The organism is Bacillota bacterium (genome assembly GCA_023511455.1).
Classification (GTDB): domain Bacteria; phylum Armatimonadota; class HRBIN16; order HRBIN16; family HRBIN16; genus HRBIN16.
This window is the reverse complement of record JAIMBJ010000004.1, coordinates 56936-172278: the sequence shown is the minus strand read 5'-3', so window position 1 is coordinate 172278 and position 115343 is coordinate 56936. Positions and strand designations below refer to the sequence as shown.

Genomic DNA, 115343 nt, shown 5'->3' with positions numbered 1-115343 from the left:
CCAACCCGTTCGAGAAGCTGGACCGCAAGGGCGTCGGCAAGCTGATGCGGATGTGCGTGGAAGACGCCCGCAAGGTGAACCCCAACATCAAGCTGGGCATCTGCGGTGAGCACGGTGGCGAGCCGTCATCCATCGAGTTCTGCCACGAAATCGGGCTGGACTACGTGTCCTGCTCGCCGTTCCGCGTGCCGATTGCCCGCCTTGCTGCCGCTCAGGTAGCGATTAAGGACAAAGTGTCCGTGACGGTGGACAAGTAGCCCTCGCCCCATGCCCCTCTTCCACGCGCTGGAAGAGGGGCGGGCTTTCCTTCCACGGGGCGAGGCTCCTGCCGGGCTGTTCTCCGAGTCACGGTCGCGACAGGAATACTGGCAGGCTACTGACGAATCTCCGTGTAGCCCTCTGCAACCAGAGCCTCCAGCTCGCGTCGGGCGGATTCGATAGTGGTGAATGCTCCTACCTGCAGGTAACGCTTGTCGCCCTCGCGCACCACAAATGGCGACTTCCCCAGCGATTTCAACCGCGCGGTTTCCCGTTCCAGCGAGACCTGGTCTGTAAACGGTCCAATACGCACTTTGTAACGCAACGCGGCAGGGCTTGTTGCCGCGCCCTGTGCCCGCACGTGGTCGATACCGAAATAGCCCCTGTAGGGAGTTTGCCCACACAGCAGCTTCACCCGCAGGCGCGCCACATCGCGGGCGACAGCGCCAGCGTTCCATGTCATCGCTGCCCACCTGCCCGGAGTGAGCAGCACCCCTTCTCCAGGCATCACCTGCAAGCCTCCAGTGGAGTCTTCCACTTCCAGCGTCAGGCGCAGGTCGGGTGGCGCGGTGCCGGGTACCAGCACATCCAGCGAAATAATCCCCCCGAATCGCGACCAATCGCGCGTTTCGGGCAGGCACGAAATGGCGGCATGTTCACCCGCAGCTAGTTGCACCCCGCTGACCTTCAGCCAGTATGCCGCCTGACTCGCGCCGCCGCGAACTCGTTCCAGCCTCAGGCCCTTGTTTTCCGCCTGCCACGAGCCGGGGTTCAACTCGAAGTCGTTCAGCACATAATTGGTGGCCACGGCAGGTGTAGATGTTGCCGTTTCGCCCACGTCCACGATTCGCACGCCAAACTGTTCTTTCGACGGCGACAGCGAATACCACATAAGGATACCTGCAACCAGCAGCACCACAGCCAGCTCTCCAGCTATCCAGTAGGGGCGCCGCGAGGGCGACGATGAGAATGAAGAATAAGGGCTCATCCGTGCTTTCTCCTTGTCACGATGCAAAGGATGGGAGGATGCCACAATCCGCGCTTCCGGTGAAACCACCGCGGTGCCGTAGTAAGCGGCACTGAGTTCTTCCACAAAGGCAACAGCGGAAGAGGGTCGCTCTTCGGGCTTTTTTGCCAGCGCATGGCGCAGGGCTGCCTCAGCGGAGCGGGGTAGTTCGGGAGCGGCGTCGGGCTCGTCGTAAACGATGCGATGCATCATCGCGGTGACGGCAGGGGCATCGAACGGTTTGCGCCCTGTCAGCATCTCGTAAGCAGTCACGCCCAGCGAGTAGATGTCTGTACGGTAATCTACAGGTTCACCCAGAATCTGCTCTGGGGACATGTAAGCGGGTGAGCCAACGAGGATCCCCTTTTGTGTGCGCAGCAGGTCGTTCGCCGCGCGTGCGATTCCGAAGTCGGTGAGTTTCACCACTCCCTCTTCGGTCACCACGATGTTGTCCGGTTTGACGTCGCGATGAATCACTCCCTGCCTGTGGGCGTAATCCAGCGCGCGGGCTACTTGCAGCAGGATGTTCAGTGCCTCATCCACAGGTATCTTGCCCCGCGCACGCAGCAGTTCGCGCACGGTGGTACCTGCGAGCAGCTCCATCGCGATATAGTGCACGCCGTCTGTCTCGCCGACTTCATAGAGGGTAACCACGTTGGAATGGGAGAGGGTACCTGCGGCACGCGCTTCTTGCTGGAACCGTTCGATAAGGAGGGATTTGTCGGATTCAGGTACAGCAGGAGGCACTATGAGAACCTTCAGCGCCACCTTCCTTCCAATGCTCTGGTCCTCCGCCTCATAGACACATGCCATCCCGCCCCCGCCGAATTCGCGAAGGATACGATACTTTCCCAAAACAGTGCCGAGCGTCACTGTGCGCTCCTTCCCCTGCCACGGCAGTATCGTGCCGGCGGACATCCGGGTCCCTGTCTGGCGTCGGCGACACCTGCTGGAGCCGACGAGGGGACTCGAACCCCTAGCCTGCGGTTTACAAGACCGCTGCTCTGCCTGTTGAGCTACGTCGGCCCGGTAACGAATCTACCACAAGAAAGCCACTCCGTCAAGGGGATTTTCCCGAAAAAATCTGGTTTTCAATTCCCAATTGCTTGACAAATTTGCTCAGGGGTTTTATAATGAAAGCACCATGAGCACGGTGAAACGGTTACCGACATACGTGCTGTTGGCGGAGCGCATCAAGGCGGAATGGATCAGCCGTCCGGATGCCCGTCCGGGAGACAGGTTGCCTACGCAGTTCCAGCTGCGCGAGATGCTGGGTGCGAGCCGACCCACTGTGGCTAAAGCGCTGGCGCTGCTCGCGGCGGAAGGGTTGATCGAGTCCCGGCAGGGTAGTGGCGTCTACCTGCGCTCGGTGCCTGCGGTCAGCACACGCACCCGTCTGGTGAGCTTTATTGCGCCGCGGGCGGGTGCGTCACTGGTGCTTCGCGCCTATTATGGCATCGAGCGACGCGCTCGCCAGAGGGGCTATCAACTGCTGATGGCGAGCTCCGAAGACGACATCCGGCACGAAGAGAAACTGGTCGAGCAGCACTTGCAGGCAGGGGCGCAGGGCATCATCCTCTATCCGGTGACCCGCTGGCGGCACGAGCTGGCAGAGGACTACCTCCGACGCCGCTGGCAAGAGGTGCCTATCGTCCTCTTTGACATCGGCTACGAGGAATGGGGACGCCCGCTGGTTGTGTTTGACAACTACCGGCTCGGCTATGAGATGACGCAGACGCTGCTGGCACACGGGCACCGTAACATCGCCTTTCTCCCGTTGAACGAAGACTGTCTGCACCGTTCCATCCACGAGCGGCGGGATGGCTGGCTGGCAGCGATGCAGGATGCGGGTGTGCCTGTTCCTCCGAAGTATCGCAACTGGATTAACCTGACGCGCTCCCTGCATGTAGAGGAAGCGTTGGTTGACCCGGAAGAGGTGGTTCACCGGCTGCTGCAACTGTCCCCGCCTCCGGATGCGCTCATTGCATGGGAGGATCAAACAGCCATGTCGCTCATCCGCGCGTTGCAAAAGGCGGGTGTGGCGGTGCCAGAGCAAATCCGGGTGGTGGGGTTCGATGACCTAGAAGCCTCTCGCTTCTTCCAGCCGACCTTCCCCACCTCACAGCCCGACTTCGCCCGACTGGGCGAAATCGCGGTAGACGTTCTGGACGAGTGGCTCAGCGGCAGGCAGTCTGTTCCGCGCACGTACATCCTGTCGGTACCGGTTCACTGGCGCGAGCCGCGTATCCCGCGGCGCATCCAACCCAAGGAGGGAGGTTCTGAGTATGAAGCGTGAGGTGTCCCCCGTGACCGCCGTCATTATCATCGTTGTCGTACTGCTGGTCATCGGCGGGGTTTACTGGTGGATGACAGAGGGACGCATGAAGGCAGGCGGAGGGGCAGAGCCGCCGCCGATGCCCCCTGATGTGCAAGCGGAGTTCCAGCGCAGGCTAGGCGGAATAACGCCTGGTGCTGCAGCTCCGGGCGGCACACAGGGCGCGCCCGCGCCAGCTCCCGCTGGACGCTAAACATCAAAAATACATTACAAAAAGGAGGGTTTCACATCATGAAACGACACGCGTTTACCCTGATCGAGCTGCTGGTGGTCATCGCGATTATTGCGATACTGGCAGCCATCTTGTTCCCTGTGTTCGCACAGGCACGGGAAAAGGCTCGTCAGACGTCCTGCCTGTCCAACTTCAAGCAGATCGGTCTCTCCGTGCGCATGTACTCGCAGGACTATGACGAGAAGTTCCCCATGGGCACCTACCCCGGTCCCCGCAACTGGGAAGTGAACCCGGATGTCAACAACTATGCGGGTGACCGCGGAGAACCCTGGGCGGACTGCTTTGGCTGGTGGGAAGGGTTTAACCCCGGCGATGGCGGTCCCAACTACACCCGTTGCGCTTACGGCAGCCAATTCTACCGCACGCTGATGACGGTGCAGCTGGGTCCGTATCAGAAGAACAAGAACATCTGGTACTGCCCGTCCGACAGGTATCGCGACCCCTCGGCTGCAAATATGCAGACCGGCATGCAGTCTTACCAGTGGTTCCCCAACTGGGTGTACAACACCTGGTGTCCGGGCAGCAGCGCAGGCTACCCCGGTCCGTTCCCGTGCGTGCGGTATCCGGACGGCACCTACAAGAACCTGAACGACATGCCGCCGGATGAGAAGTCCGACTACATCGCCGAGCGCATCCTGTTCACCGAGCGCGGTGTGTTCGGCTGGGACGGCGCCGATGCCTCCGATCCCGGCAGGCGCACCATCTTGAACCACTCGCAAGGGTACAATGTTTGTTTCTTCGATGGACATGCCAAGCTGGTCAACTACGGGCGCAAGTGGACGACCATCCCCGCCACCGGTTGGCCGCCAGACCGCGCACCGCAGTAATCCTGTCACGTGCAGGGGGGCAGACCCGCAGGTCTGCCCCCTTTTTCCGTGTTAGGAGTTACGCGAAAAGAGATTCTTCGCTTCGCTCAGAATGACAGTTGCGTCTTTTGTCATGCTCAGCGTCAGCGAAGCTTCTCAGAGATTCTTCGCTTCGCTCAGAATGACATTTATGACGACGAGTTCCCGTGCGGATGTAGCATCACCTTCATGCCCTCGCGGCTCTGCATCACCTCGAAAGCGCGGTGAATCTGCGACAGGGGGAAACGATGGGTAATCAGCGGCGCCACGCGCACCTTCCCCTGCGCCAGCAACTGCACCGCGAGCTCGTGGTGGCGTGGCACCGCCCCGTGTGAGCCAGTGACAAAGCACTCTTTATAATGAATCGTGTTGGAGTAAACGCTCATCGGCCGAGTGCCTCTGGGTAAGCCTCCGAACAGGTTCACGTAGCCCCGATGTGCCACCATCTCGATGGCTTGCTCGTGTGCCTCTACTGACGCGCTGGCGGTAATCACGATGTCGGGACCCTCACCGCCTGTCTCCTCGATGCAGCGCGCGACCACGTCCTCCTCTTCTGCAGCAATGTACACGTCCGCTCCGTAGAAGCGAGCCAGCTCCAGCCTTGCCTTGCTGCGCTGCACGGCGATAATCTTTGTCGCGCCCATCGCGCGGGCAAGGTCAATCAGCATACAGCCGATGGGTCCCAAACCAATGATGACCACGCTTTTGCCCAGCCCCATGTTCACCAGCTCCATACCGTTAATCGCGCAGGCGAGCGGCTCCGCCAGCGCGGCGGTATCGTAGTCCATGCTATCGGGGATAGGCGTGACGGGTCCCTCGTCCAGCAACAGCTTGGGCAGTTTCATGTACTGTGCGAACGCGCCGGGTATCTGGTAGCCCACGGCGTAGTTGATAGCGCAGTTATTGCCCAGACCGTTGCGACACCAGCGGCACTGTCCGCAGGGCACGTCCGCGCCTATCGCCACGCGGTCGCCCTCTTTGACCCGTGTCACGTTCTTGCCCACCTTCACCACCACTCCCGCCGCCTCGTGCCCGATGATGGCAGGTGGCTTCACGCGCGGGTTACCGTGATACAGGATGCGCACATCCGAGCCGCAAATGCTCACCGCCTCCACCCTCAGCAGTGCGGAATCGTCGTCGATTTCGGGCTCCGGCACTTCCTGAAGCACCAGTTTGCCCAGCTCCTCCAGAACCGCAGCCAGCATCAGTCTTCCTCCTGTCCGTCAGGATGTATTAACACTTTGGTGAAAAAGCCCTTCCTCTCGTGCATCGCATGAAGGATTTCCGTAGCGCGGCTTAACGGCACGCGATGGGTGACCAGCGGTCGAAGGTTCAGCAGACCCGATGCCATCGCCTGCAGGGTCGTGTGCCAGTCGTCATCCGCGCTATACACCGCATAATCCGAGTTCCAGGTACCGTATAGGTTCACCTCACGCCGCATCAACTGCGATAGCAAGCTTGGCGAGAAGGTCACCTCCGCTGAGGGGTTGCCCAGAATAACCACACGCCCGCCCCGCCGGGCACAGGTGCAGGCTTGCAGCAGCGTCGGCGGTACGCCTACCGCCTCGATGCACAGGTGCGCGCCCTGCCCTGTGGTCAGGGAGGCGATAACCTCTTCGGGCGCTTTCTGAGCGGAATGGTAAGCGTGCGCAAAGCCCAGCTCGCGTGCCAGCGCCAGCTTCTGCTCTACGATGTCAAACAGCAGCACCTGCGACGCGCCCATAAGGCGTGCCCACTGCGCCACCATCAGTCCAATCGGTCCCGCACCGAAGATGGCGACCGTTTCGCCCGGCTGGCATCCCCCCGCGCGGCGTAAGGCGTGCAGCGCCACCGAAGCCGGCTCGGTCATCGCCGCCTCCTGCAGACTCACCCCCTGCGGCACGCGCAGCAGGTTCCTCGCCGGAGCGACCACGTACTCTGCGAACGCGCCGTCCCGCCGCGAACCGAGGTAGTCGTACGATTCGCACTGCACATACCTGCCCTTCTCGCACGCGGAGCATCGCCCACACCATATCAGCGGAAACACCGTTACCCGCTCGCCGGGCGCGAACTGCGTCACGCCCTCGCCGCACTGTTCCACCACCCCAGCGAACTCGTGCCCGCATATCAGGGGGAAGCGGTAGGTGCCTTTGGAAAAGATTCGCGGGATGTCCGAGCCGCACACGCCGCAATAAGCCACCCGCACCAGCACCTCGCCCACGCCGGGCTGAGGCGTGGGCACCTCCTCGTAGCGCAAATCGCCCACCGCATGAAGCACCAGCGCTTTCATCTACGCCTCGCCTCCCGCCCGCTGTCGAAGCCCCTCACGCGCCGCCTGCACCACCCGCCGATGGTTCTGCCACAACGTGCCCTGCGGATGATACAGGCTGCTGGAGCCGAGCACCAGAATATCGGCTCCCGCCGCCACCATCTTCGGGATGTTCTCGAAGCTCACATTGCCGTCCACCTGAATGGGTATGTGCGTGAAGCCTCGCTCGTCCAGAAAGCGGCGGCAATCGGCAATTTTGCGCAGGGTGATGGGAACCAGCTGCTGCCCCGCGAAGCCGGGGTTCACACCCATCAGCAACACGAAATCCACCTTGTGCAGTACATAGTCGAGCACAATGAGCGGTGTTGCAGGGTTGAGCGCAACGCCTGCCATCGCGCCCCCCTCGCGAATCAGGCTGAGCGTGCGGTCAAGGTGTCGAGAAGATTCTGTGTGTACAGAAATCATCTGTACCCCCAGCGGCAACACCTTGCGGATGAAGAAATCGTTGTCCTCCACCATCAGGTGCACGTCGAAGGGCAGATGCGTGCGTTCGCGAAGCTGCTCGAGAACCACCAGCCCGAGCGGCATGTTGGGCGTGAAGTGCGCGTCCATCAGGTCGACATGGAAGTAGTGAATACCGAGCGCTTCCAGCTGCCGGATGTGTGCTTCCAGATTCAGCTGGTCAGCGCACATGAGCGATGCCGAGAAGCGAACGGGTTCAACGTCTACCGATGGGAGATTGACCGGCTCATGGCACGGTTGCGCGGGGGCACACCACGCCTCGCGCAGGTATCGTAGCGATTCGCGCAGCGACTTTTCCAGATGCATGTCGCTGTAGTCTCGTCCCAGCTTCGGTCCCGAAATCTCCAGATAGCCCACCACCTGCTGCACGGGCAACCGATGGACATTGGCGTGCAACAGGTCGCGAAACCGTTCCACCTGCACAACTCCTGTCGCTCTCTCCTCTGCACCGAACCCGAAGGTGGAGTGGAACAGGGCATCGGTGTTTTTCAGGTGCACCTCGTACAGGTAGGGCAGGGTGGCTTCGAAGGTCTGCAGGTTGTCCCATACCACGTGTCCTTGCGCGTCGGCGTAGCCATGCGAGACATCCGCGCAAAAGCCCATGCAGGCGGTGCTGTCGGGATGCTGGCGGTGGTAGGCGGTCACTTCCTCGCCCATCTGCCGGATCTCCTCCGGCAGGGTAGGGGGCTCCGCAAGGCACGACATCGGCTCGATGGTCAGCCACGCCACGCCATGCTCGTGCGCAACGTGCATCAGCTCCTTGAAGTGTTTCACGTAGCGGGCGATACCCTGTGGTTTGGTGTGCATCTCGTCGCGCAGCACTGCGCCCGGATTGTGCCCCACCGAGCGCGCGCCCAGTATGCCTCCAATCTGGATGTATCGCTCGAACATGCGCCGCGCGACCGCTTCCCAGCCCGGCTCGTTGCGGAAGAAGCCGCCCAGTTCGCGATGCGCCGTGAACAGGCTGTAGAGTCGAACACCGGCTTTCTCCGCCTGCTCGCGCAACCAGTGGAAAAACTCGTCGGGCAGAAGGTAGAACTCGAATGTGCTGCCCAGCTGGATGTATTCCACACCTTCCTCCGCCGCCAGCCGGAACAGCCACGGATATGAGTAACGGTATTCTATCGGGTCGGTTTTAATGCCCAGCAGGAGTCGTAAGGGAGTGTTCATACCGTATGCCTCTTTCGTTCCACAGCTCGAGCGATTCGGTTCAAAATCGGTTGCGATTCATGGCGCTTTCGGCGTGCGAGCGCGACGCACAGCGCGTCAAAAAGAGCCAGCTGCACAATCCGCGCGGTGATGGTTTCGTCCAGCCATTGCGTGCGCCCTGCGGAGGTCACCAGGCAGATGTCGCAAAGTTTCGCTAAGGGGGAGCGTCGGAAACTGGTGACGCAGATGGTCTGCGCTCCTGCCTCTTTCGCCAGCTCGGTGGACTCAATGGTCTCCCGGCTTGTGCCCGAGTAGGAGACCGCCAGCCCCACATCGCCCGGCTCCAGCAGCGCAGCGTTGATGGCTTGCATGTGGTCATCTACCGAAAAGAGGCTGTTCACTCCGCACCGCTGCAGGCGGTATTGCAGGTCCATGCACACCGGCAGGGAGCTGCCCACCCCGAATATCGCCACCCGCCGCGCACGAGCCAGTGCCTCTACTGCCCGCTCGAACTGCGCCATATCCAGCAGCTCCATCGTGCTGGCGACCGCCTGCATATCCATGTTCAGCACCTTCTGTACTACGCGGGGAAGGTCATCTTCGGGCGACACGTCGCCGTGCAAGTCGGGCACCGGCTCGCGTTGGGGAGCCAGGTCTGCCACGAGAGCCAGTTTGAAGTCCGCGTATCCTTTGAAGCCGATGGAGCGGCAGAATCGCACCACCGTAGTTTCGCTGACGCCGCTGCGGTCGCTGAGGTGGATGACGCTGCAGCCGCGCGCCTCTTCGGGATGGTTCAGCACGAAGTCAGCCACCTTGCGCTCTGCCTCGTTCAGCGAGGTATACAGCGCGGAAACTTTTTCCAGTACCGAAGCCACGTCTATCGCCTCCTACTCCCATTATAAGGAGGCAGAAAAAAATTGTCAACAGGATATATCAAAGAAGAAAATATTGTGTGACCACAGGGCGAAACACCCCTCTCCCACCGCGTGGGAGAGGGGCAGGGGGTGAGGGTAAACAGCACCCCTCTTCCAAAACTTCGGGAGAGGGGTTGGGGGTGAGGGCGTACAATACTCCATACTTGGTGAAACCCATACCTCTGGTTCGGTGTCTCTTTTGCCGATAGGAGAGATTGGAATGGTTACTGCCAGCGGTTTAAGCAAGATCTTCTCCGACCGCAAGCGCGGGCAGGTGGTTGCGCTCGAGGAGGTGAGCTTCGAGGCGCGTCCGGGAGAGGTGTTCGGCATTCTGGGAGTCAATGGCGCCGGAAAGACCACTCTGCTGCGCGTGCTGGGCACCATTCTCGCTCCCTCCGCAGGCGATGCCACCGTTGCCGGTTACAACGTCCGCACCCAGCCTCAGGAGGTGCGTCAGCACATTGGCTATCTGACCGGTTCCACCGCATTGTATGGGCGCCTGACCGCACGCGAGATACTGCACTACTTTGGCACGCTGTACGGCTTATCCCGCGAGCACCTGTGCCGCCGTGTGGACGAGCTGGTGGAGACACTGCGTATGCAGGATTTCATCGACGGGCGATGCGACCGCCTCTCCACCGGTCAGCAACAGCGCGTGAGCATTGCCCGCAGTATCCTCCACAACCCGCCGGTGATGTTCATGGACGAGCCAACCGCAGGGCTGGATGTGGTGACTTCGCGCACCATCATGCAGTTCATCGATGACAGTCGCCGCAGAGGGCATACGATTCTCTTCTCCACGCACATCATGAGCGAGGCAGAGCGACTGTGCGACCGCATCGCCGTCATCCATCGCGGGCGCATCGTGGCGATTGGCACGCTGGACGAACTGCGCACGCGCACGGGAGAACGCGCGCTGGAGCTGGTGTTTCTCAGCCTCATCGGCGAGAAGGAGGATCCCGCATGAACCGCACGTTCGTGGTGTTCTGGAAGGAACTGCGCGAGGTGCTTCGCGACCGGCGCGTGCTGTTCTCCACCATCGTCTCCCCGTTGTTGCTGACGCCCCTGCTGCTATGGGGTATCGGGTTGATGGTGCAGCAGCGTCAGGAGTCCGCCCAGAAGGTGATTATTCCCGTCGCCGTGGTCGCCCCCAGAGGTGGTGAGGAGTTCATTGCGGCACTGGAGAAGGCGGGTTTTGCCGTGCGCCGATTGCAGGAGCGGGAACAGGCGGAGACTCAGCTGCGCCATCGTGTGGTAAAGGCGGTGGTTCTGCTGGCGGCGGACTTTGACCAGCGGCTGCATAACGAGAGTACCGCGCAGGTGCAGGTGCTGTTTGACCCCTTAAATGACAGTTCGCGCGATGCGGTGCAACGCCTTCGGACGGTGAGCGAACAGCTGAGCGCCGAGTGGGTGCAGCGACGCCTCGCCCGCCGCTTCATCGGAGCGGAGTTTACTCAACCCATCGCCCTGACCACCCAGGCAATCCAGACCGAGAACCCAGCAGGCAATCTGATACTGAGCATCATCCTGCCGTACGTCATTGTGCTGTCGGCGTTTTTCGGGGCGGTGTCGCCCGCGTTTGACCTCATCGCCGGGGAGAAGGAGCGTGGCACAATGGAAACGCTGCTGGCTACGCCTGCCACCCGCCGGCAGATTGTGTGGGGCAAGTTCCTCACGGTCGCCGTGGTGTGCATGGTAGCAGCCGTCTTCGCCATGCTGGGCATGTTGCTGGCGTTTGCCCTTCCTGCGAGCGGGCAAATCTTCAGTGAACAGGCTGGTAAGTTCAGCGTTTCGTCGTGGGCGATGGGCATACTGGTGGTCACGCTGATTCCACTGACCGTGTTCTACTCGGCGGTGCTGACCATTATCTCCACCTTCGCACGCAACCAGAAAGAAGCACAGACCTATCTGATACCGCTCAGCACGCTGGTGGTGCTGCCAGCGGTGGCATCGATGTTCGCACGCACCGAGTCGGGACTGTGGCTGGCTGCTGTGCCCGTGCTCAATAGCGCGATTATCATCAAACAGGTGCTGACAGGGGTAATGGAGCCTTCCTTCCTGTTGCTTTCGCTGCTGGCGTCCTGTGTCGTGGCAGTCGTCAGCCTTCAGGTTGCCACCCGTCTGTTCGAACGGGAGGCGATTCTGCTCAGCTCCTGAGTGGTCAGAGCACCTCTCCCACCTCGCCCAGCATCTGTTCGCGCAACAGGGGGATGGGCGGAAAGCCTGCCTTCAGGTAGTCATCGTGGAACTGTCGCAGGCGGAACGCGGCGCCCTGCTTGCGCTTCATGTCCTCGCGCAGTTTAAGCAGCAACAGTTTACCCAGCGTGTAGTTGCAGTACATCGGGTCCACCGTGCCGCGCTTCGCCTCGCGTTCGGCGTTGATGGGTTCCATGTGCGCCTGTTCGATGAACAGCTGCTTCGCCTCGTCCACACTCATTCCCTGTGTGTGCATCCCGAAGCCAGCGACGTATCGGCAGGCGCGAAGCAGTGCCTCATGCAGCTGCGCCAGACGGTAGCGCGGGTCCTCTGCCCTGTAGCCCAGCTCCATGAACAGCTCCTCGCAATAGTGCGCCCAGCCCTCCGCGTTGGAGTAGGAGCCGAGCATCTTGCGCAGGCGCGTGGGGGCGTGTTTCAGCCACAGGAACTGGACGTAGTGCCCGGGATACGCCTCGTGGATGCTGATAGCGGTCAGGTTGTAGCGGTTGAACGCGCGCAGGTGCCCTTCCACGTCCTCTGGCGACCAGTCGGGGGCGGGCAGGGTGACGTTGTAGAACGCCTCGGTGGCCACCTCTTCAAAGGGACCTGGCGTGTCCATGCTGGCAAAGGTCAGCTCACGCATGAACTCGGGCGTCTCCTCCACCCGACAGCGCACGTCGGATGGGATGGTAACGACGTCTCGGTCAATGCAAAACTGCCGCAGCTCCTCCAGCATTTGTTGCGTGAACGGGATGAGCTGGTCGGCAGTTGGGTGGTCTTTTGCCATTTCCTCGAAGACCTCTCGTGGCGAGCGGGTGGCGTCTATACGCGCAGCGGTGGCAGTGAACTCCTCTTGCAGCCGTTGCAGCTCTTGCTGCCCGATGGCAATCAGCCGTTCTAGCGGCATGTCCACCCCCTCACCCCATTTTAAGCGCAGGCTGTACAGCCGTTCTCCAATGGCAAAGGAATGTTCCGCGCGGGGAAGCACCTCCTCCTCCAGCCACGCTGCATAGGCGCGATAGGTATCAATGACAGTCCGATTAGCCTCCTCGAACTCGTTCCAGAGCGAGGTGTCTGTTACTGTGCGGAACGCGGCGGGAAGCGATTGCTCGAAGAAGCCTACGGTGGCTTTGACCTGCTGGATAGCGATTTCGGTGGGCACACGCGCCGGCTCACTGAGCTGGCGGCGGGCGTGCTCGAACACCCCCGGCGCTTGTTTCAAACGGGAGATGACCGCTTTCAGCCGCTCTTCCGGCGGGGCAAAGGAACGCTTTGCCAGCGCAAACGCTCCACCCACCACGATGCTGTTGGGCACATCGGGGTCGTGTGTCCAGCTGCGCCACGCTTCGAGGTCAATCAGCCGATGGTGAATCTCGCTCTCCGCCAGCGCGTGGTCCAGAGCGCGTTCCGGGCTGAGCGCATCGCGCGGGATGGACTGTATCTCTCTCAAGAGACTGTAGAGTGCGCGTATCTCTGCGTCGCGTGCGGTCTCGGAGTTGTCGTATACTTGATGGTCGTACGTATGTACGCCCAGGTAGGACGCCATCTCGGGGTAGCGCTCCAGCGTCATCTGCGCCAGGCGGTCTGCCAGCGCATCCCAGCGTTCATTCCAGTGGTTGGTCATGTGATGCCTCCTGTCGATGCATTCTGCCGACGAAAACGCGCATTCACCACGAGGTTGCCCCCTAGGTGATTTGTCGGTTCGGGATAATGGTAGCAGAGGGACATCGATAGTGTCAAGCACAGGCCCGTCGTGCATCCGAAACCGAGTTCGAGGTATCTATCGTATAGGGAAGAGAAACCGTTTGCGAGGTGAGGTCCATGCACCGAACGCTAATTGCTGTTCTGGGAGTACTGCTGCTGACCGTTGCAGCCGTTGCGCAGTTCGCGCCGCCGAAGGATGCCCTGCGCGTACAGGCAACGGCTTCGGTCAAACAGATTGCGCCTGGCAAGGCGTTTCAGATAGTGGTGACGCTGGACGTCAAGCCGCCCTACCACGTCAACGCCAACCCGGCAAGCGAGAAGTTCCTCATCCCGACAAGGGTAAGCATGGAGCCGGTAGCGGGCATCACCTTCGGGCAGCCGCAGTATCCGAAAGGGCATGAGCGAGAGTTCGCCTTTACCGGCGGCAAGAAGATAGCCGTTTACGAGGGCAAAACGGTGATTCGTATCCCCGCAACTGCTGCCAAAACGCTGAAGCCAGGCGAAGTAACGTTGCGCGGCAAGGTGAACTATCAGGCGTGCGATGAGAAGTCCTGTTACCCGCCCGGAGACCTGCCGTTCAGCCTGAAGCTGAAGGTCGCCCCTTCGGCAGCAAGCATCGACGCAGGGGGTGAGCAGGCGGTGGCGCAGGCGGAACAGGCTGGCGCGTCGCCCGCCTCCAAAGGCGCAGCATCGGCAGGCACGTTCTCTTCCACACCCGGCGGCGCATACCTGCAGAAACTGCAGGACCTGCTGAACACCGGGCGATTCGCCATCGCCCTGCCCATCATTTTGTTGTTGGGGCTTTTGTTGAACCTCACGCCCTGCGTGTACCCGCTGATCCCCATCACTATCTCCTTCTTCAGCCGGCAGACGGCAGGCAGCGCGGGGCGTACGTTTGGTCTGGCGCTGGTGTATGTGTTCGGAATGGCGTTGATGTATGCGGCGCTGGGCACAGCAGCGGCGGCGCTGGGCAAGACGTTCGGCTTCCAGCTACAAAACCCCTGGGTGCTGTGTGGTTTCGCGGTGATACTGGTTGCCCTTGCGCTGAGCATGTTTGGGGTGTATCAGTTGCAGCTGCCAGCGGGCTTACGCAACAAGGCGCGTCTGCGCGAAGGCTGGCTGGGCGCATTGTTGATGGGCTTGCTGGTGGGTGTGACAGCAGCGCCATGCGTGGGTCCCGTGGTTGTCGCGCTGGCGGCGGTGGTTTCCGGCACAGGCAATGTGCCACTGGGCTTTCTGCTGTTCCTAACGCTGGGCATCGGGCTGGGTGTTCCGTATGTGGTGCTGGCGATGTTCTCGGGGGCGATTCGCCGTCTGCCTCGCAGCGGCGAGTGGATGGTGGCAGTGGAGCATCTTTTCGGCTTTGCCCTGATTGGCGTGGCAATATTCTTCCTCAGCCCCATCCTGCCAGCGATGGTATATAAGTGGCTGATGTTCGCTTTTCTCGCAGGCGTGGGGGTCTATCTGGCTGCCATAGACAAGCTGGCCAGAACGGTGCGCGGCTTCTTCTGGTTCAAACGACTGCTTGGCGTTGCGCTGGTGGCGTGGGCGGTGATGATTGCGCTTCCCACCCAGAAGGCAAAAGGCAGTCATATCGCCTGGCAAGCCTACAGCGAGGCAGCGCTGCAGCAGGCTGTTGCCGAAGGCAAGCCGGTGGTCATCGATTTTTACGCCGACTGGTGCCTGCCTTGCAAGGAGCTGGAAGCAAACACTTTCTCCGACCCGCGCGTGGTGCAGGCGTTTGAGGGCATCGTGGCAATGAAGGCGGACCTGACACGCGACGATAGTCCTGCCGTGCAGGATTTGAAGAAACGGTTCAGCATTGTCGGCGTGCCCACCATTGTCTTTCTGGACGGTTCTGGTCAAGAGCAAAGGGCATTGCGTTTGGTGCAGTTCGAACCGCCGGATGCTTTCCTGAAACGGATGGCACAATTCCATTCGCTGACGACACAGACAGCGAAGCGATAAGGGGGATACGATGCAACGGTTCAGTTTCTGGTTACCGGTGTCTATTCTGCTGGTGGTTGCCGGTGTTCTCTGGCAAGCGCGTGAGATGATGCCGCTGGAAGTGGTTCGGGTGCTGATGACGCTGAGTATTGGCGTGGCTGGTGTGCTGCTACTCGGACGGCGGGGACTGCCAGCGGCGGTCGGCGTGGTGTTGATTATCGGGGCGTTGTGGGTGGCGCAGCCAGGCGTCTTGGCGGGCAAAGGCGAGGTGCAGATGCTCCCCGCCAGTAAAGCCGCCATTGAGCAGGCTACCCGGCAGGGAAAGCCAGTGGTTCTGGTGTTCACTGCGGATTGGTGTCCATTCTGCCGCATGTTAGAGCGTGAGACCTTCACCGACGGCGAGGTCGCCCGGCTGGCGAAGGACTTTGCGGTGTTTCGGGTGGATATGACCTCCAGCACGCCCCCGCCGGAGACGGTGGAGATTGCGAAGAGGTACGGCGCGGAGGGCTTGCCGACGGTGGCATTTCTCAACGCGCGTGGCGAGTGGGTGAAGGATTTGACACTGGTCGGCTACGAGCCTCCGCGCGAGTTCGCGAAGCGATTGCGCGCGCTGCGCGACGCCAACTGAGTTGCTTATTGCCCCATTATCTGGATGACGACCTGCCGTTGCCGTGGGCGCGTGTCGAAGTCGGTCAAGACCACCTGCTGCCAGGTGCCCAGCGTCGCCTGTCCCTGAACCACGGGGATGGTGAGGGAGGGACCCAGCAGCGATGCACGCACATGGGCATGTCCGTTATCATCGCCCCAGCGAGCCTCGTGTGCATAGGAGGCGCTGGCAGGCGCGATTGCCTCGAAAGCGCGCTGCAGGTCACTCACCAGCCCCGGCTCAAACTCCATAGTGGTCAATCCCGCCGTGGAGCCTATCACGAACAGGGTGACCGTTCCGGCCTGTATGCCGCTTTCGCGCACCGCTGCTTGCAGTTCCGGTGTCAGGTCTATCGTGTGCCCGTTTCCCCGGGTCTCTTTGTGGATGGTGGTATGGAATAGCTTCAGAGTATCCACAGGTGCCTCCTCTGGATAGTGATGCCTGCTATAAGCTATCATGCCCAGTAGGGGATGTCAACATCACAACAGGCGTTGTCGCCCGAGGGTGGCAAATGATGACACCCAGCCACACACAGGAACCCGGCGCATGGTCTGCGAAGAGTTATTTCAAACATCTGTGGAGGAGTTATGGTGATGCACAGGGCAAAATGGTGGCGAACCGTACTGACCATCGGAATATGCGTCATCGGCGTGGGGTGTGTCGTGCGGGCGGTGCTGTCGAAGCTGCAGCCGCCGGTGAAAAAGGAAACCGTCATGGTGCCCATGCGGGATGGCGTGCGTCTGGCGACCGACATCTACTTCCCCGAAGGCGATGGACCCTTCCCCGTGATTCTGCTGCGTTCCCCGTACGACCGCAAACTGGGTGAGGGTATTGCGCAGGATGCGGCGCGGCGGGGATATGTGATGGTCATTCAAAACACGCGCGGACGGTTCGGCTCGGAAGGAGAGAACCTGCCTTTTGAAACCGATGGCTGGGGCAGACTACGCGACGGTGAGGATACTGTGGAATGGATAGCCCGCCAGCCCTGGTGCAACGGCAAAATCGGCACGTGGGGCGGTTCCGCACTGGGCATCACGCAGTACCTGCTGGCTGGCACTGGAACGAAGAGGGTAACCGCGCAGAATATCACGGTGGGCGCACCGAGCCTGTACCATGGCGTGGTATACTGGGGCGGTGTGTTTCGCAAAGCGATGATTGAGGACTGGCTGCGCATCAGCGCGTTTAGCCCCGATGCGCTTAAGATCTGGACATCTCATCCCACCTACGATGCCTACTGGCGCGGGCGAGACATGACCACCCGCTTTCGCTATACGAACGCGCCCGCCATCCACATCGGCGGCTGGTACGATATCTTCGCGCAGGCAACCATAGACGCCTTCGTCGGGATGCAAACACGAGGCGGACCCGGCGCACGAGGCAAGCAGAAACTGCTGATGGGACCCTGGACGCATGGAGTGTTCCAGGAGAAAGCGGGCGAACTCACCTTCCCCAATGCCAAGAATCCACCCACAACCGCGCACGACATCTGGCGGTGGTTTGACCACTATCTGAAGGGTGTGGACAACGGGGTTGACCGTGAGCCAGCGGTGACCTACTACGTGATGGGCGATGTGACCGACCGCAGCGCCCCCGGCAACGAGTGGCGCACCGCCGACCGGTGGCCTCCCGTGAACGCGACACCAACTCCGTTCTACCTGCATCCCGACCGCTCGCTATCCACGCGCAAACCCGAAGAGGGCGGCACGCTCAGCTACACCTACGACCCCAGAGACCCCGTGCCAACGGTAGGAGGGCCGCGGCTGACCCTGCCTGCCGGAGCGATGGATCAGCGCAAGATAGAAAGCCGTTCCGATGTGCTGGTGTTTACCAGCGAACCCCTGCGTGAGCCGGTGGAGGTTACCGGCAGGGTCAAGGTGATCCTGTGGGCTTCCAGTGATGCACCGGACACCGACTTCGCGGCGAAGTTGTGCGACGTATACCCCGACGGACGCTCCATCAACATCTGCGAGGGCATCCTGCGTGCCCGCTTCCGCGAAGGGTTTTCCAAGGAAAAGCTTATGCAACCGGGTACGCCCTATCGCTTTGAGATTGACCTGTGGAGCACCAGCATTGTATTCAACAGAGGGCATCGGATTCGGGTGCACATCACCTCGAGCAACGCTCCCGCTTTTGACCCCAACCCCAATACCGGCGAGCCTTTCCGTGCCAGCGAACGTACCCGTCCGGCACACAACACCATCTACATGGATGCCAAGCGTCCGAGTCATATCCTGCTACCGGTGGTCAAGGGGAGCCGGTAGTCCGTCACGAACACTCCCCGGCAATCAGGTTGCCGGGGAGTGCGGAGGTGCCAGGCGAAACGGGATTCGGAGCTTTTCAGTAGTACTCTGCTGGACCGGGTTGTGCAATCAACACCAGCAGGGTGTAGAAAACCAGCGCGCCGACCAGATAAAGGGCAAAGGCTACATGGGCTGGTAGCGTCGGCAGGCGAATGGGAACAATCTCTACAGTCATGTTATCGCGTGAGACAGCTGGACTGTTCGCCGCAGGTAGCCCTTGCGGTTCGGCGGAAGTATCCCCGACGTTACTGAGGCTACCGGGCGCGGCAGTTCCTGCAGAACTATTCCAGCCGTTGAGCCAGGCGACTATTGGGTGGTTCTTTACGATGTCCTCGATGACCACCGCCCGCGCCGGTAAGACGACTCCCAGCACGGCGAACAGCGCAATGACCCCAACTGCCCCCACTTTTTTGCTCATGGTTGCACCGCCTTTCGCAGATTTAGACGGTATTCTTACATATCCGACGTCACCTTAATACTACCATAATATCTGCATGTTCCGCAAGTATGCCGGACAGTATTCCACAAAACTTTGCGAAAGTGAAAAAGGGGCAGGACGTAACGCCTGCCCCGCATCTACCAGCTACGCGCGGCGTCGTTTGATTCCCATCAGCGCAAGCACTCCACCCGCCAGCGCAACGATGCTTGCCGGTTCGGGTACCACGTGGATGGCGAAGTTGTCAATCCAAACCACATCTGCGCCCGTGCCGGTTGCCGCATCGTGCGACAGGTAGATACCCCAGCCGGTTAGCGAGGTGATACCGCTGATGGGGATACCATTGTCCACCATCACCCCGTCGTACCAGGAGTACGCCTTCCCCTGGTTGAAGTCCCACATCATCTTCAGCGTGACATACCGGTCAAAGATGGTGGGAGTAGAAGTGGCGCCGGGGTTCCAGCCAAATGGGTGGGTGGCGTTCGACATATCCCACTGCAAGCCGTAGGTAGGCTCACCGTTGTCGAACCAGTACCACCACAGGTTTTGCTTTTGGTTGGGTCCGATGCGGTAGATGTCGAAGGTCACGATGACCACCTTCCACCAGGCTGCCAGCGGGTCGGGGATCTCACGCGCCATCAGCGAGTAGTCGCCCTGGCTGTCTCCCACTTCCAGGCGGACTGCTTGCCCACCGGACACTGGCTCGGGGGAGACTACTACCCGTGCGGTATCTCCGGATGTGCCGCCGCCCTCGCTGATCCAGCCGTCCTGTCCGTTCAGAACGCCCGGTCGGAAGGTAGGTGCCTCGAATCCCTTCGAATCGTACCACGCCAGCTGTGCTTGCGCTGCGGTAGCTGCCAGCGCCATCACCACAACTGCCGCCAGAAACAGACGAATCTTCATGATACTGCCCTCCTTTCCTGGCATGGCATCAGGTACACCATCAGTATAGTTACCTGCGCCAAAAAGTGCAACAGGTATTCTTACGGGGTTTTGAGCAGCTGTCGGGAGTATTGGGTATCATAGTATTGGTGATCATCTGGTGATCATCGCAAAAAGAGGGAGGTTGGGAATGACAACCCTGCTTGAGCGCGCGATTGCGGAGATTAAGAAGCTCCCATCGGATGTTCAGGATGCCATTGCTGCCCGATTGCTGGCGGAAATGGCGGATGAGGTGCGGTGGGAAAACCAGTTTGCCTCCACCACCGATGAACAATGGCGGAGGATTGCAGCGGCAGTGCGGGCGGAGATTGACGAAGGAAAAACGGTGCCTCTGGAACAATTCCTGAGCGACTTCGAGGAGAAACAGTGACATCGAGTATTACACGCAGTTTCAGGGAGCTTTTTGAAGCGTTACCGGTTGAGGTACAGGCGCAGGCAATCCGCTGTTACCAGATGTGGAAATCCGACCCACATCACCCGAGTCTGCAATTCAAATGCGTAAGTCCCACGCACTCCATCTATTCTGTGCGTATCAGTCTATCCTACCGGGCATTGGGAATACTGCAGGGTAGTCACGTTACATGGTTTTGGATTGGTAGCCACAGTGATTACGAGAAGCTACTGAGGCGTTTTTAGCAATCCAGGTAAACATGCACTTGGTGGAGGCGGAGGGACTCGAACCCTCGTCCAGAGTGATTTGCCCCAGGCGTCTACGAGCGTAGCCATCGTTTTGTCTCTCGCCGTCGGGTACGCCCGATGGCAGGCTTACCCCACAGCCAGTTCACCCTGCACTTTCGCCCAAACGGCGGTGAACGTTTCCGTTCGGGCTAGCCGGCATAGCACACGCCCACATCCGCCTCGGCCGGCAGGAGACGGCTGGACGGCTGCCTCTTAATTAGGCAGCGAGAGCGTACTGAGGAGTCGCTCCTATTTTTTTGCCGCTTTTTTACGAGGCCAACGGCACCTCGGCTCGCAGCCTGAGCGCGCCTCTACCCTGTCGACACCAATCGCCCCCACGGGTAGCCACTATTATTATAGCATAAAATCGCCGTTTTTGTTCCCAAAAGTCACCACGGCGCAAAATCGAACATCTCCCGAAGCCATTCATCGGTCGGTTGCGTCCCATATTCGCTGATTTGGAACGCGTCGGCGAACTCGCAATCCTGAAGCGGAGCAAGACGAGGAGTGCTGCGCTGCGCCGCGGCTTTAGCGCTTCGTGCTTCACGGTGCATCCATGCCGTCACCCATTCGCGCATCCTCGCCCGACTGAGGGGCAGGGGAGACATACCCATCGCGTAGGGTATCCACTCGGCAAACTGCGATTCGTGGGCACATACCATCTCGATTTTCGTCTCCATCACCTGGTCGATGCAGACCACCACGTCGGCGCGGAAAAGGGTCGGCTCGGTGAAATCATCGTGCCAGTACATGATGACGGGCATCCGTTTCAGCGCAGGCACGTCGGCACACACCAGAGGCACCGTCAGCAGGTACGCCGCGTCCAGCACCAGCTGCGCCGTCACCCGATGGTCACGGTGATAGTCATAAGGACGGTTCACCAGAATCAGGTCGGGTCCCCTGCCGGGCTCCCCGAACGAACGAATCGTGCGTATCATCGAGGAGGTGGTCTCATGATTCACAGTCACTCCTCCATCGGGCGCGCCCAGACACACAAAATCTGCCCCGACCAGTGCAGCCGCCTGATGAGCCTCCGCCATGCGTCGTTCCACCAGCAACCGGGGGTTCGCCGCATAGTCCTCGCGGTAGTGTCCCTTGCCGCCATCGGTCACGCTGAGGAAACGCACGACATCGCCCCGCTGTCGCATCAGCGTGACCGTGCCGCCGATACTGCCTTCCACGTCGTCAGGATGTGCCCCGATACACAGGATATATCGCATCCTCTCCTCCCACCCGAAATGACTGCGTGTTGGATTCGATGCACCATGTGTACTTCCCTGCCGAGAAGGAATCGCACGCAACCAGCACGAAGCAAAAAATAATCCTCAGTTTCCGGGAGGGCAAGGGATGAAAAAGGAAATCAGTCCGGTCACGGCGGCGATTGTGATTTTAGTGGTGCTGGCAGTGATTGTGATAGCGGGATGGCGTTACTTCTTTGCCGAGCCAGCGGTTGTACCCATCGATCCGAACGCGGCACCTCCGGTTGGCGGCCCGGGCGTACCACCGCCTGGTATGGCGCCTGGCGGCGCACCCGCAGGTCCTGCACCGGCGGCACCTGCACAGCCCGGCACACCCGCCGCGCCGCAACGGCCACCACAGTCGGAAGGCTACTAACCCAGGAGCAGGTGAGCCATTGCGCAGCAGGACGAGACCATTGCACTCTGGCAATGGCTTACCTTGCTGCGTTCGCTGTTCAAAGCGCGGCAACACAGCAGGATGAGGTGACTATGCGATGAGTGGGACAGCACTACCCGAAAGGATGCAGGCGGTGCGTTGCCACGCGCCGGAGGACTACCGCCTGGAGCAGGTACCCGTGCCCGAACCTCGCCTAGGAGAGGTTATCGTACAGGTGGAGGCGTGTGGCATCTGTGCGAGTGATGTCAAGTGCTTCTACGGCAATGCGTCCATCTGGGGCGACGCCACGCGCCCGCGCTACGTGCAGCCACCGGTGGTGCCGGGGCATGAATTTGTTGGGCGGGTGGTTGCGCTGGGTGAAGGCGCGGCCGAGCGTTTCGGTTTGCAGGTAGGCGATCGCGCCATTGCCGAACAGATAGTGCCCTGTGGCATGTGCCGGATGTGCGACCGCGGCATGTACTGGTTGTGTCGCGACCGCGAGATTTTCGGTTTCCGCGAGAAGGCGCAGGGTGGTTGGGCGCAGTATACGCGCTTCCCTGCCAACGCGCGTGTGTATCGCATCCCCGAAAACCTTTCCCCCGAGCAGGCGGCGTTGATCGAGCCTCTGGCTTGCTCGATGCACGCGGTAGACCGCGGGCAAATCCAGTTTGGCGACGTCGTGGTGATTGCAGGAATGGGTCCGCTGGGACTGGGCATGGTGGCGTGCGCACGGCTGAAGAATCCGGGTCTGTTGATTGCGCTCGACCTGCGCGACCACCGGCTGGAAGTGGCAAAACGCCTGGGGGCGGACATGGTGCTGAACCCCTCGCGTGAGGATGTGCGTGCCGAAATCAAAAGGTTGACCGACGGCTACGGCTGCGACGTATACATCGAAGCCACCGGACACCCGCAGGGTATTCTGTTGGGACTGGATATTATCCGCAAGGCAGGCAATTTTGTGGTGTTCAGCGTGCTGCAGGAGCCGGTGACGGTCGACTGGACGATACTGGGCGATGTGAAGGAGCTGAACGTCTACGGTTCCCATCTGGGACCCTACTGCTACCCCAAGGTCATCGACTACCTGAGCCGTGGGTTGCTGAAGACGGAGGGCATCGTGACGCACCAGCTGCCTCTCTCCGAGTTCCGACAGGGCATCGAGATGGTCCACGAGGGCAAAGAGTCCATCAAGGTGTTGTTGGTACCCTGATGTGCTGTTCTGGGGGAGAGGCTGGGGGCATATTGCCTCTTGTGGTCTGGTCTCGTACACCGTTCGGAGCATGCAACAGCCAGTCGCGGAATGATTCCACTCTCCTACGCCCCCTCGGCTACCAATATCGGGTATACTACAGTCAGCCATGGACAACATCCTGCACACAGCCCGGTCACGAGTGCTCTTTTTCGACGGGGCGATGGGCACGCAAATCCAGTCCCTGCATCTCACCGCAGATGATTTCGAGGGGCTGGAAGGGTGCAACGAGGTGCTCAACGCCACCCGTCCGCACCTGATTGCCCAGATTCACGCGCGTTACTTCGAGGCGGGCGCAGACATCGTGGAGACCAACACCTTCGGTGCGAACGCCATGAATCTGGGCGAATATGGTATTGCCCACCGCGTCTATGAACTGAACCTCAAAGGGGCACAAATCGCACGGGAAGTCGCCTCATCCTTCAGCACAGCCGACCGCAAACGCTTCGTGGCTGGCTCTATCGGTCCCGGTACCAAACTGCCTACGCTGGAGCATATTACCTTTGACGAACTCGAGGTTACCTACACCGAACAGGCGCGGGGACTGCTGGACGGTGGTGTAGACCTTCTGTTGATTGAAACCGTGCAGGACCTGCTGCAGGCAAAGGCAGCCATTAACGGCTGTCGCAACGCCATGCGTGCTACAGGGCGCACCGTGCCCCTCTTGGTGCAGGTCACCCTCGAGACGACAGGCACGATGCTGTTGGGAAGTGAAATCGGCGCGGCGCTAACCACTCTTCTGGCTTTTCCCGATGTGGCGGTGATTGGGATGAACTGCGCTACTGGTCCCGAGCTGATGGTGGAACACGTGCGCTACCTGCACCACCAGTCGCCCCGTCTCATCAGTGTCCAGCCCAATGCCGGCCTGCCCGAACTGCGCGACGGCAAAACCTTCTACCCGCTCACCCCTGACGAGCTGGCGCGGTATCATCTGCAGTTCGTGGAGGAGTTTGGCGTGAACTTCGTCGGGGGGTGCTGCGGCACCACACCCGAGCACATTCGCCGCGTGGTGGAAACCATTGGCTTCCGCGAACCCGCCCGGCGCAGCCCCGAGGTGGTTCCCGCCTGTTCCAGCCTGTACCAATCCGTGCCTTACGAGCAGGAGAACTCCTTCCTGATAGTGGGCGAGAGGCTGAACGCTAACGGTTCCAAACAATTCCGCGAGCTCCTGCTGAACGACAACTACGACGACATGGTACAGATGGTGCGGGAGCAAACCGCCGAAGGCGCGAACGTGCTGGACGTGTGTGTGGACTATGTGGGACGCGACGGCGTGCGCGATATGACCGAAGTCATCCGTCGCCTCGCCACGCAAAGCACTCTGCCCCTCATGATAGACTCGACGGAACCACCCGTCATCGAAGCTGCGCTGAAAAGGCTGGGCGGAAAGTGTATCGTTAACTCGGTGAACTTTGAGGACGGCGGGAAGCGACTGCACCAGGTGTTGCCCATGTGCCGGAAATACGGCGCGGCGGTGGTTGCTCTGGCAATTGACGAGGAGGGGCAGGCTCGCACCACCGAGTGGAAAATGCGTGTGGCGCGTCGGCTGGTGAAGGTCATCACTGAGGATTACGGTATCCCGCCAGAAGACATCTTCTTTGACGCACTGACCTTCCCGCTCGGCTCGGGAGCGGAAGACCTGCGGCAGGACGGTATCGCCACTATAGAAGCCATCCGACAGTTCAAGCAGGAGTTCCCGCAATGCCACACCATTCTGGGGGTGAGCAACGTCTCGTTCGGTTTGAAACCTGCCGCGCGGCACGTGTTGAACTCGGTCTTCCTGCACTATAGTCTGGAAGCTGGACTCGACGCCGCGATTGTGCACCCGTCCAAGATTGTGCCCCTGCACCGTATTGCCGAGGAACAGCGTGAGGTCGCCCGGCAGCTCATCTTCGATGAGCGGCGTGAGGGCTACGACCCTCTGGTGGAGTTCATGAAGCTGTTCGAGAAGGCGGGAGCGACAGTCAAAAGCGAGGATAGCTGGCAATCGTTACCCGTAGAGGAGCGTTTGAAGCGTGCCATCATCGAGGGCAGGCGCAGCGGGCTGGAACAATCGCTGGATGAGGCGTTGAAAACCCATCGCCCGCTGGACATCATCAACAACATCCTGCTGGAAGGGATGAAGGTTGTGGGTGACCTGTTTGCAAGGGGCGAGATGCAGTTGCCCTTCGTGCTGCAGTCGGCGGAAGTGATGAAGGCGGCGGTGAACTACCTCACACCCTTCATGGAACGCACCGAGGATGTGCAGAAAGGCACCATTGTGCTGGCTACGGTGGCGGGAGATGTGCATGACATCGGCAAGAATCTGGTGGACATCATCCTGTCCAACAACGGCTATCGGGTGGTGAACCTGGGCATCAAAGTGCCGATTGACCGCATGTTGGAGGCGGCAGACGAGCATCAGGCAGACGCTATCGGTATGAGTGGTCTTCTGGTGAAGTCCACCATTGTCATGCGCGAAAATCTGGAAGAGATGAACCGCCGCGGCAAGTGGCATTATCCCGTACTACTGGGCGGAGCCGCGCTGACCCGTCGCTATGTGGAGGAGGACCTGCGTCGTATCTACAAGGGGCGCGTTTTTTACGGGCAGGATGCTTTCGAAGGGCTGGTGATTATGGAGCACCTGTGTAATCCAGACGTGCCTCTGGAGGGGGCGACATCGGTCACCGTTGCCCATCGTCCCAAGATTGCCGACTCCTCCGAGCTTTTGCAGGAGGAACCTGCGCCTGCAGTGGCTACTCCAAAACGCAGCGCGGTGCGCACCGACGTGCCTGTGCCCAAACCGCCTTTCATCGGCACGCGCGTGGTGGAGGATATTCCTCTGGACGAGATTTACCCCTATATCAATCAGGTCATGCTGTTTCGGGGGCAGTGGCAGTTTCGCCGCGGCAAGATGAGCAACGAGGAGTTCAACCGCTTCCTCGAAGAACACGTGCGCCCCATTTTCGAGCGGTGGAAGCAACGGGCAAAAGAGGAGGGGTTGTTCCAGCCGAAGGTGGTGTACGGCTATTTCTGGGCGAATTCGCAGGGCGACGACCTCATCGTCTATCGTGAGGACGGTGAGACCGAGTGGGTGCGCTTTACCTTCCCCCGCCAGCCTTCGCCGCCCCATAAGTGCATCTCCGACTTCTTCCGACCGATAGACAGCGGCGAGCGCGATGTGGTGGCATTCCATCTGGTGACCATCGGCAGCCGCGTCAGTGAGGCGGAAAGGGAACTGTTTGCCCAGCATCAGTATCAGGACTACCTGTACCTGCATGGGTTGGGTGTGGAAGCGGCGGAAGCGCTGGCGGAGTACTGGCACAAGCGCATTCGCGAGGAGCTGGGCATCGCCGATGAGGACGCAAAAGAGATACGCCTGCTCTTCTCGCTGAAATATCGGGGATGTCGCTACTCCTTCGGCTACCCCGCCTGCCCGAACCTGGAGGACCAGGCGAAGCTATTCGAACTGCTTCGCCCTGAACGCATCGGTGTGACGCTCACAGAGGAATACCAGCTGGTTCCCGAACAGAGCACCTCCGCCATCATCGTGCATCACCCCGAGGCGAAGTATTTTAATATAAGGTAGGGGTTACCTTGTTAAAGGGCTATTCCTCACCTGGCGATTTAAGGCGACATAACCTGCCATTCTGAACGAAGTGAAGAATCTCGGAGACCCCTCGTTCACGCTCGGGGTGACAAGGATGAGATGCTTCGCTTATGCTCAGCATGACAACAGAATGTCATTCTGAACGAAGTGAAGAATCTCGGAGACTCTTCGTTCACGCTCGTGGTGAAAAGGATGAGATGCTTTGCTTATGCTCAGCATGACAACAGAATGTCATTCTGAACGAAGTGAAGAATCCCGGAGACTCCTCGTTAACGCTCAGGGTGACAAGGATGAGATGCTTTGCTTATGCTCAGCATGACAGGAAAGTGCCTTTGCAGTCGCTGGGAAAAGCCTCGAGTGGCGGGGTCAAAGCGTTCAGGGTAAGCTGACTGGCGGCTTTCCCTGCGGTGTAAACAGCCCAAACAGTGCGTCTGCCAATGCCCGCAGCGAGCAAGGACGATAACCGAAGGTGCACAGATAGTTATCCACTTCCGGGAAGCGACGGATATCGTAGGGTTCGCGCAGGGCGACGACGATGAGACGCTCCCCGAACCGTTTGTGCAGTGCGCGCGCCAGTTCCGCCTGCTTTGCCTGGTCAATGGGGGCATCACTCCACGGTTCGGGCGGCGCGGTAGCGAACAGGCATTGCTTCACCGATGCCAGTCGTTGCAGGGCTTCCTGCACCTGCTCTTCGGGCAGAGCGGGTTCCAGATGTGCTACCAGCGCATCGGGTTGATAGCGACGAATCTCCTCCGCCAGTCGCGGCAGGCTATGGTGCGCCGAGATAACCGCGAGGGTTTCGCCTTTTCGCAGACGGTAGCCCTTGTTCCGTGCCGAACGGACGACGGCGATGCTGGCGCGGGCAATCTCCTGCTCCAATGCGTCGTGCGCTGGTTCGCGCCAAGGTTCCCCTTCCGCGGTGGGCAAAGCGGAAAGGAACCGCTGTTTGGCTGTGAACACGCGCGTTACCGCATGGTTCAGCCTTGCCTCAGGTAGTTCCCCGCTGTCTATCGCCTTACGTATCGCCTGCACCGCCGCACGTTGCACCTCCAGCGTGTGCGCGATGAGCACCATATCCGCCCCCGCTTTCAGTGCCTCTACCGCTCCCCGAGCGGTGCCCACCGTATCGGCAATGGCTTTCATCTCCAGGCAGTCAGTAATCACCAGACCATGGTAGCCCAGCTGCTCGCGGAGCAATCCGGTAAGGATAGTTCGCGAGAGGGTGGCCGGTCGCTCGGCGTCCAGTGCGGGGAAGAGGATATGTGTGGTCATGATGGCTCCGACGCCTGCCGAGATAGCGGCGCGAAACGGCACCAGCTCCACCGACTCCAGCCGCTGGCGGTCTCCCGGAATGACAGGCAGAGCAAGGTGCGAGTCCACCGAAGTATCGCCGTGCCCGGGGAAGTGCTTGGCGCAGGCGAGCAAGCCGGTCTCCTGATAGCCACGGATCGCCGCTGTGCCCATTTGCGCGACCAGCTCGGGGTCTGCGCCGTACGAACGCACGCCGATGATAGGGTTGTCGGGGTTGTTGTTCACGTCCATTACGGGCGCAAAGTTCCAGTTGATGCCCAGTGCGAGCAGCTCTCGTGCCTGCGCCTGCGCCTGACGATAGGCATAGTGCGCGTTGCGGGTGGCTCCCAGCGCCATGTTGCCCGGGAACTCATGGAAAGGCGCACGCAGGCGATTGACCATGCCGCCCTCCTGATCAATGGCGATGAACAGGGGAATGCGTGATCGTCGCTGCAACTCGGCGAGCGTCTGGCGGATTTGCTCGGGTCGCTGCGAATCCACGTTCCTGCCCAGCAGTACCACTCCACCCACCTGCATCTCTTCCACCAGGACACGGGCATGTGCGTTGACAGTGCGTGCCTCTTCGGGGGAATCGCCCTGCCATCCGAAGCACAGCACCTGCCCGATGCGTTCGGAAAGGCTCAGCTTTTCGATAACCGTTTCCACCGTTTCCAGCACCTCAGGCAGGAATGCGCTCCAGTGTCCGTGCGTGCGCTATCTCATGAGAGGCAATGGGGCGTACATGGGACGGCAGTAGACTGACCACTGCTATTGTCTCGCCATGCAGCGTCATGAACTCTACTTCATAGCCTTCATGTTCACCGTGCACGAGTACTATCGTGCCGATATCTCCTTTTGTAAGCCCGTATTCGGGAAGGTCGACCTCCAGAACGACCTCTTCATGTACTTGCATGTGTATAGACCTCCTTTGCTTTTCAGTAGGTTCGTACGCTCTTTAAAGGATAGGCGGTTACCAGTCTAGGTACCTTGGTACCACTTTCGATGAACCACACGCTGCGAACAATGGGTGATATTCCCTTTGGTGTCCTCAAGGGACCTTCTACGATATATCTCATCCCAAAGGGTGATGGTTCTACCCGTACTACGTTGTTCTCTGCAACATGTTGTTGCAGGGATTCTGCCAGCCGTTCCTAGCTGGCTGCCGAGAAACCAAAGGACTTCAAGAAAGCCGCTTTGTGCCTGCCATCGCGATGTGTCTCTGAAAGGAGGTACCCTGTTATTTTGGGCGCAGGTATTTGGGCATGTTGCCAGTTCGGTACCTTCAATGGTTATCTCCCTAGCTTACTGAGTCTCACATACCACGCGGAAGCCCACAAAGGGTGCATCGGTGAGCCACCACTGGCTTTTCGGGTTCTGTGGGTCGTTCATCTGCCAGTCAGGCGTGTATTTCTTGCGGGCGGCGGGATGCACCTTGTCGGGTTCATCATAGAACGAGCCGCCACGAACTACAGGCACCTCGTCGTCCATCGGCCGGCACCACTCGGCGACGTTGCCCAGCATGTCGTGAATGCCCCAGGCATTGGGCTGTTTCGTGCCCACCTTGTGCGTCTTGTCATCAGAGTTTCCCCAGTGCCAGGCGAGCTTGTCCAGCAGTTCGGTATCAGTGATTGGTCCGGCGGGCAGCACTCCCGCGCGGCATGCGTATTCCCACTCGGCTTCGGTGGGCAAGCGGTACTTCTTGCCCGTTTTGGCGGAGAGCCACTCGCAGTACTTCTGCGCGGACAGATAGCTCATGCTGATAGCAGGGTAGCCCTTGTGCCCGAAACCGCGGTCTACCGCACCGTAAGGCTTGCTGGGACGAGAGACGGCGTCGGCTCCGCCGGTTTTCTGGGTATCGGGCGCGTCCAGCTTATGCACGAACACGTCGAATTCGTCCCACGTGACCTCCGTCTTGCCGATATAGAACGGCTTGATGGTCACCTGCTTGGGCTTGCCGGTTTTGGGGTCGTTGATGGTATATGTTCCGCCGGGCACAGGCACCATCTCGAACTTCACGACCGTGCCAGGAATGGTTTCGGTATAGGCAGAAAGGGTTTTGCCTCCGGTTTGAGCCGCGGTGTTCATCGCCGCCTTCTGTGCCCGTTTCATCTGCGCAGCTCCTGCAGCCAGGATGACCAGAATAACACTGCAGGTGAACGCCAGGCTTCTGTAGAAGCTTCGGGGCAGCATGGTGGAAAGGGGTGAACCAGCTTTCATGACGTTCCGCTTCATCCTCCTTCGAACTCTTCTGCTTGTATGGACATGGTTTGCCTGCGGTGCGTTACGCCTGAATGCGGCGCCGCTGCACCGCTATCAGTATAGCCAGATGGCGATGGGAGTGCAAGTGCGCATCACGGTGTATGCCCCCAGCCAGAGCGTCGCAGAGCGTGCCTGCGCTGCCGCGTTTGAACGAATCGCCGAGATCGAGCAGGTCATGAGCGACTACCGGGCGGATAGCGAGTTGATGCAGCTTTGTGCGAGGGCGGGTGGCGAGCCGGTACGGGTCAGTGAGGAGCTGTTTACCGTGCTGAAACGGGCGCAGGAGCTGTCGCGGCGGACAGGAGGGGCATTTGACGTGACAGTAGGTCCCTACGTGCAGCTGTGGCGACGCGCGAGGCGAGGCGGAGGGTTTCCCACGGAGCAGGAGTTGCAGGAGGCGCGGCAACGGGTGGGCTACGAAAAGATGGTGTTAGACGAGAGGGAGCGGACAGTACAGCTGCTGGTGCCCGGGATGCGCTTGGACTTAGGGGGCATCGCGAAAGGGTATGCGCTGGACTGCGCGCTGAAGGTCTTGCAGGAGCACGGCATCCGTCACGCGCTGCTGGAGGCGGGAGGCGACATCGTAGCGGGGCTTGCGCCGCCCGGCAGGGCAGGCTGGCGGATTGAGGTGGCAAACGCTGCTCCCGAGCGCCGATGGGTCTACCTCGCGCGGGGGGCTATCTCGTCGTCGGGGGATACCGAGCAGTATGTGGAATACGAGGGCAAGCGATACTCGCATATTGTCGACCCGCGCACTGGCTGGGGGGTAACATCTCGCGTGGCTGCGACCGTTATCGCGCGTGACGGTATCACCTCCGACAGCCTGGCAACCGCGCTGTGCGTGTTGGGCAAGGAAGCAGGGAGACAGTTGATACGCACCGTGCCAGGCGCGAGAGCGTATGTACGAGAGGTCAAGGAGTGACAGTACGCATCATTTATTCTTGATAAACGCCTCTATAAACCGCCTGAGAGACCAAATTTTTGAAAACCCAGTAATTGTACGGGGATGAAACCTGCGTTTTGGCACGAATCTTGCGTTTATAATGGGTCGGATATCTAAATCTCAAACCTGGGAGGAGGTAAGTACGATGCGCGTTCGGTCGTTGTGGGTAACAGTGCTGGCGCTGTTCACGCTGGTCGGTTTTGCCTCTGCGGGCACGATAACCCCTGCCCTGTATGCCGATACCGCCCCAAACGTATAAGGGTCACCCCTTTGGGGACCCTGGTGGACGGCTGCGAAGGCGGACGCAGCAGCGGGCACCTTCGTGAACATGCGTAGCGGCGCACACCCGGGCACGAACTACTACGAGCCCAAAGAGATGATTGTCTACAGCACCGGGGACCTTGGCAAACGGCTTCACTGGATTTACTGGGTGCCCGGCAAAACCATTGCCCAGCTCCAGAGTTGTAACTTCCAGGTCAACTGGATGGTGGACTGGGAGGGTGTTGACTATGTTTATGATTGGGAAGCGAATGACCTGGTAAAGGCTGTTCTGGTGGGGGGCATCCCGACGAACGGCTGGATACAACCAGGCAGCTGGATTGAGTACGACAAGGATGGCGACAATAACCCGGATGGTGTGATCGGCACCTTTGGCTTTGCCTGGTGGGCATACGACGATTTAGCGGCCCCCCTCAGCACGGATGGAAACCCCTACAATGAGGTAAATCAGGCTGACGTGGACGCGCTGGCTGCTCTGGTGTTGCGATACCAGACCCACGCGATTGGTTACATCCGCTGGAAGTGCGAAGGAGACAGCGACTGGAACTACAAAATACTTCAGCTGAACGTAGTACCCGAGCCGGGCACGATGTTGCTGTGGCTGAGCGGTTTCGCGGCTCCAGCAATGGTGCTGCTTCGCCGGCGCAAGTAGCACCTCTAGCAGGTCATTCACGCCCTCATGTCGCCCTTGCGGGCGTGCCCGCAAGGGCGTTTTCGCATTACAGGTGGGAGGCGAAAACGTTTGCTGGTATGGTCACCCGGTATCCAGAGGCAATGCAGGTTGTGATACCGTCGATTTGCGTTTGCGGGGACGCGAAGACGGCGGTGCAGACGTGCCGGCAATGGAGTGGCGCAAGTGCGACAACACGGAAATCTGTACATCTTCTGGCAGGGTAAAGGGATAAGCTCCCGCGTCGCGGAGCGCCATATTGCCTTCCGGAGCATCGTTACCAGTGTAGACGAAAATCGGCGTCCATCCGGCGCGAAGGTTCTCCAACGCGCCAGCCCAGGTGCCTCCCTTGCCCATGTCGCTGGCGATAACGAGCGCAAACTCGGCAAGCGCGTAGATAATCTTGTTGCGTCCCATGGCGTTTCCCGCCGTGAAACCGGCCACCGGATGATAGGGCGAAATTAAACAGAGTTTATCTGTGAGCAGGTAATCTCGAAGTGTGTGCGACGTGGCGGTTCGGGCAAGGTCGGCCGCCAACACCCCTACGCAGGTGCCGCCCTCTTCCAGTGCGCCCTTCATCGCGAACGAGTCCACGCCCCGCGCCCCTCCGGAGATGACGTTCTCGCGGTGGCTGGCGCAGCGGCTGGCGATGGCATATGCCTGCTGTAGTAACGTCTCACTGGTGTGTCGTGAACCCACAATGGCGAGTCCTCTTGTATGTAAGAGCTGCGGGTTCCCGAAACCATGTAACAAGACAGGGGAGGCGTCTCCCAGCTTCTGGCGCAGTATCGGGGGATACTCGACGTCTTCCCATGAGGCAATCCACATCCCCGCGTTTGTCCAACGCTCCAACCACAGCGCAATCTGGCTGCCGCGGCGCAGAAGAGCCGCTAACCTTTCTGCGTCCAGTGAGGTTGACTCTGCGATCTCGCACAGCAGAGAAGAGACACCGGGTTCGAGCAGAGCCTCTATCGGATGGTGACGTTCCCGCAGCCACTGTCGCAGCTGAACGTATTCTTTCTGCGCCAGCGGCGCAGCCGGCTCATTGCCCGTGTGTGCACACAGCAGACAAGCCACCTCGGTGCTTGGTTGCAAAGACGGCATACTTTACTCCCCACGCAGAACCTGTTTGGCAAGTGCAATCGGAAAGACGGCACCGCTTCCTGCCCTTCGTAGCAGGAAAGCCACTACGGTGAGCGTCCATCCTGAGTCTACCACATCGTCTACCAGAAAAACAGGCTCTGCGATGCCGGACCACCGCTCAATGGCAAACGCTCCATCCAGGTTGCGCACCTGATGGAAACTGTTTTGCATCTCCTTTTGCGGCTTGGTTTCGCGCACTTTTTTCACACACGGCACAAAGGGCAACTGGAGCCGCTGTGCTAACCTTTGGGCGAAGTCGGGCACCAGGCTGGGATGGCGCAGGGAAGGCACACAGGTAATCCAGCGGGGCGCAGGTTGGGGTTGCCAACGGTGTATCATCTCCTCCATCCCCTTTACCAGGTCATCGTCGTAAAAACCGTCCTGATACTTGCCCTTACGCACCAAACTCCCCCAGCCAGCATCACCCCACAGGCATAGTGCGCGTCCTTCTTCCGCTTGAAGCAGCTCGGGAATCTTTCCCTGCCCGCCGGTAATCATCAGTCCTTCCTTACTCGGCCACATCTTTCGGGGCGGTATTGGAACATCGGCACGGCGTAAGAAGAGTATGGCTTCTCGCACCAAAGAGTCCTCTACCTCTGGCGCGATTATGTCGCTACCAACGCAGACAGCGCATCGGCCACAGGGTTCTGCATAGGGGTCATCCAGCGCTATCTGCAGGAACTGCATCAGGCACTGCTGGCTTTGCATATACTGCCGCATCTGCTCTTGTTCGGCGCGACGCAGGGCGGTTAGCCTCGCAATACGTTCATGGTCCATCCTGTATGCCACAGGGGCTAATTGGTAGCGTCGACCCAAGTAAAACAGTGGAGCAGGGGTCTCTGATAGCAGTAGGCGAAGCACCTTGTCCAGTTGTTGTCGTGAGAGATTGACCTTGCGCTCCAGCTCAACGAGAGTTAGCCCGTTTGGGCTGTGGCTTAATGCGTGTAGTACTGCTTCGGTGTGCGCTTGCGGGGGGAGAGCGGTACGGATGAAGTAATCCACAATCTCATCGTCTTCTTCGCCACCCAAAAGGATGACCAGTGCATTTTCCAGAGACCTGCCTGCTCTGCCGATTTGCTGGTAATAATGCACCACCGACCCAGGCCTCTGAAAGTGCACCACGAAGCCTAAGTCGGGTTTGTCAAATCCCATGCCCAAAGCGACAGTGGCTACAAGCGCTTTGACTTGGTTGTGCAGCAGCAGTCGCTCTCGCCTTTCGCGTTCCGAGTTTTCAATGTCGGCATGATACGGATACACCTGCCACCCTTTGTGCTGGAGCCATAGGGCGACGCGCTCTGCATCAGCGACGGTCAGCGTGTAGATGACGCCGCTGCCAGGCAGTTCGGACAAGTGTGCCGCGAGCCAAGCCAGTCGTTCCGCTTGCGAGGGCAGTATCACGTTTTGCAGCCGCAGGCTACGCCGTGCCAGTGCTCCTCGATTGATACGAAGGTCGTCGCCCAGCTGTTGTTTGATGTCGGCAACAACGCGGTCATTCGCGGTAGCCGTAGTGGCCAGAACGGGCACGTTTCTCGGCAGTAGTTTCAGCACGCGGGTGATTCGCCGGTAGTCGGGGCGGAAGTCGTGTCCCCAGTCGGAGATGCAGTGCGCTTCGTCCACAATGAACAGCAGAATCCGCGACGCAATGGGCTGAAGCACCTCTGCCTCGAACTCCTGATTCGCCAGGCGCTCTGGGCTAATTAAGAGAACGTCAATCTGGTCTTGATACAAAAGGTTTTTGACCTCGATCCACCGCTCCGTGTTGGCAGAGTGAATGGTTTCCGCGCGGATACCCATGCGGTGCGCCATGTCCATCTGGTTGCGCATCAGTGACAATAGCGGCGATATCAGCAGTGATACACCGTGGTTACCGTTTTGCTCGCGGAGCAATCGAGCCGCGATGAAGTAGACGATGCTTTTGCCCCAGCCGGTGCGTTGCACCAGCAGCAAACGCTGGCGGTTACGTACCAGCGACTCTATCGCTTCCCATTGCCCGTCGCGGAACGTAGCAGTCGCATCTTGTAGCCCGTGACGCAACAACGTCTGGGCACGCTCGAAAAGGTCATCCAACGCATACCACTCCTCTAGGACGCCAGTGCCTGCGCCTCCGCCGACGGCTCCTCGCGGTAGTCACAGGCTTTGCTGGAGCAGGCGATGGTCAATCGCTTACCGGTGCGCTTTTCCACCAGTAGCGAGCCGCACTTCGGGCACGTTCTGTCCACCGGCTTGTCCCACAAGGTGAAGTCGCAGGCAGGGTAGCGGTTGCAGCCGTAGAAGACCTTGCCACGCAGCTTGCCTTTGCGTGCGCGTCGCTCTACCAGCTGTCCCTGCTGGCAGGCAGGGCAGGTGATGCCCGTGCTCTTCTCCAGCGGTCGGTGCGCCTTGCACTGCTCGTTGGTGCAGGCGAGGTATTCGCCGTACCTGCCCCAGCGGATAACCATGGGCGAACCGCACTTCTCGCAGACCTCGTCGGACGGCTTGTCTGGTGGGACGGGTTCGCCGCTGCGGGTCACGTTGACAATCGTTTTGCACTCCGGGTAGCGCGAGCAACCGAGAAACTTGCCGTAACGCCCCTCGCGCAGCAGCATCTTCGCGCCGCAGGTCGGACAGGTGTAATCGGTCTCCTTCGCCTCGATGCGCACGAATTCACCGTTCCTTTCCGTCTCCGTGAGCCGTTGTGCGAACGGTTCATAAAAGGCGCGCAGCACCTCCGTCCACGCCTGCTTGCCTTCCTCAATCTCGTCCAGCTGCTGCTCGACGGAAGCGGTGAACTGCACGTCCATCACATCGGGAAAGTGCTTCACCAGATAGTCGGTCACGGCAATGCCCAGCGCGGTGGGATAGAATCGCTTCTCTTTCAGCTCCACGTATCCGCGCTCCACAATGGTAGAGAGAATGGTCGCATAGGTGCTGGGTCTGCCGATGCCCTTCTCTTCCAGCGCTTTCACCAATGTGGCTTCGGTGTAGCGAGGGGGTGGCTCGGTGAAATGCTGTTCGGGCAGCAGCGCGAGCAACGTAAGCACCTGGCCTTCCAGCATCGGCGGTAGCGGGGGACGCTCCTCGTCGCTGAGTTCGCCGTTGTCTTTGCCCTCGACGTAGACGCGCATGAATCCGTCAAACTTGACGCTGGAGCCGGTGGCACGGAAAGTGTACCTTCCTGCCTGAATGTCTACCGTCACCACATCCAGCACCGCCGGTGCCATCTGGCTGGCAATGAAACGCTGCCAGATGAGGCGGTACAGCTCATACTGGTCTTTGGACAGGTAGCTTTTCACCGACTCGGGGGTGCGCGTTACCGAGGTGGGGCGGATGGCTTCGTGTGCCTCCTGCGCTCCCCGCCGTGAGCGATACTGAGGCGGCTTTTCGGGCACATAGCGGTCGCCGAACTCTTTGCCGATGTATTCGCGTGCCTGCTGCTGCGCTTCGGCGGCGACGCGGGTGGAGTCGGTGCGCATGTAGGTAATCAATCCGACGGAGCCCTGCGCACCCAGCTCCACGCCTTCATACAGCTGCTGGGCAATCTGCATGGTGCGTTTCGCACTGAAGCCCAGTTTACGCGCCGCCTCCTGTTGCAGGGTGCTGGTGATGAACGGCGGGGACGGGTTGCGCTTGCGCTCGGTGCGCTTTATCTTCTGCACCACATACTGTGCTCCCTCCAGCTCCTGCAGCACGGCGCTGGCTTCCTGTTCGTTGTGCAGCTCCACCTTCTCGCCGTCGCGCAGGCGCAGCGTGGCGTCGAAGGCGTTCGCTTCGGTGTCGGGGGTCAGGCGGGCGGTGATGGTCCAGTACTCTTCAGGCACAAAGGCTTCGATTTCGCGCTCGCGCTCCACCACCAGCCGCACCGCGACCGACTGCACCCGTCCCGCGCTCAGCGTGTTGCGGCTGGCTTTCTTCCAGAGCAGGGGGCTGAGCTTGTAACCCACAATGCGGTCTAAGATACGCCGTGCCTGCTGTGCGTTGACGCGGTTCATATCGATGTCGCGCGGGTGCTGCAGTGCCTGCTGAACCGCCTGCCGGGTAATCTCGTTAAACTCGATGCGTCGGGCGTTTTGCAGGCGAAGCGCTTCCTTCAGGTGCCAGGCGATGGCTTCGCCCTCACGGTCGGGGTCGGACGCCAGGTATACTTCGGGGGCACTTGCCGCCGCCTCTGCCAGTTTTTTCAGCACATCCTGCCGTTCGGGCAACGTTTCGTATTTGGGAGTGAAGCCGTTACTCAGGTCCACGCCGAACTCCTTCTCCGGCAGGTCGCGCACGTGCCCCATCGAGGCTTCCACCCGATAGTCGTCGCCCAGGAAGTTTTTCAGCGTTTTGGTCTTCGCAGGCGACTCCACGATAATCAGCGGTTTGGCGGACCCTGTCTTTTTCCTACTCATAGCCCAGCTCCTGCAATGCTTTGGGATTGCGTCGCCAATCGGGCATCACCTTCACCACCAGTTCCAGATACACCTTGCTTCCCAAAAACAGCTCCAGCTGTTTACGCGCCTCCTGCCCAATCTGCTTCAGCATCCTGCCTCCCTTGCCGATGACGATGGATTTATGGTTCTCACGCTCCACAATCAGCTCCGCACGGATATACTGTACCCCGTTTTCACGCTGTTCCCAGTCGGTCACGCGCACGGCGATGGTATACGGTATCTCCTCCCGCAACAGGCTCATCGCCTGCTCGCGCACAATCTCGGCTGCCCAGTCCTGGCGCGACTGGTCGGAGCGAATGTCCACTGGATAATAGAAAGGCGATTCGGGCATCGCCAGCAATATCTCCTCGCGCAGGCGGTAGACCGCTTTGGGGTCTTTCAGCGCGGAAAGCATGATGTGCCGCTGCGCATTCGGCAACAGCGCACTGTACGCCTGCATCGCCTGTTCGGGATACTTCGCGGCGTCCACTTTATTGCCTACCATCCACACTGGCGCCTGCACCTTCTGTAATCGGCTCGCCAGGTCTTCATCTTCAGGGGTGGGGGGATGACGCAGGTCCACCACCCACAGCACGAGATCGATATCCTCGAGCGCGCCGTCTATCTGCTCGATCATGTACTCTCCCAGTCGATCCTTCGGCTGATGCCAGCCGGGTGTATCCACAAACACCACCTGGCGGTTGCCTTCGGTGTAGATACCGCGCACACCCCGCCGTGTGGTCTGTGGGCGCGATGTGATGGCGGACACCTTCACCCCCAGCATGACGTTCAACAGCGTGGACTTGCCCACATTCGGCTTGCCCACAATCGCCACAAAACCGCAATGGGTTGGAACGAGTTCCTCTTTGCACATATCCGTCCTGCCTCTGGTGCTTTCTCAGGCACGCAGGTATATGTACCAGCAGCGGGTGGATAGTGTCAAGGGGGGTTCCTTGACCGCAGAGACGCAACGCATTATAATGGGGGCAATCCGCAACGCAAGATTGAGGTGGTCTCGATGCGGAGCGTTGGTCGCGATGGCACGGGCTATCGAAGATGGCTTGCCCGCGCGGCTAAGCGCTTTCGCCATGACGGCTTCGATGCCGACGTTGCTGCGGACGTGGCGGATGAAGCACAGATTGTCCGAATGCACCTCGAGGAGCAGTACACCTTCGAAGAGATTTCCCAGCGGATGGATTGCCATACCGACAGCGTGCGCAAGGTGTACCAGCGTGCGATCGCCAGGCTGCGCCGGCGGGAGCGGCACGTGGCAGGCGAGGGGGGTTAATTGTGCGAAAAACGGCGTCTGGTTGTCCCATTTTGGAAGGCTGATGCGTTTATTTATAATGGAAACGCAACCGGAAAAGAAGGCTTTAAGATGAACTACAAGGGACTTTTCCGTGGTGCAGTGCGTCTGTGCCTGATGCTTCTGCTGGCAGCAACGCTGGACGTTGCTGTCGTGCTGTTCCCGGTGCGTGTCTGGGCAAGTGTACATCCTTGCAGGGTTAGCACCTGCGAAAGGGGATGCGAAGACCCGAACAACTGCGGTTGTAGCGGTTCGGACTGCACAGTCAACTGCCCGCCGTGGAGGGTGTTTATGAATTTCGAGTGCTGTGCTCTAGGTAAGATGGGACTCACTGTCAAGCGATTTTATGATTGCAACAGGGATGGACAGGCAGACTGCGAATGCAGGCAAAAAGATCGGTGGCCGGATCCAGAATGCTACGGATTGTAATCCGTTGAGGTGCCGGCGGGTATAAAAAGGGGGGGAAACGATGATCTGTAGACACACAAGACTCCAAGCGTTTACACTGATAGAGATACTCGCTGCAGTGAGCATTATTGCGATATTAGCTGCGTTGCCGTATCCGGCGATCTCCCAGTCACTGCGCCGCACCTACGTCTCGGTGTGTCAGAGCCAGCTCCGTCAGATTGGGCAAGCCATCAAGATGTATCAGGCGGATTACCAAACGGAGGACTGGCCTTGTTACGTTAATTAGCTGGTACCGCAATATGCGTCGATGGACATCATGATTTGCCCGTGGGAAGCCCGCGTGGCAGCAGAAGCAATCAAAGAGCTGTAGAAAACGTTTCGCCCACCCGGTGGTTGGTCATCCTATTTTACCTTTTGTCGTCAGGCGCTGGACGAGATTGCCCTTCGGGAAGGACACATGACATTCAGCGAGGTGATGGAGAAACGAGGGGAGAGGACTCCTGTGGTGATTTGTCGTGAGCATCGCGAGCCCTTTTACCTTGGAGCCAGTTACCCGATAGACCGCCGTGCCTGGTTTTTCCCGGAGTCCCCTGTCGTCGTGTTGCGCAAGGACGGCAGTGTGGACCTGAGCATGAAGGGGGGAATGGCAGCTACGGGTACCGCGGCTTCCACGTTTCAGGATGCGATGGAGCTGTAAAGGTATGAAGGTGAATGCCCTGCTTCACCAGTTGAAAAACGCGGAGGTGAACGATGAGAAGTGTGTTTTCGTGGCTTGTGTCTCGTGAAGGCTTGACGGTGCTGGTGCTTGTGTTGATTCCGGTAGTTGCCTGGCAGGTGGTGTTGTGGCGCGAGCATCAACAGCGCCAGCAGCGCTTGCTGGCCATGCGCGAGGAAGCGGTTGCCTGGTCAAGAAAGTGGGAAGCCATGCGGCAGACGCGGCGCGGCTTCGCGGTGGGCAATCCGTTCCCCGCATTGAACGTGCCCTCGGAGACCTTCGGCAGGGTGGCTGTGTACGAGACGGGGGAAGCCCGTGTTACTCTGGTTCCCCCTGTGGTTCGATGGTGCAGCGGCGTGGAAACCCGAACAGTGGCAGGGATGGCGTGACCTGCTTGCACGTTGCCCGGACCTTCATCTGGTCGGTGTGGTGGTTACGCCCTCTGCTTATGCGTCGTCGAACCGGCGCGATTTGCAGCAACTTTATCGCGCGTTACAACACCCGCGCATCGGCTTCTGGATGATGGTGAGCGACGAGTGGGCGAACGACGACACCGGCGTGCGCAACCCCTTAATCCAGAAGCAGGTGATTCTGCTGGACAGCCGGGGCATTATCCGCTACAGGGGCATCCTACGGCGTTCCATGCCCTCCGAAGCCGAGCGGCAGCAGCTGGAGGCGGAGTACCGCAAATTGGGGTGACGCCCTCACTGCTCTGCCGTTGCCGGTGTTTCGCCCTTCCGGCAGAGTGCATAGATTGCCGGCGCCAGAAACTGCACGCCCCATCTGCTGACCAGTAATTTGAGGAAGGGTGCTGGCAGCTTCGTGCCGTACTTGAAGCGAAGGTAGTCGGCGGTTAGCCACTGCACTCTTGCGAAATAGGGCGATAGCATTGCCTGCAGTTCCGCTTGGGTGAATCCGGCATGTGCGCCCAGCTCGTTGCGGAACCGCCCGCGCAACCTCGCTTTGTAATCTACGAGATTCCACGCCAGCTTCTGCCTCCATGTAGCGTTGGGAGACCCTAAATAGCCAACTACCCGGCGACGATTGGGGGTGCCGATGTACATCCAGCCCCCGTTACACAGTACCCGACCAAGCTCCCGCAAGCTGGCTTCGGGGTCGGGGACATGTTCGATGACATGGTGATAAAAAACAGCGTCGAAGCTTTCATCCGGGAAGGGTAAACGCCCGACATCCGCTCGGAGAAACCACACCCCTGGCGGTTTTGAATGCCACGAGGGGTGTTCTTTAATGTCGAACGCGACGACAGGGATTTGCAGATTATGGTAAAGGTGAAGTGCTTCCGAACCATTGCCGCAGCCGGCAACCAGCAACCTCGACGGCATTTGGAGCAGATTCTTGTTTTGTATCAGCTGACAGAGATGGTCAGCCGCTGCAGGGGCAGAAGGCATCGCGCTCACGTTCCTTTCGCTTTTAGCCTGTACCGTATCAAAATGCCGAGAACGGGTCGTCAGGGTCGTAGTTGTCGCCCGCTGCAGGATCGAAGGCAGGACCCGTGAGTCCTGCAGGCGACGACACCACAGAAACGGCAAGCGGTTTTGGTAAATACGCTTTGAACCGCTCCAGCACGCGCGACGGCTCCGGACGCTCCAGCAGCACGCGGTGCATCGCTTCGGATACGCGGTTCACGTCCATCCCGTTGCTCTGCGCGGCGTGGTCGTCAATAACTGTTTTGACCGCTGTATACTCCAGTTGCGGGGCAATCTGCCGTAAGGTCTCCCACACGGCAACGTCAAACGGCTTCTCCTGCGGCGGGTAGCGGCGAATGCCATCCGAACCGCGCAGGTAGCAGGGGCGGGGGAAGCGCACAAACACCGGCTGTGTGAAGTGGGGATGGCGCACCAGCACCTCGCCCGGCTCGCACGCCGCGAGTTTCTCCTTCACTGCCTGCCCGAACACGCTGTATCCCGGCTGCGCCAGCTCCTCCATCTCGATGCGCCCGTACAGGCTGGTGGCGCAGTTGCCCGCCACGCGCCGCTCCACCTGTGAACGAAACTGCTGCGCCCCAAACAGCACCAGCCCCAGATAGCGTCCGCGTTCGGTGATGTCCAGCAGGGTGCGCAACATGTAGGTTTCCCTGCCGAAGGAGGGCGCGTACTTGTTCAGCTCGTCCACCACCACAATCAGGTGGTCTACGCCCAGTTGATGGCTCTCCATGCGCTTGCGCAGCTCGGCAATCACGCGCGTGATGATGAGGTCCTGCTCCTCCTGCTCCAGCTGCGAAACGTCGATGACATAAACGGTTCTGTCCTCAAAGCGGTCAGGCAGGTCGGAGACGTAACCGCTCTCGCCCACCAGTCCGCGATAGCGGGTGGTCAGGTTGCTCAGGCGGTTATACACCTTCCGGATGGTGGGGTAGGCGTGCGATCGCCACGCTTCGCGTCCACGCTTCTCTGCCACCCGCAGCACCGTGTCCAGCCAGCGCGTTAACTCGGAGAAGTTGCTGACAGTCATGACCGGGGGCGCACCGGCGTCCTGTTCCTCTTTGTCGAACTCGAACTTGCCGGGGTCTACCACGCGCTGTTTGATAAACTGCAGGAAGGCATCGGCTTTCACGTCAATGTCGTCGCGATTCAGCATCACTTCGGTGTAGTCCAGCACCTCTTTCAGCCCCCAGTGCAGGGGGTAGACGTTGTGGCGCAGGTCGGGATGGGTGCGCAGCGTGTTCAGGTTGACCCTGTCCTGCTTGAACGGGGCGTAGTATTCCACCTTTTCAAACGGTTTCGGCTGCACGCCCAGCGCGTCGTACATGCGCTTATCCTCGTCAGTCAGGAAATCGTCTTCGGGCGGCAGGTCGATAAACATCAGGTCGCCGCCCTTCACGTTAAACAACAGCGCCGCCACTGTCCTGTCTTCAGACAGCTTTTGGAAAGTGGCTTGAATCAGGAACATAATCGCGCTGGTTTTGGCGGCGAGTCCGGAGGTCCCCGTCACGTTGAGATGCCCCGCTTCAGGACCCAGCAGGAAGCGGCTGTCCAGCAGAATGGGCGAAAGCCGCTCGCCGTTGCGGTAGACGCCAATCGGGATGCCGCGCGCGTCGAACGAGTCCATGCGCAACGCCATGCACACCTCCGTCTCGTCGGCTAAGTATACGGGCGCGATTGGGGCGGGCTGCACCGGTTCTTCCGGCTGCTGGCGCAGTACGGAGGCGACGTACAAACGCATCTCTGGGCGCACAGTGGGAGTTTCGGCTTCCGCCACCCCATCCGAGCCGATGTAATCGTAGATGGGGGTCTCGAGGTCGTTATAACCGAAGCCCTCGGTGACCACCCCCCACACGGTACGCGCCTCGCTGCGCACCACCACAATCGTGCCGATGCCGACGGGTGCGTCGGGGTTGCACCAGAAGTTGAAGGTGAAGGCGGTGTTCGGCTTGCGTTCCGTACCCACCACTCGCCCAATCGGTTTGTCGTTTGCTGGCGTTGCCATCGGGATACCTCGCTATACAATCGCCTCTCTCTTATGGTAACATAAACACGTAGACGATTGTCAAGGCAGGTGGGGGAGATGGTCATCCTGTCTCCGGAACTGGAGAGAGAACTTCGCAAGGAGGAAGCGCTCTACCCGGCGAGCGATGGAAAGCCCATGGCAGACAACACCAAACAGCTGCGCTGGATAGTGACCATCTACACGGGGCTGGCGGGCATGTTCCGGGACGACCCGAATGTGTTTGTGGCGGCAGATTTGCTGTGGTATCCCGAATATGGGCATCCGGAAATACGCTGCGCCCCCGATGTGATGGTTGTCTTCGGAAGACCAAAGGGAGACCGAACCGCATACCGGCAGTGGCGAGAAGAGAATGTGCCACCGCAAGTGGTGTTCGAGATTGTCTCTCCCAACAACCGCTTCCACGAGCTGATGGACAAACTCGCCTTTTATGACCGGTATGGCGTGGAGGAATACTATCTGTACGACCCCGACCGGGGCAGTCTGGACGGCTGGGTACGGCGTGAGGGGCGATTGCAACCCATTGAGGAACTGGAGGGCTGGGTGAGCCCCCGTCTGGGCATTCGGTTCGGTCTCGATGAAGGGCAGCTGGTGCTGGTGCGTCCCGATGGCGAGCGGTTCCTGTCGCCTGAGGAGATGGAACGCCAGCGGGAAGAGGCGCGTCGACTGGCAGAGCAGGAACGTCAACGGGCGGAACGACTCGCGGCGCGGTTGCGTGAACTCGGCGTGGAAGACGTCGACGAGTTGTAATCTACACCAGCTGCGCCAGCGCTTCCAGCTGCGCCGCGCTCGGGGCGTGTGCGCGCAGATACTGTTCGCAGTCCCGCATGGGGTAGAGCAGGCGGTCGTAGCGCGTGTCGGGCACGGCTAGGGGCACACGGTCTTCCAGAATCCACGTAGAGAGGGTGTCTACCTGCTTCAACAGGCTTTGGTTGGCGGGCATCTCGACGCGTAACAACCCGTACAGCAGACTGCCCTTCGTCGGGTCGTGCAGGCGCAGAAACCACGAGTAAACCGTCGCCTGACCGGGGCGCGTTACTGTAAACACGCTGCTGCGTTCCGCCTTGCGCAAACCGTACACGACCTGCATCTGCTCTGGAGTGAGCGCACGTTCCACGCCCACACTCGTCTTTGCCAGACCGATAACCTTTGCATTGGGGATTATTCGAACAAGTTCAGCGATGGCTCCATCCACCACCAGCCAGTCTTCCGAGCCTTTTGTGCTGAGCCAGTTCATCCATTGCTCAGCCAGCTCGCGTTCCAGTACCTCGCGGTCGTTGGAGATGCGGTTCGCCGTGAGCTGGATTAGCGCAGGATGTGCGGGAAGCGGCTCGTCAATCTCCACGTCGCGGAGAGGAATGCCCTGCTGGCGCAATCCCTGAGCATCCACATAACGTAAAGGCGCATACAGGGCGTCTCTTCGTACGAGGGAGCCAGTTTGCGGCAGACAGCACATCTTCCTATCTACCCGAGAGCGCACCACCGCCGACAGGTAGGCATAGAACACGGGCACCATTCCCTCGTAGTAGAGGATGCGCTGTCGCTGGATGCCGTCCAGAAAGTGTTTGAGGGCATTGGACTGGGAGACAGGGCGCACGGCTATCGCCCGCATCTCGGCGTGCTCAACCACCCTGAGGCTTGCTACAGGGTAGTCATCGGAGGGCTGCTGTATTTGCGCAAGCATGTCCACCTGTTCCGCCTGCGTCGGCGCCGCTCGCAGGCGAGACTGGTTTTGCCGTAAATAATGGCGCAAGCGTTCCAGGGTGGTTGTTGGCGATACCATCGCAGTTTCACCTCTTCGGGAAGTGTGTCTCTGCTACGCCCTGTCGATTGCATAGACGCAGCAACTGCCAGAATGTTTCATTTTTCTTGCCATGAAAACGCATATTTTTAAGTGATACCCCTGCGTATAGGCGATGCTACCCTCACGGCAGGAGGATACACAGATGCCGTGTAATGAGTATACACCAGAGTAAGGAGGAATCGCTATGGCACAGATTGGTTATGACGATACCCCATTCTTGCCGGGTACCCGGTGGCGAGTGCATGACGGCAACCGACCGCAACCCCGTGTGGTCACGCCCGGCACCTGCAGCACGCAGGAGAAACCCGGCGAACCACCTTCAGACGCGGTGATGCTGTTTGACGGCACCAGCCTTGCTGGGTGGGAGTCGGTGAACGGCGGCGAGGCACGGTGGAAGGTGGAAAACGGGTATATGGAGGTGGTGCCGGGCACGGGCGACATCCAGACGAAGGAGCACTTCGGTGATTGCCAGCTGCATATCGAGTGGGCTGCACCTGCCGTTGTGAAGGGAGAGGGTCAGGGACGCGGCAACAGCGGCGTGTTCCTGATGGGACGCTACGAGATTCAGGTGCTGGATTGCTACGACAACATCACCTATCCCGACGGCACCACCGCTGCCATTTACGGGCAGTATCCGCCGCTGGTGAACGCCTGCCGCAAGCCGGGCGAGTGGCAGACCTACGACATCATCTGGCTTGCCCCACGATTCGACGGGGAGAAGCTGGTGCGCCCGGCGATGGTTACCGTGCTGCACAACGGCGTGGTGGTGCATCACGCCACCGATCTGATGGGGGCGACACAGCATCGCATTCTGCCCTCGTACACGCCGCATCCGCCGACAGGCCCGCTCCGCCTGCAGGACCACGGCGACCTGGTGCGTTACCGCAACATCTGGTATCGCCCGCTGAAGGGCTACGACGAAGGCTAGCGAGTATCAAAAATAGCAGCGGTGCCTGATAGGGGCATCCCGGAGCTGGAGGGCGAGGCTCCCGCTGAGCCGCAGTCCACGTATCAGCCCTGCAGCTCCGGCGGTAACCACACAGGGAGGTGTTGAACCGCATCGCGCGCCTGTTGCGAAATGGGTACTCCCCACAGGTCAAAGAACGGCGCGAGGTTTCTCCCCACCGCCCTCGACAGGCGTATCATCCACTGGTCGCGTTTCTGGTCGTCCGTGTGCGGACGCTCCTGCGCTGGCAGCTGCCGGTATTCCGCGATCACCTGTTTCATGGGTTCCCAGCCGAAAGCCTCGATGACATGGATGTACATGGTCAACGCCAGGAACGGGTCGTTTTTCCATTCCTCGAAACGCGCGCCGCGCGCCAGGTATTCCTTCACGCGCTGTAACCGCTTCTCGCGGTCGCGGATGGCGGGGTGCCCCTGGTCAAACGGCTGACCCAGCACCTTATGGTAGATGTACATAGAGAAGAGGTTCACCGTGACTTCACCGGTGCCTTCAAAAGTCCAGTCGGGACTCTGATGGTTATGCCCCATTTCATGGAAATGTCCCCACGAGCCTTCCCGACGCAGACGCGGCAGGTCAACCACCAGATCCGCCACATCCATCCACGTCATGATGGGATAGCCGGAGTGCATATAGCCAGCGGAAATCTGCCTGTCACAGACGTATCGCTCGGGGAAGGGGCGTTCCGCAGGGATACCCGCTAAATCGGCGCAGGCATCGACGACCGCGTCCCAGAATGCCAGCAAGCTTTCAGGGTCATCCAGGGTGCGTACCACGCGCGACGGCACGCTGAGTATCACGCGCTTACCCTGCAACTCTGCCCAGGGCGCAGGGGCGTAGCGGATAGAGCGTTTCCACTCTTCCAGACCGGTTTTGCCCCGCACGAAATAAGGGGCTTCCACTGCGCCACGAATGGTGGTGGTTATCCTGCCGAGCGAACATCCTTCAGGTACTTCTATCACGATGGTGCCGCCGAACGCGCTCGCGGCGCGAGTAATTGCCGATTTCAGCGGGAAGCTGAAACTGATTTCGGGAGCACGTTCCCACTTTGGCAGGTGCCACAGCGTATCGGTATGCACGCCGATACGTAACGAGAGTCCCTTGTCCGCAGCAGATGAAGGTATCTCCACAGTGATGACTTCACCGGGGGCGGCGTATAAACCGGTGCTGTGCCATCGGGGAATGCGCGTATCAACGGAGATGGTGCGTTCCACTCGGGGCACGTCTGGAGGAACGGCACCTGGAAAAGTCTGCGCGGAAGGATGCGCTTTCACCTTTTCTGGCGGCAAGCGCTTTATCTGCTCCGTCTGCACTGCGATGGCAAGGCGGGCTAGCGGCTCCGCCTGCGTTACGGGTTTGCTCAGGGACATCAGCTCCTGGGGTACCCGCGCACAGGCTTTCTGCAGTTCGGAGAGAAATCGCTTTTGCGAGGAAGGAACCGTGCGCAACGCTTGTTCCAGTGTCCACTCCGCCTGAAGCAGCCGTTTCTGCGCCGTGGGTTCGGAAGAGGGAGGGGATTGCCGCAGCGTATGCAATGCCACCAGCGCGTGACACTCCGCTGGTGGGGTAATGTCGGTACGGTATCCCCGCGGTGAGGTGGTAGACAGGTAACCGTCTGCCCAGTAGATGCCTGCGTCTGCCAGTAACAGATTGCCGTGGTGGTCGGTGATTTGCTTGCCGGGGTTCAGCTGTAGCCAGCCCCATCCCAAATCTGCCAGCAGCAAGCCTTTGCCGCGTCGTGCCCAGGCTCGCACGGTTTCTATCTCGCGCCTGTCCAGTGATGCCGGCGAGCAACACAATACGTCAACGGTTCCCAGTCTCTTTGTCCAGTCGCCTCCGTCGAGCGACAGAGGGCGCACGCGATGCTCCTGCAGGAACGCAAGCAGCTCCGGCTGGCGATACACTCCGACTGCGGCATCTGATTTGCCTCCGCTCAGCCAGCGCGCGGCGTTCAGAACCATCTTGCCGGTGTCAGCGGTGCGGAGTGCTTCCGCGCCGAAGTAACCGGGGTGACCCAACGCCACAACGCGCGCCTTCCCCCATTGCGCTGCCACAACCACCGGCTCGAAAACCGCTTCGCCGGCTCGGGCACACACTACCGGTATCGCGTTCGGCGAAGTAATGACCATCGGACCGGGGATACCGGGCGCGGCAATCTCCGTCACCCCCTGCAACAGCTCGGAACGAATCTCCTCGGCAGGCGCAGCGGATACGCACCTGACCAGAGCAGTAGCACACAGCAAAAGCAAAGTCCGGCTTCGTGTCATACCTCCTCCTCTGTCTTGCGAGGGCATCGCGCTCGCAGGCGTTCATAGGTTCGCTTTGCTTCGTCAATGGGCTGATACGGCGTGTTGAACAGGAATCGGGTGTTCGGCAAAGCCATGTCCAGCAGCTGATGGGCGGTTGCTTCATCTATCCACGCCATCATCAACACGGTTTTCCCCGAAAACGCCTCAATGGCGGGGCGGGGACCGGGTGCCTGAAACACGCGGTTGATCCCGCGCAGGTTGGGGATTTTGAGGAAATTCGGGTACTGATGGTCGGCGGTAGCACAGCAGTGCATGAACAGTCCGCCGAATTTCTGGCTCAGGTGTTTCAACTCCGGTAAACAGAACTCTTCGAACATCCCTGCACTCATGCTGCCAGCTTCGTCTTCTGAGAGCCAGCATCCCAGTTCTGGTGGCGCCCAGGCATACGGGCAGTGGCAGAGATTGGGATTGGGCACTTGCCGCAGGAATTCCTGCAGGAAGTTCTCGATTAGCGTCCGGCACTTTGCTACCAGCCGCTTCACCGCATCCGGTTGTTCGATGAGGGCGAGGTAGAAGCTTTGTTTCTCCCATATCAGCGCTGCCACATCGAAGGGACTCTGAATGTCCGGCACGCCGATAATAACATCTTTGCCTAGTCGTTCGACTAACAGCTGCGCTGCCTCGAAGATTCGCTCCAGTGGTCGCACATGTAAAGAAGGCACTTCAAGCGCATCTGCCTCTTCCGCCGTGCGCACCAGAGGACGTGCAGCGGGCAAACTGCCCGGCGGTATATATACCTGGCATCCAAAAGCAGAGGCAAAAACCTCCGTACCGGTCCAGAGCGGGGCATAGGGTACACTGTCGTCATCCAGCTGCTCCAGAATCCGGCAGCGTCGTTCGTAGAACTGTACGAGGGCGGGGATAAAGTCCTTCACAGGACGTGGGGAAGACGCCAGACCGCCGCTTGCCCAGTCGTATTCCGGTGGCTCGGGGTCGAAAATGAGGGCGTGCCCGTGAAACTCTCCAGCGAACAGGCTGGTGAGGAATCGTTGGTTCCGCTCGATGCGTGTCTGCAACTTGCTTCTCCCTTATCTCTTGTCCTCAGGTGTTTTGCGTGGGGAGGTAGTGGATGTGCGGCGCCGACGGACTGTGGACGGTGCCGCGGCAGGAGCTTCCGTCGGTACTGTAACAGGAGCCGCGGCTCCGGGCGGCGATGAGGCGGGGCGCGCGCGGTCGGCTGCCCACATCCGTAAGGCAGCGATGTGCTCGCGCATGGTGCGCGACAGGGGCACCGTGCGCTGAATCTCCTGCAGGATGGTCTCGTCGTCCAGCTCCTTGCCCTGATGGAAAGCGTCGTACAGTGCGGAGATAATCGCCTGCTCGATCTCCGCGCCACTGAAGCCCTCGGCAGCGCGGGCGAGGGCGGTCACGTTGAACTTCTTTGGGTCGCGTCCACGCTTGCGCAGGTGGATGGTGAAAATCTCCTCGCGCTCTTTCTGGCTGGGCAGGTCGATGAAGAAAATCTCGTCGAAGCGTCCTTTGCGCAGCAGCTCCGGGGGTAGTGCGCTCACATCGTTGGCGGTAGCCACCACGAATACCGGCGATTGCTTTTCCTGCAGCCAGGTGAGGAACGAGGCGAACACCCGGGCGGTGGTGCCGCCATCCGAAAAGCCAGAGGATTGCGAACCGGCGAAGCCTTTTTCCAGTTCGTCGATCCACAGCACGGCAGGCGCGACCGATTCGGCGGTGCGGATGGCGCGGCGCATGTTCTCTTCCGACGCACCCACCAGACCGGCAAAGATGCGTCCCACGTCCATCCGCAGCACAGGCAGCTTCCAGAGCGAGCCGATAGCCCGCGCTGCCAGACTCTTGCCGCATCCCTGCACGCCAATCAGCAGCACCCCTTTCGGAGCGGGCAAACCGAATCTTTGAGCCTCGTCGGTGAAGGCGCGAGTGCGCTTGCGAATCCAGTCCTTCAGCAAATCCAGACCGCCCACGTTCTCGAAGGCTTCCGTCGCGCGGTAGTACTCCAGAATGCCCGACTTGCGGATAATCTGTTCCTTCTCCCACAGCACCACTTCCACGTCCAGCCGCCGCTTTTGCACCAGCGAGCGGGCGAACACGTTCTCCGCCTCCATCAGGGTCAGCCCGGTAGCTGCCTTGAGCAACATCTCGCGCTGTTCGGGGGTGAGCGAGACATCCACGTTGGGATTGTCCTTCACCGATTCGATCACGCGGTCCAGCATCTCGCCAATCTCTTCGGCAGTGGGCAGAGGCACATCGATGACCGTAATCTCTTTTTCCAGTTCCGGCGGCAGCACCAGCACAGGCCCGAGAATGAAGATAGAGGTATACGTTCGACGCAGCGCAAGGCTCAGGTCACGCAGGCGTCGCTTCACCACGCTGTCGTTCAGCGCGGTATGAAAATCCTTGAGCAGCACCACTGAGTGCTGAGGCAGGCGCTCGATACTGAGAAGCACCTCTATCGGTCGCAGGGTTGTGGTGTCGGTTTGCCCCGGATGTTCTACCAGTCCTCTGGTGAGGCTCCAGGTGTACAGCCGCTTATTCAGCCGTGCGGTAACACTGCGCAGTTCCTCTTCCACGCGCTGTTCCTCGGAGGAGATGAGATACACAATCGGATAGCGTGCCCGGATCAATGTTTCCAGTTCTTGACGGAAAGAGTTGTTCATGCCTGCCCTCCTGTTGGCGCGGCGGTCCGCACGCTCGCTTCCGCAGGGGCTGTGTGCCGCGCCAGCGTGAAGAAAACAGCCGCTCCGATGAGCGATAGGGTCAGCAGTGTGCCGTATAAGGCGGGCAATCCCCAGCCATCGGCAATCAAGCCTGCCACAACGGGCATGGTTGCCGAAGCGAGTGACGCTGCCGCCATCAGCAAGCCCTGCCCGCTCGCCCGCAGGCGAGGTTCCACCCTGTCTGCGATGAATGCCATCGACACCGCTGTAATGATGCTGAAGGTCAGCCCGTGCATGGTCTGGGTGAGCAGTACGGGCACCGGCGCGCGAGAGAGCGCCAGCAGCAACAGGCGTATCGGCAGGGCGATGAAAGCGATTGCCAGCACGCGCGTGCGCCCGATGCGGTCGGATAGTTTTCCCATCGCAATCATGAAGGGCATCTCGAACAGCGCGCTGGTCATGTAGGCGAGGCTGATAAAAGACTTTGACGCCTGCATCCACTGCAGGTAGAGGCTGAGGTTGGCGGTGGCGGTCATCAGCGCACCCACGAAGCAGAAGTGCGCCACGATATGAAGCGCGATGTCACGCCGGCGTAACAGGTAGACCACCTCGTTCACCGTGAGGTGAGCGGACTCTTCCACCGCCTCGGGGTTTTCCGGAGCCAGCAGCACTACCAGCGCGGAGATCGCCAGCAACAGCGCCACGCTGCTGAACATCCGGGAGGGCTCCAGCAAGGGAGAGTTTTGCCAGAGCACCAGTGTCAGCAGCACCAGCAGATAACCAATCGTGCCAAACACGCGCAGTTGCCCGAACGACCCGGCAGTGCCCTGATGGCGGAAAAGGTCTACCACCAGCGCCATCATCACCGACTGGCTGGACATGATGCATCCGCCGAGCACCGCTGCCAGCAACAGCGCAAAACCGAAGGAGTAGACGTAGGGAAACAGCAAATACCCTGCTGCGCCCACCAGCATCGTGCCCACGATATACCGGCGACGACGGCGTGCCTGGTCCGACCGCCACCCAAGCAAAATGCTTGCTATCGCCCCTGTCAGCGAAAACACCGACAGCACCGCTCCCACCTGTCCATAGGAGAAGCCGCGCTCGCGCAAAAACACCGGAAAGAAGGGATGGGTGAACGCCACCGCCGCGAACAACAGAAAGTAATACCCCGCGATGCTAACCTTTGCCCGTAACAATACGACCTCCTCACGCAGCTATGATGCACCAAAAGGATACCACTTTTGCGATTTCTTGGCAAACGGTTGCCCTAGTGAGGACCTTCACAGATTCCTATAATAGGATAGTGAGTATACTCACGGTTCCCCTGTGAACCAGGATAAAGGAGGTTCGTAACCATGAGATTCTCGCTACGGCAGCACAGGGTTTCCCTCGCGTGGTGGGGTGTGTGCCTCGCGGCATTCGTCGTACTGTCCCTGGTGGGCTGCGGCGGCGGAGGAGCAGGAGGCGGCGGAAGCCTGCTGACCCTGAGCGGTGATGTGCTGATACCCGGCGGCACCACGCGGCAGGTGGGAGGTGGCACCCCGCTGGCGAATGCCACCGTCAAGGCTTACATCTGGCCCGACTTCGAGAATGCAATTGCGCAGGGCACCACCGATTCCAGCGGGCACTATGTGCTGACACTGCCGGAGACCGCTGCGGGCAAGGACATTGTGGTGGTCGCTACCAAACAGGTCGGCGACAAGGTGGTTCGGGTGGCAACGGTCAGTCCCGATGTGCCTGCGGAGGGAAGAAGCAACGTCAACCTGGACTATGTGACCACCTTCGCTTTCGAGGAGATAGCGCGCGTCCGCGAGCAGGAGGGGCTCAGCGACCTGTCTGCCGGAGGCGTGGCTACGGTCGTAAATCGTATCCGTGAGCAGCTGGGGTCGTGGGACGGCGACCTAGCCTCCGTGCTGTCCTCCCAGATTGGCGGCGGCTTGACCGACCCGGCACTGCATGACACTGTGCAAAACGTCATCCAGCAGCATAAAGGCGCGTTGAAAGGTTCCACCGGAGATGCCGATGTGGATCGGGCGCGGGGCATGATGCAGACCATGCGCGACATGATGGGCACGGTGGTTGGAAACGGGCGCATGGAAGACACCGCCATCGATACCGCGCTCAACCTGACTGAACGTGCGCTGGACGCTCAGCTGTCCGCTGCCGAAGCGTTTGGCGAGCGATTCGGCATCATGATGCGGATCATTGACCGCCTCTACGACCACGCCCCGGTGAGTATCGGCTGGTGCGCCACGCGCACGGGTACTACGAGTTGTATGAGCTGGAGTACGTCAGGGCAAGCGCGAACAACAGGACATGGAAGGTGACCTCTCAGGTGGAGGGGCCATCGAACGGGCTGGTGCTGACGGTCGTGGTGGACAACGCGGTGATGGAAGCCTTCCACTTTGACCCTGCGGCGGGCACGTTCCGGATTACCGCTACCGGGAGCGGTGTGAACTACAGCGCAACGCTGACGCCCACCATCAACGAAGCGAACCGCACGGCGCAGCTGACCGCTTCCATCAACCTGCAGGATAGCGCACTCAGCCAGCCCATCACCTTCAACGGCACGCTGCAGATGACGCTGGCGAGCGTGGAAATGACCAACGGCCCACGCGCGACAAGCGCTACCTTTAACGGCAGCTTCAGCTCGCAGTTCGGCAACGCACAGGTGAACAACCTGCGGGCAGAGTTCGACCCCGACTCCAGCGCGGAGGACTCTCTCAAGCGCATTCGTCTGGACAGCCTGCAGGCGCAAATCACCGCCAGACCGCTCTCGCTCAGCCTGCAGGGGGTGGATGTACCCTTCATGAAATTGCAGGGTGGAGGCACCTCGCCCGTGAGCATTACGGTGAATACCTTGCAGGTCACCGGTCGCGACGAGAACAGTAAGCAGATCAGTTTGACTATCTCACAGATCAACGGCACGTTCGTCGAGTACCGCGATCCAGTGAACGGCAAGGGCAGCGGCGTCATCAAGACGCTCAGCGGTAAGATGAACTTTGCCTCTGACAGGCTCTCTCTGAGCGGCGAGATCAGCGGCACATGGGATAACCCCGTGCCCTTTGAGCGCGTTTCCGGGGCGGGGCATCGCCTGTCTACTTACCCGCAGGGTACTATCCATATCAAAGGCAACATGACGCCCGCCATTGGCAAACCGGCGGCGGTGGATATTACGATTACCACTCGCCCCAAAGCCTCGCCGCCCAAAGCTACGGTCAGCGCGACATTCACCTACGGTGCGGAGAGTATGCAGGCGAACCTCGATATGCAGCTGGCAGAAAACGAAGTAGATGGGGTGTATCCCGCTGTGACCACCTTCACGATGACCCATTCTCCGTCGGGTATGAAAGTGGAAATCGCCGGCGAGTGGGATCAGGCTCCAGCCGGTACCATTAAGACCGCAAGCGGCACCAAGATAGCCGACCTTGGCGAAGCCCGTTTGCTGGGTATTCCCGACCTGGGGGACGCCGGCATCGTGAAGTACCGTGACGGCACTTTCGAGACACTGCAGTCGCTTATGCCGTAGCCGTGACAGCAGGGGAACACGCAGGCACGGGCGAACCGGACATCGTGATGAGGCGCAGGAGAAACAAGGTTCTCGCGAGCGGTTCGCTCGTGCTTTGCTGTGTGACGGCGGTCGCGTGGGCGGAGCCGCTCGTCCTGCCGCCTGTGTGGTCGACAGGGCATCAGGTGCAACAGCTGACTGTCCGCCCCACCAACGAACCTCGCCAGCTGGAAATAGGACACCTCGTGCAAGCCAGCACCAACGTGCAGCCGTTGCTGCGAAAGGCAGACGGCGAGTTTCTCTACACCGGTGACCAAGGCTACTATCGTTTTGCCGCGCTCAGCGAGCTTGGGCTCAGCCTGCCGCGCTGGAAACTCCGGTATGCTTTCGGTGTCGCGGACCGCTTTGAGGGCGACATGGGGGCTGTGCAGCTCTATCTGGGCGGCAGCAACCTGAGCCAGTTTCCCCTATCGGATACCGCAGTCTCCGCGACGATGAACCGCTCGGCGGTGAACCGCTGGACGCTGGAGCACGTGACACCCATCCATCGCGGTCAACAACAGGGCTGGCTTCTCGTAGCGGGAAGCCTGTATCTTACCAGACGGGTGCAGCAGGGCACTTTGAGCGGCCTCTGGCAGAACGCGCGGTTCGACGGCAACCTGTTGCTGGACACCACGCGCGGGCTGGAGCCTGTCGACACGCGCAGCGTGGGGGTAGGGTTCCATCTGGCGCTGGGTGTGCCGCTGTCGGAGGAGTGGTGCTTTGCCTTCTGGGGCGAGAACCTGCTGGGGCACGTGCGGCAGCGCAAGATGCAGCGCATCACCGCGCGGGTGCTGACCAACACGGTTGTTCCCGACGCTGACGGCTTCCTGCACGCCGCACCGTTGCTGTCAGGGCGAATAGACTATCCCTCGCGCGAGCTCTCCCTGCGGCGGCGGGTGACGCTGGGGCTGGCACGTCGCGGCGACGCGGGCGCGTGGCTTCTGCTTGCCGCACAGGATGCGGGATGGGAGTATACGCTGGGCTACGCCTCCGAAAGATACTGGTTTCTGCTTACCCTGCCGCGTCGAGAGTGGCAGGTGGCTTACCGCAGCGGGCAGTGGGATCTGGTGCTCGGGCTTTCGGAGATAGACCCTGCACGTGCCAGGCATGGTTCCGCGCAGATGCGGTGGGCGATGCCCGTGGGGCGGTGAGGAGTTTACGGCCCGGCAGGAGCCTCGCTTTTCTACGAGGCACCTGATGGGATTTGCCCGACACTTCGCACTGTCAACGTTCACCGATAGCGATTCGAAAGCCAGAGGGCGACTCGCCGACGCATTCGCACAGGTAGGCTAAGGCAGCTAACGTCTCTGCGGAACTTACGCTCATCTCTACATACAAGCGCCTGCCTGCGATGCTTATTGCATATGGGCTAATCATCGGTGTACGCCCGTGCTCCGGTTTTTCGTGATACAGACACCGCTTACTGCCTTTGGTGTGCGGCTGTGGCGGTGGCGGCAGCCGGTCGCCGAACCACTGCAACACGGCTATGGTCAATTCCTTCCATGTGGAAACCCGTTCCTCGCGACCATCCGGGAATTGAACGAGAGCAGGCTTTTTGCCCATCGCCAGCTCCCTCGCGTTTCGTGCCAGTTCATCTAGCGGATACCATCGCAGGTCAGGTCCATTGCCGCACCCGATCAGTTTGTGAAAAAACTGTACTACTTCCTGAACGGTGTATTCCACTTTCGTGCGCTGCCCTAACTGTTGGGCTATCGTGTGGACCATCGGGCTGTTTTCGTCACATAGTTGCGCTCTCATCTCCCGCTCCATGCGCAGCCGACGGGCGACGCGTTCGGTCTCGTCAGACTGCACGGCATCTTTGCGCAGGGCGCACAGCAGGTTCGCCAGTACCTCTGGTTCATCCAGCCCCGCCTGCGCCATCAGCCGTTCCTGCACCGTGCCGAAGATGCTGGCGTCATACAGCCGCCATTCCTGCCCGTTAGTCAGCACCGCCCAGCGGATGTGATTCGTGTTGGCGTAGGAGGTGAGCTGGTTGGCATCCGCGTCCGACAGGGTGTGGTTCCAGGCTTTCGCCTCGACCAGCCACTGGTGGGGGCTGTAAGGCAACACGCGGTAATCGGGTTTGTTGCCGGTGGCGTCGGTGCCCTCGGCAATCCAGTCGAAACGGCTGTATCCCGCCGCTTCCAGCAGCGGCTCGATAACCCAGATGCAGGTGGTGCGCTCATTTGGCGGCGTCTTTTCCCCCAGCGTTTTTTTCAGTTGAGCAATGCTTGCCAGTATCTGTTGCCGGCACTTGTCGTCGGGCACTAGTGATTCACCTCCAGAACCTTTTTCGTGATACGGTTTGGGCATTCCTCTACAGATATGTGGTGCCCAAAGTAGGAGTTACGCAGTTGCGATGGTCACGCAGCGCGTCGTGCCAGTTCAGTAATTGCAGAGACGCCTTTCTGTCATGCTGAACGCAAGTGAAGCATCTCAGCCCGTTAGAAGAGATTCTTCGCTCAGCTCACAATGACAGATGATGTCGCTCGTTCTCGCGAACCGATGAACAGCCTCTCAGCTGCGTAACCGCCTACCAGAGGTATACTGCCTCATATTGTGCTAAAATCTGAGGGGACGACGAATGCGGGAGGTTACAGGTCGAACGGTCATGATTACCATAGTCGGTCTGGGGGCAGGTGACCCCGCTGCTTTGTCTGCGCGGGCATGGGAAGCATTGCGTTCGGGGCAGCCGGTGTGGCTGCGCACGGCGATACATCCGACGGTGGATGCCCTGCGCGAGGCGGGAATTGCCTTTCAATCGTTTGACGCGCTGTACGAGCGGGCAGAGAGTTTCGACGCCCTCTATGCGCAGATGGTGGAAGAGCTGTTGACGCAGGCGCAGAAGGGGGACATCGTGTATGCGGTGCCGGGGCATCCGCTGGTGGCAGAGGAGAGCGTGCGCCTGCTGCTGGAGCGCGCCCGCGCGCAGGGCGTTGCCGTGCAGGTGGTCGGCAGCAGCAGCTTTCTGGAGCCGACGCTGGAAGCGCTGGGATTGTGCCTTACCGACGGCGTTCAGCTCATCGATGCTCTGAGCGCGACGCGCTTCGTGCCCGACCAGTGGATGCACGTGCTGTATTATCAGGTGTACGACCGTTTTGTGGCATCTGATTTGAAGCTGCTGCTGATGCGCTACTATCCCGAAGACCACCCGGTCGACGTCGTACGCGCAGCAGGTGTGAAAGGGCAGCAGCGGGTGGAGACGATACCTCTTTATCAGCTGGACCGCGTGCCGGTAGACCACCTGACTAGCGTGCATGTGCCACCCCTTGCCCCCGACAGCCGACGCGATTTCGCCGGGCTGGTGCATGTGGTGGCGCGCTTGCGCGGACCCGGAGGGTGCCCCTGGGACCGTGAGCAGACGCACGAGACGCTGCGTCCCTACCTGCTGGAGGAAGCATACGAGGTGCTGGACGCCATCAACACGGGCGACGATGCCAAGCTGTGCGAGGAGCTGGGCGACGTGCTGCTACAGGTGGTGCTGCACGCGCAGCTGGCGCAGGAGGAGAGCCGTTTCGATATTCAGGACGTGGTTTCGTCGCAGTGTGAGAAGCTGGTGCGCCGGCATCCGCACGTGTTTGGCGAGGTGCAGGTGGCGGACAGCGACGAGGTCTTGCGCAACTGGGAGCGCATCAAAGCAGAGGAGAACCGCCATGCGCCGAAGCAGTCGGTGATGGATGGGGTGATTCCGTCACTGCCCGCGCTGGTGTTCGCGATGGAGGTCTCGAAGCGGGCGGTGAAGGTGGGCTTCGAGTGGCCCGACCTGAACGGTGTGCTGGACAAGTTTCGGGAGGAGCAGGAGGAGCTGGCGGAAGCCATTGCGCAGGGAGACAGGTCGCGCATCGAGGCGGAAATCGGCGATTTACTGTTCACGCTGGTGAACATCGCGCGGCATCTGAAGGTAGATGCGGAGCAGGCGTTACACGCGATGGTGCGGCGGTTTATCGGGCGGTTCCAGCAGATGGAGGCGATGGCGCGCGAGCAGGGCAAGCCGCTGGAGCAGCTGAGTTTGGAGGAATGGGACGCCCTGTGGGAAGCCGCCAAGCGCAACTCGCAAGAAGGGAAGTAACCTGCGAGGGTGCCGAAGCGTCCAAAGGGTACTCGGTAGCGCACAGGAGGTCTGCGATGAGGCGTCTGGTGTGGCTGAGTCTCATGGTTCTGGCAGTTGCGTTGTCCGCGGGAGCGCAGAAGCCTGTTCGTCTGCAGCAGGCGGTGCAGTGGCAGGTTGTGCCCGAGCAACGTGTGGTAGAGGTGGGTAATCCGGTGGTGTTCATTCTGGAGGTGCGCAACGTGAGCGGCGCGCCGCTGGAGCTGCGCTTCTCGTCCGGCAAGCAGTTTGACGTGCTGGTCTACAAGCAGGGCGAGTGGAGCGAGCGGTGGCAGTGGAGCCGGGGCAAGGCGTTCACGATGGCATTTTCTTCCCTGCGGTTGAACTTCGGCGAGGTCAGGCGGTTTCGGGTGGAGTGGAACCAGAAAGACAACGACGGCAGGCAGGTACCTCCGGGCGAGTACCGCGTGGAGGCGATACTGCTGCTGGCAGCTCCGCAAGGACGTCGCGAGGAGATAAAGGCTTCCGCGTCCTTCACCATCCGCACGCCGCGTCGTTATGGTAACCTGCGCATCCGCGACATCATCCGGAATCCCGAACGCTGGGCAGGAGAGCAGGTATTTTTGGTGGGACGGAACGAGGGATGGACGCCGGACCCGAACTGCCCGATGTGTGCAGGCGGTCCGCCGGTAACCCGCAGCGACTGGGTCTTGCGCGACGATACAGGGTGCATCTATGTGACCGGCGCTTGGGCACCTGCAAGCACGCGGGGACAAACAGTGTTTGTGGATGGCGCACTACGACGTACCCGAGATGGGCGGATGTACGTAGCGGCGAAGCAGGTATTACCTGCCTCGCATCGTTAGTACGGTATTCGACGCTTCTCTCGTGCCGCGACCACCTCGTGAGAAAAAAGGTATGAAGACATTCGGCTCACCTTGCGTTTCGCCGTTCATGGGGCGGTCGCGGCGGAGGGGAGCCCTCCCAAAGAGCCGCGACTTCTATTTCTTGCCTCGATGTCTCCTCAGCACATACAGGGCGACCGGCGCGGCTCCGGATGCGAACAATACCAGAGTACTTGCGTCCGGGACGGCTGGCGAGCTCTGAGTCACCACATTACCTGGCTGGCGGTTCGGGGTGTTATCTCGCCTGCCGAGCGATTGTGCATCTGCCGCTCGCCAGACCATCAGCAACCCTGCCGCCGCCGCGAGCAAAAGCCACTTTTTCATTGCGAACCCTCTCCTCTCTTACTCCTGTCCGACATCTGCTGATATTCTACAACGCAAGTTGCGTGCCGTTCAAGGGGTTTTGCACGGTTTTGTAAGAAAAAAACATCAGTTTTTTTGCCACTTTTGCTATAAGCACCACGAAATACGCTGGTTCACCACCTTCTATGGTATATCACCCATTCCAGCAACATCACCGCGAGGAGCACTCCTGCCAGCCAGTGCCACCACTCTCGCCGTGCCAGAACCTTCCTGACGCCGGCAGATGTGCCGGTTGACGCGGGAGTACCGTACTGATTCACTGCCAGATCGGTCTCTTCGCGCTGTGCGAGATTCACGGCGAACAGATAGCCTGTCTCCGGGCATCGATAAATACCGGTTTGCACGGTGTCCTCAAAGGGAGCGGTTCCATCCTGCACGCTCATTTCCTTCGTTTTGCCGCTGGGCAGGCGCACTGCTATCCTGTCAAGGTCGCCCGGCACGGGGATAACTGCCAGACCGCCTGCCGGTATCAATCCACGTTCTGCCCCCTCCGACGGCGCAGTTAACCAGCGCAGGGCGTTCAGCATCATCACCGGAAACGCCACGCGCAACGGCAGGTCTGTCGCCCCCACGTCGAAAGTGATGAGCATCCAGCGTTTGTCTGGCTTGGATACGGACACCATCACAGCCCCTTCGCTGACTTCGGCTAAGGTTGCCGTGCCCGCCTGAGGCACAACGGGGGTGACTTTGCTCAGCCGTACCGAAGCGAGGTCGACGTAGCGCATCACAGGATGGGTGTGATTCCAGTCCACCACCACACTGTTCTCTATAGCCTGAAGAGGGACAACAGGGAACCATCGCGGGATGACCCCGACGATTACAGCATGACCAGAAGGAGGGGAGGCGGGCTCTATATTGTCGTAGACCACCACGTCAAATTGGGCGGATGCCTCGGCAGTCGGCGGCGATGTTGTTCTCTGTACGGTGGTGCGAGCATCTAACTGCAGGGCGGTTTCCAGAAAGAGATTACCTTTGCTCACCAGCAATACCTTTAGCGGGCGCACCGGGTGCAGTACGGCGTAAGCGGCGTTGTCGCAGGCGAGGGCGTCGCGTGTGTCCAGCCGAACGCGCAACTCCTCCGGTTGGTCGGCTGGTATCAGCTGGCGGAACAACACGGGAACTTCCGATTTGGCGGGCACTACCACCTCCTGAGCATCTGTCAGATTATCGCCGCGCCAGAGCTCCACCGTGTAACGCTTTTCCCTATTGCTATTATGACGCACCGCCACAAAGAGGTCAAACCGCGCGGGAGCGTCGTGGTCTTCGCGCAGGTCTACCGCCACGATACCTGCGTTCTCCGCACGAGTGCCCACCATATGGTACTGAAGTCGCGCTCTTCCTGTGTCGATATCCCGCGGTTCGGGAAAGCCTCCGTCGGTGAACACTTCAATCGTTGGGGCAGCGAAGGGCGCGAGGATTGCCGAGGCGAGCGCCACCGCTTCTGCCATGTTCACGCCGGTTTCAGCGGGCAGGGCGTTTTTCAGGGCACGCAGCAACTCCGAACGGTTATACGTCAGTCCGCAAAGCACGCGAGGGCGTGCCCCCGCCAGCACGATGGCTGCCTGGTCACCCTGCGGCATTTTCTGGATATACTCTCGCGCCAGAGCCTTTGCCTGTTCGAAACGATTGGGCGCCACGTCGGTTGCCAGCATACTTGCGCTTCCGTCTAGCACCAGCACATGCGCCTCGCCAGAGTAGACCCATGCGCGGGTGTAAGGCTGTGCCACCCCCAGTACCAGTAACAGCGCAGCCAGCAGCTGCACCAGCAACAGCCAGTGCTTGCGCAGCCGTTGCCACGGCACGTTCGCCTGAAAGTCCTGCAATACCTGCGTCCAGAGCAGAACGGCGGGAACCTCCACGCGACGGCGACGCAGGCGCAGGATGTAGAGCGCGACAATCGCGCCGCCAATGGGCAAAAACCATAGCAGGTTCCACGCGGCAAGGAATCTCATGCCAGCACCCCCCTTGTTCGCATCTCCCGCAGCACGAACTGCTCCAGCGGTTGCGAGGTATCCGCCAGCAGGTAGTTGCCGCCGAAGTGTCCGCACAGGGCGGAGGCGTCATTAAAGAGCTGGTGCAGGGCACGCTGGTACAGGTTCAGGGCGTGAGCGGAAAGGCTGACCTCGCGCGCCTCGCCTGTCTCGCTATCCACCAGCAGCAGGTCACCCATCAGGTCGGGATGTAATTCCTGTGGAGTGAGGGTATGGATGAGGGTGAGTTCGTGGCGACGGGAAAGGAGTTGGCGCAGGGCGCCCTGCCAGTGTTCATCCATCAGGTCGGTCAGCAGGTATACCGCCCCGCGGTGTTTCCAGCTGTTGACCACCTGCCGCGCTGCTTCGGCGAGTGCAGTGCTTCGCGCATCGGGTGGGTTGCCCAGAAAGCGCAGCAAAGGAATCAGAGACTGCCTGCCGCGCACCGGGCGCATCCAGAACACACTGCCGTCGGCTATCAGCCCCGCACCCACGCGGTGAAAGCGGCTCAGCGCGATGTAGCCAAGAGCTGCAGCCACCTGCAGAGCAAACAGCAGTTTCGTGGGTTGTCCGAACTGCATGGAGCGGCTGCAGTCCACCAGCAGCAAGACGTAGATATCTTCCTCCTCCACGTATTGCTTCAGATAGAGGCGTTCTAACCTGCCGTAGGCTTTCCAGTCCACGTAGCGCAGGTCGTCTCCGGGCGAATACTCGCGGAAATCGGCGAACTCCACACTGTAACCACGTTTGGGCGAACGATGTTCTCCCTTCCACTGACCCGGCAGTGGCCGCCGGACCAGCAGTTGCAAACGCTGGAGGCGTAGCAGAAACGACGCCTCCAGCAAAGGGTTTTCGGATACGGGGGTCATTTGCGTTTGGCAAGAGCCTTTTTCACCGTGGCTTCAAATTCAGCGAAGGTGTGGTCGCCCAGCATTCTGGCAAACGGTTTGCCGTTACGGTCGTACACTATCGTGTACGGGATTGCCCCGCGCCAATCGCGGTCCACCGCATTGATGAACTTCTCGGAATCGCCCGGTTTCTTGATAAACGCGGGCATTTTCGCTTTCTGCTGCTGCAGGAACTGCGCCACCTTCGCCTCGTCCGCCACATCATCCACCGAGATGACGAGGACATCCACGCCGCGGTTGCGGTAGGTGTTATACAGCTTAACCAGCGCAGGGAACTCAGCGCGGCAGGGCGCACACCATGTTGCCCACAGGTTGACGACCACCACCTTGCCTTTGCGTTTCGCCAGCTCCTTTTTGAAACCGTCGCCGTCTACCTGCGGTACTTTTGCCGCTGCCTGTGCCAGCAGCGCGATGCTCAACAGTACGACGACCGAGCCGAACCGATGTGCGAACACCCTCTCTTACCTCACTCTCTTAATCGTGCATCCGAAGGCTTTGGTTTCCGCGCGAGGCGGGTTCTTTCCTGCCAGCAGCGCGTCCAGGGTATCTCGCAGGTCATGAGAGGTGATGTTTGCCGGGTTCTGGCTGTCGTCGATCCGCCCGTGATAGCGCAGAACGCCATTCGCATCCATGACGAAGATTTCAGGGGTGAACTGCGCGTTGAAGCGGTCGGCAATTTTGTTACCCTCGTCTTTCAGGACAGGGAAGGGGAAGCCATTTTGCTTGGCATGTTCCGCCACTTCTGGGGTCGGCTCGATGACGTTGGAGTTGATGCCGACGAATCGAACGCCCTTTGCCATGTATTCCTGTGCGATGGTACGCATACGCTCATTGTAGGCGTTGGAGATGGGGCATCGGGTGGCGATGAACATGACCACCGTTGCCTTCTGCTTGCGGTCGCCGTATACCGATTCCATCTTGCCGTTATCCGCTCGGGGAAGCTGGAAGTCAGGCACCAGCTGTCCCAGCTGGGCCTTCCAGTTGGCAGAGGCTTGCGCGGAGGGTTGTTGCTTGAGCATCGCCAGCACCTGCTCGCCATGTGCATTGACGTTCACATTGGTAATGACGCTGGCGATTTGTCCCTTCGGATTGATGATGAACGTCACGCGCTGGGCAATCCCCGCCGGGGCGAGCACGCCGTATTGACGTGCAACCTTCCCACCGACATCTGCCAGCAGGGGGAACTGCAGACCTTCTCTGTCGCAAAACTCACGCTTGGACTTCACGTCCTGCGCGCTGATACCGAAAACCTGCACGCCCATCTCTTTGAACTGAGGCAGCGATGCGTTCAGCGAGCGCATCTCCATCGTGCAGCCGGGCGTCATATCTGCGGGATAAAAGGCGAGCACTACCGTCTTACCGCGGTACGCGGAAAGCCGATGCCGTTTACCATCTTGATCCGGTAAAGTAAAGTCGGGTGCAGAGCGTCCCTGAGGCAATGGGTCTGCAAACAGGTTGCCGGTGAACCACAACGCTCCAGTGAAGATGCCCGTCAGCACCAGAACAACTGCCACTGCCTTCTGCCAGCGATGCATAAAACCTCCTCCTTTCACTTCGTGTGTTTTGTTTTTCATACGGCGAGCGAGGATAAACAGGTTCCACCCCAAAACCGCAGGATAAAAAAGCGGCTGCTCTGTCGGCAGCCGCTCGGCGAGGAAGAGCAGGTTAATCTTCCTCCAGTCCCACGTCGCCTCTTCTGCCTCCCAGTCCGCCCATCGTTCCTGCTCCACCGGAGGGTGCCGCGGAGGGACCACTCATCATGGGGCCCGGCGGGCGATAGGCTCCAGAGGTGGGAGCACCAACACCCGGAGGGATACCGGGCGGCATTCCCGGCGGAGCACCGTATCCTCCGTAGGGACCGGTTGGCGCACCATAGGGCATGCCACCACCGGGGCCAGCTCCATAGGGGGCTCCGCCATACGATGGCGCGCCGCCCATTCCGCCCGTACCGGCAGAGGTACTGGCATAGGAAGGCGATACCGGTTGAGGCATCCGGTTATTGCCGATAACGATGAACACCACCACCAGCACGATGCCCAGCGCGATGGTGCCCAGGGTAATGGGGTCGAGCTCAAACCCCTTTCTGGAACTTCGCATCGGGAGACCTCCCTTTCTGGTCGACGGTCGTACCGTACTTCTATTAGCATGTTATCTTGGGGGAAGGCTGTTTGTCAAGGGGTGCTCCGTACGGAGCACCCCTTTGTTCGCTTAATCGTCGCCAATCAAACCGAAGTTGCGCACGAGGATGCCGAAGTCAAAGAGGGTGACCTCCTCATCTCCGTCCAGATCGGCATTGGCGTTCCAGTTGCTGTCGCCCGGCAGACTGCCAAACGCCGCGACCAGCTCGCCGAAATCAAACAGCGTTACTTCGTTATCGCCATCCACGTCGCCGTTGATCAGGCTGAAGTTCACCGTCACATCGCCCCGGATAGCGATTCGTTGTCGGGTTTGTCTCAGCCAGTGCGAGGCTTTGGCAGCGAGGTCGTACGTTCCCTCCAGCGTGGTGCCGAAGGCGTACAGGTTGCCGTCGAGCAGCACAATGTGCGTTTCCACCGGTGTGGTGCTGCCTGGTTCGCGGATTTCAATGGTGACCGAGGTATCGGTCGGGTCTGCGATGTAATCCTGCAGATACACACGCCCGCTGACCACGTGAATGGTTGGAGCAACGTGGAGTGTGCCGGTGCCCTTGCTGGGATTCAGGGGATCGTCCCCGGCGAACTCTACCAGAATCTGGTGCGCCCCGATGGAGGCATCGTTGGGGATGGTGTAAGCCACGCTGGCAACACCGCCGATATTGGTCAGCGCATTGCCGACAACGATACCGTCCACCTTGAATCTAAGCATGCGGTTAATGATCAGCGCACCATCGTGCTTGCGCGTCAGTTTCGCGGTCAGGGTAACGGTTTCGCCTCGCCTGCCGGATACGTTCGAGACAGAGACGACGGTATCGGCGTAGCGGCGGAAGGTGGCTGTGTCTGAGCTGGGATGGTACGTGCTGTCTCCGGCAAACGATGCGCTCATCGGCACGTCACCCAGTATACCGGCGGTCACCGTCCACGTCCGCTTGGCAACGCCGGAGGCGTCGGTAGTCGCAGAGCCAACAGACGAGCCTTCCACGCTGAAGCTCACCGTCTTGCTGGACAACACGGCGTTGTCCGAGACGCGACGCAGTGTTGCCTGCAGAGTTGCCGTTTGTCCGATAGTGCCGGAAGCGTTCTGCAGGTCGAGATAGGTGGTGTATTTGGTGGCTACGGTGTACTGGGGACTGTAGCCCCATGTGCCTGCTACGTCACGCGCAGCAAACTGGATTTTGTTCAGCGTTGCGTTCTGCTGGTTGAAGGGCACGTTGGTAGCGGTGAGGGTCTGGAAAGCGGGGGTGCCATCTGAACCGGTGAGGGTTCCCAGCTGCCAGGTGCTCCACGTGCTGCCGCCATCTTTCGAATAGCGGTAATAGGCTCCAGCGGAGATGCTCAGCCCTGACAGCAAGTCGCGTACCTGCACAGTGCAGGTTGGCGTCAGTCCTGTGCTGCCCACGCTGGTCACAGTGAAGTTCTGCCAGTCCTGCGGGGCGGTGAGGTCGATCTTCACCGTTTTCCAGCCGCTGTCGCTGGAGTTGCCCGCACGGTCGTAGGCGCGGAAATAGACCTGATTTTGCCCGGTGCTGCCTTCCTGATTGAACGGCACGTCCGTTGCGGTGATGCGCTCGAGCGCGGTGGAGCCGTTGGCGGCACTGGTGGTGCACGCGAACGGTCCCCGCGTCCCTGTGGCAGCAGTCCAGTACCAGTAGTACAGTTCGCTGGTGTTCAGCCCTGACAGGGCGTCCTGTACCTGGATAGAGCAGTTCGGCGTCGGGTCGTTCGTCCAGTCTGGTAGAAAGCCCTGCCAGTTGGTGGGGTTGGTACCGTCCACAATCACCGTGCGGGTGACGGAGGCGGTGCCGCCGTTGATGGACTGGATGTCGTAACGGATGCTTTTGGAGCCCTCGGTGGTTCCCTTCAGGCTCCAAACCAGCCGTCGCCAGTAGCCGGCAGGGATGTTGCCCTGATTCATGCTCTCCCTGCTCGCAAAATACACGCTTTCTTCTGCACCGTCCGGGGCGTAGCGCACGTAGGTCAGCCCGTTCAGCACTACACCGGAGGTTAAAAGGTTGATGTCGCCCAGCACTCCGGAGGCGACATAAGAATCCGCGCGTGCCGAGCCGGTCACCTCGAAGTTCACGTTGGGTTTCACCGCCACCGGTGCGGTGAATGTGATGGTGACGTTCGGGGTGACATCGCCGTAAAAGGCGCGCGCCGTCACTGCCCACGCCTGCGTGGAACCCTCGTTCTGGTTATAGGTGTACACCTTGATGCGATAGTTCCCCGCGGTGGCGTTCGCGACATTGATGACCTCTATGTTGTCTCTGGAAGAGACAGACCACCACTCGCCGCTGGCTCCACTAGTGAAAGGCTCTTTGTCCAGGTAGAGGTCCAGGTCGTTCTTGAGCGCAACGCTACCACCAGACGGGGCAGGCGCATCCGGGTACACCAGCACGATGCGCAACAGGGCAGCGTTTTGAGACAGGTTGAAATCGATGGTTTTCAGGCTTCCCGTGCCTCCATTGCTGTCCCACCAGGTGGACCACCAACCGTCTATGTTGTAATGCGACAGCATGCCATCTACCTTGCCTCGTCCCTGAGCCGTGGCGGCGTGCCCCAGGTTAATGGCATTGACGAGGATGGTGGACTTGGTTGCCCAGGCAGGGGTGTTGTAGTGCCCAATGAAGCCTGCTACCAGTCCCGCGACGTGGGGCGCTGCCATGGAGGTGCCGCTCCAGCCGTAGGCGTAGTCGGTATCACTGTCCTTACCGCACGAGTCTATCGAGATGCCCGGAGCGACCACGTCCGGTTTTACACGACCATCTCCGGTGGGTCCGCGTGAGGAAGTGGAGCGCATCTGGTCTAAGGTTCCCACACCATCGTCGTAGATGGAACCTACGGTGAACGCGCCCTTCGCCACGCCCGGCGAGCCAACGGTGCCCTCATTGGGACCCGCGTTGCCCGCAGCTATCACCGGCACGATGTTCTGCCGGAACATCTCATCCACCTTGCGGGAATTGGTGTCCGTGCCGACGAGATAGCTGCCGTCTGCGCCGCCGCTGAAGTTGAACACCTGCCGTCTGTAGCGGGTCTCTCTGCCCTGCATGTCCAGCAAGCCCTGATAAATCGAGTCACCCTGTGAATATCCATCCGAGCGGAACACCTTGCTGAAGATAAAGTCCCAGCCGTCGACGTTGGTATCACGCAATCCGGATGCCGTGCCCCGATAGCGGAACTGTGCTCGTCCCTCACCCATGAAGGTACCGGAGACGTGTGTGCCGTGTCCATGCAGGTCCTCCCACCAGCTGCCCTCATCGGTGCGATTGTAACCCGCAGTGCCTCCAAGGATATTGGCGAAATCCCAGTGCGAGATGCGCACGCCAGTGTCCATCACGCCCACCTTGATAGGGCGGCCGCCCTCGGGGCGTCCGTCATGCTGGTAATGCCACAAGAGGTCGGCATCAATGGATGCCTGCGACTCGGTGTGCATGACGTGCGACGGGCGTATCGGCTCCACGAACAGCACCGCATCCATATCCAGCAGGCGGTTGACGGTAGCGGCGTCCGCAACGACGGCAAGCACGCTCAGTGACGAATCCCACACGCCGGTTTGCGTCACCATGCTGGAGATGACGTCACGTGCTGCTTCATCGGGGGCGAACAGGTTCACGTAGAGCCAGATGCGCTCGCCGCTCTGGTCACCCATAAAGTACAGCAGTTCCGGATCCAGTTTCTGCACCGGATTGGGCTGACCGACCCAGCGCACCTGCGGATGCGCCGCCACGGTGTTCAGCGCGTCTACCGGAATGCGCGCCTGGTAGGCGCGATACGGATAGAACCCATACAGCTCCACCCCGCGCTCCTCCAGCCGCGCCTGCAGTGCGTCGTCCAGCCTGTTGTTGAGCAGGATAAGCGCATACACGGCGGGTTTTGCGCTGGAGCCAAGCGCGGAGAGTTGCGCGGAGCGTTGCTGCGCCAGTCTCACCAGAGCGGGCTGCAGTTTCTCGCCCTCGGGGGGCACATACTCTCCGCTCAAAAACGCCAGTGCGACCTTCTCGCCTTTGGTGCCGAAAGGCAAAGGAAAGCAACCGGCGTCCACCACGCCCTCATTGCCCAGCGCCAGCCCTCCCCGCAGGTACGCCTGACCGACGGGACGGTTAGAGTTGGCTTTCTCGGGGCGGGTGTGTGCCACCGAGGTCTCGTACTGAAGAGGGGGTTGTGTTCCGGGCGCGGCGAGGAGCATATCCAGCGGGCTGCCCGGAAGGAGACAGGAGAACGCTCCCGTGTCCAGATTCGGCTTCCTCGCCTGCTGTGCCAGCAGCGACGGTGACACGCCGAAGAGCAGCAGACTCGCCAACCAAACCGCAGGCAGAAGCCAGTTGCGGTTGTTCTTCATTGAAATTACCTCCCTGTTTTCGGGGCGTCGCTTGCAACTCACCCCGGCACCAGGGGTCAGTATACAGGTCCCTGCCCCCTTGCATCCCGGCATATTCTCCAGGTGGAAACAACTATGCCACTTACTATATATGCATAATCCGTGCCAAAACAGAGGTTTTGCTAAGGCTTCGTGTAAAATTTCACGAAATTTTTGTATAAAAAAGATAGAGGCTTAAAAGATTACCTGAAAATAACATTTTATGTGATAAAGATGACAGTAGACTTCGTGAGGTACGGAAAGGATTCAAGTCGATTTTGGCGAACCACCGGAGTGAAGTGCAGGACAGGGGATAGTCCATGCTAATCTACGTGTGCTTTTCTACCCGGGCGAGTGGCAGTGTGAGATTAAAAAGCTGCCGCCGGGTTTCAAACTGCTGGCATCGACGCCGGAATGCCGGATTCAGGCCATGCGGCATCGGCGTCGCCCAATCGTGAGCGTGCAGTTCCATCCGGAGCAGTATACCGACAGATTTCCGGATGGTAAGCGTATCCTGGAAAACTTCTTCCGAGAAGTGCTGACAGCCCGTTGAGGAGGTGATGTATGCCTGCCATGCAACACAGGGCACTCGTGGGTGCCATCCGATGGGACGCCTGGCATGGTGAACTCAGCGAGGTCGGTAAGTCGGTGGAAAAGACCCTATCTCCTCCGCAGTACCGCTTTCGTTTGCCGTGGTTTGCGCGGGTGCGGAGGGATGGTACCATCCGCATCCGTGGAGACCTTCCAGGCGTGTTGGAACAGGAGATTGTCTACGCGCGCAGGGCTGGACTGGACTACTGGGCGTTTGTCACATATCCGGAAGACCATCCGCTTTCTCTTCCCCTGCGCCGTTTCGTGGACATGACTCCCAAACACGGGTTGCGCTTTTGCAACATCGTGGAGTGGGAGCGTTTTGGCGGACCGGATGAGTATCACCGTATGGTGCGTCGGCTGGTCGGTTATTTTGCCCGACCGCATTACCAGCGCGTGCTGGACAACCGTCCGCTCGTCTATCTGCTGGCGCATGAGAGCCGGTGGGTGTTACAACAGTGGCGAAGCATCGATGCCTTTCAGCGCACCATAGATTCTCTCCGCTCCGTCTCGGTGCGCACCGGAGCAGGCAATCCCTATATCGCGGTGATGTATTTTTCCCCCCACGAGACGGAGCGGATACGTCGTGCGATAGGCGCGGATGCCATCTCTGCATACGCGCTACCCGGCGGCACGCGGGAAGGCGCGCCCTTTGAACTGGCTCTGAAAGAGATGCACCAACTGTGGCAGCAGATGGTAGAGGTCGGTCAGGCAATACCGCTGGTGTCCTGGGGATGGGACCCGCGACCGCGCGTGGATACCCCGGTTCCCTGGTACCAGCCGGGTCCTGAGCACTACAAAACGTTCACCCCCGAGCAATGCGCGCTCGCTTTGAAGGAGGCTCTGGACTTCGTGCGCGCTCATCGCGACCGCTGCGAGGCGGATACGCTTATCGCCTATGCTTGGAACGAGCACGATGAGGGAGGCTGGTTGTGCCCGACACTGGGCGCGAACGGAAAACCAGACACGCGGCGTATAGAGGCGGTAGGCAGGCTGTTGCGCGGAAACTGAACGGACGCGGCAGGGAAACGCCGTGCCTCTGCCCAAATGGCAAGCACAGGAGGGATGCACAGTATGGCACGTGAGGCTTTACAACGCTGGATAGAAGAACACACCGACGAGATGGTCGTCGATTTGCGCGCGCTGTTGCAGTGCGAAAGCGTCAAAAGCGAGCCGCTGCCGATGGCGCCTTTTGGGCTGGGCGTTCGTGCGGCATTCGATACCCTGCTGGAGCTGGGCGGGCGTTACGGCTTTCGAGTAAAGGACTACAATGGATACGCACTGCATCTGGAAATCGGCGAAGGGGACGAGATTGTCGGCACACTCAGCCATGTGGATGTGGTGCCGCCGGGCAACGGCTGGAGCGTTCCACCCTTTGAGGGGGTGCTGCGCGACGGATATATCTATGCACGCGGAGCGCAGGACGACAAGGGTCCCACCATCGCGGTGCTTTACGCGGCGCGAGCCATCCGGGAACTGGGCTTGCCGGTGCGCCGACGCATCCGCCTGATTGTGGGCGGAGATGAGGAAAGCGGCTGGGAGTGCATGAGATACTATTTCCAGCATGAACCGGAGCGACCGTGCTGCGGCTTTACGCCGGATGGCGGCTGGCCGCTCATCTACGCCGAAAAGGGTATTGTGAATCTGCAGATAGAAAAGAGCGCGTCTCCCGCAGAACAGCTGCCACGCATCGTCTGGGCGCGCGGCGGTGAGCGTCCAAATATGGTCCCTGACCGGGCGGAAGCCTTTCTGGAAGCGAAAGGCGAACAGATCGACGCCATCCAGTGCGCGCTGGCAGGCATCGAGGACATCGTAACCACCTCGGAGGACAGGGGGGTGCTGGTGGTGGCGCGGGGCAAATCGGCGCACGGCAGCTCTCCCAATGAGGGCGTGAACGCCGTGACGAAACTGCTCAGCGCGCTGGAGCTGCTGGGGTTGCCTGAAAACCGCCACTGGCTGAGCACCCTGCGCGAGTGGGCACAGAGCACCGACGGCGCCGCTATCGGCATCGCGCACAGCGACGAGGCCTCCGGTGCGCTGACCGCCAATCTCGGCGTCTTCGATTATAACGGCGCGCGGGTGCAGTGCACCATCAACGTGCGCTACCCGGTCACATGGACGCTGGACGCGCTGCTGGAGAGGCTGAAAGCCGTCATAGAGCCGCAGGGGTTCGCCCTGACGAACCATTTTGGGATTGCGCCGCTGTACATACCGCTGGAGACTCCCTTTCTGCAGACCATCCTGCGCGTGTACCGCGAGGAGACTGGCGACGATAAGCCTCCCCAAACGATGGGCGGCGGTACCTACGCCCGTGCCACACAGAACATCGTGGCCATCGGCACGGGATTTGAGGGCGACGGCGCGGCGCATGAACCCGACGAGCGCATCGCGGTGAGCACGCTGCAGAAAATCACGCTCATCTACGCACGTATCCTCTACGAACTGGCACAGTAGAAAGGGCAAACCATGCAAGCGGTGTGTTTAACCAGTATCAGGAGGGTGGAGTGCCTCTCCGCATCCGAGCCGTCGTTGCAGGCAGGCGACGCGCTGGTAAGAGTGCTGCAGGTGGGCATCTGCGGTTCCGACCTGCACCTGTTCCGCGACGGGGCGATTGGCGAAGCGCGGGCATCACTGCCTTTCGTGCTGGGACACGAGGCGATGGGCGTGGTAGAGGAGGTTACCTCCCCCGAATATGCGCACCTTGTGGGCAGACGGGTGGCGATAGAGCCGGCGATACCCTGTCTGCGCTGCGAGTTCTGCCTGCGCGGTGACCTGAACCTGTGTCCGAACCACTTCTTTCTCGGTTTGCCTCCTGAGGCAGGGGCGATGCAGGAGTTCATCGCCCATCCCGCGCACCTGCTGGAGCCGCTGCCCGACAGCCTCAGCGATGCAGAGGGAGTACTGCTGGAACCGCTGGCGATTGCACTCCATGCGGTGGACCTGGGCAAGCTGCGCACAGGGAGGTCGGCAGCGATACTGGGTTGCGGCACGCTGGGGTTGTGTGTGCTCATGGTGTTGAAGCAGATGGGCATCCATCCGATATTCTGCACAGACGTGCTCGGTTACCGGCTAAAACTGGCGCACGAGCTGGGAGCAGACGAAGCGGTCCACGCCGCACAGGCAGACGTGGTGGCGGAGGCGCGACGTTTCACCGGCGGCAGAGGCTTTGACTACGTCTTCGAGTGTGCGGGAGTAGATGATACGCAGTGGCAAACAGCGCAGATAGCCGCCCCCGGCGCGAAATGTATGATGATAGGAACCAATCCGACAGGACATGTTCGGCTGGAAGGCTCCGCCGCGCGTCGCAAGGGCTTGAGCATCCTGATGGTGCGCCGTTCGCGGTTGACCCTGCAGCGGGCGATGCGGCTGGTGCTACAGGGCAGGGTTCCCCTTGCCCGTTTGGCGACGCACACTTTCCCGAAGGAACAGTGTCAGCAGGCGTTCGAGACCGCGTTTCATTATCAGGACGGCGTGGTGAAAGCGTTCGTGCAGATGCATTCTGAGTAATACGGTATAATGGATGAGGTGAAAGTGGATGGCATTCACGGTTGAGGATTTCCGCGATTTACTGGAGATACTGCGCCAGCGACCGGAGTGGCGGGCGGAGCTGCTTGGCGCACTGCTGGGTGACGAATTCCTGTCGTTACCCCAGCAGGTTCGTGAGCTTATCGAAGCGCAGAAACGCACCGAAGCCGAAATTGCTGCCCTTTCCGCAGAAGTACGCGCCCTGGCACAGGCACACCGTCGCCTCGAGGAGCAGTTTGCCTCTTACCGCGAGGAGACAGACCGTCGTTTCGCGGAACTGGCAGCAGAGGTTCGTGCTTTAGCCGAGGCGCAGCGTCGCACGGAGGAGGAGTTCGCACGGTACCGCGCCTACGCAGAAGAGCGTTTCAACCGTCTGGAGCAAGCGATCCAGGAACTCGCGGAGGCGCAGCGTCGCACGGAGGAGGAGTTCGCACGATACAGGCAACAGACAGATGCTCGCCTAGACCGACTGGAGCGAGGGCAGCAACGTCTGGAAGTGGCTTTCGAACGTCTGCAGAAAGAAGTGCGCAACCTGTCCAACACGATAGGTATGACCGTTGAGGATGAGGCGGAAGACATGGTGGGGTGGGTGTTAAAAAAGCGCGGCTATGTCATCCACAAGTCGGTGCAATCCGCTCTCATCAACGGCGAGGTTGATGTCATCTTGCGGGCGACCGATCCAAACGGTCAGGACGTAACGGTAGTCGTGGAGGTGAAGCACCGCCTCGGCACAAAAGATGTCTATCGCTGGGCGCAGCGGGTGCAGTCCAGGAACTATCAGCGCAGGCTGCAAGAGTCAGGTTATACTCCGCCTTACCTTCCTTATGTGTTCGCCATGCGTTTCGACGAACCGACTGTCGAGGTAGTCCGTGCCGTGGGCATCGGTCTGGTGAACCATCGCGGAGAACAGGTGGAAGGCACTCTATTGGTCTCCGGTAGGGCGACGCGCTGAGGTGTTACCGTACGAGACGTGGCAAATAGCACTGGCATCTGCGGCTGCTTTCCTTATCGGTGTCTCCAAAACGGGTGTGCCGGGTATCGGTATTCTGGTGGTTCCGTTGCTAGCTGCCGCCTTTGGAGGTAGAGCTTCCGTTGGCACTATGCTTCCCATGCTCATCGTGGGTGACATCTTTGCGGTACGGTGGTACCGTCAACATACGCAATGGAAACGTCTCGTCGAGCTTATCCCATGGGTGCTGGTGGGCATGGCGCTGGGGGCGTATGTGCTATGGCGTTTGGGGGAAATGCCCACCAGCCGCGACCTGCTGGAGCCAATCATCGGTACGCTGGTGCTGGTGATGCTGGCGATACACCTGCTGCGCCAGCGGTGGGGAGAGCGTCTGTCACCCCACTCCCCTGTGGGTATCGCCTCCACCGGTACCGCCGCGGGATTTGCGACCACTGTCTCTAATGCCGCAGGTCCCATCATGGGTATCTACCTGACGAGCCTGCGGCTGCCCAAAGAGCAGTTCATGGGCACTTCGGCATGGTATTACTTTGCAGTGAACCTCTCCAAACTGCCGGTATTCATCGTACTGAGCCTGATAAACCCTGAAAAGCCCATCATCACTGTGCGAAGCCTGCTGTTCAACGTGACGGCGATACCGGTGATTGTGGCGGGGGTATATGTGGGCAGGTGGTTGCTGCCGCGCATCCCACAGAAACTGTTCGACGAAGTGGTTCTGATACTGGCGGCAATCGCTGCCGTCAAGTTAATTATTGGCTGAGGAGGAGAAACATGGTTGTTCCCACCGATGGGATGGTCATTACTCAGGATACCGTGCTCGAGCCGGGTGTGTACTACCTGCCGAACGGCATCACCCTTGCTGCCGATGGTGTGACGCTGGACGGCAACGGAGCGATTCTGGTCGGCAACAACCGCACTGGGGTAGGCGTGCGTGTGGAAGGACGGCAGGGCGTGACCATCAAACGGCTGCACCTGCGCGAGTACTATCACGGCATCCGCGCTACCGACTGCAAGTCGCTGACTATCACCGCCTGTCAGGTCACTTCCACTGCAGAAGTGGAACCCAATACCATCTTTCTCGACATCTGGCTGCCTGTGGAAAAAGCTTATGGCGGGGGTATCCTGCTGTGCCGGGTGGAGGAGAGCCTGATTGCCGACAACGACCTGCAGCACCAGATGACCGGCTTGCTGGCTTACCATTGTCGCCATCTGACCGTGCGAGGCAACGTCGCCAACTACTGCAGCGGCTTCGGGTTCCACCTGTATGACACCAGTGACAGCCTGTATGAGCACAACTATGCAGACTTCTGCTGCCGCTATGAGCCGCGCGGGGAGCGCTACGGACACATGGGCGCGGATGCCACGGGCTTCCTGATAGTCTACAAATCCTGCCGAAACATCTTCCGGCGTAACTATGCCCGTCTGGGGGGCGACGGCTTTTTCCTTGCGGGCATGACCCCACAAATGGAACTGGTTGGCTGCGATGACAACCTGTTTGAGGAAAACGACGGCTCTTATAGCCCCAACATCGCCTTTGAAGCCACCTTCAGCCGCGGCAACGTGTACCGCAACAACTTCGCCAACTACTGCAACTATGGCTTCTGGCTGGGCTTTTCGCGCGAGTTCGTGATAGAGGACAACCGCATGTTGCACAACCGGCAGGCGGGCATCGCGGTGGAAAACGGCGTGGGGTTTACCGTGCGGCGCAACACGTTTCAGGCGTGCGGACATGGTATCCTGCTCTGGAGCAAGTATGTGCCCGAGTTTGCCCGCTCCGCCCCGCAGAACGATACCAGCTGCGAGTGGCTCATCGAGGAGAACATCTTCACGCGCTGTGGCAAGGGAGTGCGTATCGCGGCGAACCAGGACCACGGCATCCGTCCGCTGGAGGTCAAAGAAGGGGAACCAACCGCACCGCGCCCGCACGACCACACCATCCGCAAAAATGAGTTTCAGGAGAACCGCGTCGGTATCGAGCTGGTCAACGCCGATCGCACAGTGATTACCGAGAACCTGATGCACCGCAACGTGGAGGCAAACGTCCGTCTGGACGACGCGCAGGAAACCATCCTGCAGTTCAACGTAGGCTACGCGGGGGGATATTTGTGACACGGTCGCAACCCTCTCTTTGACGCAGCACTGTGCGGAGCGACCTGTGCGCGGGTAGGGGGTTGGCGCCGCGCGAGTCGTGCCCTCCCGCGGCTCTTGACAAATTCGTGCAATTTTGCAATCATAATGCAAAATCGCATCGAGGCGTGTGTATGGAGTATCTGCCGAGAGGTCTCGAACCAGTTTTGCAACGGGCGGCGCGTGAGTTTCCGGCGGTCGTACTCACAGGGGCACGGCAAACTGGCAAAACAACCCTGCTCAAGCACCTGTTCGGCGACCGCTACCGGTACGTTTCCCTCGAAACCCCGGATGTCCTAGCTGCTGTTCGATCCGACCCGCGCGGTTTTCTGCAGTTGTATGCGCCTCCGCTCATTCTGGATGAGGTGCAGAACGCTCCTGAGCTCTTGCCGTATATCAAGGAGGATATTGACTCGCATCGCGAGCGGAAGGGACAATACATCCTAAGCGGCTCGCAAAACCTGCTCATGATGCAGCGTGTCTCTGAAACGCTGGCGGGGCGGTGTGCCATACTGCAACTGATGCCTTTCTCCTTCGCCGAGAGAAAGGGGGAACCGCAAACTGATTTCATCTGGGAAAGGGAGCCGTCTGCGGAGCCAGCTGCATTTTCCATCGCACAGTGGTGGCAGTGGTTCCTGCGCGGAAGCTACCCTGAAATCGCTCTGGATGAGCAACGCGATCTCACCCTGTGGTATGCCAGCTACGTACAGACCTACCTGGAGCGTGATGTGCGCGCTTTGCGCCAGGTGGGCGATTTATTGTCCTACCAGACCTTCCTGCGTGTGCTGGCGGCTCGCAGCGGGCAGCTGCTCAACTTGTCGGATATTTCGCGCGACCTGGGAATATCGGTCAACACCGCGAAGGCGTGGTTGTCGGTACTGGAGGCAACCCATCAGGTAATTGTGCTGCGCCCCTACCACGAAAACGTTGGCAAGCGACTGGTTAAAACGCCCAAAGTGTATTTCGTGGATACAGGGTTGTTGTGCTATCTGGTGGGATTGCGCTCGGTGGAGCACGCCATCGCCAGTCCCATAGCAGGGGCGATTGTGGAGACGGCGGTGATTTCAGAGGTAGTGAAACGGCTCTGGCACCGCGGGGAAGAGCCCCGTGTAACGTTCTGGCGTACCGCCTCTGGGCAAGAGGTAGACCTGCTGTTAGAGCAGGACGGCAAGCTCGTTCCGATAGAGGTGAAGGCAACTGCTACCCCTCGCCCGGGGATGGCATCGGGGTTACAGGCTTTCCTGCGCGATTACCCGCACCGTGCGGACAGAGGCTGGCTGGTGCATCTGGGCACCCATGTGCTTCCGCTTGCGCCGGGGGTGACGGCGGTGCCGCTGGAGATGGTGTAACAGGTGCATCGCAATGCAGCAACCCTCGTAAAAAACCTTGAAATTTTCAAACAGTTTATCGCTTAACCATCGTGCATCAGTGCGCACTTGCGGTGCATAATACCCGCAAAACACGACGTCACACTAAGGAGGAACAACGTCATGAACCGTGTTCGCAAACGCTTCTTGACCAAACCCCTCGCATTGGCTCTTTCTGTCGTATTCCTGCTTACAAAAGCGGCGGGGGGGTAACCGCGCTTAGTAGTATCCTCGCGGCAGCTGCCTCGCTGGGGATTATCCTCGCCAACACCGTCTCCGCTTATGCCACTCAACTGCACCTCCATGCCAACTATACGCTGGCAACCGCCGTCATGGCGTCACAGGTGCTTCCACCTGCCCCGGACGATGGTGACGCCGCGGGTTCCGGTTCGGGGCACTCGTGGCAGGCAAGTGTGGCAGGCATCAACGCCGTCTCCCGAGCAAAGCAGACGGACATTCCTCTGGTGAGCTGGCGAGCACGTGGGGGGCTACCGGTATCGTTTAGCCTGCACCACAATAGCAAGGCAGCGTATACCAACCCTGCCATCGGCGCCAAGTGGAGCCACACCTATGATACGCATCTGAACGTCCACCCCCAGCAGAACCGTGCTGTCGTGGTGTGGGGGCATCAAACCATACAGCTGTTCGACCTGCAGGGCGGACAGTGGGTTCCGCGTGATGGCTATCGCGACCGACTATCTGCTTCGGGAAACAGCTACGCGCTCACCCTGAAGTCGCAGGTGCGGCTGGAGTTCGAACCCACCAATGTGATTAACCACTATCGGCTTTCTCGCATCGTAGACACTAACGGCAACGCCATTGCCCTTACCTACGATTCCAATGGGCTGCTAACCCAAGTCAGCGACCCATCGGGGCGGGCGATTCAACTCCAGTATACCGGCAATAAACTGACGGGTGTGCGCTTTGCCGTTGGCGAGTGGAGGGGTATGTCGCGTATGAGATGCACTGGGTGTATGACGCGGCAGGCAACCGGGTGCAACAGGTGCGGGATGGCGTGGTCACGAACTACACTTACGATGATGACAACCGGTTGCTGAGTGCGGGTTCGGTCACCTATGCGTGGGATGCCAACGGTAACATGGTGTCGCGCACGGTGGATGGCGTGACCATCACCTTTGGCTACGACGAGGAGGACCGCCTGCAGCGAATTGTTCGCTCAGTAGCAGGTCAAATGATTTTCACGCACCTTTATAACTATGACGGTCTCGGGCGCCGGTTCTTCCGGTGGGTAAGCGACTCGGGTGCGTCTCGTTCGGTTGTTTACCGCTTCGCGGGGGACGCGCTGCTTCGCGAGCAGTGGAATAACCCCAACCCAAACAACCATCTGATGATGGACTGGAAGTATACCTGGGCGGGGGGCATGGTGAACGCGGTAAACATCCTGTGGGGCGACCAGTGGTGGAGTGGCGGTGACCGTCTGGGTTCGGCGCGGGTACACACCGACGAAACTGGCGGTTGGGTGACCTACATCGGTTACTTCACCGCCTTTGGGGAGCGGCTGGACGCCGGTTTCCGCACGGCATACACCTTAGCCGGCGATTGGGGCTACCGCGACGATGGGGATGCGGGGCTGCTATATATCGGGGCGCGCTACTATGAGCCGGCGGTGGGTCGCTGGACGAGCGCGGACAAGTGGTTGGGGGATATCTATCGCCCGCTGTCGCTCAACCGGTATCTGTATTGCGAAGATGACCCGGTTAACAGCGTAGATCCCACAGGCAGGCGGCCTAATAGGCTATGGCCATGGCTTCGTGGTATAAGCATCGCTGTAACTATTGGCATCCTTGCCATACTGGCTGCAAGAGAGTTTGCGGAGTGGATGGGGTCGAAAGAGCGGGAGGAGGGACACTCTTGGGGAGGAGTGTATGGTAGAAGCCACGAACACCAGATTAGGATGATGGAACGGCTGAGTGACCCTGATTACAAGGGACCGTGAAAGGAGGGGAGGAGCAGGCTTTTCCCAGCAGGCTGAAGAGCCGGGCAGTGAATGCTGTGCATCTTTGAAGCCTGCTTCTCCTTAATGTCGTGAACTGTATCATATAGGCTAGGTGCTGAGTCTGTCCAGAAGAAAATTCGTTTTACTCTCAAGCGGTAACCTCTGCAACTGAAAAAGAGATTCGGAAGAGGAGGTATCGCAATGAAAGGCAATGCCTGTGACACGTTGAGAGGGGCTGTATTAACCGCAGTCCTGATGTTGCTGTTGGCACTCACCGTCGAACATGCATATCAGCTCCGCGCAGTTTGGACACAACGGAAATTTTCTGACAGTATATATACATACTCTGCAATCATGCAACGGTCTTTGGAGATGGAACGGCGAGGACACTACAAAGAGGCGATAGATGGTTATCTTTCGGCGTTGCCACATACCGGAAACCTGCCTTCTGATTTAAGTTTACGTGCGCAAATCGCAGTTTATAACCGCATCGGCGCGTGTTACCTGCACACAGGCGACCTTGAAGGGGCGTCCCAGGCGTTTCGCAAATCCGCGGACCTGGGAGACACCAAATACGCACCCTCCAAGCTGGCTGAGATTAAGAGCAAATTGTCGGAAATACAACGAGAGCAGTCTACGCAGAGGTGAGACTTATGGCGTTACAGATGGCTGAGCTGGGGGTATTGTTGATTGCCGCGGTACTGCTACTGACATCCGCCGCATGGCACATCCGTGAGCGTGCTTCTTTACACGACCCGAAGATGGTAAGGGCTATCTGGGGCGATGTTCTCACTGCTGCGTCTCTGGCCGGCTACGTGGTGGTCAGGCTGGCCGAAGGAATCCCGCTCTATGCGTCGCAGCTTCCCCTGCTGACTGCGTTTATTGGTTTAACCCTCAGTGGGTCGCATGTCTGCATATGGAACGACCGCGAACGCAATACATGGTTCTCTGGTTTCCTGCAGGGGGTATCGGTCACGCTCTTTGTTGCAGTGGCTTTACTCGTGTTTACGTCGATGCGATAGAACGATCCATGTTCGCTATCGTGAGGACATCCCGAGGAGGACTAAAATGATACACGTGTCGAAAAAACAGAGCGTCTCGTATTGTTTGATAGAATGGGTAGCAGCCATGATTGGCATCATCGCTGGCAACTTCATTGGTGCGCACTTCTTTCCATCCTATAACAATCCATTCTTTGACGACTGGGATGGGATAGCAATCGTGATAGGCTTTCCGACGATGATGTTTTATTTGTTGCGATGGCGCAAAGGTGGACATCTGAGAGATGCTGAAGCGTTCTGGGGGCGAATTGCCCGCTGGCGACGTCGTTTGAGCGACTGAGCGACTGTCACAACCGAAGCCTTCGGCAACCCGGTGGCGCAGTGGGGCAGCAGCGGCAACCCCTATCGCTTTGCGGGCGCATGGGGCTACCGCGATGATGGCGATGCGGGGCTGCTGTATATCGGCGCGCGCTACTACGAGCCGGCGGTAGGCAGGTGGACGAGCGCGGACAAGTGGCTGGGCAACCTGTATCGCCCATTGTCGTTGAACCGGTATCTGTATTGCGAGGATGACCCGGTCAATCATGTGGATCCGAGTGGGTATTTTAAGGTGGAAACATTTGTCGTTAACCTTATCGTGCTCGGTGGTGGAGGTGTACTGCTGGGAGGACTACCAGGCGCGGTAGCTGGAGCACTGGCTGCAGTAGGAGTTGCATGGGAGGAGGGCGACGCCAGCAGATTGTGGAACTGGATAAAGCGCACCGCGCGTGAGATGGCAGCATACTACGCCGACCATCCTCCCGTTTGGGTCAGATGAAATAACCGCAGCGGCACGGTGTTTAGAGCACAGTGCAGCAGTATTGCATCTGGAGGGGATGAGGGATATGCGTGCGGCAATCCGGACAGTGGGCTTCTTGATGTGGCGCTGGATACTAGCAGCTGTGCTTTTCAGTGCTTTCACAACATTGCTGGGCGGATTGATTCTTAGTGTATGGTACCAGGCGACAGGTGGACCTTCTATGTGGACATGGCTGGGACAAGAATTCGGTGAATACTATTTTAAAACCCTGACCGCCTGGCTTGTAGTGTCGCTGGTGTACCCCAAGTTGCAGCGAGGCACATTGATGTTATTCCACAAACTGATAGGCCTCGCTTTGATGGGTGATGTAACTGGTCGGAAGGATACGCCGGCGAGTGTGAATTATGTGTAGTACTCGCGATCTACGACGATGACGGTGATGCGAGTGTGCTCCGCGTCGGGGCACGCTACTATGACCCGCAGGTGGGGCGGTTCATCAGCCGGGACGCGGTGCTTTCTGAGCATCCGTATCTGTAGTGCGAGCATGAGCCGGTTAGTAGCGTGGACCCGAGTGGATACAGACCGTTCAAGGACTACTGGGACTGGTTCTGGGGTGGTATTGGTGCTGGTATAGGGGGCGATATCGGCGGAGTAGTAGCTAGCCCACCCGGTGCATGGATTGGCATGGGACTGGGCGGCGCGGTAGGCGTGTGGATAGGAGACCAGATCTGGGAGGGAGGCGAACAACTCTACGATATCGTGAAAGATGCCTGGACCGGTCTGCGTGGAAAGCTGGAAAAGCTGAAGATGTACAACGCCATGCTCGATGAATTGGGCTTGTAGTGCTGCTCTCGGAGGTGGAGGTGGCGGAGGTGCAAAGCAGGGAAAGCAAAACCCATAGATTTTGGCGAGACGTAGGAACATGGTTAGGAGGGATGGTTAGTATTATCGTCGCAAGTTTCATCTACAGCAGGTTCGACCCATCCTATCACAACCCGTTCTTCAAAGATCCGGTTGGTATGGCAATAATGCTTGGGATACCAACCATTGGATACTGGTGTTGGACTAGCAGACGCTTTGGGCAGAGGGAGCCCTAACCCCCATCTGGGTAATACGGTAGCTGACAGCGATACGGGCTTGCTACACGTCGGGGCGCGCTACCACGACCCGCGGGTGGGGCGGTGTATCTCGCGGGATGCGGTGCTGAGCGAGCATCCGTATCTGTATTGCGAGCACGAGCCGGTTAATTGTGTGGATCCGAGTGGGGATGACTGGTTTGATGAGCTTACTAACCTCCAGGTCGTTTTGGCACAGGTTTTAAGCAATGCGTCCACCATTTGTTTTGGTAGATAGCGCAGGCGACATCGAGGTCTTCGATGCTGTTCAGGACCTTGAGCAGTATGTAGAGCCCACCGACGTGCAGCAGAATGAATATGTCGCCTACGATTCAGAGGGCCGCTTGCTGAACCTTCGGTGCAAGGAGGTCGTAAGCGGGCGATTCCCGAGGATACGTGTCCCGGTCGTGCAGGTTGTAGGGGCGGAGCAGGAACCGGCACACCGCGACGACCTCAGAAGGTCGCTGCTCCGCTTCCTCTCCCGGTTAGGCGACGACGAAACGGTGTGTGAGCAGTTGAGTCTGTCAGACCTTCTGAGCCGGGTGTATCGCGCCGTGCGCGGGCATCGGACGAACGGCTTCTGCGCAGAATGAAGAGGTCGGTTCGTGCACGCCCTGCGACGAATCTGGCACAGAGATTCTTTGCTTCCGCCTGGCAGCTTACGGCACCCGTATCCGTATCTCATACAGCACCTGATCGCCCCCGTAGCCACCGATGACGGCAAGGCGGTTAACCGGCTGTTTCGGGTTGGGGTCGGCGGCGTAGAGAACCGGCTTGCCGTCCACCAGCAGCCACACTTCACCACCTCGTCGCGACAGCTGCAGGCTGTGCTTGCCCGGTGTCATCATCACCTCGCCGTCGCCCTCCTCGCGCCCGAAGAGGCGGAACCGGGTAATAGTGTTGCCGTAGCCGCCCACAAAGGCAATATAGTCCACCCCTGCGTTCATCTGCGGTGTGCCCAGCAGGAACGCGCCCAGGATACCGTCCTGCTTCGCCTCGACCTGTGCCCACAGGTCGAACTCCAGCGCGTTCAACCCGTCGATGTAAACCACCGACTCCTCATGTCCGGAATGGCGCAGAACGCCGTTCTCCAACTTCCAGCCGCTGCCGGTGAACTTGAGCGCAGGGTCGTCCGGCAGAAAAACGCGGGTGGCGGATTCGCGGCTCAGCTCTGTTGGGGCGTTGGCGGGCAGGGGGAAGCGGCCGTTGGGTTCCAGCATCAGGGCGTAGAACAGGTGATACGGCTCGTACACGGAGTACGCCTTGTCGTCGGCGGCGATGACATCGATCGATGCGCCAACCTCGCGTCCCCCGCGCGTCCAGAACCATATGCCTTCCCCGCGATTCGGCAGGCTGAACTCGATAACGGTGGTGCCGTCCGCTTTGCGCGACGACTTCCACTTCAAACCTGGCGCAGGCGCCCAGGCGGAACGGACGGTGAGTGTTTCGCCGTTCAACACCTCAATGGTCTGAATGCCCTCGCGCGAAAAGACGCCTTTGCCTTCGCCATCGTACACCGCGTAGATACGTTTCCAGTTGCCCTTCACGGTGAACAGCCCGTAGTAGGCGTTCTCGTCATGCGCCTGTTTGAAGGTAAAGCGGATGCCGCCTTCCTCCGTCTCCCCGGCAGGGGGTATACTCGTCCACTCGCTGTCATTGCCGTCCACTGTAGCACGATAGGCATAGATGAACGGCTGCCAGGGGTACAGGGGGTAAGGGTCGATGTCGTCGGTCAGTCCGTCTCCGTCGGTGTCGGGGCTGATGGGGTTTGGCTTAATATACTGGGCAGGTGGTTTATTGAAGCTATTCTGCAGATGCGTGTGTGCCCACGTGCTGAGCATCACCTTTTGCAGGTCGGTGATTCTTCCGTCGGTGGAACGCTTGCGCGGGTTGCTCCCGAACCGCTTCTCGTCGAGTGGCAGGCGCGGGTCGTCATCGGGCACGCCGTCCTCGTCGGCGTCACGCACGGTCACCGTATAGCCGATGTACATGCGCAGCCACTGGGCATCGGTCAGTGTTCGGTCCCAGTATGCCATGCATTGCCAGTGTTCACCGTGTCGTCCTGCGGTGTTCCAGGTTACTTCAGAGACGCTGCCATCGGGATTGGTGCGGCGGTGGCGGGGGTCGGGATGGTTAAACACGATGCGGTCATCCTCACGGTGCGCCAGCGAGAAGGCTCCAAACGACTCCATCTGGTGGTGGAACTCGTGTGTCGCTAGCCATGCGGTGTCGCCTCCCCCCAGATATTGCGAACGCGCAGGGATGCCGTTGGGCAACTCATCCACTCCGTAGGTGCCCCCACCCGAGTTGTAAAACTCCCATTTGCTCGTGCGGGGGTTCCATCGGCGGGGAAACGCCTGCTCGATCTGTCCAGGGTAGGGACGTTCTTCGTAGACTGGTTCTTTGTTCGCACGCGTGATGTCCTTCGTGTCCACAATGGTAAAATCGCCGCCGCCAGGACCACGAAAGTCTTCACCCGGATAGCTGCGGCATACGGGCCAACCCTTGTAGAACGGGTCGGCATTGTCGGGTTCTGGTCCCCATCGCTGCCAGCGGTCGTCGATGAAAATCTGGAAGTCGACCCAGAAGCGCATCCCGCTGTTCACCCAGAAGAAGCGCGACGCCACCTCATACTCTTTTCGGATAAGGTCTATCTGCTCCGATGTCAGTTTCTGCGGACGCGGCGCGATGACCCCGGTGGCGTCGTGTGCCGAAGCCACGTTGATGACGTTGGGCATAATCAGAACCTTCACCGGCACGTGGATAACGGTCTTGTAGCCCTTGGGCGCCTGGGTGGAGACAGCGTACTCGCGCCGCCAGGGTGGCTCTGCACCCCAGCGTTTCTCCTCCGGAGTGGGCACGGCGCCGGGGTCGTAGATGCGATAGAAATACCGCTTGCCCGGCTTGAGACCATCGACGGTCACGGTATGCCATTGTCGTGAACCGGCAACACGTACCACACGCACATTTGGCTGCGACCAGAAGTCGGTCTTTTTGCCTTCCGGTCGCCACGCAATCATCGGGATGTCGCCCTCACGCACCTGCACCCTCGTTTCGCACGGCTGCTGCGTGAAGTACTGCAGTGTAAAGCTGGTGCGCGTAATGCGCGTGACGGGACGGGTAGGGTCCATGAGTGGCGCACTGTCGTCACCGGCAACGGACGGAACGGCAGCAACTATTGTCAGCAATGTGCACAGCGCGAGAAGGGTTCTTCGTGCTTTCATCTTCGTCTCCTCACCGCAGAATGGAATGACACTTCAAGGTTACTCTGATGGGGAACCGGTATCCTTCAGTACCCGCTTGGGTACCTGTGTGCCCCGCGAGGAGCAATATTTACAGGAATACCGCAGCGAAAAGCGAGTTGTATTAGATCCGGCGGACGTAGCCTTTGTGGGAATTGTTAAGCAATTGTTAAGGCAGGGAACCTTTCCAACGGGGTAGAATATAAACAATGTGAAACGCATTGAGTGTATCATTCGCCCATTCAAACTGGATGAGGTCAAGCTGGCGTTAAGCGAACTCGGTGTGGTGGGGATGACCGTTACCGATGTGCGCGGACGAGGCAGCAACGAGGAGTCCCGTGAACACTATCGCGGCGCCGGTTACACCATCTATTTACCCCCGAAGGTCAAAATCGAGATGATCGTGCGCGATGAAGACGTTGAGCCTATTGTGCAAACCATCCTGCAATATGCCCGTACCGGTGAGCCGGGTGACGGTAAGATTTTCATTCTGCCGGTAGAGGACGCGGTACGGATACGCACGGAAGAGCGTGGCGACGTGGTGTTGTAACACACTCAAATATAGACAAGGAGGAATGTCAACTTTGAAACGTAACGCCTTCACGCTTATCGAGCTGCTGGTGGTTATCGCGATAATCGCGATACTGGCAGCGATTCTGTTCCCTGTTTTTGCCCAGGCGCGCGATAAGGCGCGTCAGACCACCTGCTTGTCCAACTGCAAGCAGATTGGGCTGGGCATCGCGATGTACGTCAGCGACTACGATGAGACCTTCCCCCGCAACGACGATTGCATCGCGCCCAACGTCGTGCCCTATCAGCCCACCGCGGTAGGCTGCAGCGGTCCCACTTACGGGCAGCGCGTGAACCACTACAAGTGGCAGTACTGGATTTACCCCTACGTGAAGAACATCCAGATTTTCTTCTGTCCCAGCCGCCAGTTTGACCAGCAGGCATGGCAGCAGAACGCCGAGATTTTCGACGGCGGCTACTCGCTCGCGCTGCACATCACGGGCGCGTTGAACACCTGGAACCGCACAGGCAACGCCCAGCAAATCCGCAACTCTTTCCTGGGCGGCACGCTGGCTGGCGTACAGCGACCCGCAGAGACCATGATACTGATGGAAGACCGCTTCCCCGGTGTGCGCCACTATGTGTATGGACCGCAGCCCATCCAGACCATCTACCCGATGGCACATCGCCATCTGTGGGAGAGGTGGTTCTACCAGAACGGCGTGTTGAACAAGAACAATGCCCCGCACTCGGAAGGCATGATTATCACCTACGTGGATGGGCATGCCAAGTGGATGAACATCCGCGAGTTCCTGGCTAAGTGCCCGACGGCGCAGGAATATCAGCCAAACCCGCGCAACGAATTCCCAAGCGGCATGGCATGGACGGTCAATCGGCAGCCCACCTGGGTCGGCGACTGGGCGCTCTGGGGGCTGTACGGTTACTGATAGCGAGAAGGGGCAATCTCTGGCGAGATTGCCCCCTGATTCTTGCATCACTGCCACCTTCATGGAGGTGGTTACTGAAATCCGCATTATCAGCCGCGGTACCGTTCATCCTCGCAACTGGCAAGTAGTTGGGGTACAATATTACGGAGGATGTTTCATCGCCCTATCACTGATGGTAAGAGCATCTGTGCCGGTTTGTTCTCTCGTTCTGGCGTCCGCCTCACCGCGCAGGCGGCAGTTGGTGGCATTGCTGGGTATTCCTTTCCGGGTGGACCCTGCTGATATCGATGAAGTGCCTCCAGATGGACATTCTCCCGACGAGATAGCGAAAGCTCTGGCTCGTGAGAAGGCTCTGGCGGTAGCACGCCGCCAGAGCAGTGGGATTGTTATCGGCGCGGACACGATTGTGGTAGTCGATGGAGAGATTCTGGGAAAACCGCAAGACAAGCAAGAGGCTTTTGCCATGCTCCGTCGGTTGAACGGTCGCGAACATCAGGTGGTTACAGGAATAGCCCTGCTGGATACAGTGGATGGCAGGGTGGTGCGGGAGCAGTGCGACGCCGTTTGCACGCGGGTGTGGTTCCGACAGGTCAGTGAGGAACATCTACGGCGGTACGTGGACACAGGCGAGCCGATGGATAAAGCGGGGGCGTACGGGGCGCAGGGATACGGTTCCACCCTGATTGAACGCATCGAGGGTTGCTACTTTAACGTGGTTGGTTTGCCGGTCTCCCGACTTTGTGCCATGCTGGAGCAGTGGGGTATCACTCCATTGCAGACGGTTCCGACTTCGGACGCGTGAGATTTACACAAAAATCTTCCCGAGATCGCCGCCGACAGGGTTGACAAAACTGCAAGATTGTGCCATACTAATAATTCGTGTGCAAGCGTAGGAGGGTACCCGAATGAAGACTATTCAACACTCGGCAACGCGTACCTCTAAACCAGTTGAACCTCCCAACCTCGTTTCCGTACAGCTAGAATCATACAAGTGGTTTCTGGAAGAGGGGCTTCTTGAGCTGTTTCAGAACTTCTCGCCCATCTACGACTTTACCGGGCAGCAGTTTGTGGAGCTTCTCGACTTCACGCTGGGCGAGCCGAAATACAGTCTGGAGGAGTGCCGCGACCGCGATATGACTTTCGAAGCACCCATTCGGGTGCATGTGCGCTACGGTCGCATCGAGGGCGGCGTACCCAGCGAGATGCAGGAGTCCGAGGTCTACCTGGGCGACCTGCCTTTGATGACCGACAAAGGTACCTTTATTATCAATGGGCGCGAGCGTGTGGTGGTCAGCCAGATACTGCGCTCACCGGGTGTCTACTTCGAGAACGTTTTCGATAAGATTTTCCGCAAGGGTACACCTACCGGACAGTGGCTCGAGACGTATCTGAGCAATAAGAATATCTTCGGGGCAAAGGTTATCCCCAACGAAGGACCCTGGATCGAGATCGATACCGGTGCCAACGACGTGATCACCATGCGAATCGGTCAAGGGCGCACCCTGCCCATAACGACCTTCTTGCGGGCGCTGGAAAACTTCCCCGAGGCGTGCGTACCTCGCTATATGAAGGTCAAGGACGCTATGCATCGGCGATATGAGGGTATCGTGGAGGAAGGTGTGGACGCCGAGACAGGCGAGGTACGTAACACGGCGGAGCAGCTCGTACAGGTTCAGGGCTACTATCGTAAAGCACCCAGAGTGTCACCCAAGCCTCTGGTGGACCCTGAAACAGGTGAGGTGCTGCTGAACGTCGGCGACCGCATCACCGAAGAGTTCTTGCAGAACCCCGACCTGCCAGAAAGCGTACTGGAGATGGAGGTGGCGGTCTCCTCTCCGACCGATACCACCGAGGACATCCTGCGGTTGTTCGGCACGCGCGTGCGTCTGGAGAACCCGACCCGCGAGCAGCTTGAGGGCAAATGGACAACCGCCGACATTATGGAGCCGCGCGGGCGCAAACCGCTGATTAAGGCGTTTCACCGCATAGACCAAGAAGTGGCGCGCCGTATCGAGAACATGGGTCTGCCAGAGATCGAGGTGCTGGACGTACCCTCCGTGATTGTGGCGACGCTGGAGCACGACCCCACCCACGATAAGCGCGAGGCGTTGATGGACATCTATCGCAAGCTGCGCCCGGGCGACCCGGCGACGGAAGAGGGCGCGCGTGCGCTCATCACGTCGCAGCTCTACGACAATCGCCGTTACGACCTGGCTCGGGTGGGACGGTACAAGCTGAACAAGAAACTGGGGCTGAATCTCCCACTGGATGTGCGTACCGTTACCAAGGAAGACTTCGTGGCTATTGTGGAGTACCTGCTGAAACTGGAGAGCGGCGAGGGCGAGGTAGACGAGATCGACCACCTGAAGAACAAGCGTGTGCGTGCAGTGGGTGAACTGCTGCAGAGCCAGCTGCGCAACGGCTTCCTGCGCATGGAGAAAGTCGCCAAAGAGCGCATGACCAGCATGGATGCCGACCAGATTATGCCTCAGGTGATACTGGCGATTAAACCCGTCGCTGCGGCGATAAAGTCGTTCTTCGGCTCCAGCCAGCTGTCGCAGTTCATGGACCAGACCAACCCGCTGAGCGAGCTGACCCACAAGCGTCGCCTGAGCGCGTTGGGACCCGGAGGACTGACCCGACAGTCCGCCACTCTGGAGGTGCGCGACGTACACGACAGCCACTACGGGCGCATCTGCCCTATCGAGACGCCGGAAGGTCCAAACATTGGCTTGATCAGCCAGCTGGCTATCTTCGCCCGGGTCAACGAGTTTGGGTTCATCGAAACGCCGTACCGTAAGGTGGTCAACGGTAAAGTTACCGATGAAATCGTCTACCTGTCGGCGGAGGAAGAAGAGCAGTATCGCATCGCGCCGGGCGACACGCGCCTGCTGGAAGACGGCACCATCGCCGACGAGTTCGTGCAGGTGCGTCATCAATCGGCGGAAGCCAACCGTTATCCCATCGTGCGCCGCGAAGAGGTGGAACTGATAGATGTATCGCCGGTGCAGCTGGTATCCATCGCCACTGCGCTGATACCGTTCCTGGAGAGCGATGACGCCGCGCGTGCGCTGATGGGTTCCAACATGCAGAAGCAGGCGGTGCCTCTACTGCGCTCGTCCGCACCGATTGTCAAGACCGGGCTGGAACGGCGTGCGGCGATGGACTCGGGCGCGCTGGTGATAGCACGGCGCAATGGCACCGTTACCAGGGTGACCGCCGAGGAGATTGTCGTGCGCACCGAAGACGGTGACCTGGACATCTATCCGCTGCTCAACACCATGCAGTCCAACCAGTCCACCTGCATCACCCAGAAGCCCATCGTGAATCGCGGTGACCGGGTGCGTGCAGGGCAGGTGATCGCCGATGGACCCTGCTCCGACCACGGCGAGCTCGCGCTGGGCAAGAACGTGCTGGTGTGCTTCGTGCCGTGGGGAGGCTATAACTACGAGGACGCCATCCTCGTATCGCAGCGCCTCGTGCGCGATGACGTATACAGCTCCATCCATATCGAACGCTACGAGGTGGAGGCTCGCGATACGAAGCTGGGTCCCGAGGAGATTACGCGCGACATCCCCAACGTGGGCGAAGACGCACTGAAAGACCTGGATGAGCATGGCATCATCCGCATCGGCGCGCAGGTACAGCCCGAAGACATTTTGGTTGGGAAAGTGCAGCCGAAGGGGCAGAGCGAGCTCAGTGCCGAGGAGCGGTTGATTATCGCTATCTTCGGAAAGAAAGCGGAGGAGACGCGCGACGTATCCCTGCGCCTGCCGCACGGCGAGAAGGGGAAGGTTATCGACGTCAAGGTGTTCTCTCGCTTCCGATACCGGTGCAAGGAGTGTGGACACGTCCACTACTTCAGTAAACGACCGGAGGAAAGGCCCGAGTGTGAGCGCTGCGGCGGCGACCTGGAGCGCATCAGTGCCGATGACCTGCCGCCGGGCGTAAACATGCTTGTGCGTGTGTACGTGGCGCAGAAGCGCAAGCTGATGGAAGGCGATAAGATGGCCGGTCGCCACGGGAACAAGGGTGTTATCTCCAAGATACTGCCCGACGAGGATATGCCCTTCCTGCCAGACGGCACGCCGGTAGACATCGTGTTGAACCCGCTGGGTGTGCCTTCGCGTATGAACATCGGGCAGATTAAGGAGACGCACCTGGGCTGGGCTGGACACTTCTTCGGCACCGCGTACGAGGAACCCGCGTTCTCGGGCACCCGGGAGGAGGATATTCTGGCGGAACTGGAGCGCATGGCGAAGCATGTGCGCCGGATGGTGCTTCAGAACTACGTCAACGTGGACCTGGGGCTGGGAATGGAGTTCCGCGATGAGCAAACCGCGGAAGAGATGCTCGAAGAGATACGGGCGAAGCTGCGGGAGATGCCCATGTACAAACTGGAGGCGCTTGCCAGCAAGGTCAATGCACCGCCCGTCATCTCGCCGCTGCTGATGGACGAGGAGCAGGTGATGGAGCTGCAGAAGAGCGGGGGCTATGGCGTGGACGAGGCGAAACTGCCTGCACCCTTGCTTCAGCCTGCTCCCCCTGAGATGATAGAGCACATCATCGAGCGCATTCGCGCCAACACCTGGCAACGATGCGGTATCGACGAACGCACCGGCAAATGCTGGGTGCGCGATGGATTGACGGGTGAGCCTTTCGACAACCCGCTGACGGTCGGATACATTTATATGATGAAGCTGGCTCACCTGGTGGACGATAAAATCCATGCCCGTTCCACCGGGCCGTACTCTCTGGTCACTCAACAGCCATTGGGTGGCAAAGCGCAGTTCGGTGGACAGCGGTTCGGTGAGATGGAGGTGTGGGCACTGGAGGCGTACGGTGCCGCCTACACCTTGCAGGAGATGCTGACCATCAAGTCCGACGACGTCATCGGGCGCGTGAAGGTGTACGAAGCCATCGTCAAAAACGAACCGATGATGGAGCCGGGTGTGCCCGAATCGTTCAAGATACTGGTGAAGGAACTGCAGAGTCTCGGTCTCAAGGTGACGTTGTATAACGACAAGAACGAGGAAGTGAGCCTGAGGGACGAAGAGGAAGAAGATGGCTCGCGTCCGCGCCGTTCACATCATCCTGAAGCATCCGCAGGAGGTGGCAACTCGCGATGATAGACGCCAGCGCGTTCAGCAAGATACGCATCAGTATCGCATCGCCGGATGACATCCGGCAGTGGTCGCATGGTGAGGTTAAGAAACCGGAGACCATCAACTATCGTACCTTCAAGCCGGAGCGGGACGGTTTGTTCTGCGAGCGCATCTTCGGGCCGGTCAAGGATTGGGAGTGTCACTGTGGTCGCTACCGCAAGATGAAGTACAAGGGCACCATCTGCGACCGCTGTGGCGTGGAGGTAACTCGTGCGCGGGTGCGCCGCAGTCGTATGGGACATATCGAGCTGGCGTCGCCCGTATGCCACATCTGGTACCTGAAGGCGATGCCCTCTCCGCTGGCTCTGATTCTGGACATGTCCTCGCGCCTGCTGGAGAAGGTCATCTACTTTGCCTCGTACATCGTCACGCACGTGGACCGTGCGACCATCAATCAGGAGCTGGACACCATCCGCGACGCCCTGCGTGAAATTACCGAAAACATCCGCAAGCAGGCAGAGGAAGAGGTCGCGCGGATGCGCCGCGAGTTCAATAAGCAGCTGAGGGAGCATGGCCCCGATAGCTCGGAACCGTGGGACGAAGCCACTATCGCGGAGAAGCGAGCTTATCTGGAGCGGCGTATCCAGCAAGAGTACGAGGAGGCGGAGGCGCGTATCACCGAGCTGAACGAGGCTCTGTCCCGCCCGAACAGCAACGCCTGTTTGGAGCGCATCGAGAAGCGGATGCTGATTAACGACGAGGAGTGGCGCGCCATCGAGCGGTTGCTGTATCAGGTCTCGCGCCACACGGGCAAGGATTATACCGGTCTGGTGAAGGCAGGCATGGGCGGCGCAGCCATCCGCGACCTGCTTAAGGAGATCGACCTCGAAGCACTGGCACGCGAGCTGCGCCAGGAAATCCAGAACACTCAGGGACAGGCACGCATCCGTGCTATTAAGCGTCTGGAGATTGTGGAGGCGTTCATCAACTCCAAGAACCGTCCGGAGTGGATGATTCTGGAGTGCATCCCTGTGCTTCCGCCCGAATTGCGCCCGATGGTGCAGCTGGACGGCGGACGGTTCGCCACCTCCGACCTGAACGACCTGTACCGGCGCATCATCAACCGCAATAACCGCCTGAAGAAAATCATCGAAATCCGTGCGCCGGAGAGCATTATCAACCACGAAAAGCGACTGCTTCAGGAAGCGGTGGACGCGCTGATCGATAACGGACGACGCGCGCGCCCCGTGGTGGGCACGAACGGACGCGCCCTCAAGTCTCTCTCTGATATGCTCAAGGGCAAAGAGGGTCGCTTCCGCAAGAACCTGCTGGGTAAGCGCGTGGACTACTCCGGCCGTTCGGTCATCGTGGTGGGGCCTAACCTGAAGCTGCATCAGTGCGGTCTTCCGAAAGAGATGGCGCTGGAACTGTTCAAGCCCTTCGTGATGAAGCGGCTGGTGGACAGCGAAGCGGCGCAGAACATTAAGACCGCGAAACGCCTCATCGAGCGCATGAGGGACGAGGTGTGGGACGCCCTCGACGCTGTGATCCACGAACACCCGGTGCTGTTGAACCGCGCGCCCACTCTGCACCGTCTGGGCATTCAGGCATTCGAGCCAGTGCTGGTGGACGGCAAGGCAATCCAGATCCACCCGCTGGTGTGCCCCGCCTACAATGCCGACTTTGACGGCGACCAGATGGCGGTACACGTGCCGCTGAGCCCGCTGGCGCAGGCAGAGGCGCGGGTGCTGATGCTATCCACCCAGAACCTGTTCTCGCCGGCGGATGGACGCGCTATCGTTGCGCCCACGCAGGATATCGTGCTGGGAGCCTACTACCTGACCATCGCCAAGGAGCAGGAGCCTCGTGGTATCGAGCAGATGCAGGTTAACGGTGAGAAGCGCTGGCTGCCTTTCCGCGACATCGAGGAAGCGCGCATGGCGCTGGAGCACAAGCTGATTGCTCTGCACGACCCGATTCTGGTGCGGCTGGAGCGCAACGGCAGGCGCGAAGTGGTCACCACCACGGTCGGGCGGCTTATCTTCCATGAAATCCTGCCGGAAGGCATCGCCTACACCGACGAGTACCTGAACATGGTGATGGACAAGAAGGCTCTCGCGAGCCTGATCCTTACCTGCTTCCGTATGCACGGGCAGGAGCGGACGGTGAAGCTGTTGGATGACCTGAAGGACCTGGGCTTCCGCTACGCCACCACATCGGGAACGACCATCGCCATCACCGACATGGAAAGCCCCGAAGACCGCGACAGGATTCTGGCGGACACCATGCGCGCGGTGGAGAGGCTGAATCAGCAGTATCGGCGCGGTCAGCTGACACTGGGCGAGCGCAAACAGCGTGTCATTCAGGCATGGCAGAAAGCCAGCGAGGACATTGGCGAAGCGATTGTACAGTCTATCGACCGCTTCAACCCGCTGTATATTATCACTGCGTCAGGGGCACGTGGTTCCACCAAGCAGCTGTCGCAGCTGGCGGGAATGCGCGGATTGTTCGCCGACTCGCGCGGCAACCTGATGGAGGAACTGCCGATTAAGTCCAACTTCCATGAAGGCTTGTCGGTGCTGGAGTACTTCGTTTCCACGCACGGTGCGCGCAAGGGAATGTCCGACACCGCCCTGCGAACGGCGGACGCCGGTTATCTGACCCGCCGTCTGGTGGATGCCGCGCAGGACGTGATTGTGCGCGCCTATGACTGCGGCACTACCAACGGCATCACCATCAAGCCGGTAGAAGACCTGTCCAGTCTGGTGGAGACGGTGGCGGAGCGCATCCGTGCACGCACCGCGCTGGAGGATATCCGCGACCCGGTAACGGGCGAACTGCTGGCGCAGGCGGGCGAGCTCATCAGCGACGAAGCGGCACAGCGTATTGATACCATCCTGAGCGACCTGGACAGTATCGCCGAGCAGGCGACCGATGCGCAGGCGCTGGAGCACTTCCGCCTGATGCGCGATCGCGGTGTGCTGGTGCGTTCTCCGCTTACCTGCGAGCACCATCGCGGCGTCTGCGCCAAGTGTTACGGGCGCGATATGGCAACCGGCAAGCTGGTCGAGATTGGCACAGCGGTCGGCATTATCGCCGCGCAGTCTATTGGTGAACCCGGCACGCAGCTGACCATGCGCACCTTCCATACGGGAGGCGTCGCAGGTACCTACATCACGGGGGGCAAGCAGTTTGCCAACGTCCGCATGCAGTTGCTGGAGGAGCTGCGCCGTGACGTCGGACGGTACGAAGAACGCCGCCGGGCGCAGGTGGAACAGGAAGGCGAAAGCGGCGAAGAAGGCATTTCGCTGAGCGCGAAGCAGCTCCGCGAGCTGATGGATACCTATATCACTCCTGCCGGTAGCCTGCCGCGCGTTATCGAGCTCTTCATGGCGACCGAAGCGTTGAAGGGGCGCGCCATCATGTCCGAGCACGCAGGCGTGGTGGCTGCCATCGAGAGCCACGAGCTGATGCGCCAGGTGATACTGCATGTGCCGGTGGCGGTGACGGAGACGGGCGAAGGTCTGCTGGACGAAGTGTCTGCCAACACCGTCATCGACCCGTCGTTGCCGGAGGGCGACCCGGATGCCGTCATCGTACGCGAAGGGGAGAGAATCACTGCCGAGCATCTGGAGCGGCTGCTAGAGGCGGGCATCGAAGAGGTGCAGGTCATCAAGGTATACCCGGTGCCCGGACGCGGCGAGCTGAAGGTGAAAGTGGGCGATATGGTGGAGCCTGGGGATGCTCTCACCGAGGGCTTGCTGCAGCCGCGCGAGCTGCTGAGGCTGAAGGGCGTGCGTGCGGTGCAGGGGTATCTAGTGCAGGAAATCCAGAAAGTATACAAGCAACAGGGCGTGGATATCCACGACAAGCACATCGAGATTATCGTGCGCCAGATGCTGAAGAAACGGCGCGTGGTGGACCCGGGCGATACGCGCTTCCTGCCGGGCAGCATCGTGGACAAATTCATCTTTGAGGCAGAGAACGAGCGCGTGCGTCGGCAGGGCGGGCGTGAGGCAACGGCAGAGTGGGTACTGCAAAGTATCACCGAAGCCGCGCTGACCACCGAGAGCTTCCTGTCCGCCGCGTCGTTCGAGCGCACCACGCACGTGCTGACCGAGGCGGCGGTGCGCGGCAAGAAAGACGAACTGGTGGGGTTGAAAGAGAACGTCATCATCGGACGGCTCATCCCCGCCGGCACGGGCTATGCCGCCTACCGCGAACTGGAGCCTCAGCCGCTGGCGGAGGGCGCGGAGATACCGCTGGAGGCGTACGACCCGGTACTGCATCGCGAGATAGAGCCACCGCTGCCGGAGATTATCGAGCGCGGTGAGATACCGGTCGTGGAAGCGGGCGAGGTGCTCCTGCCGGGTGAGGAGGGTCTCTTCGAAGAGGACGAGATTACACCGGACGAGGACATACTGGGAGAGACGCCTTTTGAAGAGGAACCCCCCATCGTTTCTCCTCACGATGAGGAGGACATTGACCCGCTCACCTTCGGTGAGGAGCAGTAAGAACCAAAAAAGTGGGGTTGGCACACAAAAAAGGTTGACATTCTGGACACTTTCCAGTATAATACTTCGGTTGGGTAAGCCCACCGAACAAGCGAATCGCTTCCGCGAGAGATGCGGAAGATAACTGTATAGACCAAACACGGAGCAAAGGAGGCGAGAGGGCGCCAGAAACGCTCGGTTCTTTTCCCCTCCATCGGGGAGTGACATAGCGGGATGTCGAATGACCAGCCCCTTCGCCTTCGTGTGCGGCGAAGGGGTTGTGTTTCGCCCAGAGACGGTGACGGAGGAAAATACGCGAGATGCCGACATTCAACCAGTTAGTACGTAAAGGGCGTCAGCCCATACGCAAGAAAAGCAAGAGCCCTGCTCTGAGAGGGTGCCCGCAGAAGCGGGGAGTGTGCCTGGTGGTGCGTACCGTATCGCCGAAGAAGCCCAACTCGGCACTGCGTAAGGTCGCACGTGTACGCCTGAGCAACGGTGTGGAAGTCACGGCTTACATCCCGGGGATTGGGCACAATCTGCAGGAACACTCGGTGGTTCTGGTGCGTGGCGGACGTGTGAAGGACCTGCCGGGCGTGCGCTATCATGTGGTGCGTGGCACGCTGGACGCGGCGGGTACGCAGAACCGCAAGAGCAGCCGTTCCAAATACGGTACGAAGCGACCGAAGTAAGCGGGAGGGAAGAGAGCAATGCCCAGAAAAGGACCGGCTCCGCGCCGTGTGATACCGCCAGACCCGGTGTATAATGATGTATTGGTACAGCGGTTCATTAACCGCCTGATGGTCTGCGGGAAAAAGAGTGTTGCCGAAAAGATTTTCTACCGCGCGATGGAGATTGTGGGTGAGCGCACGAAGCGCAACCCGCTGGAAGTGTTTCATCAGGCACTGAAGAACGTCATGCCTGTTTTGGAAGTGCGCCCGCGCCGCGTGGGCGGTGCCACCTACCAGGTGCCGATGGAAGTGCGTCCCGAGCGAAGGATTTCGCTGGGAATTCGCTGGCTGGTTACCTCCGCACGCAAGCGTGGTGGGCGCACCATGATCGAGAAACTGGCAGCGGAGATTATGGACGCCGCCAACAATCAGGGCGCCGCGGTGAAGAAGCGCGAAGATACTCACCGCATGGCGGAAGCGAACAAGGCGTTTGCACACTATCGCTGGTAATGTCGTCTACTATAGGCTGGGGTAACGGGGATCTGCAGGTGCAGGTCTGGGAGGAAATAACCAACTGATGGCACGTGAGTACACTCTAGAACAAACTCGAAATATCGGTATCGCCGCGCACATCGACGCGGGGAAGACCACTACCACCGAACGCATCCTGTACTATACAGGACGCATCCATCGCATCGGTGAGGTGGACGATGGCGCCGCCACGATGGACTGGATGGAACAGGAGCAGGAGCGCGGTATCACCATCACTTCTGCCGCCACCACCTGCTTCTGGAAAGGGCATCGTATCAATATTATCGATACGCCCGGTCACGTGGACTTCACCGTAGAGGTGGAACGGTCGTTGCGCGTCCTGGATGGTGTGGTGGCTATCTTCTGCGCGGTAGGCGGCGTTCAGCCCCAGTCGGAAACGGTGTGGCGGCAGGCGAACCGATACCACGTACCCCGCATTGCCTACGTGAATAAGATGGACCGCCTGGGCGCGGACTTTTACCGCGTGGTGCAGCGCATGAAAGACCGCCTCGGCGCCAACGCGGTGCCCATCCAGCTGCCTATCGGTGCAGAAAGCGATTTTCGCGGTATCATCGACCTCGTGCATATGAAGGCGATAGTCTACAAAGATGACCTCGGCAAGGAGTACGAAGAGATGGAAATCCCTGCCGAGATGCACGAAATGGCATCGCACTGGCGCGAGGTGCTGATAGAAGCGGCAGCGGATGTGGACGATACGCTGATCGAGAAATACCTGGAGGGCGAGCCGATTACCGCGGAGGAGATTGTGCGCGCCGTGCGTCGTGGCACACTTCAGAACAAGATTGTCCCCGTAACGTGTGGCTCCTCTTTTAAGAACAAGGGCGTACAGCCTCTGCTCGACGCTATTGTGGACTACCTGCCCTCGCCCATAGATATCGGCGCGGTGAAGGGGACGAATCCCCGTACCGGTGCTCCAGAAGCGCGTTACCCCTCCGATAATGAACCCTTTACCGCCCTCGCCTTTAAGATTATGTCCGACCCCTTTGTGGGCAAGCTCACCTACTTCCGCGTCTACTCCGGTACCCTCAGCAAAGGCTCCTACGTGTATAACGCATCGAAAGACAAGAAAGAACGCATCGGGCGGATTGTGCGAATGCACGCCAACCACCGCGAGGACGTGGAAGTGGTGTATGCCGGAGAGATTGCGGCAGCAGTGGGCTTGAACGAGACGACGACGGGCGATACGCTTTGCGATGAGAAAGCGCCCATCATTCTGGAAGCAATGCAGTTCCCCGACCCCGTGATTTCGGTGGCTATCGAGCCGAAAACCAAAGCCGACCAGGATAAGCTGGGCATCGCGCTCAGCCGCCTGGCTGTGGAAGACCCCACCTTCCGAATCAGCACGGACCCCGAAACGGGACAGACCATTATCTCGGGCATGGGTGAACTGCATCTGGAAATCATCGTGGACCGCCTGATGCGGGAGTTCAAGGTGGAAGCGAACGTTGGACGCCCGCAGGTGGCTTATCGCGAAGCGATTCGCCAGCCGGCGCGCGGCGAGGGACGCTACGTGCGCCAGACCGGTGGACGCGGTCAATACGGGCACTGCATTCTGGAGATCGAACCGCTGCCGCCGGGGCAGGGCTTCGAGTTCGTGAACAAGATTGTGGGCGGAGTGATACCCAAGGAGTTCATTCCCGCCATAGAAGGCGGCGTGCACGAGGCAATGGACACCGGCGTTATCGCGGGATATCCTGTGGTAGACGTGCGCGTCGCCGTCGTGGACGGTTCATACCATGAAGTAGACTCCTCCGAAATGGCGTTCAAGATAGCCGGTTCGCTGGCATTCAAAGCGGCAATGCAGAAGGCGAACCCCACTATCAAAGAACCCATCATGGCGGTGGAGATTGTCACGCCGGAGCAGTTCCTGGGTGACGTCATCGGCGACCTGAACTCGCGGCGTGGACGAATCGAAGGCATCGAGCCGGGACCCGGCGGCACACAGACCATCCGGGCTCACGTGCCGCTGGCGGAGATGTTTGGCTATGCGACCGCCCTGCGCTCGTTGACGCAGGGGCGTGCCACATACGTGATGCAACCTTCACACTACGAAGAGGTACCGTCACACATTGCGCAGGAACTGATTGCCCGTGTGCAGGGCAAGCAGCTGGTAAACCTGTAAGGCTGAGGGAGTTTAACCCTTAAAAAAACGACAAAAAGGAGTATCAGGAGGTCAGCACTAAATGGGCAAGCAGCGATTTGAGCGCACGAAGCCGCATGTGAACATCGGCACGATTGGTCACGTGGACCATGGCAAGACCACGTTGACGGCTGCCATCACGCGCGTTCTCTCTAAAGAGGGGCTGGCGGAATACCAGCCGTATGAGCGCATCGACTCCGCGCCGGAGGAGCGGGAGCGCGGCGTGACGATTAACATTTACCACGCGGAGTATCAGACGCCCAATCGCCACTATGCGCACGTGGACTGTCCGGGTCACGCGGACTACATCAAGAACATGATTACGGGCGCGGCGCAGATGGACGGGGCGATTTTGGTGGTATCGGCGGCAGATGGACCGATGCCTCAGACTCGGGAGCACATCCTTTTGGCACGTCAGGTTGGTGTGCCCTACATTGTGGTTTTTCTGAACAAAGAGGACATGGTAGACGACCCCGAGCTTCTGGAGTTGGTGGAGTTAGAGGTTCGGGAGTTGTTGAGCAAGTATGGCTTTCCGGGTGACGAGGTTCCGGTGATTAGTGGCAGTGCGTTGAAGGTGATAGAGGCACCGGACGTCGACCCGAACGACCCGTGGGTGAAGAAGATCTGGCAGTTGATTGAGGCGGTGGACACGTATATTCCGACTCCTCAGCGTGACATTGACAAGCCGTTTTTGATGCCGATAGAGGACGTGTTCACGATAACGGGACGTGGCACGGTGGTGACGGGTCGCGTGGAGCGTGGGGTGTTGCGGGTTGGGGAGCAGGTAGAGATAGTGGGCTTGCATCCGGAGACCCGCACGACGGTAGCGACGTCGTTGGAGATGTTCCGCAAGACGCTGGATCAGATACAGGCGGGCGACAACGCTGGGGTGTTGTTGCGGGGTATAGACCGCAAGGAGGTGGAGCGTGGGATGGTGTTGGCGAAGCCGGGCAGCATCACGCCCCACACGAAGTTTGCGGCGGAGATATACGTGTTGACGAAGGAGGAGGGCGGTCGTCACACGCCGTTTTTCAGCGGGTATCGTCCTCAGTTTTACTTCCGCACGACGGACGTGACGGGCACAATGAAGTTGCCGGAGGGCGTGGAGATGGTGATGCCTGGGGACAACGTGCGGATAGAGGTAGAGTTAATTGCGCCGATAGCGATGGAGGAGGGCTTGCGCTTTGCGGTGCGCGAAGGTGGTCACACGGTAGGTGCAGGTGTGGTCACCAAGATTATCGAGTAAGAGCAGGAGGCAGCAGGTTATGGCGCGTCGAGACTTTCAAAACAAGGTTCGAATCCGCTTGCGCGCGTACGACCATCGAGTGCTGGACCAGTCGGTTCAGAAGATAGTGGATACGGCGCGTCGCACGGGAGCCCGCATTTCGGGACCTGTGTTACTGCCGACAGAGCGCAACCGGTTTTGCGTTATCCGCGGACCCCATATCGATAAAGAATCGATGGAGCACTTTGAACTGTGCACGCACAAGCGGCTCATCGATATTCTGGATGCCGGACCCAAAACCATCGACGCGCTCATGCGGCTGGACCTTCCCAGCGGTGTAGATATCGAAATCAAGTAGGAGCAACCACAAGATGGCGGTACAGGCGATTTTAGGCAAAAAAATCGGCATGACCCAGATCTTCGATGAGACTGGACAGGCCATCCCGGTCTCGGTCATAGAAGCGGGTCCCTGCGTGGTGACGCAGGTAAAGACCCCGGAGAAGGATGGGTATGTCGCCGTACAGGTGGGCTTCGGGGAGATTTCCCCGAAGCGGGTCAACAAGCCCATGAAAGGGCACTTTAAGAAAGCAAACGTGCCACCCATGCGCTATCTGCGCGAGGTGCCGGTAGATGACATCAGCAATCTGTCGGTAGGCACAACAATCCATGTCGCCGATGTGTTCAAGCCGGGCGACAAGGTTAAAGTGACCGGCACATCCAAGGGGCGAGGCTTTCAGGGCGTGGTGAAGCGGCACCACTTTCACGGTGGTCCGCAGTCGCATGGCTCGATGATACACCGCAAGCCTCAGTCCAGTGGCGCTACCGACGCCGCTCGCACCTTTAAGGGTGTCAAGAAGCCGGGGCACATGGGAGCAGAGCGCGTCACGCAGAAGGGGCTTACTGTGGTGCGTGTAGACGCGGAACGCAACCTGTTGCTGGTGCGCGGAGCTGTTCCCGGCGCCAACGGCGGACTGCTGATTATCGCCAGGGACGAGAGGGGGTAAGGCGATGCCAAAGGTGAGCGTGTACGATAAAACGGGACAGCCCGTGCGAGAGATAGACCTATCCGACGTGGTGTTTGCTGCCGAAGTGCGACCCGACCTGATGCACGCGGCAGTGGTCGCCGAACAGGCAAACGCCCGGCTGGGTACGGCGGACACCAAAACGCGCGGCGAGGTGCGAGGCGGTGGGCGTAAGCCCTGGCGCCAGAAGGGTACCGGGCGTGCGAGACAGGGGTCTATTCGCGCCCCGCACTGGCGACATGGCGGCGTGGTGTTCGGTCCGCATCCGCGTGACTACAGCCAGCGGCTGCCCAAGAAGATGCGCCGTGCAGCCATGCGCAGTGCACTCACCGCCAAACTGGAAGAGAACGCCATCGTCACGGTGGAGAACATCCACTTTGACGAGATAAAGACGCGCCATGCCGTGCAGTTCCTGAAGGGATTGAACATCGATGACCCGAAGCGCGTGCTGATATTGCTGCCCCAGCACGACGAGGTGGTGTGGAAAAGCTTCCGTAACCTGCCGGGCGTGGAGGTGCGCATCTCACCGGCGGTGTCGGTTCGGGATATGCTGATAGCGCGCCGGGTGATTACCACCCCGGAGGCACTGCAAAAGCTGGAGGAGGTGTGCGCCCGATGAAATCGCCATACGAGGTTATCCTGCATCCGGTGATTACCGAGCGAAGCACCGACAACGCCCGTATGGGACGATACACCTTCGCGGTGGCGCCGGATGCCAACAAGATTGAAATCAAGCAGGCGGTGGAGGCTATCTACCGGGTCAATGTGCTGAAAGTGAACGTAATGAACGTGCGGGGCAAGCGACGCCGTCTCGGACGGATGCCAGCAGGCGAGACCGCTGGCTGGAAGAAAGCCATCGTCACAGTTCAACCGGGGCAGCGCATTGAAGCGTTCGAGGTCACGTAGTGGCAATAGGAGGCGCAAAGGAGTAAGCCATGCCTATACGACAGTTAAAACCGACCTCTCCGGGTCGCCGCTTTATGGCGGTATCGACCTTTGAGGAGATTACGCGCGAGGAACCCGAGAAGTCGCTGCTCGCGCCGTTGAAGAAGAGCGGTGGACGCAACAATCAGGGAAGGATCACCACACGCTTCAGAGGGGGCGGCAACAAGCGACGCTACCGGATTATCGATTTCAAGCGCGACAAAATCGGCGTGCCGGGCAAGGTGGTCAGCATCGAATACGACCCCAACCGGTCGGCGCGCATCGCTTTGATACAATATGTCGATGGCGAGAAGCGGTACATCCTCTGCCCGGATGGGCTGAAGGTAGGCGACCAGGTGCTCAGCGGTGAGAACGCCGACATCAAGCCGGGCAACGCCCTGCCGTTGCGTGCGATTCCGCTGGGCACAGTGATACACAATATCGAGCTCGTGCCGGGCAAGGGTGGACAGCTGGTGCGCAGTGCGGGCACGGCGGCGCAGCTGGTCGCCAAAGAGGGCAAGTATGCGCAAATACGTCTGCCCTCCGGTGAGGTGCGCATGGTGCACCTCGAGTGCAAGGCGACCATTGGTCAGGTCGGGCACGCCGAGCATGAGAACGAATCGCTAGGTAAGGCTGGTAAGAGCCGTTATCTGGGCAGACGCCCGCATGTGCGAGGCTCGGCGATGACACCGCGCGACCACCCGCACGGCGGTGGCGAAGGCAAAGCGCCGATCGGTCGGCGTGGTGGACCGGTCACGCCCTGGGGTAAGCCGACCCTGGGCAAGAAGACCCGCCGTCGCAAGCCGTCGGATAAGTTCATCGTACGGCGGCGCAAGTAATCTGAAGATGGCGACTGGAGGAGCGTTGGTATGTCACGTTCGATTAAGAAGGGACCGTATGTCGACCCGAAGCTGATGAAGAAAATCCAGGCGCTCAACGCCACCGGCGAGAAGCGGATTATCAAAACCTGGTCGCGTCGGTCCACAATCCTGCCAGCGATGGTAGGACACACCATCGCGGTGCATGATGGCAGAAAGCACGTGCCGGTGTTCATCACAGAGAACATGATCGGGCATAAGCTGGGTGAGTTCGCCCCGACGCGCACCTTCCGGGGGCATCCGGGGCACCATACCGACCGCACAACACGCAAGAAGTGAGGCATAAAGATGGCACACGCAATAGCAAAGTACGTGCGTGTATCGCCGCGTAAAGCGCGGTTGCTGATAGAGGCGATACGGGGGCAGTATGTACCGGAAGCGATTGCGTTTCTGCGCTTTTCGCCCCAGCGTGCTGCCCGCCCCATCCTGAAGGTGGTTCAATCGGCGGCAGCGAACGCGGTGTTCCTGGCGGAGCGCGATGGCGGAACCGTCGACGAGGACGCTCTGAAAATAGTGCACGCCGTCGTCGACGAGGGTCCCCGTTTGAAGCGTTATCGCCCGCGTGCGATGGGACGCGCCTATCCTATCATCAAGCCGACCTGCCACATCCGGGTGGAGGTGCAGGAGGTACCGCGCCCACAGCCCGCAGGGCGACGAGCACGACGTGGTAGCGGAACTGCGCCCACAGCACCGACGAGCGAAAGTTAGCGTGAGAGAACCGGAGGAGGTTCAGTTTGGGACAGAAGATTCATCCAATCGGTTTTCGCGTGGGTATTATCCGCGACTGGGACAGTCGCTGGTACTCGGCGAAGGACTACGCGAAGTGGGTACACGAAGACTACAAGATACGTCGCTTCTTAAAGAAGGATCTGCCCAAGCGTCGTCCTGACCTGGCGTCGGCAGCGATTTCGCGCGTGGATATCGAGCGCGCAGCCAATCGGGTAGAGGTCACTATCTTTTCGGCGCGTCCGGGTATCCTTATCGGTCGGCAGGGGAGAGGACTGGAGGAGATACGCCAGGCTCTGGTGCACCTGCTGGACCCGACCTACCGCTGGCGTGCGGCACGTGAGAAGGAAGCCCGTCCCAACGTGGACGTGCATGTGCACGTGCAGGAGGTGAACGAGCCCGATAAGGACGCGCAGCTGGTGGCAGAGAACATCGCGCAGCAGATCTCGCGCCGTGTGTCCTACAAGCGCGCCATGCGTCAGGCTATCCTGCGCACGATGCGTGCAGGAGCACTGGGTATCAAAGTGCGCGTGGCTGGGCGACTGGCCGGCGCGGAGATGGCGCGCTCCGAAGTGGACAAGATGGGCAAGATTCCGTTGCAAACGATACGTGCTGATGTGGACTATGGATTTGCAGAAGCACCCACGACCTACGGCAACATCGGCGTGAAGGTGTGGATTTACCGGGGCGATATCCTGCCCGGACAGAAGGTAGAGGAGGAAAGCCGGGAGGTGACGCCGATCGTCCCGCAAGAGGGCGAGCGTCCCGCCGGGCGCCGTCGCCGGGGTCGCCGGGGAGGAAGGAGGCAACGCGGCAATGCTGATGCCGAAACGAGTTAAGTATCGCCGGCAGCATCGCGGGCGGCGCAAAGGCAAGGCGTCCGGCGCGACCAGGCTGGATTTCGGCGAGTACGGGCTGCAGGCGCTGGAATCCTGCTGGTTGACCAGCAACCAGATTGAAGCGGCTCGTATCGCAATGACCCGCCACGTGCGCCGTGGTGGAAAAATCTGGATTCGGGTCTTTCCCGATAAGCCCTACACCAAGAAACCCGCTGAGACCCGCATGGGAAGCGGCAAGGGTGCGCCGGCGGGATGGGTAGCAGTGGTCAAACCGGGACGCATTCTGTTCGAGATGGCTGGCGTGCCCGAAGAACTGGCACGCGAAGCGATGCGACTGGCGTCGCACAAACTACCAATTGCTACCAAATTCGTCACAAGACGAGATTTCGAGGGAGAATATGAAACCGTTGAAACCGGAGGAACTCCGCAAGCTGAGCCTGCCGGAGCTGCAACAGAGGTTGCAGCAGGAGATGGAGAGGCTGTTCCAGCTCCGACAGAACAAGGCGATGCGGAAGTTGAGTGATACGGCAAGCATCCGCATCACGCGGCATAACATCGCGCGCCTGCACACCATTATCACCGAAAAGCAGCGCGCGCAGAAGAGCGCGTAATGGATGGGGGGAACATCAATGGCGGAAAATGAGGTAGTCACGCGTGGGCGACGCAAGGTGCGCGTTGGAACGGTGGTGAGCGACCGCATGGATAAAACGGTAGTGGTGGCAGTAGAGCGTATGATGCGCCACCCCCTGTACGGCAAAACGGTCAAGCGCACCAAGAAGTTCCACGCACACGATGAAAACAACGAGTGCCGGGTGGGCGATGTGGTGGAGATTATGGAGACGCGACCCCTGAGCAGGACCAAGCGATGGCGCGTTGCCCGCGTGATCCAGAAAGCACAATAGGGGAGGTATCAGGCAATGATTCAGATATACACCCGGCTAAAGGCTGCCGACAACTCTGGCGCGCGTGAGCTGATGTGTATCCGTGTACTGAAAGGCTCCAACACGCGCTATGCCCGTGTGGGGGATGTCATCGTGGCTGTGGTCAAGTCGGCAACGCCCGGAATGCCGGTGAAGAAGAGTGACATCGTGAAAGCGGTGGTCGTTCGCACCAAGCAGCCGATCCGCCGTCCCGACGGCTCGACGCTGCGCTTCGACGAGAACGCCGCCGTAGTGGTTACCAATAGCCTGGAGCCTCGCGGCACACGTATCTTTGGACCGGTCGCCCGCGAGCTGCGCGAGCGCAACTTCATGCGCATCATCTCGCTGGCACCGGAAGTGCTGTAGGAGAGGAGCACCCATGAGCACTGCAACTGCCAGGAAAAAACAGAGCGGGCGAGCGGTGCGCCCGCTGAAGATACGCAAAAACGACACGGTAGAGGTCATTGTGGGCAAGGACCGGGGCAAGCGGGGCAAGGTGATCCGTACCATCCCGCGCGAAAACCGCGTGGTGGTGGATGGGATAAACCTGGTGACACGCCACCAGAAGGCACGCCCCACCACCAGCCGCGCTACCCCGCAAACGCAGACGGGGCGCGTGGTGAAACCGGCCCCTTTGCACGTGTCGAAAGTGATGCTGGTGTGCCCGCGCTGTAACCAGCGAACGCGCATCGCCATCTCGTTCACCACGGACGGCAAGCGGGTTCGCACGTGTAAGAAGTGCAAGGAGTACATCGACTCGGTGTAGATAGTATCCGCCGCATCAGGCGGTTATGGAGTGGTGTGAAGCGATGAGCGAAACGACGCAAACCCGGTATGTACCGAGGCTCAAAGAAAAATACTATCAGGAAGTGGTTCCCCAGCTGATGCAACAGTTCGGGTATAAGTCCATCATGCAGGTGCCACGCCTGGTGAAAGTCGTCATCAACATGGGCGTGGGACAGGGCGAGCAAGACCCGAAGCAGCTGGATGGGGCGGTGCGCGACCTGGCGGCAATCTCCGGTCAAAAACCGGTGATTACCCGTGCGCGCAAATCGATCTCGAACTTCCGCATCCGGCAGGGGCACCGCATCGGCGCGAAGGTCACCCTGCGCGGCGACCGTATGTACGACTTTCTGGATAAACTGATGAACATCGTGCTGCCGCGCGTGCGTGACTTTCAGGGAGTGTCGCCCAACTCTTTCGATGGGCGCGGAAACTTCTCGATGGGAATGCGCGAGCAGCTGGTGTTCCCCGAAATCGTATACGATCAGGTTGACCGCATTCGGGGAATGGACATCTGCATCGTGACCACTGCGCGCACCGACGAAGAGGCACGCGCATTGTTGACAGCTCTGGGCATGCCCTTCCGACAGCGATAAACACCGTCATCGGGCGTGACCGGAGAATTTACGACAGGAGGGCGTTTCGGTGAAACAGGTGGGCATTAAGGCGATACGCAACGTGGCGTTCGTGGGACACGGAGGCTCGGGGAAAACCAGCCTGACGGAGGCGTTGCTGTTCATTACCGGCGGTATCGACCGCATGGGCAAAGTGGAAGATGGCAATACCGTCTCGGACTTTGACGCCGATGAGGTCAAGCGCAAAATTAGCATCAACGCCTCTGTGGTGCCGGTCGAGTGGAAAGAGCACAAGATTAACATTATCGACGCCCCCGGCTATCTGGACTTTATCGGTGATATGGTGGGTGCGCTGCACGTCGCGGACGCGGCGGTGCTTGTTACCCCGGCGCAGAATGCCCCGGAGGTGGGCTTTGATATCGCCTTGGAGTATATCGAGAAACGGGGCATTGCGCGAGCCGTGTTCATCAGCAAGATGGACCGCGAGAACGCCGACTTCGAGGCGCGCTTGAAGGAGCTGCGTGAGCGGTTCGGCTCTCGCGTGGTGCCGGTGATTGTACCGATTGGCGCGGAAGCAGCGTATGAAGGTGTGGTGAACCTGATTTCCATGCGCGCAGTGCGTGGTACAGGGGCAAAGGCAACCGAGGACGACGTGCCAGCATCCATGCAGGAGCAGGTGAACCGCTATCACGAATGGCTGGAAGAATCTGCCGCCGAGGGCGATGATGAACTCACGCTGAAGTACCTGGAGGGCGAACCCCTGACCAGCGAGGAGATACAGCGCGGGCTGAAGGCAGGCATCGCCAGTGGGAAATTAATTCCTGTGGTGTGCGGCTCGGCAAGTAATCTCAACGGATTGACCGCCTTCCTGGATTTCATCATTGGCGAGTTCCCCTCGCCAGCGGACATCCCGCCGGTGAAGGGCATTAACCCGCAGACAGGTCAGGAGGAGACGCGCAGACCGGAAGACAGCGAGCCGCTGGCGGCGTTTGTGTTCAAGACCATGGCAGACCCATACGTGGGCAAACTGACCTACTTCCGCGTGATGTCGGGAGTGCTGCGTTCAGATAGCCATGTGTGGAACGCCAATAAAGAACGCGAAGAGCGCGTTGGGCAGATTTTCTTCTTGCGCGGCAAACAGCAGGAGCCGACGCCCGCGGTACATGCAGGTGACATCGGCGCCATTGCCAAGCTGCAGGAAACCAGCACCGGTGACACTCTCACCGACAGGGCGAAGCCCATCCTACTGCCGGGTATCGAGTTCCCCAGCCCGGTGTACAGTATCGCCATCCGCGCCAAGAGCAAGGCGGATGAAGATCGTCTGGGACCTGCCCTCAGCCGGTTGGCGGAAGAAGACCCCACCTTCCGGTTCTATCGCGACCCGGAAACGGGGCAGACGGTGATTTCGGGCATGGGCGAATCGCATCTGGACGTGGTCATCGAGCGAATGAAGCGCAAGTTCGGCACGGAGGTAACCACCGAGGAGCTGCGCATCCCGTATCGCGAGACCATCCGCAGCAAGGCGCAGGCGCAGGGCAAACATAAGAAGCAGACCGGTGGTCGTGGGCAGTACGGCGATTGCTGGATCGAGATAGAGCCGTATCCCGATGGCGAGTTCCTGTTTGAGGACCGCATCGTGGGCGGCGTCATCCCGAAGCAGTATATCCCTGCAGTGGAAAAGGGCGTGCGCGACGCCATGCGCCGCGGCGTGCTGGCTGGCTATCCTGTGGTAAACGTCAAGTGTGCGGTGTACGACGGTTCGTACCACACGGTGGACTCCTCGGACCAGGCGTTCCAGATAGCGGGCAGCCTGGCGTTCCAGAACGCCGCTGCGAAGGCGAACATGGTGTTGCTGGAGCCGATACTGAAGGTGGAAATCATCGTGCCCGAGGACTTTCTGGGCGACGTGATTAGCGACCTGAACGGCAAGCGCGGGCGCGTGATGGGCACAGAAAGCGCGGGCACCGGCAGACAAAAGATTACCGCGCTGGTGCCGCAGGCAGAGATGGTGCGTTACGCCATTGACCTGCGCTCCATCACGCGAGGACGCGGGCGGTTCTCGACGGAGTTCTCGCATTACGACGAAGTACCAGCGCACATTGCCCAGCAGATTATCGAGCGCGCCAGGAAAGAGCGCGCCGAGGCGGAGAAATAGGCAACTGCCTGAAGCCGCAACCTTCACGTTGCGCGAGGAGTTATCAGGAGGGAGTAACCTGTGGCGAAAGAGTGCTTAAAAGTCAAAGCGCGGCGTCCGCAGAAGTTTAAGGTGCGCGAGTACCACCGGTGCAACATCTGCGGTCGCCCTCGCGGGTATATTCGTAAGTTCGGTCTGTGCCGGATTTGCTTCCGCGAGATGGCGCATCGCGGGCTGTTGCCCGGCGTCAAAAAATCATCGTGGTAAGGTGGATGGATACCTTCGCCGTGCCTGACAGGCGCGCAGCGAACCGTCCATCACAGAAACAGAGGAGGAAAAAAGATGCCTGTCACCGACCCGATTGCGGATATGTTAACCCGTATCCGCAATGCGAACATGGCGCTCCACGAGACGGTGGAGCTGGATGCTTCTAAGCTGAAAGTGGAAATCTGCCGGATACTCAAGGAAGAAGGCTACATCAAGGACTATGAGGTTATCGAGGCAACGCCTCAGAACCGGTTACGCATCACCTTGAAGTACGGTGCGAAGCAGGGCAAGACCCGCGAGCGCGCAATCACGAACCTGCGCCGGGTGAGCAAACCCGGGTTGCGCGTGTACCGCAAGGCAAAAGACCTGAAGCCCGTCTATTTCGGCTTCGGAACTGCTATTGTCAGCACTTCGCGCGGTGTGATGACCGACAAGCAGGCTCGCCGGCTGGGTCTGGGCGGCGAGGTGCTGGCGGAAGTGTGGTAAAATAGAGTTCGCACCGGGAAAAGGAGTGTGGTAGCATGTCACGTATAGGCAAAAAACCGATACCCATACCGCCGGGTGTGGACGTACAGTGGGAGCCGGGCACAATCACGGTATCCGGTCCGCTGGGTACGCTGACCAAGAAAATACCGGCTGAGATGATGGTGAAGCGCGAGGATGGGTTCCTGCTGGTGGAGCGTCCCAGCGACGAGCGAAACCATCGCGCACTGCATGGCTTGACTCGCACGCTCATTGCGAACATGGTGGAGGGCGTCTCCAAAGGTTATGAGCGCGTGTTGGAAGTGGTGGGCGTCGGCTACCGTGCGCAGGTGGAGGGCGGCAGGCTGTCGCTCAGCGTGGGATACGCTCAGCCAAAGGTGCTGGAACCCCTGCCGGGCATCAAATTCGAGGTAGGACAGGACGTCAACACCCGTATGCCCCTAATCACCGTCAAGGGCATCGATAAAGAGGTCGTGGGTCAGCAGGCGGCGCTGATTCGGCGCGTGCGTCCACCAGAGCCTTACAAAGGTATGGGCATTAGATATCGAGGTGAACAGACACGGCGTAAAGCCGGTAAGAGTGGCAAATCTGGCGGTAAAGGCGGCGGTAAAGGGAAGGGGAAGTAAGTCATGATAGAACATAAGAACGTTGCTCCCCGTCAGAGGGGAAGGTTGCTGCGACATGCGCGAGTGCGCAAGAAGATCCGAGGGACTGCTGAGCGACCGCGCCTGACGGTGTTCCGTAGTCTGAAGTACATCTATGCGCAGGTGATAGACGACGAGAAAGGGCATACTATCGCCGCTGCCTCGTCGCTGGAGCCTGTTCTGCGCAACTCGCTACCCAGGACAGACAACGTTGAAGCCGCCAGGGCCGTTGGTCGGCTGATTGCCGAACGCGCTATCGATGCTGGAGTGCGACACGTGGTGTTCGACCGCGGCGGCTACAAGTATCACGGTCGCGTCAAAGCGCTGGCGGATGCGGCACGAGAAGGGGGACTGGAGTTCTGAGATGGCACGAATAGACCCGGAGACACTCAATTTGCAGGAGCGCGTTATCCGTACGAACCGCGTGCAGAAGACGCACAAGGGCGGTCGTACGATGAGCTGGAACGCGCTGGTAGTGGTTGGCGACGGGGAAGGACACGTGGGCGCAGGGCTGGGAAAAGCCCGTGCCATTCCCGATGCCATTCGCAAGGGCGTGGAAGACGCCAAGAAACGGCTGATTGAGGTACCGATTGTGGGCACCTCGATCCCGCATGAGGTGGTCACCTCGTTTGGGGCGTCGACGGTGATTTTGAAGCCTGCCTCGCCCGGTACCGGTGTGGTAGCAGGCACCTCGATGCGCGCTATTCTGGAAGCCGCCGGCGTCAAAGACGTGCTGGGCAAGTGCCTGGGCTCCCGAAACCCCATCAACGTGGCATGGGCTACCATCAAGGCGTTGCAGATGCTCAAGCGCGTGGAGCAAGTGGCAGAGATGCGCGGTAAACAGCCGGCGCAAGTAGTGCCATGGATGCGAAAATACCTGGAAGGCAAGGAGGAGGGAACGACCGATGGCTCTTAAGATTACCCTCGTCCGTAGCCCCATTGGCTATAGCAAGAGACAGAAGCGTACTGTGGAGGCGCTGGGCTTGCGCCGCCTTCAGCAGAGCGTGCTGAAGCCCGATAACCCGGCTATCCGGGGCATGGTGCGCAAGATAAGTCATCTGGTAACTGTCGAAGAGGTGGCTGACAACGCGGTCACAGAGGAGGCAGCAAATGTTTCTGCATGAACTGAAACCCAATCCCGGCGCTACCCATCGCCGCAAGCGAGTGGGACGAGGCATCGGGTCGGGGCATGGCAAGACCGCCGGTCGCGGCACGAAAGGACAGAAGGCACGCGATCAGGTGCCGCTGACCTTTGAGGGTGGACAGACGCCATTGCACCGCCGCCTGCCCCGCCTGAAGGGGTTCAAGAACCCTACCCACAAGGAGTACACGATTATCAACGTGGCTCTGCTGGAGGAGCGCTTCGAGGCGGGTGATGTAATTACCCCTGAGTTGCTGCTGGAGCGCCGGATTATCAAAAAGCTGGAAAAAGACGGCTTAAAGGTGCTTGGTGAGGGCGAACTGACCAAAGCGCTCACCGTGCGTGCCCATAAATTCAGCAAATCTGCCGAGCAGAAGATTACCGCTGCAGGAGGCAGTGTGGAGGCGATTTAGCCATGCTTGAAACGCTGGTAGCCGCATGGAAGTTACCCGACCTGCGCAAACGTATCCTGTTTGTGTTCGGGGCGTTCGCCGTGTACACCGTGGGGTTGCATATTCCCGTTCCCGGCATCGACCACGCCGCGATGGAACGCCTGTTTGCGCAGGGGGGGGTATTTGGATTGGTGGACGTGTTCTCCGGCGGTGCGCTGCGTAAATTCACCATCTTCGCGATGGGCATCGTGCCGTACATCAACGCCTCCATCATCATGCAGCTGCTGGTAGCCGCATTGCCACAACTGAAGGAGCTGCAAAAGGAGGGGGAGACCGGGCGCAAGGAAATCGCCAAGTACACCCGCTACCTGACGGTGGCTCTGGCGTTCCTGCAATCGCTGGGAATCAGCATCACGCTGGTGCGCTCGCAGATCCTCACCGCCAACTGGTGGCAGCTCATCGTGACGGCAGTGGTGCTCACCGCCGGTACCATGTTCCTGCTGTGGCTGGGTGAACAGATTACCGACAAGGGCGTGGGCAACGGCGTCTCGCTCATCATCTTCGCGAGCATCACCGCCAGCCTGCCCTGGCAAATATCCAAAGTGTGGGAATCTACTTCGCTGCAGCAGGCGTGGATCAGCCTGATTCTGCTGGCGGTGGTGTTCCTTGCGACCATCGTGGGTATCGTGTACGTCACTCAGGCTCAGCGGAAGATACCCATTCAGCACGCGAGGCGCATCGTGGGAATGCGGCAGGTCGGCGGGCACAGCTCGTTCCTGCCGTTGAAAATCGCGATGGCGGGCGTCATCCCGATCATCTTCGCTATCTCACTGATGCTGCTTCCGATGACTATCGCCACCGCTATCCCGGGCGAAACGGGGTGGGTCTATTATCTGAAACGGGCAGCGCAGTGGCTGGCACCGGGAGACAACGCCTTCGCTCTGCTGATGTACGGTATCGTCATCGTGATTTTCACCTACTTCTACACCGCGGTGCAGTTCGACGTCAACGACATCGCAGACAACCTGAAGAAGTACGGTAGCTACATCCCAGGCATCCGCCCCGGCAAGCCGACGGCGGACTATCTGGATAAAGTGGTGTCGCGCATTACCTTTGCGGGCGCGCTGTTCCTGGCGACGGTAGCGTGCATCCAGTATATCGCGCCGACCATCACGGGAGTAGACATCGGTACCTTCTCGCTGGTGGGAGGCACATCTCTGCTCATCGTGGTTGGGGTCGCACTGGATACGATGCAGAGCATCGAAGCGCAAATGCTGATGCGTAACTACGAAGGCTTCCTGCGGGAGTAGAGGCGGGGAACCCTTACTGCCCCTGGAATGACAGGGGCGGTTTTGTGTGGTCATGCTGGGCATCCGCGAAGCATCTGCTGGTAACGGCAGCATCAGACAACGTTACGGATAGGAGCGGAAGCAACCGATGATATGGATATTTTTGGGTGCGCCTGGTGCGGGCAAGGGCACACAGGCGGAGCGTCTTCAACAGGATTTCGGTTTCGTGCAGATTAGCACGGGTGAGCTGCTGCGGGAAGCGATGAGAGCGGGCACTGAGTTAGGCAAAACCGTGCAGGGCTACGTCACGCGCGGTGAGCTGGTGCCGGATGAGGTGGTCGCTTCGGTGCTCCGGGAGCGGCTGGTGCGGGGT

General features: G+C 59.7%; 110 protein-coding genes, 1 tRNA gene, 1 other RNA gene and 1 pseudogene (2 of these 113 running past the window's edge). 78 read left to right on the top strand and 35 right to left on the bottom strand.

The features are described 5' to 3' along the window. Window positions 1-257 carry the final stretch of a pyruvate, phosphate dikinase gene (gene ppdK / locus K6U75_04525; GenBank protein MCL6474304.1) on the top strand. It extends 2422 nt beyond the left edge of the window, so only the last 257 of its 2679 coding nucleotides appear in the window; the start codon falls outside the window, past its left edge; its stop codon occupies window positions 255-257. Between the two features lie 116 nt (window positions 258-373). Here ppdK and K6U75_04520 read toward each other — a convergent pair whose 3' ends face one another. Then, entirely contained in the window at window positions 374-2182 is a 1809-nt protein-coding gene (locus tag K6U75_04520) for a protein kinase (GenBank protein MCL6474303.1), read from the bottom strand. Between the two features lie 32 nt (window positions 2183-2214). Then, window positions 2215-2290, bottom strand: a tRNA-Thr gene (locus tag K6U75_04515). Window positions 2291-2408: 118 nt separating this feature from the next. Here K6U75_04515 and K6U75_04510 point away from each other — a divergent pair. The 3 genes and pseudogenes from K6U75_04510 (at window position 2409) to K6U75_04500 (ending at window position 4022) form a co-directional block, all read left to right on the top strand. Further along, window positions 2409-3560 carry a substrate-binding domain-containing protein gene (locus K6U75_04510; protein ID MCL6474302.1) on the top strand — a complete coding sequence of 384 codons (1152 nt, stop codon included), beginning with the start codon at window positions 2409-2411 and terminating at the stop codon, window positions 3558-3560. Further along, window positions 3550-3792 (top strand): hypothetical protein, encoded by a 243-nt coding sequence (locus tag K6U75_04505; protein ID MCL6474301.1) that lies wholly within the window; start codon window positions 3550-3552, stop codon window positions 3790-3792. The genes K6U75_04510 and K6U75_04505 overlap by 11 nt, the downstream gene beginning before the upstream one ends. A 38-nt stretch (window positions 3793-3830) precedes the next feature. Beyond that, window positions 3831-4022: pseudogene (locus K6U75_04500) on the top strand (DUF1559 domain-containing protein). 803 nt (window positions 4023-4825) lie between these two features. Here the strand turns inward: K6U75_04500 and K6U75_04495 are convergent. The 4 genes from K6U75_04495 to K6U75_04480 are packed head-to-tail and all read right to left on the bottom strand — an operon-like array spanning window position 4826 to window position 9470. Next, window positions 4826-5881 (bottom strand): alcohol dehydrogenase catalytic domain-containing protein, encoded by a 1056-nt coding sequence (locus K6U75_04495; protein ID MCL6474300.1) that lies wholly within the window; start codon window positions 5879-5881, stop codon window positions 4826-4828. Next, complete coding sequence (locus tag K6U75_04490) at window positions 5881-6945, bottom strand: galactitol-1-phosphate 5-dehydrogenase (GenBank protein ID MCL6474299.1); 1065 nt, start codon at window positions 6943-6945, stop codon at window positions 5881-5883. Before K6U75_04490 ends, K6U75_04495 begins: the two co-directional genes overlap by 1 nt. Beyond that, window positions 6946-8616 (bottom strand): ribulose-phosphate 3-epimerase, encoded by a 1671-nt coding sequence (rpe, locus tag K6U75_04485; GenBank protein ID MCL6474298.1) that lies wholly within the window; start codon window positions 8614-8616, stop codon window positions 6946-6948. Next, window positions 8613-9470, bottom strand: a complete 858-nt coding sequence (locus K6U75_04480) for a MurR/RpiR family transcriptional regulator (GenBank protein ID MCL6474297.1) — start codon at window positions 9468-9470, stop codon at window positions 8613-8615. The genes rpe and K6U75_04480 overlap by 4 nt, the downstream gene beginning before the upstream one ends. Before the next feature lie 259 nt (window positions 9471-9729). Between K6U75_04480 and K6U75_04475 the strand changes: the two genes are divergently transcribed. Together K6U75_04475 and K6U75_04470 are read left to right on the top strand one after the other, a co-directional pair. Further along, on the top strand, window positions 9730-10476 hold the full coding sequence (locus K6U75_04475; protein ID MCL6474296.1) for an ATP-binding cassette domain-containing protein: 747 nt from the start codon (window positions 9730-9732) through the stop codon (window positions 10474-10476). Further along, window positions 10473-11666 (top strand): ABC transporter permease subunit, encoded by a 1194-nt coding sequence (locus K6U75_04470; protein ID MCL6474295.1) that lies wholly within the window; start codon window positions 10473-10475, stop codon window positions 11664-11666. The genes K6U75_04475 and K6U75_04470 overlap by 4 nt, the downstream gene beginning before the upstream one ends. A 4-nt stretch (window positions 11667-11670) precedes the next feature. On the opposite strand, the gene K6U75_04465 is transcribed toward K6U75_04470, so the two are convergent. Beyond that, complete coding sequence (locus tag K6U75_04465; protein MCL6474294.1) at window positions 11671-13329, bottom strand: DUF885 domain-containing protein; 1659 nt, start codon at window positions 13327-13329, stop codon at window positions 11671-11673. 197 nt (window positions 13330-13526) lie between these two features. On the opposite strand from K6U75_04465, the gene dsbD reads away from it, so the two are divergent. Beyond that, window positions 13527-15377, top strand: a complete 1851-nt coding sequence (dsbD, locus tag K6U75_04460; GenBank protein MCL6474293.1) for a protein-disulfide reductase DsbD — start codon at window positions 13527-13529, stop codon at window positions 15375-15377. Window positions 15378-15387: 10 nt separating this feature from the next. After that, complete coding sequence (locus K6U75_04455) at window positions 15388-15984, top strand: thioredoxin family protein (protein MCL6474292.1); 597 nt, start codon at window positions 15388-15390, stop codon at window positions 15982-15984. Between the two features lie 5 nt (window positions 15985-15989). Here the strand turns inward: K6U75_04455 and K6U75_04450 are convergent, their stop codons facing one another. Beyond that, on the bottom strand, window positions 15990-16460 hold the full coding sequence (locus tag K6U75_04450; protein ID MCL6474291.1) for a secondary thiamine-phosphate synthase enzyme YjbQ: 471 nt from the start codon (window positions 16458-16460) through the stop codon (window positions 15990-15992). Between the two features lie 135 nt (window positions 16461-16595). Between K6U75_04450 and K6U75_04445 the strand changes: the two genes are divergently transcribed. Beyond that, the gene (locus K6U75_04445; protein ID MCL6474290.1) at window positions 16596-18263 is read left to right on the top strand and encodes a CocE/NonD family hydrolase; all 1668 of its coding nucleotides are present in this window, start codon (window positions 16596-16598) and stop codon (window positions 18261-18263) included. A 76-nt stretch (window positions 18264-18339) separates the two neighbouring features. Here K6U75_04445 and K6U75_04440 read toward each other — a convergent pair whose 3' ends face one another. Both K6U75_04440 and K6U75_04435 read right to left on the bottom strand, forming a co-directional pair. Next, a complete protein-coding gene (locus tag K6U75_04440) occupies window positions 18340-18720 on the bottom strand; it encodes a hypothetical protein (protein ID MCL6474289.1) in 381 nt (126 codons plus the stop codon). A gap of 165 nt (window positions 18721-18885) precedes the next feature. Next, window positions 18886-19641, bottom strand: coding sequence for a PEP-CTERM sorting domain-containing protein (locus K6U75_04435; GenBank protein MCL6474288.1), 756 nt, complete (start codon window positions 19639-19641; stop codon window positions 18886-18888). A gap of 169 nt (window positions 19642-19810) precedes the next feature. Here K6U75_04435 and K6U75_04430 point away from each other — a divergent pair, with 169 nt between their 5' ends. Then, entirely contained in the window at window positions 19811-20050 is a 240-nt protein-coding gene (locus K6U75_04430; protein ID MCL6474287.1) for a hypothetical protein, read from the top strand. A 287-nt stretch (window positions 20051-20337) separates the two neighbouring features. Here the strand turns inward: K6U75_04430 and ssrA are convergent. Beyond that, window positions 20338-20695, bottom strand: a transfer-messenger RNA (tmRNA) gene (gene ssrA, locus K6U75_04425). Between the two features lie 52 nt (window positions 20696-20747). Continuing rightward, window positions 20748-21578 carry a PIG-L family deacetylase gene (locus tag K6U75_04420; protein ID MCL6474286.1) on the bottom strand — a complete coding sequence of 277 codons (831 nt, stop codon included), beginning with the start codon at window positions 21576-21578 and terminating at the stop codon, window positions 20748-20750. Window positions 21579-21705: 127 nt separating this feature from the next. Between K6U75_04420 and K6U75_04415 the strand changes: the two genes are divergently transcribed. The 3 genes from K6U75_04415 (at window position 21706) to metH (ending at window position 26786) form a co-directional block, all read left to right on the top strand. Next, window positions 21706-21972 (top strand): hypothetical protein, encoded by a 267-nt coding sequence (locus K6U75_04415; protein ID MCL6474285.1) that lies wholly within the window; start codon window positions 21706-21708, stop codon window positions 21970-21972. 118 nt (window positions 21973-22090) lie between these two features. Continuing rightward, the gene (locus K6U75_04410) at window positions 22091-23179 is read left to right on the top strand and encodes an alcohol dehydrogenase catalytic domain-containing protein (protein ID MCL6474284.1); all 1089 of its coding nucleotides are present in this window, start codon (window positions 22091-22093) and stop codon (window positions 23177-23179) included. 148 nt (window positions 23180-23327) lie between these two features. Further along, window positions 23328-26786 carry a methionine synthase gene (metH, locus tag K6U75_04405; GenBank protein ID MCL6474283.1) on the top strand — a complete coding sequence of 1153 codons (3459 nt, stop codon included), beginning with the start codon at window positions 23328-23330 and terminating at the stop codon, window positions 26784-26786. 396 nt (window positions 26787-27182) lie between these two features. On the opposite strand, the gene nagZ is transcribed toward metH, so the two are convergent. The 3 genes from nagZ to K6U75_04390 form a co-directional block, all read right to left on the bottom strand. Then, window positions 27183-28763: a beta-N-acetylhexosaminidase gene (nagZ, locus tag K6U75_04400; GenBank protein ID MCL6474282.1), complete on the bottom strand. Its 1581-nt coding sequence runs from the start codon at window positions 28761-28763 to the stop codon at window positions 27183-27185. A 13-nt stretch (window positions 28764-28776) separates the two neighbouring features. Further along, window positions 28777-29010 (bottom strand): DUF4926 domain-containing protein, encoded by a 234-nt coding sequence (locus K6U75_04395; protein MCL6474281.1) that lies wholly within the window; start codon window positions 29008-29010, stop codon window positions 28777-28779. Between the two features lie 389 nt (window positions 29011-29399). Further along, on the bottom strand, window positions 29400-30206 hold the full coding sequence (locus K6U75_04390) for a formylglycine-generating enzyme family protein (GenBank protein MCL6474280.1): 807 nt from the start codon (window positions 30204-30206) through the stop codon (window positions 29400-29402). 79 nt (window positions 30207-30285) lie between these two features. Here K6U75_04390 and K6U75_04385 point away from each other — a divergent pair, with 79 nt between their 5' ends. Beyond that, on the top strand, window positions 30286-31278 hold the full coding sequence (locus tag K6U75_04385) for an FAD:protein FMN transferase (GenBank protein ID MCL6474279.1): 993 nt from the start codon (window positions 30286-30288) through the stop codon (window positions 31276-31278). 343 nt (window positions 31279-31621) lie between these two features. Continuing rightward, window positions 31622-32230, top strand: a complete 609-nt coding sequence (locus K6U75_04380; protein MCL6474278.1) for a PEP-CTERM sorting domain-containing protein — start codon at window positions 31622-31624, stop codon at window positions 32228-32230. 102 nt (window positions 32231-32332) lie between these two features. Here the strand turns inward: K6U75_04380 and K6U75_04375 are convergent, their stop codons facing one another. From K6U75_04375 to era, 4 genes are read right to left on the bottom strand one after another with little or no spacing between them, the layout of a single operon-like run. Continuing rightward, a complete protein-coding gene (locus K6U75_04375; protein MCL6474277.1) occupies window positions 32333-33352 on the bottom strand; it encodes a DNA-processing protein DprA in 1020 nt (339 codons plus the stop codon). A 3-nt stretch (window positions 33353-33355) separates the two neighbouring features. Further along, complete coding sequence (locus K6U75_04370; GenBank protein MCL6474276.1) at window positions 33356-35458, bottom strand: RecQ family ATP-dependent DNA helicase; 2103 nt, start codon at window positions 35456-35458, stop codon at window positions 33356-33358. A 14-nt stretch (window positions 35459-35472) separates the two neighbouring features. Further along, the gene (gene topA / locus K6U75_04365) at window positions 35473-37761 is read right to left on the bottom strand and encodes a type I DNA topoisomerase (protein MCL6474275.1); all 2289 of its coding nucleotides are present in this window, start codon (window positions 37759-37761) and stop codon (window positions 35473-35475) included. Then, window positions 37754-38656, bottom strand: coding sequence for a GTPase Era (era, locus tag K6U75_04360; GenBank protein MCL6474274.1), 903 nt, complete (start codon window positions 38654-38656; stop codon window positions 37754-37756). The genes topA and era overlap by 8 nt, the downstream gene beginning before the upstream one ends. Window positions 38657-38800: 144 nt before the next feature. Between era and K6U75_04355 the strand changes: the two genes are divergently transcribed. The 5 genes from K6U75_04355 to K6U75_04335 all read left to right on the top strand — a co-directional run bounded on the left by K6U75_04355 (window position 38801) and on the right by K6U75_04335 (window position 40910). Beyond that, complete coding sequence (locus K6U75_04355; GenBank protein MCL6474273.1) at window positions 38801-39070, top strand: hypothetical protein; 270 nt, start codon at window positions 38801-38803, stop codon at window positions 39068-39070. Window positions 39071-39557: 487 nt separating this feature from the next. After that, on the top strand, window positions 39558-39782 hold the full coding sequence (locus tag K6U75_04350; protein ID MCL6474272.1) for a prepilin-type N-terminal cleavage/methylation domain-containing protein: 225 nt from the start codon (window positions 39558-39560) through the stop codon (window positions 39780-39782). Between the two features lie 171 nt (window positions 39783-39953). Then, entirely contained in the window at window positions 39954-40193 is a 240-nt protein-coding gene (locus K6U75_04345; GenBank protein MCL6474271.1) for a hypothetical protein, read from the top strand. Window positions 40194-40246: 53 nt separating this feature from the next. Beyond that, window positions 40247-40600 (top strand): hypothetical protein, encoded by a 354-nt coding sequence (locus K6U75_04340; GenBank protein ID MCL6474270.1) that lies wholly within the window; start codon window positions 40247-40249, stop codon window positions 40598-40600. Further along, window positions 40527-40910 (top strand): hypothetical protein, encoded by a 384-nt coding sequence (locus K6U75_04335; GenBank protein MCL6474269.1) that lies wholly within the window; start codon window positions 40527-40529, stop codon window positions 40908-40910. The genes K6U75_04340 and K6U75_04335 overlap by 74 nt, the downstream gene beginning before the upstream one ends. A gap of 5 nt (window positions 40911-40915) precedes the next feature. Here K6U75_04335 and K6U75_04330 read toward each other — a convergent pair whose 3' ends face one another. Both K6U75_04330 and K6U75_04325 read right to left on the bottom strand, forming a co-directional pair. Continuing rightward, entirely contained in the window at window positions 40916-41554 is a 639-nt protein-coding gene (locus tag K6U75_04330) for a class I SAM-dependent methyltransferase (GenBank protein MCL6474268.1), read from the bottom strand. 103 nt (window positions 41555-41657) lie between these two features. Then, window positions 41658-43658, bottom strand: coding sequence for an ATP-binding protein (locus K6U75_04325; GenBank protein MCL6474267.1), 2001 nt, complete (start codon window positions 43656-43658; stop codon window positions 41658-41660). Between the two features lie 78 nt (window positions 43659-43736). Here K6U75_04325 and K6U75_04320 point away from each other — a divergent pair, with 78 nt between their 5' ends. Next, window positions 43737-44426 (top strand): Uma2 family endonuclease, encoded by a 690-nt coding sequence (locus K6U75_04320; GenBank protein ID MCL6474266.1) that lies wholly within the window; start codon window positions 43737-43739, stop codon window positions 44424-44426. A gap of 1 nt (window position 44427) precedes the next feature. On the opposite strand, the gene K6U75_04315 is transcribed toward K6U75_04320, so the two are convergent. Continuing rightward, the gene (locus tag K6U75_04315) at window positions 44428-45459 is read right to left on the bottom strand and encodes a hypothetical protein (GenBank protein ID MCL6474265.1); all 1032 of its coding nucleotides are present in this window, start codon (window positions 45457-45459) and stop codon (window positions 44428-44430) included. A 205-nt stretch (window positions 45460-45664) separates the two neighbouring features. Between K6U75_04315 and K6U75_04310 the strand changes: the two genes are divergently transcribed. Then, complete coding sequence (locus tag K6U75_04310) at window positions 45665-46408, top strand: DUF1080 domain-containing protein (protein ID MCL6474264.1); 744 nt, start codon at window positions 45665-45667, stop codon at window positions 46406-46408. An 83-nt stretch (window positions 46409-46491) separates the two neighbouring features. On the opposite strand, the gene K6U75_04305 is transcribed toward K6U75_04310, so the two are convergent. The 4 genes from K6U75_04305 to K6U75_04290 are packed head-to-tail and all read right to left on the bottom strand — an operon-like array spanning window position 46492 to window position 52579. Continuing rightward, entirely contained in the window at window positions 46492-48708 is a 2217-nt protein-coding gene (locus K6U75_04305; GenBank protein MCL6474263.1) for a M60 family metallopeptidase, read from the bottom strand. After that, on the bottom strand, window positions 48705-49766 hold the full coding sequence (locus K6U75_04300) for a uroporphyrinogen decarboxylase family protein (protein MCL6474262.1): 1062 nt from the start codon (window positions 49764-49766) through the stop codon (window positions 48705-48707). Before K6U75_04300 ends, K6U75_04305 begins: the two co-directional genes overlap by 4 nt. 12 nt (window positions 49767-49778) lie before the next feature. Beyond that, window positions 49779-51380, bottom strand: coding sequence for an AAA family ATPase (locus K6U75_04295; protein MCL6474261.1), 1602 nt, complete (start codon window positions 51378-51380; stop codon window positions 49779-49781). Further along, window positions 51377-52579, bottom strand: a complete 1203-nt coding sequence (locus tag K6U75_04290) for an MFS transporter (GenBank protein ID MCL6474260.1) — start codon at window positions 52577-52579, stop codon at window positions 51377-51379. Before K6U75_04290 ends, K6U75_04295 begins: the two co-directional genes overlap by 4 nt. Before the next feature lie 159 nt (window positions 52580-52738). Between K6U75_04290 and K6U75_04285 the strand changes: the two genes are divergently transcribed. From K6U75_04285 to K6U75_04275, 3 genes are read left to right on the top strand one after another with little or no spacing between them, the layout of a single operon-like run. Then, entirely contained in the window at window positions 52739-53710 is a 972-nt protein-coding gene (locus K6U75_04285) for a hypothetical protein (protein ID MCL6474259.1), read from the top strand. Then, on the top strand, window positions 53629-54912 hold the full coding sequence (locus tag K6U75_04280) for a hypothetical protein (GenBank protein MCL6474258.1): 1284 nt from the start codon (window positions 53629-53631) through the stop codon (window positions 54910-54912). Before K6U75_04285 ends, K6U75_04280 begins: the two co-directional genes overlap by 82 nt. A gap of 47 nt (window positions 54913-54959) precedes the next feature. Beyond that, window positions 54960-56084, top strand: coding sequence for a hypothetical protein (locus K6U75_04275; protein MCL6474257.1), 1125 nt, complete (start codon window positions 54960-54962; stop codon window positions 56082-56084). A gap of 73 nt (window positions 56085-56157) precedes the next feature. On the opposite strand, the gene K6U75_04270 is transcribed toward K6U75_04275, so the two are convergent. Then, the gene (locus K6U75_04270) at window positions 56158-57201 is read right to left on the bottom strand and encodes a type I restriction enzyme HsdR N-terminal domain-containing protein (protein ID MCL6474256.1); all 1044 of its coding nucleotides are present in this window, start codon (window positions 57199-57201) and stop codon (window positions 56158-56160) included. A gap of 343 nt (window positions 57202-57544) precedes the next feature. Here K6U75_04270 and mazG point away from each other — a divergent pair, with 343 nt between their 5' ends. Continuing rightward, window positions 57545-59002 (top strand): nucleoside triphosphate pyrophosphohydrolase, encoded by a 1458-nt coding sequence (mazG, locus tag K6U75_04265; GenBank protein ID MCL6474255.1) that lies wholly within the window; start codon window positions 57545-57547, stop codon window positions 59000-59002. 56 nt (window positions 59003-59058) lie between these two features. Continuing rightward, window positions 59059-59847 carry a hypothetical protein gene (locus K6U75_04260; GenBank protein MCL6474254.1) on the top strand — a complete coding sequence of 263 codons (789 nt, stop codon included), beginning with the start codon at window positions 59059-59061 and terminating at the stop codon, window positions 59845-59847. Window positions 59848-59982: 135 nt separating this feature from the next. On the opposite strand, the gene K6U75_04255 is transcribed toward K6U75_04260, so the two are convergent. From K6U75_04255 to K6U75_04225, 7 genes are all read right to left on the bottom strand, one after another. Beyond that, window positions 59983-60210 (bottom strand): hypothetical protein, encoded by a 228-nt coding sequence (locus K6U75_04255; GenBank protein MCL6474253.1) that lies wholly within the window; start codon window positions 60208-60210, stop codon window positions 59983-59985. A gap of 152 nt (window positions 60211-60362) precedes the next feature. Then, window positions 60363-62201: a VWA domain-containing protein gene (locus K6U75_04250; protein ID MCL6474252.1), complete on the bottom strand. Its 1839-nt coding sequence runs from the start codon at window positions 62199-62201 to the stop codon at window positions 60363-60365. After that, window positions 62198-63088 (bottom strand): DUF58 domain-containing protein, encoded by an 891-nt coding sequence (locus K6U75_04245; GenBank protein MCL6474251.1) that lies wholly within the window; start codon window positions 63086-63088, stop codon window positions 62198-62200. The genes K6U75_04250 and K6U75_04245 overlap by 4 nt, the downstream gene beginning before the upstream one ends. Then, the gene (locus tag K6U75_04240) at window positions 63085-63582 is read right to left on the bottom strand and encodes a TlpA family protein disulfide reductase (GenBank protein MCL6474250.1); all 498 of its coding nucleotides are present in this window, start codon (window positions 63580-63582) and stop codon (window positions 63085-63087) included. Before K6U75_04240 ends, K6U75_04245 begins: the two co-directional genes overlap by 4 nt. Before the next feature lie 6 nt (window positions 63583-63588). Beyond that, window positions 63589-64662 carry a redoxin domain-containing protein gene (locus K6U75_04235; GenBank protein MCL6474249.1) on the bottom strand — a complete coding sequence of 358 codons (1074 nt, stop codon included), beginning with the start codon at window positions 64660-64662 and terminating at the stop codon, window positions 63589-63591. A 130-nt stretch (window positions 64663-64792) separates the two neighbouring features. After that, window positions 64793-65224, bottom strand: coding sequence for a hypothetical protein (locus K6U75_04230; GenBank protein ID MCL6474248.1), 432 nt, complete (start codon window positions 65222-65224; stop codon window positions 64793-64795). A gap of 111 nt (window positions 65225-65335) precedes the next feature. Then, entirely contained in the window at window positions 65336-69601 is a 4266-nt protein-coding gene (locus K6U75_04225; GenBank protein MCL6474247.1) for a S8 family serine peptidase, read from the bottom strand. A gap of 331 nt (window positions 69602-69932) precedes the next feature. On the opposite strand from K6U75_04225, the gene K6U75_04220 reads away from it, so the two are divergent. From K6U75_04220 to K6U75_04135, 18 genes are all read left to right on the top strand, one after another. Continuing rightward, window positions 69933-70172, top strand: coding sequence for a hypothetical protein (locus tag K6U75_04220; protein ID MCL6474246.1), 240 nt, complete (start codon window positions 69933-69935; stop codon window positions 70170-70172). Window positions 70173-70183: 11 nt separating this feature from the next. After that, window positions 70184-71221, top strand: coding sequence for a hypothetical protein (locus K6U75_04215; protein ID MCL6474245.1), 1038 nt, complete (start codon window positions 70184-70186; stop codon window positions 71219-71221). A 63-nt stretch (window positions 71222-71284) separates the two neighbouring features. Continuing rightward, window positions 71285-72664 (top strand): dipeptidase PepV, encoded by a 1380-nt coding sequence (gene pepV / locus K6U75_04210; GenBank protein ID MCL6474244.1) that lies wholly within the window; start codon window positions 71285-71287, stop codon window positions 72662-72664. Between the two features lie 12 nt (window positions 72665-72676). Next, window positions 72677-73717, top strand: a complete 1041-nt coding sequence (locus tag K6U75_04205; protein MCL6474243.1) for an alcohol dehydrogenase catalytic domain-containing protein — start codon at window positions 72677-72679, stop codon at window positions 73715-73717. A 28-nt stretch (window positions 73718-73745) separates the two neighbouring features. Then, entirely contained in the window at window positions 73746-74687 is a 942-nt protein-coding gene (locus K6U75_04200) for a YraN family protein (protein MCL6474242.1), read from the top strand. Between the two features lies 1 nt (window position 74688). Then, the gene (locus K6U75_04195; GenBank protein ID MCL6474241.1) at window positions 74689-75462 is read left to right on the top strand and encodes a sulfite exporter TauE/SafE family protein; all 774 of its coding nucleotides are present in this window, start codon (window positions 74689-74691) and stop codon (window positions 75460-75462) included. 11 nt (window positions 75463-75473) lie between these two features. After that, a complete protein-coding gene (locus tag K6U75_04190) occupies window positions 75474-76811 on the top strand; it encodes a right-handed parallel beta-helix repeat-containing protein (GenBank protein ID MCL6474240.1) in 1338 nt (445 codons plus the stop codon). Window positions 76812-76963: 152 nt separating this feature from the next. Then, window positions 76964-78178, top strand: coding sequence for an ATP-binding protein (locus K6U75_04185; protein ID MCL6474239.1), 1215 nt, complete (start codon window positions 76964-76966; stop codon window positions 78176-78178). A gap of 92 nt (window positions 78179-78270) precedes the next feature. After that, window positions 78271-79254, top strand: coding sequence for a DUF6531 domain-containing protein (locus K6U75_04180; protein MCL6474238.1), 984 nt, complete (start codon window positions 78271-78273; stop codon window positions 79252-79254). Next, window positions 79191-80153 (top strand): RHS repeat-associated core domain-containing protein, encoded by a 963-nt coding sequence (locus tag K6U75_04175; protein ID MCL6474237.1) that lies wholly within the window; start codon window positions 79191-79193, stop codon window positions 80151-80153. Before K6U75_04180 ends, K6U75_04175 begins: the two co-directional genes overlap by 64 nt. Window positions 80154-80354: 201 nt before the next feature. Then, entirely contained in the window at window positions 80355-80801 is a 447-nt protein-coding gene (locus K6U75_04170) for a hypothetical protein (protein ID MCL6474236.1), read from the top strand. A 5-nt stretch (window positions 80802-80806) separates the two neighbouring features. Next, a complete protein-coding gene (locus K6U75_04165) occupies window positions 80807-81175 on the top strand; it encodes a hypothetical protein (GenBank protein ID MCL6474235.1) in 369 nt (122 codons plus the stop codon). A gap of 46 nt (window positions 81176-81221) precedes the next feature. After that, window positions 81222-81494 carry a hypothetical protein gene (locus tag K6U75_04160; GenBank protein MCL6474234.1) on the top strand — a complete coding sequence of 91 codons (273 nt, stop codon included), beginning with the start codon at window positions 81222-81224 and terminating at the stop codon, window positions 81492-81494. Between the two features lie 33 nt (window positions 81495-81527). After that, a complete protein-coding gene (locus K6U75_04155) occupies window positions 81528-81971 on the top strand; it encodes an RHS repeat-associated core domain-containing protein (GenBank protein ID MCL6474233.1) in 444 nt (147 codons plus the stop codon). Window positions 81972-82038: 67 nt separating this feature from the next. Next, window positions 82039-82365, top strand: coding sequence for a hypothetical protein (locus tag K6U75_04150; GenBank protein MCL6474232.1), 327 nt, complete (start codon window positions 82039-82041; stop codon window positions 82363-82365). A 149-nt stretch (window positions 82366-82514) separates the two neighbouring features. Further along, window positions 82515-82796: a hypothetical protein gene (locus tag K6U75_04145; protein ID MCL6474231.1), complete on the top strand. Its 282-nt coding sequence runs from the start codon at window positions 82515-82517 to the stop codon at window positions 82794-82796. Window positions 82797-83000: 204 nt separating this feature from the next. Further along, the gene (locus tag K6U75_04140) at window positions 83001-83306 is read left to right on the top strand and encodes a hypothetical protein (protein MCL6474230.1); all 306 of its coding nucleotides are present in this window, start codon (window positions 83001-83003) and stop codon (window positions 83304-83306) included. Further along, window positions 83278-83661 (top strand): hypothetical protein, encoded by a 384-nt coding sequence (locus tag K6U75_04135; GenBank protein ID MCL6474229.1) that lies wholly within the window; start codon window positions 83278-83280, stop codon window positions 83659-83661. The genes K6U75_04140 and K6U75_04135 overlap by 29 nt, the downstream gene beginning before the upstream one ends. A gap of 66 nt (window positions 83662-83727) precedes the next feature. On the opposite strand, the gene K6U75_04130 is transcribed toward K6U75_04135, so the two are convergent. Further along, entirely contained in the window at window positions 83728-86292 is a 2565-nt protein-coding gene (locus tag K6U75_04130; GenBank protein ID MCL6474228.1) for a fibronectin type III domain-containing protein, read from the bottom strand. Between the two features lie 229 nt (window positions 86293-86521). On the opposite strand from K6U75_04130, the gene K6U75_04125 reads away from it, so the two are divergent. The 33 genes from K6U75_04125 to K6U75_03965 form a co-directional block, all read left to right on the top strand. Continuing rightward, window positions 86522-86860 carry a P-II family nitrogen regulator gene (locus tag K6U75_04125; GenBank protein MCL6474227.1) on the top strand — a complete coding sequence of 113 codons (339 nt, stop codon included), beginning with the start codon at window positions 86522-86524 and terminating at the stop codon, window positions 86858-86860. A 25-nt stretch (window positions 86861-86885) separates the two neighbouring features. Next, entirely contained in the window at window positions 86886-87767 is an 882-nt protein-coding gene (locus K6U75_04120) for a DUF1559 domain-containing protein (GenBank protein MCL6474226.1), read from the top strand. A gap of 172 nt (window positions 87768-87939) precedes the next feature. Next, complete coding sequence (locus tag K6U75_04115) at window positions 87940-88569, top strand: Maf family protein (protein ID MCL6474225.1); 630 nt, start codon at window positions 87940-87942, stop codon at window positions 88567-88569. Between the two features lie 103 nt (window positions 88570-88672). Further along, on the top strand, window positions 88673-92896 hold the full coding sequence (rpoB, locus tag K6U75_04110) for a DNA-directed RNA polymerase subunit beta (protein MCL6474224.1): 4224 nt from the start codon (window positions 88673-88675) through the stop codon (window positions 92894-92896). Then, window positions 92893-97386, top strand: a complete 4494-nt coding sequence (rpoC, locus tag K6U75_04105) for a DNA-directed RNA polymerase subunit beta' (GenBank protein MCL6474223.1) — start codon at window positions 92893-92895, stop codon at window positions 97384-97386. Before rpoB ends, rpoC begins: the two co-directional genes overlap by 4 nt. 299 nt (window positions 97387-97685) lie before the next feature. Continuing rightward, the gene (gene rpsL / locus K6U75_04100) at window positions 97686-98057 is read left to right on the top strand and encodes a 30S ribosomal protein S12 (protein MCL6474222.1); all 372 of its coding nucleotides are present in this window, start codon (window positions 97686-97688) and stop codon (window positions 98055-98057) included. An 18-nt stretch (window positions 98058-98075) separates the two neighbouring features. After that, complete coding sequence (gene rpsG / locus K6U75_04095) at window positions 98076-98546, top strand: 30S ribosomal protein S7 (GenBank protein ID MCL6474221.1); 471 nt, start codon at window positions 98076-98078, stop codon at window positions 98544-98546. A 67-nt stretch (window positions 98547-98613) separates the two neighbouring features. Further along, window positions 98614-100710 (top strand): elongation factor G, encoded by a 2097-nt coding sequence (fusA, locus tag K6U75_04090; GenBank protein MCL6474220.1) that lies wholly within the window; start codon window positions 98614-98616, stop codon window positions 100708-100710. Between the two features lie 61 nt (window positions 100711-100771). Continuing rightward, entirely contained in the window at window positions 100772-101974 is a 1203-nt protein-coding gene (tuf, locus tag K6U75_04085; protein ID MCL6474219.1) for an elongation factor Tu, read from the top strand. A gap of 19 nt (window positions 101975-101993) precedes the next feature. Further along, window positions 101994-102311 carry a 30S ribosomal protein S10 gene (rpsJ, locus tag K6U75_04080; GenBank protein ID MCL6474218.1) on the top strand — a complete coding sequence of 106 codons (318 nt, stop codon included), beginning with the start codon at window positions 101994-101996 and terminating at the stop codon, window positions 102309-102311. A 13-nt stretch (window positions 102312-102324) separates the two neighbouring features. Next, a complete protein-coding gene (rplC, locus tag K6U75_04075; protein ID MCL6474217.1) occupies window positions 102325-102957 on the top strand; it encodes a 50S ribosomal protein L3 in 633 nt (210 codons plus the stop codon). Window positions 102958-102961: 4 nt separating this feature from the next. Continuing rightward, window positions 102962-103594: a 50S ribosomal protein L4 gene (gene rplD, locus K6U75_04070; GenBank protein MCL6474216.1), complete on the top strand. Its 633-nt coding sequence runs from the start codon at window positions 102962-102964 to the stop codon at window positions 103592-103594. Next, window positions 103591-103881 carry a 50S ribosomal protein L23 gene (gene rplW, locus K6U75_04065; protein ID MCL6474215.1) on the top strand — a complete coding sequence of 97 codons (291 nt, stop codon included), beginning with the start codon at window positions 103591-103593 and terminating at the stop codon, window positions 103879-103881. The genes rplD and rplW overlap by 4 nt, the downstream gene beginning before the upstream one ends. A 29-nt stretch (window positions 103882-103910) precedes the next feature. After that, window positions 103911-104738: a 50S ribosomal protein L2 gene (gene rplB, locus K6U75_04060; protein MCL6474214.1), complete on the top strand. Its 828-nt coding sequence runs from the start codon at window positions 103911-103913 to the stop codon at window positions 104736-104738. A gap of 30 nt (window positions 104739-104768) precedes the next feature. Beyond that, window positions 104769-105056 carry a 30S ribosomal protein S19 gene (gene rpsS / locus K6U75_04055; protein MCL6474213.1) on the top strand — a complete coding sequence of 96 codons (288 nt, stop codon included), beginning with the start codon at window positions 104769-104771 and terminating at the stop codon, window positions 105054-105056. 9 nt (window positions 105057-105065) lie between these two features. After that, entirely contained in the window at window positions 105066-105485 is a 420-nt protein-coding gene (gene rplV, locus K6U75_04050; GenBank protein ID MCL6474212.1) for a 50S ribosomal protein L22, read from the top strand. Between the two features lie 26 nt (window positions 105486-105511). Next, on the top strand, window positions 105512-106342 hold the full coding sequence (rpsC, locus tag K6U75_04045) for a 30S ribosomal protein S3 (protein ID MCL6474211.1): 831 nt from the start codon (window positions 105512-105514) through the stop codon (window positions 106340-106342). Next, window positions 106320-106865, top strand: coding sequence for a 50S ribosomal protein L16 (rplP, locus tag K6U75_04040; protein MCL6474210.1), 546 nt, complete (start codon window positions 106320-106322; stop codon window positions 106863-106865). The genes rpsC and rplP overlap by 23 nt, the downstream gene beginning before the upstream one ends. Continuing rightward, entirely contained in the window at window positions 106801-106953 is a 153-nt protein-coding gene (rpmC, locus tag K6U75_04035; GenBank protein MCL6474209.1) for a 50S ribosomal protein L29, read from the top strand. Before rplP ends, rpmC begins: the two co-directional genes overlap by 65 nt. An 18-nt stretch (window positions 106954-106971) precedes the next feature. After that, on the top strand, window positions 106972-107244 hold the full coding sequence (gene rpsQ / locus K6U75_04030; protein ID MCL6474208.1) for a 30S ribosomal protein S17: 273 nt from the start codon (window positions 106972-106974) through the stop codon (window positions 107242-107244). Window positions 107245-107259: 15 nt separating this feature from the next. Then, window positions 107260-107628: a 50S ribosomal protein L14 gene (gene rplN / locus K6U75_04025; GenBank protein MCL6474207.1), complete on the top strand. Its 369-nt coding sequence runs from the start codon at window positions 107260-107262 to the stop codon at window positions 107626-107628. 64 nt (window positions 107629-107692) lie between these two features. Further along, window positions 107693-108028: a 50S ribosomal protein L24 gene (gene rplX / locus K6U75_04020; protein ID MCL6474206.1), complete on the top strand. Its 336-nt coding sequence runs from the start codon at window positions 107693-107695 to the stop codon at window positions 108026-108028. A 43-nt stretch (window positions 108029-108071) separates the two neighbouring features. Then, the gene (gene rplE / locus K6U75_04015; GenBank protein ID MCL6474205.1) at window positions 108072-108641 is read left to right on the top strand and encodes a 50S ribosomal protein L5; all 570 of its coding nucleotides are present in this window, start codon (window positions 108072-108074) and stop codon (window positions 108639-108641) included. A gap of 49 nt (window positions 108642-108690) precedes the next feature. Next, window positions 108691-110775, top strand: coding sequence for an elongation factor G (gene fusA, locus K6U75_04010; protein MCL6474204.1), 2085 nt, complete (start codon window positions 108691-108693; stop codon window positions 110773-110775). 60 nt (window positions 110776-110835) lie between these two features. Continuing rightward, on the top strand, window positions 110836-111021 hold the full coding sequence (locus tag K6U75_04005) for a type Z 30S ribosomal protein S14 (protein MCL6474203.1): 186 nt from the start codon (window positions 110836-110838) through the stop codon (window positions 111019-111021). Window positions 111022-111096: 75 nt separating this feature from the next. Next, the gene (gene rpsH / locus K6U75_04000; protein MCL6474202.1) at window positions 111097-111507 is read left to right on the top strand and encodes a 30S ribosomal protein S8; all 411 of its coding nucleotides are present in this window, start codon (window positions 111097-111099) and stop codon (window positions 111505-111507) included. Window positions 111508-111542: 35 nt separating this feature from the next. Next, the gene (gene rplF, locus K6U75_03995) at window positions 111543-112130 is read left to right on the top strand and encodes a 50S ribosomal protein L6 (protein ID MCL6474201.1); all 588 of its coding nucleotides are present in this window, start codon (window positions 111543-111545) and stop codon (window positions 112128-112130) included. Window positions 112131-112133: 3 nt separating this feature from the next. Beyond that, complete coding sequence (gene rplR, locus K6U75_03990) at window positions 112134-112511, top strand: 50S ribosomal protein L18 (GenBank protein ID MCL6474200.1); 378 nt, start codon at window positions 112134-112136, stop codon at window positions 112509-112511. Between the two features lies 1 nt (window position 112512). Continuing rightward, window positions 112513-113064 carry a 30S ribosomal protein S5 gene (gene rpsE / locus K6U75_03985; protein ID MCL6474199.1) on the top strand — a complete coding sequence of 184 codons (552 nt, stop codon included), beginning with the start codon at window positions 112513-112515 and terminating at the stop codon, window positions 113062-113064. After that, window positions 113054-113272 carry a 50S ribosomal protein L30 gene (gene rpmD, locus K6U75_03980; protein MCL6474198.1) on the top strand — a complete coding sequence of 73 codons (219 nt, stop codon included), beginning with the start codon at window positions 113054-113056 and terminating at the stop codon, window positions 113270-113272. The genes rpsE and rpmD overlap by 11 nt, the downstream gene beginning before the upstream one ends. Next, window positions 113259-113702 carry a 50S ribosomal protein L15 gene (gene rplO / locus K6U75_03975; protein ID MCL6474197.1) on the top strand — a complete coding sequence of 148 codons (444 nt, stop codon included), beginning with the start codon at window positions 113259-113261 and terminating at the stop codon, window positions 113700-113702. Before rpmD ends, rplO begins: the two co-directional genes overlap by 14 nt. 2 nt (window positions 113703-113704) lie before the next feature. Next, entirely contained in the window at window positions 113705-114991 is a 1287-nt protein-coding gene (gene secY / locus K6U75_03970; protein MCL6474196.1) for a preprotein translocase subunit SecY, read from the top strand. A gap of 127 nt (window positions 114992-115118) precedes the next feature. Beyond that, window positions 115119-115343: the start of an adenylate kinase gene (locus K6U75_03965; GenBank protein ID MCL6474195.1), read on the top strand. It continues 447 nt past the right edge of the window; 225 of the gene's 672 nt are visible here — the first part of the coding sequence; the start codon lies at window positions 115119-115121; its stop codon lies off the right edge, out of view.

Bases quoted from the DNA above. Each gene is read 5' to 3' on its own strand.
- K6U75_04215 (MCL6474245.1), top strand. From the start codon at position 70,184: ATGCCTGCCATGCAACACAGGGCACTCGTGGGTGCCATCCGATGGGAC.
- K6U75_04445 (MCL6474290.1), top strand. From the start codon at position 16,596: ATGCACAGGGCAAAATGGTGGCGAACCGTACTGACCATCGGAATATGC.
- K6U75_04330 (MCL6474268.1), bottom strand. From the start codon at position 41,554: ATGCCGTCGAGGTTGCTGGTTGCCGGCTGCGGCAATGGTTCGGAAGCA.
- K6U75_04160 (MCL6474234.1), top strand. From the start codon at position 81,222: ATGATACACGTGTCGAAAAAACAGAGCGTCTCGTATTGTTTGATAGAA.
- pepV (MCL6474244.1), top strand. From the start codon at position 71,285: ATGGCACGTGAGGCTTTACAACGCTGGATAGAAGAACACACCGACGAG.
- K6U75_04495 (MCL6474300.1), bottom strand. From the start codon at position 5,881: ATGCTGGCTGCGGTTCTGGAGGAGCTGGGCAAACTGGTGCTTCAGGAA.
- K6U75_04310 (MCL6474264.1), top strand. From the start codon at position 45,665: ATGGCACAGATTGGTTATGACGATACCCCATTCTTGCCGGGTACCCGG.
- rplE (MCL6474205.1), top strand. From the start codon at position 108,072: ATGAGCGAAACGACGCAAACCCGGTATGTACCGAGGCTCAAAGAAAAA.
- rplV (MCL6474212.1), top strand. From the start codon at position 105,066: ATGGCACACGCAATAGCAAAGTACGTGCGTGTATCGCCGCGTAAAGCG.
- K6U75_04320 (MCL6474266.1), top strand. From the start codon at position 43,737: ATGGTCATCCTGTCTCCGGAACTGGAGAGAGAACTTCGCAAGGAGGAA.
- K6U75_04450 (MCL6474291.1), bottom strand. From the start codon at position 16,460: ATGATAGCTTATAGCAGGCATCACTATCCAGAGGAGGCACCTGTGGAT.
- rplF (MCL6474201.1), top strand. From the start codon at position 111,543: ATGTCACGTATAGGCAAAAAACCGATACCCATACCGCCGGGTGTGGAC.
- dsbD (MCL6474293.1), top strand. From the start codon at position 13,527: ATGCACCGAACGCTAATTGCTGTTCTGGGAGTACTGCTGCTGACCGTT.
- K6U75_04475 (MCL6474296.1), top strand. From the start codon at position 9,730: ATGGTTACTGCCAGCGGTTTAAGCAAGATCTTCTCCGACCGCAAGCGC.
- K6U75_04245 (MCL6474251.1), bottom strand. From the start codon at position 63,088: ATGACCCCCGTATCCGAAAACCCTTTGCTGGAGGCGTCGTTTCTGCTA.
- K6U75_04235 (MCL6474249.1), bottom strand. From the start codon at position 64,662: ATGCATCGCTGGCAGAAGGCAGTGGCAGTTGTTCTGGTGCTGACGGGC.
- K6U75_04205 (MCL6474243.1), top strand. From the start codon at position 72,677: ATGCAAGCGGTGTGTTTAACCAGTATCAGGAGGGTGGAGTGCCTCTCC.
- K6U75_04135 (MCL6474229.1), top strand. From the start codon at position 83,278: ATGCGTCCACCATTTGTTTTGGTAGATAGCGCAGGCGACATCGAGGTC.
- rplO (MCL6474197.1), top strand. From the start codon at position 113,259: ATGTTTCTGCATGAACTGAAACCCAATCCCGGCGCTACCCATCGCCGC.
- K6U75_04510 (MCL6474302.1), top strand. From the start codon at position 2,409: ATGAGCACGGTGAAACGGTTACCGACATACGTGCTGTTGGCGGAGCGC.
- K6U75_04255 (MCL6474253.1), bottom strand. From the start codon at position 60,210: ATGAAAAAGTGGCTTTTGCTCGCGGCGGCGGCAGGGTTGCTGATGGTC.
- K6U75_04170 (MCL6474236.1), top strand. From the start codon at position 80,355: ATGAAAGGCAATGCCTGTGACACGTTGAGAGGGGCTGTATTAACCGCA.
- rpoB (MCL6474224.1), top strand. From the start codon at position 88,673: ATGAAGACTATTCAACACTCGGCAACGCGTACCTCTAAACCAGTTGAA.
- rpsG (MCL6474221.1), top strand. From the start codon at position 98,076: ATGCCCAGAAAAGGACCGGCTCCGCGCCGTGTGATACCGCCAGACCCG.
- K6U75_04340 (MCL6474270.1), top strand. From the start codon at position 40,247: ATGAGAAGTGTGTTTTCGTGGCTTGTGTCTCGTGAAGGCTTGACGGTG.
- rplR (MCL6474200.1), top strand. From the start codon at position 112,134: ATGATAGAACATAAGAACGTTGCTCCCCGTCAGAGGGGAAGGTTGCTG.
- K6U75_04275 (MCL6474257.1), top strand. From the start codon at position 54,960: ATGAGGCGCAGGAGAAACAAGGTTCTCGCGAGCGGTTCGCTCGTGCTT.
- K6U75_04435 (MCL6474288.1), bottom strand. From the start codon at position 19,641: ATGAAGATTCGTCTGTTTCTGGCGGCAGTTGTGGTGATGGCGCTGGCA.
- K6U75_04420 (MCL6474286.1), bottom strand. From the start codon at position 21,578: ATGCGATATATCCTGTGTATCGGGGCACATCCTGACGACGTGGAAGGC.
- rpe (MCL6474298.1), bottom strand. From the start codon at position 8,616: ATGAACACTCCCTTACGACTCCTGCTGGGCATTAAAACCGACCCGATA.
- K6U75_04285 (MCL6474259.1), top strand. From the start codon at position 52,739: ATGAGATTCTCGCTACGGCAGCACAGGGTTTCCCTCGCGTGGTGGGGT.
- K6U75_04350 (MCL6474272.1), top strand. From the start codon at position 39,558: ATGATCTGTAGACACACAAGACTCCAAGCGTTTACACTGATAGAGATA.
- K6U75_04395 (MCL6474281.1), bottom strand. From the start codon at position 29,010: ATGCAAGTACATGAAGAGGTCGTTCTGGAGGTCGACCTTCCCGAATAC.
- rpsE (MCL6474199.1), top strand. From the start codon at position 112,513: ATGGCACGAATAGACCCGGAGACACTCAATTTGCAGGAGCGCGTTATC.
- topA (MCL6474275.1), bottom strand. From the start codon at position 37,761: ATGAGTAGGAAAAAGACAGGGTCCGCCAAACCGCTGATTATCGTGGAG.
- K6U75_04390 (MCL6474280.1), bottom strand. From the start codon at position 30,206: ATGAAACGGGCACAGAAGGCGGCGATGAACACCGCGGCTCAAACCGGA.
- K6U75_04415 (MCL6474285.1), top strand. From the start codon at position 21,706: ATGAAAAAGGAAATCAGTCCGGTCACGGCGGCGATTGTGATTTTAGTG.
- K6U75_04430 (MCL6474287.1), top strand. From the start codon at position 19,811: ATGACAACCCTGCTTGAGCGCGCGATTGCGGAGATTAAGAAGCTCCCA.
- rplW (MCL6474215.1), top strand. From the start codon at position 103,591: ATGAAATCGCCATACGAGGTTATCCTGCATCCGGTGATTACCGAGCGA.
- K6U75_04440 (MCL6474289.1), bottom strand. From the start codon at position 18,720: ATGAGCAAAAAAGTGGGGGCAGTTGGGGTCATTGCGCTGTTCGCCGTG.
- K6U75_04355 (MCL6474273.1), top strand. From the start codon at position 38,801: ATGCGGAGCGTTGGTCGCGATGGCACGGGCTATCGAAGATGGCTTGCC.
- K6U75_04165 (MCL6474235.1), top strand. From the start codon at position 80,807: ATGGCGTTACAGATGGCTGAGCTGGGGGTATTGTTGATTGCCGCGGTA.
- K6U75_04465 (MCL6474294.1), bottom strand. From the start codon at position 13,329: ATGACCAACCACTGGAATGAACGCTGGGATGCGCTGGCAGACCGCCTG.
- rplC (MCL6474217.1), top strand. From the start codon at position 102,325: ATGGCGGTACAGGCGATTTTAGGCAAAAAAATCGGCATGACCCAGATC.
- K6U75_04410 (MCL6474284.1), top strand. From the start codon at position 22,091: ATGAGTGGGACAGCACTACCCGAAAGGATGCAGGCGGTGCGTTGCCAC.
- rpsJ (MCL6474218.1), top strand. From the start codon at position 101,994: ATGGCGCGTCGAGACTTTCAAAACAAGGTTCGAATCCGCTTGCGCGCG.
- K6U75_04190 (MCL6474240.1), top strand. From the start codon at position 75,474: ATGGTTGTTCCCACCGATGGGATGGTCATTACTCAGGATACCGTGCTC.
- K6U75_04120 (MCL6474226.1), top strand. From the start codon at position 86,886: ATGTCAACTTTGAAACGTAACGCCTTCACGCTTATCGAGCTGCTGGTG.
- K6U75_04115 (MCL6474225.1), top strand. From the start codon at position 87,940: ATGGTAAGAGCATCTGTGCCGGTTTGTTCTCTCGTTCTGGCGTCCGCC.
- fusA (MCL6474220.1), top strand. From the start codon at position 98,614: ATGGCACGTGAGTACACTCTAGAACAAACTCGAAATATCGGTATCGCC.
- K6U75_04455 (MCL6474292.1), top strand. From the start codon at position 15,388: ATGCAACGGTTCAGTTTCTGGTTACCGGTGTCTATTCTGCTGGTGGTT.
- K6U75_04505 (MCL6474301.1), top strand. From the start codon at position 3,550: ATGAAGCGTGAGGTGTCCCCCGTGACCGCCGTCATTATCATCGTTGTC.
- K6U75_04260 (MCL6474254.1), top strand. From the start codon at position 59,059: ATGAGGCGTCTGGTGTGGCTGAGTCTCATGGTTCTGGCAGTTGCGTTG.
- K6U75_04375 (MCL6474277.1), bottom strand. From the start codon at position 33,352: ATGCCGTCTTTGCAACCAAGCACCGAGGTGGCTTGTCTGCTGTGTGCA.
- era (MCL6474274.1), bottom strand. From the start codon at position 38,656: ATGTGCAAAGAGGAACTCGTTCCAACCCATTGCGGTTTTGTGGCGATT.
- K6U75_04520 (MCL6474303.1), bottom strand. From the start codon at position 2,182: ATGTCCGCCGGCACGATACTGCCGTGGCAGGGGAAGGAGCGCACAGTG.
- rpsH (MCL6474202.1), top strand. From the start codon at position 111,097: ATGCCTGTCACCGACCCGATTGCGGATATGTTAACCCGTATCCGCAAT.
- metH (MCL6474283.1), top strand. From the start codon at position 23,328: ATGGACAACATCCTGCACACAGCCCGGTCACGAGTGCTCTTTTTCGAC.
- rpsS (MCL6474213.1), top strand. From the start codon at position 104,769: ATGTCACGTTCGATTAAGAAGGGACCGTATGTCGACCCGAAGCTGATG.
- K6U75_04230 (MCL6474248.1), bottom strand. From the start codon at position 65,224: ATGCGAAGTTCCAGAAAGGGGTTTGAGCTCGACCCCATTACCCTGGGC.
- K6U75_04470 (MCL6474295.1), top strand. From the start codon at position 10,473: ATGAACCGCACGTTCGTGGTGTTCTGGAAGGAACTGCGCGAGGTGCTT.
- rpoC (MCL6474223.1), top strand. From the start codon at position 92,893: ATGATAGACGCCAGCGCGTTCAGCAAGATACGCATCAGTATCGCATCG.
- rpsQ (MCL6474208.1), top strand. From the start codon at position 106,972: ATGGCGGAAAATGAGGTAGTCACGCGTGGGCGACGCAAGGTGCGCGTT.
- K6U75_04295 (MCL6474261.1), bottom strand. From the start codon at position 51,380: ATGAACAACTCTTTCCGTCAAGAACTGGAAACATTGATCCGGGCACGC.
- K6U75_04130 (MCL6474228.1), bottom strand. From the start codon at position 86,292: ATGAAAGCACGAAGAACCCTTCTCGCGCTGTGCACATTGCTGACAATA.
- rplP (MCL6474210.1), top strand. From the start codon at position 106,320: ATGCTGATGCCGAAACGAGTTAAGTATCGCCGGCAGCATCGCGGGCGG.
- rplB (MCL6474214.1), top strand. From the start codon at position 103,911: ATGCCTATACGACAGTTAAAACCGACCTCTCCGGGTCGCCGCTTTATG.
- K6U75_04250 (MCL6474252.1), bottom strand. From the start codon at position 62,201: ATGAGATTCCTTGCCGCGTGGAACCTGCTATGGTTTTTGCCCATTGGC.
- K6U75_04490 (MCL6474299.1), bottom strand. From the start codon at position 6,945: ATGAAAGCGCTGGTGCTTCATGCGGTGGGCGATTTGCGCTACGAGGAG.
- K6U75_04225 (MCL6474247.1), bottom strand. From the start codon at position 69,601: ATGAAGAACAACCGCAACTGGCTTCTGCCTGCGGTTTGGTTGGCGAGT.
- rpmD (MCL6474198.1), top strand. From the start codon at position 113,054: ATGGCTCTTAAGATTACCCTCGTCCGTAGCCCCATTGGCTATAGCAAG.
- K6U75_04185 (MCL6474239.1), top strand. From the start codon at position 76,964: ATGGAGTATCTGCCGAGAGGTCTCGAACCAGTTTTGCAACGGGCGGCG.
- K6U75_04150 (MCL6474232.1), top strand. From the start codon at position 82,039: ATGCGTGCGGCAATCCGGACAGTGGGCTTCTTGATGTGGCGCTGGATA.
- K6U75_04315 (MCL6474265.1), bottom strand. From the start codon at position 45,459: ATGGTATCGCCAACAACCACCCTGGAACGCTTGCGCCATTATTTACGG.
- K6U75_04345 (MCL6474271.1), top strand. From the start codon at position 39,954: ATGACATTCAGCGAGGTGATGGAGAAACGAGGGGAGAGGACTCCTGTG.
- K6U75_04385 (MCL6474279.1), top strand. From the start codon at position 30,286: ATGGTGGAAAGGGGTGAACCAGCTTTCATGACGTTCCGCTTCATCCTC.
- secY (MCL6474196.1), top strand. From the start codon at position 113,705: ATGCTTGAAACGCTGGTAGCCGCATGGAAGTTACCCGACCTGCGCAAA.
- K6U75_04305 (MCL6474263.1), bottom strand. From the start codon at position 48,708: ATGACACGAAGCCGGACTTTGCTTTTGCTGTGTGCTACTGCTCTGGTC.
- mazG (MCL6474255.1), top strand. From the start codon at position 57,545: ATGATTACCATAGTCGGTCTGGGGGCAGGTGACCCCGCTGCTTTGTCT.
- rpsL (MCL6474222.1), top strand. From the start codon at position 97,686: ATGCCGACATTCAACCAGTTAGTACGTAAAGGGCGTCAGCCCATACGC.
- K6U75_04325 (MCL6474267.1), bottom strand. From the start codon at position 43,658: ATGGCAACGCCAGCAAACGACAAACCGATTGGGCGAGTGGTGGGTACG.
- tuf (MCL6474219.1), top strand. From the start codon at position 100,772: ATGGGCAAGCAGCGATTTGAGCGCACGAAGCCGCATGTGAACATCGGC.
- K6U75_04200 (MCL6474242.1), top strand. From the start codon at position 73,746: ATGGCATTCACGGTTGAGGATTTCCGCGATTTACTGGAGATACTGCGC.
- rplD (MCL6474216.1), top strand. From the start codon at position 102,962: ATGCCAAAGGTGAGCGTGTACGATAAAACGGGACAGCCCGTGCGAGAG.
- rplN (MCL6474207.1), top strand. From the start codon at position 107,260: ATGATTCAGATATACACCCGGCTAAAGGCTGCCGACAACTCTGGCGCG.